This window comes from Mycetohabitans sp. B8 (genome assembly GCF_021991875.1).
GTDB lineage: Bacteria > Pseudomonadota > Gammaproteobacteria > Burkholderiales > Burkholderiaceae > Mycetohabitans.
Genome location: NZ_JAHLKR010000016.1, coordinates 286,935 through 402,277, shown reverse-complemented (window position 1 = coordinate 402,277; position 115,343 = coordinate 286,935). Strand labels below are relative to the sequence as shown.

At 60.8% G+C, this 115,343-nt stretch carries 97 protein-coding genes, 3 tRNA genes and 14 pseudogenes (1 of these 114 only partly in view); 57 read left to right on the top strand and 57 right to left on the bottom strand.

From position 1 onward, the window contains the following. A protein-coding gene (locus KQH60_RS07885; RefSeq protein ID WP_237575917.1) for a non-ribosomal peptide synthetase crosses the window boundary here: on the bottom strand, positions 1 to 314 show its 5' end (the start). Its footprint begins 7,231 nt before the window's first position; only the first 314 of its 7,545 coding nucleotides appear in the window; it begins with the start codon at positions 312 to 314; its stop codon lies beyond the left edge, outside the window. A 69-nt stretch (positions 315 to 383) separates the two neighbouring features. Further along, positions 384 to 632, bottom strand: a pseudogene (locus KQH60_RS15025) (transposase); the annotation flags it as partial. A 542-nt stretch (positions 633 to 1,174) separates the two neighbouring features. Between KQH60_RS15025 and KQH60_RS07880 the strand changes: the two are divergent. Beyond that, a pseudogene (locus KQH60_RS07880) lies at positions 1,175 to 1,947 on the top strand (transposase). Between the two features lie 55 nt (positions 1,948 to 2,002). On the opposite strand, the pseudogene KQH60_RS07875 reads toward KQH60_RS07880, so the two are convergent. After that, positions 2,003 to 2,179 (bottom strand): annotated as a pseudogene (locus KQH60_RS07875) (transposase); the annotation flags it as partial. A 192-nt stretch (positions 2,180 to 2,371) separates the two neighbouring features. Between KQH60_RS07875 and KQH60_RS07870 the strand changes: the two are divergent. From KQH60_RS07870 to KQH60_RS07845, 6 genes are read left to right on the top strand one after another with little or no spacing between them, the layout of a single operon-like run. Beyond that, positions 2,372 to 3,238, top strand: a complete 867-nt coding sequence (locus KQH60_RS07870; RefSeq protein ID WP_237575916.1) for an STAS domain-containing protein — start codon at positions 2,372 to 2,374, stop codon at positions 3,236 to 3,238. A 9-nt stretch (positions 3,239 to 3,247) separates the two neighbouring features. After that, complete coding sequence (locus KQH60_RS07865; RefSeq protein WP_237575915.1) at positions 3,248 to 3,604, top strand: STAS domain-containing protein; 357 nt, start codon at positions 3,248 to 3,250, stop codon at positions 3,602 to 3,604. Positions 3,605 to 3,620: 16 nt separating this feature from the next. Continuing rightward, positions 3,621 to 4,049, top strand: a complete 429-nt coding sequence (locus KQH60_RS07860; protein ID WP_237576095.1) for an ATP-binding protein — start codon at positions 3,621 to 3,623, stop codon at positions 4,047 to 4,049. After that, positions 4,034 to 5,158 carry an ATP-binding SpoIIE family protein phosphatase gene (locus KQH60_RS07855; protein ID WP_237575914.1) on the top strand — a complete coding sequence of 375 codons (1,125 nt, stop codon included), beginning with the start codon at positions 4,034 to 4,036 and terminating at the stop codon, positions 5,156 to 5,158. Before KQH60_RS07860 ends, KQH60_RS07855 begins: the two co-directional genes overlap by 16 nt. Continuing rightward, positions 5,127 to 6,539 (top strand): sensor histidine kinase, encoded by a 1,413-nt coding sequence (locus tag KQH60_RS07850; protein WP_237575913.1) that lies wholly within the window; start codon positions 5,127 to 5,129, stop codon positions 6,537 to 6,539. Before KQH60_RS07855 ends, KQH60_RS07850 begins: the two co-directional genes overlap by 32 nt. Further along, positions 6,536 to 8,059, top strand: coding sequence for a response regulator (locus tag KQH60_RS07845; RefSeq protein ID WP_237575912.1), 1,524 nt, complete (start codon positions 6,536 to 6,538; stop codon positions 8,057 to 8,059). The genes KQH60_RS07850 and KQH60_RS07845 overlap by 4 nt, the downstream gene beginning before the upstream one ends. 49 nt (positions 8,060 to 8,108) lie before the next feature. Here the strand turns inward: KQH60_RS07845 and KQH60_RS07840 are convergent, their stop codons facing one another. The 4 genes from KQH60_RS07840 to KQH60_RS07825 all read right to left on the bottom strand — a co-directional run bounded on the left by KQH60_RS07840 (position 8,109) and on the right by KQH60_RS07825 (position 11,609). Continuing rightward, complete coding sequence (locus tag KQH60_RS07840; RefSeq protein ID WP_237575911.1) at positions 8,109 to 9,611, bottom strand: UdgX family uracil-DNA binding protein; 1,503 nt, start codon at positions 9,609 to 9,611, stop codon at positions 8,109 to 8,111. Next, entirely contained in the window at positions 9,608 to 10,819 is a 1,212-nt protein-coding gene (locus KQH60_RS07835) for a putative DNA modification/repair radical SAM protein (RefSeq protein WP_237575910.1), read from the bottom strand. Before KQH60_RS07835 ends, KQH60_RS07840 begins: the two co-directional genes overlap by 4 nt. A 109-nt stretch (positions 10,820 to 10,928) precedes the next feature. Next, a complete protein-coding gene (locus KQH60_RS07830; RefSeq protein ID WP_237575909.1) occupies positions 10,929 to 11,138 on the bottom strand; it encodes a DUF2945 domain-containing protein in 210 nt (69 codons plus the stop codon). A 267-nt stretch (positions 11,139 to 11,405) separates the two neighbouring features. Beyond that, positions 11,406 to 11,609 carry a DUF1289 domain-containing protein gene (locus tag KQH60_RS07825; RefSeq protein ID WP_237575908.1) on the bottom strand — a complete coding sequence of 68 codons (204 nt, stop codon included), beginning with the start codon at positions 11,607 to 11,609 and terminating at the stop codon, positions 11,406 to 11,408. A gap of 186 nt (positions 11,610 to 11,795) precedes the next feature. Here KQH60_RS07825 and KQH60_RS07820 point away from each other — a divergent pair. Next, a pseudogene (locus KQH60_RS07820) lies at positions 11,796 to 11,969 on the top strand (putrescine ABC transporter permease PotI); the annotation flags it as partial. Between the two features lie 30 nt (positions 11,970 to 11,999). On the opposite strand, the gene KQH60_RS07815 reads toward KQH60_RS07820, so the two are convergent. The 3 genes from KQH60_RS07815 to mfd form a co-directional block, all read right to left on the bottom strand. Then, positions 12,000 to 13,073, bottom strand: a complete 1,074-nt coding sequence (locus tag KQH60_RS07815; RefSeq protein ID WP_237576094.1) for a pyridoxal-phosphate dependent enzyme — start codon at positions 13,071 to 13,073, stop codon at positions 12,000 to 12,002. After that, a complete protein-coding gene (gene argE / locus KQH60_RS07810) occupies positions 13,060 to 14,313 on the bottom strand; it encodes an acetylornithine deacetylase (protein ID WP_237575907.1) in 1,254 nt (417 codons plus the stop codon). Before argE ends, KQH60_RS07815 begins: the two co-directional genes overlap by 14 nt. 169 nt (positions 14,314 to 14,482) lie before the next feature. Further along, positions 14,483 to 17,980 (bottom strand): transcription-repair coupling factor, encoded by a 3,498-nt coding sequence (mfd, locus tag KQH60_RS07805; RefSeq protein WP_237575906.1) that lies wholly within the window; start codon positions 17,978 to 17,980, stop codon positions 14,483 to 14,485. Between the two features lie 91 nt (positions 17,981 to 18,071). Here mfd and ispD point away from each other — a divergent pair, with 91 nt between their 5' ends. After that, positions 18,072 to 18,809, top strand: a complete 738-nt coding sequence (gene ispD / locus KQH60_RS07800; protein WP_237575905.1) for a 2-C-methyl-D-erythritol 4-phosphate cytidylyltransferase — start codon at positions 18,072 to 18,074, stop codon at positions 18,807 to 18,809. A 75-nt stretch (positions 18,810 to 18,884) separates the two neighbouring features. Continuing rightward, complete coding sequence (ispF, locus tag KQH60_RS07795) at positions 18,885 to 19,364, top strand: 2-C-methyl-D-erythritol 2,4-cyclodiphosphate synthase (protein ID WP_237575904.1); 480 nt, start codon at positions 18,885 to 18,887, stop codon at positions 19,362 to 19,364. Positions 19,365 to 19,489: 125 nt separating this feature from the next. On the opposite strand, the gene KQH60_RS07790 is transcribed toward ispF, so the two are convergent. Together KQH60_RS07790 and ompR are read right to left on the bottom strand one after the other, a co-directional pair. Continuing rightward, positions 19,490 to 20,854 carry a sensor histidine kinase gene (locus KQH60_RS07790; protein ID WP_237575903.1) on the bottom strand — a complete coding sequence of 455 codons (1,365 nt, stop codon included), beginning with the start codon at positions 20,852 to 20,854 and terminating at the stop codon, positions 19,490 to 19,492. A 60-nt stretch (positions 20,855 to 20,914) separates the two neighbouring features. Continuing rightward, on the bottom strand, positions 20,915 to 21,640 hold the full coding sequence (ompR, locus tag KQH60_RS07785; RefSeq protein WP_104077509.1) for a two-component system response regulator OmpR: 726 nt from the start codon (positions 21,638 to 21,640) through the stop codon (positions 20,915 to 20,917). Between the two features lie 184 nt (positions 21,641 to 21,824). Between ompR and KQH60_RS07780 the strand changes: the two genes are divergently transcribed. Next, entirely contained in the window at positions 21,825 to 22,139 is a 315-nt protein-coding gene (locus tag KQH60_RS07780) for a hypothetical protein (RefSeq protein ID WP_237575902.1), read from the top strand. Positions 22,140 to 22,226: 87 nt separating this feature from the next. Then, the gene (locus tag KQH60_RS07775) at positions 22,227 to 23,360 is read left to right on the top strand and encodes a DUF1501 domain-containing protein (RefSeq protein ID WP_237575901.1); all 1,134 of its coding nucleotides are present in this window, start codon (positions 22,227 to 22,229) and stop codon (positions 23,358 to 23,360) included. A 58-nt stretch (positions 23,361 to 23,418) separates the two neighbouring features. On the opposite strand, the gene KQH60_RS07770 is transcribed toward KQH60_RS07775, so the two are convergent. Next, the gene (locus KQH60_RS07770; protein WP_237575900.1) at positions 23,419 to 24,240 is read right to left on the bottom strand and encodes a squalene/phytoene synthase family protein; all 822 of its coding nucleotides are present in this window, start codon (positions 24,238 to 24,240) and stop codon (positions 23,419 to 23,421) included. 197 nt (positions 24,241 to 24,437) lie between these two features. On the opposite strand from KQH60_RS07770, the gene KQH60_RS07765 reads away from it, so the two are divergent. After that, positions 24,438 to 24,524, top strand: a tRNA-Leu gene (locus tag KQH60_RS07765). 190 nt (positions 24,525 to 24,714) lie between these two features. After that, a complete protein-coding gene (locus KQH60_RS07760; RefSeq protein ID WP_237575899.1) occupies positions 24,715 to 24,927 on the top strand; it encodes a hypothetical protein in 213 nt (70 codons plus the stop codon). Here the strand turns inward: KQH60_RS07760 and KQH60_RS07755 are convergent. Continuing rightward, entirely contained in the window at positions 24,924 to 25,433 is a 510-nt protein-coding gene (locus tag KQH60_RS07755) for a MarR family winged helix-turn-helix transcriptional regulator (RefSeq protein ID WP_237575898.1), read from the bottom strand. The genes KQH60_RS07760 and KQH60_RS07755 overlap by 4 nt on opposite strands. 294 nt (positions 25,434 to 25,727) lie before the next feature. Continuing rightward, on the bottom strand, positions 25,728 to 25,877 hold the full coding sequence (locus tag KQH60_RS15020; RefSeq protein ID WP_237575897.1) for a glycerate kinase: 150 nt from the start codon (positions 25,875 to 25,877) through the stop codon (positions 25,728 to 25,730). Positions 25,878 to 26,320: 443 nt separating this feature from the next. Between KQH60_RS15020 and tig the strand changes: the two genes are divergently transcribed. From tig to KQH60_RS07705, 9 genes are all read left to right on the top strand, one after another. Further along, positions 26,321 to 27,676, top strand: coding sequence for a trigger factor (tig, locus tag KQH60_RS07745; protein ID WP_237575896.1), 1,356 nt, complete (start codon positions 26,321 to 26,323; stop codon positions 27,674 to 27,676). Positions 27,677 to 27,815: 139 nt separating this feature from the next. Further along, complete coding sequence (clpP, locus tag KQH60_RS07740; RefSeq protein WP_041753575.1) at positions 27,816 to 28,469, top strand: ATP-dependent Clp endopeptidase proteolytic subunit ClpP; 654 nt, start codon at positions 27,816 to 27,818, stop codon at positions 28,467 to 28,469. A 161-nt stretch (positions 28,470 to 28,630) separates the two neighbouring features. Next, positions 28,631 to 29,902 carry an ATP-dependent Clp protease ATP-binding subunit ClpX gene (gene clpX / locus KQH60_RS07735; protein ID WP_237575895.1) on the top strand — a complete coding sequence of 424 codons (1,272 nt, stop codon included), beginning with the start codon at positions 28,631 to 28,633 and terminating at the stop codon, positions 29,900 to 29,902. 197 nt (positions 29,903 to 30,099) lie between these two features. Beyond that, a complete protein-coding gene (gene lon / locus KQH60_RS07730; protein ID WP_237575894.1) occupies positions 30,100 to 32,517 on the top strand; it encodes an endopeptidase La in 2,418 nt (805 codons plus the stop codon). Positions 32,518 to 32,660: 143 nt separating this feature from the next. After that, positions 32,661 to 33,077 carry an HU family DNA-binding protein gene (locus tag KQH60_RS07725; protein ID WP_368669324.1) on the top strand — a complete coding sequence of 139 codons (417 nt, stop codon included), beginning with the start codon at positions 32,661 to 32,663 and terminating at the stop codon, positions 33,075 to 33,077. Positions 33,078 to 33,214: 137 nt separating this feature from the next. Further along, positions 33,215 to 33,290: transfer RNA gene (locus KQH60_RS07720), tRNA-Val, on the top strand. Positions 33,291 to 33,581: 291 nt separating this feature from the next. Beyond that, the gene (locus KQH60_RS07715) at positions 33,582 to 34,787 is read left to right on the top strand and encodes an MFS transporter (RefSeq protein ID WP_237576093.1); all 1,206 of its coding nucleotides are present in this window, start codon (positions 33,582 to 33,584) and stop codon (positions 34,785 to 34,787) included. A gap of 295 nt (positions 34,788 to 35,082) precedes the next feature. Next, positions 35,083 to 35,159, top strand: a tRNA-Asp gene (locus tag KQH60_RS07710). A gap of 424 nt (positions 35,160 to 35,583) precedes the next feature. Beyond that, a complete protein-coding gene (locus KQH60_RS07705; protein WP_237575892.1) occupies positions 35,584 to 37,500 on the top strand; it encodes a SurA N-terminal domain-containing protein in 1,917 nt (638 codons plus the stop codon). A 49-nt stretch (positions 37,501 to 37,549) separates the two neighbouring features. Here KQH60_RS07705 and KQH60_RS07700 read toward each other — a convergent pair whose 3' ends face one another. From KQH60_RS07700 to KQH60_RS07690, 3 genes are all read right to left on the bottom strand, one after another. Beyond that, positions 37,550 to 37,882 (bottom strand): hypothetical protein, encoded by a 333-nt coding sequence (locus KQH60_RS07700; protein ID WP_237575891.1) that lies wholly within the window; start codon positions 37,880 to 37,882, stop codon positions 37,550 to 37,552. Between the two features lie 363 nt (positions 37,883 to 38,245). Next, entirely contained in the window at positions 38,246 to 39,871 is a 1,626-nt protein-coding gene (gene pgi, locus KQH60_RS07695) for a glucose-6-phosphate isomerase (protein ID WP_237575890.1), read from the bottom strand. 147 nt (positions 39,872 to 40,018) lie between these two features. Then, entirely contained in the window at positions 40,019 to 41,614 is a 1,596-nt protein-coding gene (locus tag KQH60_RS07690; RefSeq protein WP_237575889.1) for an NAD(P)H-hydrate dehydratase, read from the bottom strand. Between the two features lie 452 nt (positions 41,615 to 42,066). On the opposite strand from KQH60_RS07690, the gene purL reads away from it, so the two are divergent. Next, positions 42,067 to 46,122 carry a phosphoribosylformylglycinamidine synthase gene (gene purL / locus KQH60_RS07685; protein ID WP_237575888.1) on the top strand — a complete coding sequence of 1,352 codons (4,056 nt, stop codon included), beginning with the start codon at positions 42,067 to 42,069 and terminating at the stop codon, positions 46,120 to 46,122. A 161-nt stretch (positions 46,123 to 46,283) separates the two neighbouring features. Here purL and KQH60_RS07680 read toward each other — a convergent pair whose 3' ends face one another. The 5 genes from KQH60_RS07680 to KQH60_RS07660 all read right to left on the bottom strand — a co-directional run bounded on the left by KQH60_RS07680 (position 46,284) and on the right by KQH60_RS07660 (position 50,122). After that, positions 46,284 to 47,066: a peptidylprolyl isomerase gene (locus tag KQH60_RS07680; protein ID WP_237575887.1), complete on the bottom strand. Its 783-nt coding sequence runs from the start codon at positions 47,064 to 47,066 to the stop codon at positions 46,284 to 46,286. A gap of 9 nt (positions 47,067 to 47,075) precedes the next feature. Further along, entirely contained in the window at positions 47,076 to 47,384 is a 309-nt protein-coding gene (locus tag KQH60_RS07675) for a BolA family transcriptional regulator (protein WP_237575886.1), read from the bottom strand. Positions 47,385 to 47,388: 4 nt separating this feature from the next. Then, positions 47,389 to 47,919: a septation protein A gene (locus KQH60_RS07670; protein ID WP_237575885.1), complete on the bottom strand. Its 531-nt coding sequence runs from the start codon at positions 47,917 to 47,919 to the stop codon at positions 47,389 to 47,391. 28 nt (positions 47,920 to 47,947) lie between these two features. Beyond that, positions 47,948 to 48,289 (bottom strand): peptide-methionine (R)-S-oxide reductase MsrB, encoded by a 342-nt coding sequence (gene msrB, locus KQH60_RS07665; protein ID WP_237576092.1) that lies wholly within the window; start codon positions 48,287 to 48,289, stop codon positions 47,948 to 47,950. A gap of 282 nt (positions 48,290 to 48,571) precedes the next feature. Continuing rightward, complete coding sequence (locus tag KQH60_RS07660) at positions 48,572 to 50,122, bottom strand: YdiU family protein (RefSeq protein WP_237575884.1); 1,551 nt, start codon at positions 50,120 to 50,122, stop codon at positions 48,572 to 48,574. Positions 50,123 to 50,425: 303 nt separating this feature from the next. Here KQH60_RS07660 and KQH60_RS07655 point away from each other — a divergent pair, with 303 nt between their 5' ends. The 4 genes and pseudogenes from KQH60_RS07655 to KQH60_RS07640 form a co-directional block, all read left to right on the top strand. Next, complete coding sequence (locus tag KQH60_RS07655) at positions 50,426 to 50,728, top strand: Dabb family protein (RefSeq protein ID WP_237575883.1); 303 nt, start codon at positions 50,426 to 50,428, stop codon at positions 50,726 to 50,728. Next, positions 50,718 to 51,230, top strand: coding sequence for a PaaI family thioesterase (locus KQH60_RS07650; protein ID WP_237575882.1), 513 nt, complete (start codon positions 50,718 to 50,720; stop codon positions 51,228 to 51,230). Before KQH60_RS07655 ends, KQH60_RS07650 begins: the two co-directional genes overlap by 11 nt. A gap of 24 nt (positions 51,231 to 51,254) precedes the next feature. Further along, a pseudogene (locus tag KQH60_RS07645) lies at positions 51,255 to 51,428 on the top strand (hypothetical protein); the annotation flags it as partial. 234 nt (positions 51,429 to 51,662) lie between these two features. Next, positions 51,663 to 51,761 (top strand): annotated as a pseudogene (locus tag KQH60_RS07640) (DUF736 family protein); the annotation flags it as partial. An 89-nt stretch (positions 51,762 to 51,850) separates the two neighbouring features. Here the strand turns inward: KQH60_RS07640 and KQH60_RS15015 are convergent. Further along, positions 51,851 to 52,066 (bottom strand): tyrosine-type recombinase/integrase, encoded by a 216-nt coding sequence (locus KQH60_RS15015; RefSeq protein WP_368669323.1) that lies wholly within the window; start codon positions 52,064 to 52,066, stop codon positions 51,851 to 51,853. A gap of 425 nt (positions 52,067 to 52,491) precedes the next feature. Here KQH60_RS15015 and KQH60_RS07630 point away from each other — a divergent pair, with 425 nt between their 5' ends. The 3 genes from KQH60_RS07630 to KQH60_RS07620 are packed head-to-tail and all read left to right on the top strand — an operon-like array spanning position 52,492 to position 53,377. Then, the gene (locus KQH60_RS07630; RefSeq protein WP_237575881.1) at positions 52,492 to 52,764 is read left to right on the top strand and encodes a type II toxin-antitoxin system Phd/YefM family antitoxin; all 273 of its coding nucleotides are present in this window, start codon (positions 52,492 to 52,494) and stop codon (positions 52,762 to 52,764) included. Then, entirely contained in the window at positions 52,761 to 53,087 is a 327-nt protein-coding gene (locus tag KQH60_RS07625; protein ID WP_237575880.1) for a type II toxin-antitoxin system RelE/ParE family toxin, read from the top strand. Before KQH60_RS07630 ends, KQH60_RS07625 begins: the two co-directional genes overlap by 4 nt. A 35-nt stretch (positions 53,088 to 53,122) precedes the next feature. Beyond that, positions 53,123 to 53,377: a transposase DNA-binding-containing protein gene (locus KQH60_RS07620; protein WP_237575879.1), complete on the top strand. Its 255-nt coding sequence runs from the start codon at positions 53,123 to 53,125 to the stop codon at positions 53,375 to 53,377. A 292-nt stretch (positions 53,378 to 53,669) separates the two neighbouring features. On the opposite strand, the gene KQH60_RS07615 is transcribed toward KQH60_RS07620, so the two are convergent. The 3 genes from KQH60_RS07615 to KQH60_RS07605 form a co-directional block, all read right to left on the bottom strand. Next, positions 53,670 to 53,999: a type II toxin-antitoxin system YafQ family toxin gene (locus KQH60_RS07615; protein WP_237575878.1), complete on the bottom strand. Its 330-nt coding sequence runs from the start codon at positions 53,997 to 53,999 to the stop codon at positions 53,670 to 53,672. Further along, positions 53,971 to 54,249, bottom strand: a complete 279-nt coding sequence (locus tag KQH60_RS07610; RefSeq protein ID WP_237575877.1) for a type II toxin-antitoxin system RelB/DinJ family antitoxin — start codon at positions 54,247 to 54,249, stop codon at positions 53,971 to 53,973. Before KQH60_RS07610 ends, KQH60_RS07615 begins: the two co-directional genes overlap by 29 nt. A 222-nt stretch (positions 54,250 to 54,471) precedes the next feature. Beyond that, the gene (locus KQH60_RS07605) at positions 54,472 to 55,401 is read right to left on the bottom strand and encodes a folate-binding protein YgfZ (protein WP_237576091.1); all 930 of its coding nucleotides are present in this window, start codon (positions 55,399 to 55,401) and stop codon (positions 54,472 to 54,474) included. Positions 55,402 to 55,599: 198 nt separating this feature from the next. On the opposite strand from KQH60_RS07605, the gene mltG reads away from it, so the two are divergent. From mltG to KQH60_RS07555, 10 genes and pseudogenes are all read left to right on the top strand, one after another. After that, positions 55,600 to 56,688, top strand: coding sequence for an endolytic transglycosylase MltG (mltG, locus tag KQH60_RS07600; protein WP_237575876.1), 1,089 nt, complete (start codon positions 55,600 to 55,602; stop codon positions 56,686 to 56,688). 1 nt (position 56,689) lies between these two features. Then, the gene (gene tmk / locus KQH60_RS07595; protein ID WP_237575875.1) at positions 56,690 to 57,346 is read left to right on the top strand and encodes a dTMP kinase; all 657 of its coding nucleotides are present in this window, start codon (positions 56,690 to 56,692) and stop codon (positions 57,344 to 57,346) included. A gap of 10 nt (positions 57,347 to 57,356) precedes the next feature. Then, positions 57,357 to 58,430, top strand: coding sequence for a DNA polymerase III subunit delta' (locus tag KQH60_RS07590; RefSeq protein ID WP_237575874.1), 1,074 nt, complete (start codon positions 57,357 to 57,359; stop codon positions 58,428 to 58,430). After that, positions 58,427 to 58,757: pseudogene (locus KQH60_RS07585) on the top strand (N-acetyltransferase family protein). Before KQH60_RS07590 ends, KQH60_RS07585 begins: the two are co-directional and overlap by 4 nt. Before the next feature lie 45 nt (positions 58,758 to 58,802). Further along, the gene (locus KQH60_RS07580; RefSeq protein ID WP_237575873.1) at positions 58,803 to 59,585 is read left to right on the top strand and encodes a TatD family hydrolase; all 783 of its coding nucleotides are present in this window, start codon (positions 58,803 to 58,805) and stop codon (positions 59,583 to 59,585) included. Between the two features lie 167 nt (positions 59,586 to 59,752). Further along, positions 59,753 to 60,457, top strand: a complete 705-nt coding sequence (locus KQH60_RS07575) for an ankyrin repeat domain-containing protein (RefSeq protein ID WP_237576090.1) — start codon at positions 59,753 to 59,755, stop codon at positions 60,455 to 60,457. Between the two features lie 59 nt (positions 60,458 to 60,516). Further along, the gene (locus KQH60_RS07570) at positions 60,517 to 60,882 is read left to right on the top strand and encodes a Rap1a/Tai family immunity protein (RefSeq protein ID WP_237575872.1); all 366 of its coding nucleotides are present in this window, start codon (positions 60,517 to 60,519) and stop codon (positions 60,880 to 60,882) included. 10 nt (positions 60,883 to 60,892) lie between these two features. Next, positions 60,893 to 62,074, top strand: coding sequence for a mechanosensitive ion channel domain-containing protein (locus KQH60_RS07565; protein WP_237575871.1), 1,182 nt, complete (start codon positions 60,893 to 60,895; stop codon positions 62,072 to 62,074). Positions 62,075 to 62,154: 80 nt separating this feature from the next. Next, positions 62,155 to 63,555, top strand: a complete 1,401-nt coding sequence (otsA, locus tag KQH60_RS07560) for an alpha,alpha-trehalose-phosphate synthase (UDP-forming) (RefSeq protein ID WP_237575870.1) — start codon at positions 62,155 to 62,157, stop codon at positions 63,553 to 63,555. A gap of 266 nt (positions 63,556 to 63,821) precedes the next feature. Continuing rightward, complete coding sequence (locus tag KQH60_RS07555) at positions 63,822 to 64,925, top strand: glycosyltransferase family 4 protein (RefSeq protein WP_237575869.1); 1,104 nt, start codon at positions 63,822 to 63,824, stop codon at positions 64,923 to 64,925. Positions 64,926 to 65,091: 166 nt separating this feature from the next. Here KQH60_RS07555 and KQH60_RS07550 read toward each other — a convergent pair whose 3' ends face one another. Continuing rightward, positions 65,092 to 65,682, bottom strand: coding sequence for a YSC84-related protein (locus KQH60_RS07550; RefSeq protein ID WP_237575868.1), 591 nt, complete (start codon positions 65,680 to 65,682; stop codon positions 65,092 to 65,094). A gap of 115 nt (positions 65,683 to 65,797) precedes the next feature. After that, positions 65,798 to 66,352, bottom strand: coding sequence for a hypothetical protein (locus KQH60_RS07545; protein ID WP_368669322.1), 555 nt, complete (start codon positions 66,350 to 66,352; stop codon positions 65,798 to 65,800). 563 nt (positions 66,353 to 66,915) lie between these two features. Between KQH60_RS07545 and KQH60_RS07540 the strand changes: the two genes are divergently transcribed. The 4 genes and pseudogenes from KQH60_RS07540 to KQH60_RS07525 all read left to right on the top strand — a co-directional run. Next, entirely contained in the window at positions 66,916 to 67,386 is a 471-nt protein-coding gene (locus tag KQH60_RS07540) for a response regulator (protein WP_237575867.1), read from the top strand. An 821-nt stretch (positions 67,387 to 68,207) separates the two neighbouring features. Continuing rightward, positions 68,208 to 70,130: a PrkA family serine protein kinase gene (locus KQH60_RS07535; protein ID WP_237575866.1), complete on the top strand. Its 1,923-nt coding sequence runs from the start codon at positions 68,208 to 68,210 to the stop codon at positions 70,128 to 70,130. A 141-nt stretch (positions 70,131 to 70,271) separates the two neighbouring features. After that, positions 70,272 to 71,540 carry a YeaH/YhbH family protein gene (locus tag KQH60_RS07530; protein ID WP_237575865.1) on the top strand — a complete coding sequence of 423 codons (1,269 nt, stop codon included), beginning with the start codon at positions 70,272 to 70,274 and terminating at the stop codon, positions 71,538 to 71,540. Positions 71,541 to 71,647: 107 nt separating this feature from the next. Further along, positions 71,648 to 73,159: pseudogene (locus tag KQH60_RS07525) on the top strand (SpoVR family protein); the annotation flags it as partial. 87 nt (positions 73,160 to 73,246) lie between these two features. On the opposite strand, the gene KQH60_RS07520 reads toward KQH60_RS07525, so the two are convergent. Together KQH60_RS07520 and KQH60_RS07515 are read right to left on the bottom strand one after the other, a co-directional pair. Then, positions 73,247 to 73,882, bottom strand: a complete 636-nt coding sequence (locus KQH60_RS07520; protein ID WP_237575864.1) for a hypothetical protein — start codon at positions 73,880 to 73,882, stop codon at positions 73,247 to 73,249. Between the two features lie 463 nt (positions 73,883 to 74,345). After that, positions 74,346 to 75,274 (bottom strand): annotated as a pseudogene (locus tag KQH60_RS07515) (IS110 family transposase). 159 nt (positions 75,275 to 75,433) lie between these two features. Between KQH60_RS07515 and KQH60_RS07510 the strand changes: the two are divergent. Next, a pseudogene (locus KQH60_RS07510) lies at positions 75,434 to 76,226 on the top strand (ISNCY family transposase); the annotation flags it as partial. Between the two features lie 197 nt (positions 76,227 to 76,423). Here KQH60_RS07510 and KQH60_RS07505 read toward each other — a convergent pair. The 4 genes and pseudogenes from KQH60_RS07505 to KQH60_RS07495 all read right to left on the bottom strand — a co-directional run bounded on the left by KQH60_RS07505 (position 76,424) and on the right by KQH60_RS07495 (position 85,605). Beyond that, complete coding sequence (locus KQH60_RS07505) at positions 76,424 to 76,999, bottom strand: lysis system i-spanin subunit Rz (protein ID WP_237575863.1); 576 nt, start codon at positions 76,997 to 76,999, stop codon at positions 76,424 to 76,426. Between the two features lie 168 nt (positions 77,000 to 77,167). After that, positions 77,168 to 77,299, bottom strand: coding sequence for a hypothetical protein (locus KQH60_RS14830; protein WP_255779061.1), 132 nt, complete (start codon positions 77,297 to 77,299; stop codon positions 77,168 to 77,170). A 102-nt stretch (positions 77,300 to 77,401) separates the two neighbouring features. Next, positions 77,402 to 77,557 (bottom strand): annotated as a pseudogene (locus KQH60_RS07500) (IS3 family transposase); the annotation flags it as partial. A 434-nt stretch (positions 77,558 to 77,991) separates the two neighbouring features. After that, positions 77,992 to 85,605, bottom strand: coding sequence for a non-ribosomal peptide synthetase (locus tag KQH60_RS07495; RefSeq protein ID WP_237575862.1), 7,614 nt, complete (start codon positions 85,603 to 85,605; stop codon positions 77,992 to 77,994). Between the two features lie 978 nt (positions 85,606 to 86,583). On the opposite strand from KQH60_RS07495, the gene KQH60_RS07490 reads away from it, so the two are divergent. From KQH60_RS07490 to KQH60_RS07480, 3 genes are read left to right on the top strand one after another with little or no spacing between them, the layout of a single operon-like run. Beyond that, positions 86,584 to 86,721 (top strand): hypothetical protein, encoded by a 138-nt coding sequence (locus tag KQH60_RS07490; protein WP_237575861.1) that lies wholly within the window; start codon positions 86,584 to 86,586, stop codon positions 86,719 to 86,721. Further along, positions 86,718 to 86,918, top strand: coding sequence for a hypothetical protein (locus KQH60_RS15010; RefSeq protein WP_237576106.1), 201 nt, complete (start codon positions 86,718 to 86,720; stop codon positions 86,916 to 86,918). The genes KQH60_RS07490 and KQH60_RS15010 overlap by 4 nt, the downstream gene beginning before the upstream one ends. Further along, positions 86,827 to 87,483: an alpha/beta fold hydrolase gene (locus KQH60_RS07480; RefSeq protein ID WP_237576088.1), complete on the top strand. Its 657-nt coding sequence runs from the start codon at positions 86,827 to 86,829 to the stop codon at positions 87,481 to 87,483. The genes KQH60_RS15010 and KQH60_RS07480 overlap by 92 nt, the downstream gene beginning before the upstream one ends. A 310-nt stretch (positions 87,484 to 87,793) precedes the next feature. Here the strand turns inward: KQH60_RS07480 and KQH60_RS07475 are convergent, their stop codons facing one another. Genes KQH60_RS07475 through KQH60_RS07465 form a run of 3 tightly spaced genes read right to left on the bottom strand, consistent with a single transcriptional unit; the run spans position 87,794 to position 89,774 of the window. Next, positions 87,794 to 88,324 carry a hypothetical protein gene (locus KQH60_RS07475; protein ID WP_237575860.1) on the bottom strand — a complete coding sequence of 177 codons (531 nt, stop codon included), beginning with the start codon at positions 88,322 to 88,324 and terminating at the stop codon, positions 87,794 to 87,796. Positions 88,325 to 88,356: 32 nt separating this feature from the next. Next, positions 88,357 to 89,232 (bottom strand): FAD/NAD(P)-binding protein, encoded by an 876-nt coding sequence (locus KQH60_RS07470; protein WP_237575859.1) that lies wholly within the window; start codon positions 89,230 to 89,232, stop codon positions 88,357 to 88,359. Next, positions 89,232 to 89,774: an AMP-binding protein gene (locus KQH60_RS07465; protein ID WP_237575858.1), complete on the bottom strand. Its 543-nt coding sequence runs from the start codon at positions 89,772 to 89,774 to the stop codon at positions 89,232 to 89,234. The genes KQH60_RS07470 and KQH60_RS07465 overlap by 1 nt, the downstream gene beginning before the upstream one ends. 202 nt (positions 89,775 to 89,976) lie before the next feature. On the opposite strand from KQH60_RS07465, the gene KQH60_RS07460 reads away from it, so the two are divergent. Next, on the top strand, positions 89,977 to 90,321 hold the full coding sequence (locus KQH60_RS07460) for a hypothetical protein (RefSeq protein ID WP_237575857.1): 345 nt from the start codon (positions 89,977 to 89,979) through the stop codon (positions 90,319 to 90,321). An 86-nt stretch (positions 90,322 to 90,407) separates the two neighbouring features. Here KQH60_RS07460 and KQH60_RS07455 read toward each other — a convergent pair whose 3' ends face one another. The 7 genes from KQH60_RS07455 to KQH60_RS07425 form a co-directional block, all read right to left on the bottom strand. Further along, entirely contained in the window at positions 90,408 to 91,271 is an 864-nt protein-coding gene (locus KQH60_RS07455; RefSeq protein ID WP_237575856.1) for an alpha/beta hydrolase, read from the bottom strand. A 55-nt stretch (positions 91,272 to 91,326) separates the two neighbouring features. After that, positions 91,327 to 92,043 (bottom strand): ABC transporter ATP-binding protein, encoded by a 717-nt coding sequence (locus KQH60_RS07450; RefSeq protein ID WP_237575855.1) that lies wholly within the window; start codon positions 92,041 to 92,043, stop codon positions 91,327 to 91,329. Then, positions 92,040 to 92,810: an ABC transporter ATP-binding protein gene (locus KQH60_RS07445; RefSeq protein WP_237575854.1), complete on the bottom strand. Its 771-nt coding sequence runs from the start codon at positions 92,808 to 92,810 to the stop codon at positions 92,040 to 92,042. Before KQH60_RS07445 ends, KQH60_RS07450 begins: the two co-directional genes overlap by 4 nt. Further along, positions 92,807 to 93,844, bottom strand: coding sequence for a branched-chain amino acid ABC transporter permease (locus KQH60_RS07440; protein WP_237575853.1), 1,038 nt, complete (start codon positions 93,842 to 93,844; stop codon positions 92,807 to 92,809). Before KQH60_RS07440 ends, KQH60_RS07445 begins: the two co-directional genes overlap by 4 nt. A gap of 14 nt (positions 93,845 to 93,858) precedes the next feature. Continuing rightward, positions 93,859 to 94,776, bottom strand: coding sequence for a branched-chain amino acid ABC transporter permease (locus KQH60_RS07435; protein ID WP_237575852.1), 918 nt, complete (start codon positions 94,774 to 94,776; stop codon positions 93,859 to 93,861). A gap of 12 nt (positions 94,777 to 94,788) precedes the next feature. Continuing rightward, a complete protein-coding gene (locus KQH60_RS07430; protein ID WP_237575851.1) occupies positions 94,789 to 95,994 on the bottom strand; it encodes an ABC transporter substrate-binding protein in 1,206 nt (401 codons plus the stop codon). 228 nt (positions 95,995 to 96,222) lie between these two features. Continuing rightward, positions 96,223 to 97,203: a LysR substrate-binding domain-containing protein gene (locus tag KQH60_RS07425; protein WP_237575850.1), complete on the bottom strand. Its 981-nt coding sequence runs from the start codon at positions 97,201 to 97,203 to the stop codon at positions 96,223 to 96,225. A 341-nt stretch (positions 97,204 to 97,544) separates the two neighbouring features. Between KQH60_RS07425 and KQH60_RS07420 the strand changes: the two are divergent. Continuing rightward, positions 97,545 to 97,871, top strand: a pseudogene (locus tag KQH60_RS07420) (porin); the annotation flags it as partial. A gap of 31 nt (positions 97,872 to 97,902) precedes the next feature. Here KQH60_RS07420 and KQH60_RS07415 read toward each other — a convergent pair. After that, a pseudogene (locus KQH60_RS07415) lies at positions 97,903 to 98,851 on the bottom strand (aminotransferase class I/II-fold pyridoxal phosphate-dependent enzyme); the annotation flags it as partial. Positions 98,852 to 98,868: 17 nt separating this feature from the next. Beyond that, complete coding sequence (bioB, locus tag KQH60_RS07410) at positions 98,869 to 99,930, bottom strand: biotin synthase BioB (protein ID WP_237575849.1); 1,062 nt, start codon at positions 99,928 to 99,930, stop codon at positions 98,869 to 98,871. A 217-nt stretch (positions 99,931 to 100,147) separates the two neighbouring features. Here bioB and KQH60_RS07405 point away from each other — a divergent pair, with 217 nt between their 5' ends. Then, positions 100,148 to 100,798 (top strand): GntR family transcriptional regulator, encoded by a 651-nt coding sequence (locus KQH60_RS07405; protein ID WP_237575848.1) that lies wholly within the window; start codon positions 100,148 to 100,150, stop codon positions 100,796 to 100,798. Between the two features lie 74 nt (positions 100,799 to 100,872). Here KQH60_RS07405 and dinB read toward each other — a convergent pair whose 3' ends face one another. Together dinB and KQH60_RS07395 are read right to left on the bottom strand one after the other, a co-directional pair. After that, positions 100,873 to 102,045 (bottom strand): DNA polymerase IV, encoded by a 1,173-nt coding sequence (dinB, locus tag KQH60_RS07400; protein ID WP_237575847.1) that lies wholly within the window; start codon positions 102,043 to 102,045, stop codon positions 100,873 to 100,875. Between the two features lie 484 nt (positions 102,046 to 102,529). Then, positions 102,530 to 103,699 (bottom strand): chitinase, encoded by a 1,170-nt coding sequence (locus tag KQH60_RS07395; RefSeq protein ID WP_304611063.1) that lies wholly within the window; start codon positions 103,697 to 103,699, stop codon positions 102,530 to 102,532. A gap of 507 nt (positions 103,700 to 104,206) precedes the next feature. Between KQH60_RS07395 and KQH60_RS07390 the strand changes: the two genes are divergently transcribed. Then, the gene (locus KQH60_RS07390; RefSeq protein ID WP_237575846.1) at positions 104,207 to 104,410 is read left to right on the top strand and encodes a hypothetical protein; all 204 of its coding nucleotides are present in this window, start codon (positions 104,207 to 104,209) and stop codon (positions 104,408 to 104,410) included. 270 nt (positions 104,411 to 104,680) lie between these two features. Here KQH60_RS07390 and KQH60_RS07385 read toward each other — a convergent pair whose 3' ends face one another. From KQH60_RS07385 to KQH60_RS07370, 4 genes are all read right to left on the bottom strand, one after another. Next, the gene (locus KQH60_RS07385) at positions 104,681 to 104,851 is read right to left on the bottom strand and encodes a hypothetical protein (RefSeq protein ID WP_237575845.1); all 171 of its coding nucleotides are present in this window, start codon (positions 104,849 to 104,851) and stop codon (positions 104,681 to 104,683) included. Then, positions 104,848 to 105,732, bottom strand: coding sequence for an acyltransferase (locus KQH60_RS07380; RefSeq protein ID WP_237575844.1), 885 nt, complete (start codon positions 105,730 to 105,732; stop codon positions 104,848 to 104,850). The genes KQH60_RS07385 and KQH60_RS07380 overlap by 4 nt, the downstream gene beginning before the upstream one ends. A gap of 159 nt (positions 105,733 to 105,891) precedes the next feature. Further along, a complete protein-coding gene (locus KQH60_RS07375; protein ID WP_237575843.1) occupies positions 105,892 to 106,986 on the bottom strand; it encodes a nitronate monooxygenase family protein in 1,095 nt (364 codons plus the stop codon). A 294-nt stretch (positions 106,987 to 107,280) separates the two neighbouring features. Continuing rightward, the gene (locus tag KQH60_RS07370) at positions 107,281 to 109,902 is read right to left on the bottom strand and encodes a penicillin-binding protein 1A (protein WP_237576087.1); all 2,622 of its coding nucleotides are present in this window, start codon (positions 109,900 to 109,902) and stop codon (positions 107,281 to 107,283) included. Positions 109,903 to 110,332: 430 nt separating this feature from the next. Between KQH60_RS07370 and KQH60_RS07365 the strand changes: the two genes are divergently transcribed. The 3 genes from KQH60_RS07365 (at position 110,333) to KQH60_RS07355 (ending at position 111,727) form a co-directional block, all read left to right on the top strand. Continuing rightward, positions 110,333 to 110,773, top strand: a complete 441-nt coding sequence (locus KQH60_RS07365) for an Hsp20/alpha crystallin family protein (protein ID WP_041753520.1) — start codon at positions 110,333 to 110,335, stop codon at positions 110,771 to 110,773. Positions 110,774 to 110,810: 37 nt separating this feature from the next. Beyond that, the gene (locus KQH60_RS07360) at positions 110,811 to 111,230 is read left to right on the top strand and encodes an Hsp20/alpha crystallin family protein (protein ID WP_237575842.1); all 420 of its coding nucleotides are present in this window, start codon (positions 110,811 to 110,813) and stop codon (positions 111,228 to 111,230) included. A 167-nt stretch (positions 111,231 to 111,397) separates the two neighbouring features. After that, a complete protein-coding gene (locus tag KQH60_RS07355; protein ID WP_237575841.1) occupies positions 111,398 to 111,727 on the top strand; it encodes a hypothetical protein in 330 nt (109 codons plus the stop codon). Between the two features lie 81 nt (positions 111,728 to 111,808). Here the strand turns inward: KQH60_RS07355 and bla are convergent, their stop codons facing one another. Both bla and KQH60_RS07345 read right to left on the bottom strand, forming a co-directional pair. Continuing rightward, on the bottom strand, positions 111,809 to 112,750 hold the full coding sequence (bla, locus tag KQH60_RS07350; protein ID WP_237575840.1) for a class A beta-lactamase: 942 nt from the start codon (positions 112,748 to 112,750) through the stop codon (positions 111,809 to 111,811). Between the two features lie 126 nt (positions 112,751 to 112,876). Next, positions 112,877 to 113,517 (bottom strand): annotated as a pseudogene (locus KQH60_RS07345) (multicopper oxidase domain-containing protein); the annotation flags it as partial. A 96-nt stretch (positions 113,518 to 113,613) separates the two neighbouring features. Between KQH60_RS07345 and KQH60_RS07340 the strand changes: the two are divergent. After that, entirely contained in the window at positions 113,614 to 113,817 is a 204-nt protein-coding gene (locus tag KQH60_RS07340; RefSeq protein ID WP_237575839.1) for a hypothetical protein, read from the top strand. 65 nt (positions 113,818 to 113,882) lie between these two features. Here KQH60_RS07340 and KQH60_RS07335 read toward each other — a convergent pair whose 3' ends face one another. Together KQH60_RS07335 and KQH60_RS07330 are read right to left on the bottom strand one after the other, a co-directional pair. Continuing rightward, on the bottom strand, positions 113,883 to 114,134 hold the full coding sequence (locus KQH60_RS07335; RefSeq protein WP_237575838.1) for a hypothetical protein: 252 nt from the start codon (positions 114,132 to 114,134) through the stop codon (positions 113,883 to 113,885). A 205-nt stretch (positions 114,135 to 114,339) separates the two neighbouring features. Further along, on the bottom strand, positions 114,340 to 114,543 hold the full coding sequence (locus KQH60_RS07330; protein WP_076784893.1) for a cold-shock protein: 204 nt from the start codon (positions 114,541 to 114,543) through the stop codon (positions 114,340 to 114,342). Positions 114,544 to 115,343 lie beyond the last annotated feature (800 nt).

The window sequence follows — 115,343 nt, the reverse complement described above, 5'->3', positions numbered from 1 at the left end:
CGCATCCACGCTTGGGCCGCTGCCTGAGGATCGGCTTCTGTTGTGAGGTCCAGCACCGGCACTGACCAGGCGGGTGAACCGATCCTCTGCCGCAGCCCGTCATCGCTGTCGATAAATTGCAAGCGCAGAGTATCGGCCTCGTCAATGACTTGGCGCAATGCCGCTTTAAAGGCGTCAGGATCAATCGCGCCTTCGATCACCGTATATTGTGCGAGGTTGTAGACTGGGCTGTCGGGATGAAGCTGTTGCGCGAGCCAGACCTCCGTTTGGGCAGTGGATAATGCATACGTAACAGGCGTGACACTAGCATCCATAACAAAGCTCCGATTGGGTCGGCCAATTAGCCTAACATTTAATAGGTGTGAAAACTAGGTCGTGTTCAATTAAAGCTTGGGGGCAAAGGCGCAGGCGAGTTGAACAAAAGCAAGGAAGTTGCGAGCGAGTTTGTCATAACGAGTAGCGAGACGGCGAAACTGTTTAATGCGACTGAAAAAGCGCTTGATGATATTGCGGCAGCGATACTGCAAACGATCGAAAGTGCGCCGGTGGCGCCGATGGGCGCGTGGCGCAATGGCCGCTTGTGCGCCGCTCGCTTCGATTTGCTTGACGAGCGCCTCGCTATCGTAGCCTTTGTCGGCGACAACACCCTAACCATTCATTGCGGCGACCAGGGCCACGCATCGGCACGCGTCAGGGCGCCATTCGTGTCACTTGGCCCGCCGCTGACCATGCCACAATCAATTTGTGTCGCGCTTTAGCGGAAACGCTGAGCATAACGCTCCAGACATCACTTTTATTTAGCCATACGGCTACGGCAATGCATCCGTTGAATAATCAATCAGCTTGACGTTAATTGTTTCACGTTCGCAAACACTGTGCCCAGCTGTCAGAAGCCGCTACAAAGTTTCAGCTAATCGCAACGCTTAGCGCCTGGAAAAAAGACTGTAAAGCACCCGCCATGACGCACTCAATGTCATTACCCTTGCTTAAACGACAAGCATTTAAAAGATAAATCCGAAACTTGGAAGAAACAGCGTAAGGTAAATCATTCACTGTGTCAACCTATCAGCGAGGCTTGGCACGTTCTTAGCTAAAACAATTTGGGTATCATGGTCTAATTTCCTCGGACATGTCGATAGGAAGATAATCGTGAATCGACGAGGAGAGCATCGAGATGACAAGAAGAACGCGACGGCAATTTGATACGGATTTCAAGCTGCAAGTGGTGCAGAGGGTATGCGAGCAGGGCCTGTCGATTGGCGAAGTATGCCGGTCGATGGCGCTTGGGCAGACAGCGGTACGCCACTGGGTAGCGCAGTACGATGCCCAGCGCGCTGGCGGCGCGGGTGCGAGCAAGCCGTTGACGGCCGAGCCGCAGCGCATTGGCCAGTTGGAGGCTGAGAATCGGCAATGGCGCGAGGACAACGCACTGCTAAAAAAAGCGTCGGCCTTCTTTGCGCGAGAACGGAAGTGAGCTACCGCGTGATGGCGCACTTGCAAGAGGCCGTATCGGTCAGTCACGCTTGCCGAGTGCTGCAGGTGAGCCGCTCTGGCTCTTACGCGCATCGGCGAGCCAAGCCTAGTGCCGCCCGCGTGCAGCAACAGCTCCACGTGAACGCGGCGTTCGCGGCCAGCGGTGGCAGCTATGGCAGCGGCCGAGTGATGTACGCGCTGCGAGAGCAAGGGCTGCGTATCGGGCGCTACCAGGGGCGTGCGCTTATGCGCGAGGCGCGCTTGCGCGCAAGTTGGAAGCACAAGTAGCGCTTCTTCCTAAACTTGAAGATGGAACGCGTCTGGCAGCGCCAGTATGCCAACCACGATGAAGCACGGCGTGACATCAGCCAGTACATCGTCCGCTTCTACAACTGCGTGCGGTTGCATTCAACATTGGGCTATCTGTTGCCCGCTGCCTTTGAGGCGAAATCGGCGGAGAAAGAAACTATCTGACTGTCCGAAATGAGTTGACTACGACAAATCCATCTGGTCATGTTCACGCAACCGGCGCGCCGATGCGTTCCAGCGCTTCGGTGTTCAAGGCATTCGGCCGCGCAGCATGCAGTTTGCAGAGTTGCCGCCCGACATGCGCCCAACAAGCCGCTTCGGCGACTCGCTTGGTTCTGTAAACCGCCTGGTATCCGCCATAGGCATCGGCCTGCAACGTGCCGTTGAACGATTCGAGTTGCTATTGCAATTCTCATGCTGACCCACCGAATTTTTGGGCGGATTACCCGATCACTGGATGTGTGCCCGTCACCCATGATGCAAATCCGGACATTTGTGCTCGCAACATTTATTGTCGTGAAGAACTATAGTAAGGTGCTGCCCTTCTATTTTTAACCGCATCATTGACTATCTGCTAAGCGGAGATCGCATGAATACTGCCAGCGGAGCGGGCCTCGCTGACATACTTCGTCAACATCGCGCTGTGCTGTTATCCGAATGGGTCGATCAGCATTTGCCGGTCGCATTGCGTCGAGGGTTGGCTACGGAAGCCGAGGCCCGGGATCAATTCCGTGGGTTTCTCGATGTGTTTCTCGATACGCTCGAGTGCACGTCATCGTTGGACGCAGGGGATGCGCAGTGGGAGCCGGTGCGTGCGTTTCTTGCCGAAATGTCCGCGCACCGCGCTAAGATTGGGTTCACGCCGGTCGAGACGGCGACGTTTGTGTTCTCGTTGAAGCGGCCGCTGTACGCGCGACTGAGCGCACAATTCGCTGACAATCCCACCATGCTCGCTGATACCGGCTGGGCGGTGAACGAATTGCTTGACGCGTTGGGTCTTTATACGACTGAAATCTACCAGCGCAGCCGCGAAGCGATCATCTCTCGGCAGCAGGAGGAACTGCTGGAGTTGTCAACGCCCGTCGTGCAATTGTGGCATGGCATTCTGGCGTTGCCATTGATCGGTACGCTCGACTCAGGTCGCACTCAAGTGGTGATGGAAAGCCTGCTGCAGAAAATTGTGGAAACTGGCGCGAGTCTGGCCATCATCGACATCACGGGCGTGCCAACCGTCGATACGCTGGTGGCTCAGCATCTGCTCAAGACCGTGGCGGCAGCGCGATTGATGGGTGCAGATTGCATTATCAGTGGCATCCGTCCCCAGATTGCGCAGACGATTGTCCATCTTGGCGTCGATTTGACCAATGTGACGACCAAATCGACGCTTGCAGATGCTTTTGTGGTGGCGTTGCAGCGCACCGATTCGACGGTGACGCCGGTTCGTCCCGCCGCGTAAGGTCAGATGATGGACCGGATTCCGATTCTGCGCTTGGGCGATTACCTGATTGTCACCATTCAGGTCGATATGCACGATCGTCTCGCTCTGTCGCTGCAGGATGATTTGACCGACCGCATTGTCAAGGACGGTGCTAAAGGCGTGCTGATCGACATCTCCGCACTCGATGTCGTGGACTCCTTTATTGGTCGGATGATCAGTCATACCGCGGCAATGGCGACCGTGCTCGATGCGCAGACGGTCGTAGTGGGCATGCAGCCGTCCGTTGCGATTACGCTGGTCGAGTTGGGGCTCACGCTCAATGGTGTGCGTACGGCGCTGAACATCGAAAAGGGCATGGCGCTGCTCCAGCAGCGTCGGCGTTGACATGCCAAACGTATCGATGATCGGTGTCAACGACGTGACGCCGCAGCGGGTGGCTGAATTAAGCCTGCGCTCAGACGAGGAAATCGTCCGGCTGCGGCAGGTGGTGCGCGACCAGGCCATCGCGCATGGTTTCTCGTTGATCGACCAGACCAAGTTCGTGACTGCAGCCAGTGAATTGGCTCGTAACACGCTACAGCATGGCGGCGGCGGTACGGCTCAGCTGCACGTAGTGGTCAATGGCGCGCGTGTCGGCCTGCGGCTGACGTTCACCGACGCTGGTCCAGGTATCGCGGACGTTGAGCGGGCGCTGGGGGATGGCTTCAGTACCGGAACAGGGCTCGGTCTGGGGCTGGGGGGCTCGCGTCGCCTATGTGACGAATTCACGATCGAATCGCAGCTCGGAAACGGTACGACGGTGGTGATCACAAAATGGAAAACACGCTAGGTGCGGCGTTGCCAAGCGGTGGCGCTCACTGTTCGCTGGAGATCGCGGATGCGAGCGCGGTCGCATTTGCGCGCCGCACATCCGCTGAAGCGGCGCGCAAGGCCGGCTTCGCAGAGGTGGATGCCGGCCGCTTGGCGATCGTGACCACCGAGGCCACGACGAACATCTTGAAACACGCGCGGCACGGCGAAGTGCTGATGCGGCCACTAGACGGGGCAGTCGAGTTAATTGCGATGGACCGCGGCCCTGGAATGCACGATGTGCGGGCCGCACTCATGGATGGTCATTCCACGGCTGGCACGGCCGGCACTGGCCTGGGTGCGATTCGTCGGCTGGCTGATCAATTCGCTTTATATTCGCAACCGGGCGTGGGTACGGTGGTGCGGGTGTTGCTGTGCGAGGCCCGCAAGCCACCCGCACATGCCACGCTGTCTGGGCTGCAGATCGGCGGCGTTTGCGTACCCTGTCCCGGACAACAGGTGTGCGGCGATGCCTGGCACGCACAATTCGATCCGCGCGGCATGACGCTCGCGTTGGCCGATGGCCTTGGGCATGGTGCCGACGCGCATGTAGCGGCGTACGGGGTCGTGGAAGTTGTGCAGCGCGGCGCCGGTATTTCGCCGGCCAGGCTGATGGAGCAGGCCGACGCGGCGCTGCAATGTACACGCGGTGCTGCAATTGCACTCGTACGCGTGGATTGGGTGAATGCGTGCGTGACGTTTTGCGGCACGGGAAACATTTCGGCGGTTGCGCACGGCACCGGGCATCCTCAGCACCATGCCGGCGACCGTGCTGGTGCGCCGCGCGAGCGCTACCCATTGATATCGCGCAACGGCATCGTTGGGCATACGATGCGTGGTACGCAGGAGTTCGAAATGGCGTGGAACGCCGACGCGATGCTCGTATTGCATTCGGACGGCGTGGGCACCCGGTGGGACTTGTCCGATTATCCGGGACTCTCCCGGCAACCGGCAGCGATCATTGCCGCAGTGCTTTATCGTGATTTTTCGCGTCGGCGCGACGACGCGACGGTCGTGGTCGTGAAGGCCCGCACGCAAGCACAGTTGAGTCATGACGATGCGTTTGCTACCAATCCGGCTCGAGTGTGAGCAAGATGCCATCGTCGCACGCCGACGCGCGCGCGAACTGGCGGCGGCGCTGGGCTTATCGCCATTGGATCAGGCCCGCATAGCAAGCGCGGTGCTGGAGATCAGCTGCAATGCACTCGATTATGCGGGCGGCGGGGAAGTGACGTTCGTCATCGACGATACGACGCACCCGCACGCGCTGCGCATCGAGGTGCGCGACTGGGGGCCGGGCATCCGCGACCTGCAAGCTGTGCTGGAAGGCATCGGCGGCGCGCAGGCGGGCATGCGCACTGGCGTTGCCGGTGCGCGATGCCTGATCGGCCATTTTTCGATTCAGTCGCGTGATGGCGACGGCACACTCGTGACCATGGTCGATTCACTGCCCGCCGATCGCGCTGCCGTATCTGTCGATGTCGCGAGCCAGCTAATGCATGAGCTTGCCCCAGCGGTTGCGCAAACCGAGGCCTTTGATGAACTGCGACAACTGAACCGCGAACTGGTGAGCACGCTTGCCGAGTTTGGGCAACGCCAGCAGGACCTGCTGCGCTTGACGCAGGAGTTGGAAGCAACCAACCGCGGCGTGGTCGCGCTTTATGGGGAACTGGACGAGCGTGCGGAGGAACTGCGTCGTGCAGACGCGATGAAGACACGGTTTTTGTCAAATATGAGCCATGAGCTTCGCACGCCGCTCAGTTCGATTCGAGCGTTGGCGAAGTTGCTGCTGAACCGGCTTGATGGCGACTTGACGGGCGAACAGGAGCGGCAAGTTACCTTGATCCTCAGTGCGGCGGAGCATCTTGCCGAGATGGTCAACGATTTGCTCGATCTGGCCAAGATTGAAGCGGGCAAGACCGATGTGGTACCCGTATGGTTCGACGCCGCGGGTCTGTTTGCGGCACTTCGCGCGATGTTGGCGCCGCTGCTCAACACACCGCACGTGCAGCTCGAATTTGCGTCGGTGGCGGGTTTGCCCAAGCTGTATACCGATGAACCTAAGCTCACGCAAATATTGCGCAACTTTGTATCGAACGCGCTCAAATACACGGAGCATGGCCGAATCGAGGTCGGCGCGCGAATGGAGCCAGACGGCGATCGCGTCACGTTCTTCGTTTCAGATACCGGCATTGGTATTGCGCCGGAGCATCACCAGATCATCTTCGAAGAGTTCAGCCAGGTGCAGAATCGTCTCCAACAACGTACAAAGGGAACGGGACTCGGTTTGCCGCTGTGTCGCAAGCTGGCCATGTTGCTTGGCGGCGACGTGCGCGTATGCAGCGAACTGGGTGCGGGCTCGACGTTTTACGTCACCGTGCCAGTCTGTCTGGTACAAGCGGGGGAAGCGCCGCATGCCGCGGCCGGGACGATGCACATGCATGGAAGTAGCGGAGGGCAAGCAGCATGAGCACTGCAGCGACACTGATCCTCAATGTCGATGACAATGAGGGCGCTCGCTATGTGAAGTCGCGCATTCTAAGCCACGCGGGATTTGCGGTGATCAACGCGTCAACCGGATATGACGCGCTGCAGGCCGTGCGTGAGCGCGAGCCGGCGCTTGTGTTGCTCGACGTGAGACTGCCGGACATCAGTGGCATCGAGGTGTGCAAACTGATCAAGCAGGACGCGGCAACGAGTTCGACGCTTGTGCTACAAACGTCAGCGGCTGCTGTGCAGCCGCATGACAAGATTCTCGCGCTAGACGGCGGTGCGGACAGCTACTTGACCGAACCGGTCGATGCAGCTGAGCTGGTCGCCAACGTACGGGCATTGCTGCGGCTACATGCGGCCGAGAAAGCGCTTCGGGAGACGGACCGGCGTAAAGACCGGTTCCTCGCGACGCTTGCACACGAATTGCGCAACCCTCTCGCACCACTTCGCAATGCAATCGAATTGCTCGATCCCAAGTACGGAGCAACCGAGGCAATGCGTGCGGATGCCCGACTGATCGCCAGTCGCCAGCTGGCGCATTTGGGGCGGCTGGTTGACGATCTGCTGGACGTGTCCCGCATTTCGTACGGAAAGATCGTGCTGCAAATCGCTGCGCTGGACTTGAAGGCCGTCGTCGAGACGGCGATCGAAACGAGTAAGCCGTTGCTCGACAGCAAGGGACACACGTTGTCGGTGACCATGCCGACTACAGCGTGCCCGGTCGTCGGTGACGGCATCCGCATCGCACAAATCATCGGCAACCTGCTGTCGAACGCGGCAAAGTACACACCCGATGGTGGCCGGATCGAGCTTCGGCTTGATCTTGGCGACACCGATGTTGCCGTTTGTGTGCAGGACAACGGCATCGGCATATCGTCGGAGGAACTACCGTCTGTGTTTGACCCGTTTATGCAGTCGCGCAAATCGATGGAACAGGCGGGCGGGGGCCTGGGCATCGGACTGGCGTTGGTGCGCGAGCTTGCGGAGTTGCACGGCGGATCGGCGACTGCGTATTCGGACGGGCCCGGACGGGGCTCGCGCTTTGTGATTCGGTTGCCGCTGGCCGACGTGGCGCAGCGCGAGTGCGCCGACAAGGCGTCGCGTGAGTCCGCCGCTTACGCTGCTGCAAACCAGCGACGGGTGCTGATCGCCGACGACAATACCGATGCGGCGATGTCTCTGCAAGTGTTGCTGGAGTTGTCGGGCCATACCGTGCGGGTCGCGCACGACGGCGTGTCGGCAATCGAAATGGCGCAAACGTTCGAACCCCAAGTGGCGATACTGGATATTGGGTTGCCGCATGCAAATGGCTATCAGGTGGCCAAAGCGCTGCGTGCGCAACCGCGGACCGCACGCGCGCTGCTGATCGCATTGACTGGTTATGGGCAGCAGAGCGACAAGCAGGCCGCATCCGATGCTGGATTCAATCTGCATTTAGTCAAGCCGGCTCGGCTGGATGAATTGTTACGGGAGATCGAACGCGCAGAGGTGACGTGAGCGTGCCGGGTGCCCCCTGACGCGGCAGCCGTCTAGCACGCATCCCGCGTCAATGCGTGTCAACAGCCGCCGTGGCCAACTGCTGTGCGCACGCGATGGCTTTTTCCATTGCCGCAACGATGTCTTCCCGCGCCGCAGCGTCGCCTACCCGCAGCGCATAGGACGGGTGCCACGTGGCGACCAACCACGCGTCACCGAGTCGCACAGGCGCGTGCAGGTAGTCCCGCAGGTTGACGTTGCGGCGCAGGACCGCGCAGAGCGCCGTGGCCCCCAGCGTGACGATGACGGCCGGCCGCACACGCGCCAGTTCCTGCTCTAGCCAATGAGCACAAGCGTGAACCTCGCGTTGCGCGGGCGTTTTGTGCATGCGTCGCTTGCCGCGCGCAATCCATTTGAAGTGCTTGACCGCGTTGGTCAGGAAGACCGTGTGGCGCGGCACACCGGCGCGGTGCAGCGCCTCGTCCAGTATCTGACCGGCGGGGCCCACGAACGCGCGGCCGGCCAAATCCTCGTGATCGCCCGGTTGTTCGCCGATCAACATCATCCGGGCGGTTTCCGGACCGTGGCCTGGCACTGCCTGCGTGGCACTGCGCCACAAGCCGCAGCGACGGCATTCGTCGAGCGAAGACGGGACCGGCCGTAATGGCCGCGCGCGCCGCGCGTCCACGGCGACCTGCTTGCCTGTCATCGCGCGCACTGCTTCGGCCTGTGCGACACGGCGCGCGCCACTTCGCGCGTCGGCGATCATTGCCGGTATCAACGGCCCCTCGGGTAAATGCTTCCAAAAGCGCACTGGCATATGCTGGTGCAGCGCCGTTTCGTTCAGCCGCGCCGGATTGAAAGTGCTCTTGTAATAGGCGAGCCACAGCGACTCGACTTCGTCAACAGCGGCACCGGCCCGTATTGTCGCCGCATCGCCAGATACGGCCGACAACTGTAGCGTCGCGCCATTCCACAGCGCCGCGCCCTGTGGCGTGCCGATCCACCAGGACGACGTTCCCATGCGACGCGCAAAATGCTCTGCCGCGTACGCTAACACATCGTGATCGGGCTCGTACCAGGCCAGGTATTCCGGTATGCCAGCGCCGTCACGTCGATGAAAGCGCACGTACGCGATCATGTCGTGTTTGGCACGCCGCACGGACTTGGCCATCGCGTGCAGCCGTGCACCGTCTTCGTCGGCCGCTGACGCCACCGCCCGATCGCCATGCCACCATCGCCATAGGACCCGGTACAAAAGTGCCCAACGTTGCGGTGAACGATACAGCGCGGCGTCTTGCAGCAGCGACGCCAACGCGCTCGAGATGCTTACGCGCAAGCCGGCGCTGCCGTTGTCCGCACCCAATCCCCGCGTCCGATCGTCGCATACGGCCGGTGCGGCTGTCGGATAGTCCAGCGGCATTTGTGCCGTGGTGACGCTGGTTACCGAACCGTGTTCAACCCATGTCACGGCCTCTGGGGGCCAACCCGCCACAAGCGCGCGCAACGCCTGAGATCGCCAGCTGGCGTAGCCGCCGTTGACTAGCAGCGTGGACGGGCACGCGCCGCTCATAGCAATGCCAATTGCACGGGGGCGCGCGACAGTGTGTGCCGCAGCTGTTCCGATGGCATATCGACTCGTGCGGGTCTGTAGTCCTGCACCACGATAAACGATCTGACCTGATCCATCACGCAACGCAGACGAATCAAATCGTGATAGCGGATCGCGCGCACGCGACGCAACTGCGCCAGCCGCTTTGCATTGCGTACGCCAATGCCCGGTACGCGGGCGAGCATCCATGGTGGCGCGCGATTCAAATCGACTGGAAACGATTCGCGGTGCGCCAACGCCCAAGCCAGCTTTGGATTGATATCCAACGGCAGGTCGCCGTCGTTTTGAAACAGTTCCTCGGCACGGAAGCCATAACCGCGCAACAAGAAGTCCGCTTGATACAGCCGATGTTCGCGTAGAAGCGGTGGAGCTTGCGAAGGGAGCGCGGACGGGCTGTCCGGGATCGGGCTGAAAGCGGAGTAATACACGCGTTTCAATTGGTAGGCGCCGTACAGCGTTTGGGCGGTGCGTAAAATGGTGCGGTCGTTGGCATCATCGGCACCCACGATCATTTGCGTGCTTTGCCCGGCCGGCGCGCTCAGTGGCGCCTGTTTCTCGCTCTGCGCTTGTTCCCGAGCCAGACGGATTGCTCCCATGGCGCGCTTGATTGTCGACGCGTTCTTCTCGGGCGCCAGCCGTTGTAGGCCGTGCTCGGTCGGCAGTTCGATGTTCACGCTAAGCCGGTCGGCATATTGGCCAGCCTCCGAGATGAGCCGTGGATCGGCGTCCGGGATCGTCTTCAAATGAATATAACCGCGAAATTGGTGCTCTTCACGCAGCGACCGCGCCACATGGACCAATTGCTCCATCGTGTAGTCGGCGCTGCGGATCACGCCGGAACTGAGGAATAGGCCGTCGATGTAATTGCGCCGGTAGAAGTCCATCGTCAGATTGACCACCTCTTGCGGCAAAAAACGCGCGCGCGGGACATTGCTAGAGCGCCGGTTCACGCAATACTGGCAATCGTACTGGCAGAAATTGGTCAGCAAAATCTTCAGCAACGACACACACCGGCCATCTGGCGTATAACTATGACAAATGCCAGCGCCTACGCTGGCACCAAGCCCAGCATGCGCTTGCGCATCTCGTTCAGGCGCGCCGCTACTGGCGCATGACGCATCGTATTTAGCCGCGTCGGCCAAAATTTCGAGCTTCTTCAGCAATTCCATCGCGATGGCAATACTGTATGGATATACAGTATTATACGCACTGGCGCGCGGCTCGCAACCCAGATGTCACCGCACAGCCAGGGCCACGTGGCGCTGTAGCCATGGGCCGTTAGCTCACTTTCTTCAGCGCATCCGCCTTGTGGATTGCCGTTTTGCCGGTACGCGCGCTTTTGACTTCGTACTGAGGCTCGCGCGCAGACGCCTTGACAATATGGCGGCCCGCCTTAGCGGTACCTGTCACCTTACGGGTGACGACGCCGTCCGTGCGTCCCTGCGAAGTTTGCCATTGGACTTTGTCGCCTTTGGATAAAGTAACCATACCGATCTCCCGGAAACGCGGCGGCCCGATGGGCCCCGACGATCGGTTCATGCGCAACAAGCGTGCCCTCGACGGCGATGGACCGATTCGATCAACCCGATGCCACGGTGAAGGCTTGCAAACTTGCTTCGTCAATGAGCAGGCGCAGTTTCCGTTGCTCAGCAGCACTGCTCTGAGCCGTTTGGTTAGCGCGTATGCGGGTTGTCCCCGGTGCAACGGCCAACGGGTTCGCGGCGCATGTTCATCGGTGCCGCATCGACCTGCGGTTCAATCGGGGGCGCGTGTGAAACGCATCGCAGTTCCATCGCGTGTGATGCGCTCCCAGACCGCGCGCTTTTCTTCGTCGGTCATGAACACCCAGTTCGACACCTCCTCCGCCGTCCGGCCACAGCCTTTGCAGACTTCGTCGAACAAGGTGGAGCATACGCCGATGCATGGGCTGTCCGGCTGGGAGTGAAGGGGAGAACTCATCGGTGACACCGTAAAAGACGGGAAGCGGCAAACCTGCATCTTAATCCACTTTCCACTTTGGCTATTCCCGCTTACCATGAGATGCTGTCGCCAGTCGGGGCCGTCCACTGCCGCCGCCCCGCAGGCGCACCAGTGGATAGGCTAGCTGGGAATCGATGCTGCCGTACCAGCCGTGCGTCCGGCCCCGGCCCCGGCTCGACGACGTTGCCGCTGGTGGTGTGCTCGCGTGTGCGACTGGGGCTGAATCCGGAAATGAACGCGTTGGCGACGCTGTTCATCTCTGTCGTCACGATTGCAGTGATCGTCGTCAACCGTGCGATGCAAGTGCAGCAGCGGCGGCGCGTCGCACCGGCCGCATAATGCAGCGCCCCCGTGGGAGACGGCGGGCGGCTAGCTCGAGAGCGTGCGTGCGTAGGTCAGGTGCTGGTACAGCGTATCGGGGTCGGTGTTGGTGCCGCACAGCAGCACGCCGACGCGCTTGCCTTCGAGCGCGTCGCGCAGCGGCCCGAGCAGTGCGGCGAGCGCCGCCGCGCACGCAGGCTCGACAGCCAGTTTCAGTTGCTCAAACAAGCGCAGCATGGCTACGCGCAGCTGGTTATCGGATACGGTGACCATTCGATCGATGTGCCGGCGGCACAACACGTAGCTGTACTCCTCGGTGTGCGGCGCTAGCAGCGAATCGGCGACACTGCGCATCGGGCCCATCTTCACCGTATGGTTTGCCGCGAAGCTCTTGCTCATCGCGTCGGCCCCTTCCGGCTCGACGCCATAGACATGAATGCGTGGGTTCACCACGCGCAACGCGGTGGAGACACCCGCGCCGAGCCCGCCGCCGCCGACCGGCACGATCACCGCGTCCAGTGCCGGCGTCTGCGTGGCCCATTCGTAGCCGAGCGTCGCGGTGCCGAGCACGGTGCGATACCCATTGAACGGGTGGATGAAGTAGCGCCGCTCGTCCGCCTCGATGCGTCGGACTTTGTCGAATGCCTGCGCGCCGTCGTCGGCGAACACCACTTCGGCACCATACTGGCGACACAGCTCGACGCGCGCCGGGCAGGCCGTCTTGAGCATCACCACCTTAGCGCTGATGCCCAGGCGCATCGCGGCGTGTGCGACGGCGGCCGCGTGATTGCCGGCGCTTACGCACGTGACGCCGGCGCTGCGCTGTGCGTCGTTCAGCGCCAACAGGTTGGAGAACGCGCCACGCACTTTGAAGGAGCCCGCGGCCTGGAATAATTCGAACTTGAAGTTGATGGTTGTGCCTTCGAGGGACGGAAAATCGCTGCGATCGAAGGTCGGCGTACGAATCACCCACGGGGCGAGCGCCAGGTGCTGCGTGGCGATATCATCCAACGTCGGCACGCGTTGGCCATCAATCAACGCGGGCGTGGTCGATACGTTCACCGCGGACGCGGCCAATGGCTTGGAAACAGGCGGCGGCGCGGCCCAGTCAGACATGCGTATGAACCTCGAGACTGGTGATCAGTTGGCGAATGAACGACTCGCTCGCGCCCAGTTGCTCGAGCGAAACAAATTCGTTTGGCTTATGGGCCTGCTCAATATTGCCCGGCCCGCAGACGACGGTCGGGATCCCGGCGCGCTGGAACAGGCCGGCCTCGGTGCCATAGGCGACCTTGCGCTTGTCCTGGTCGGCGGTCAGCGCCCGTACCAGTTGCGTGATCGCCGCCTGCTCGCTGGCGTCCAGCCCCGGGGCGGCGGCGATCTCCGAGATCTCGATAGCGGCGTCCGGATGCTCGCGGCGCATCTGCGGCAGCAACGTATCACGCGCATACGTCTCGATCTGCGCCAGGATGGCCTGCGGATCCATCGTCGGCAGGTTGCGGAATTCGAACTGGAATTCGCAGTGCGCCGGGACCGTGTTGATCGCGTTGCCACCGATGATCGTACTGGTCTGCGCGGTCGTAAACGGCACATCGTAGAGCGTGTCGAACGGCCCGTGCGAGCGGTAGCGCTGCGCGACGTCGCGTATGTGGCAAATCAGCCGCGCCGCATACTCGATTGCATTGAGTCCCTGTGGTGTCAGCGATGAGTGGGCCGCGTGCCCGCGCACACAACAGCGGTATGCATTGATTCCCTTGTGGGCGATGATCGGGCGCATGCTGGTTGGCTCGCCGACGATGCAGCCTTCGGGCCGCAGGCCGCGCTTTTGCAGATCCGCGAGCAGCAGGGGGGCGCCGGCGCAACCCACTTCCTCGTCGAACGACAGCGCGAAATGAATCGGCTTGGCGAGCTTTGCCGCCTGCATTTGCGGCAGCAGGGCGAGCGCGGTGCCAATGAACCCTTTCATATCGCAGCTGCCGCGCCCGTAAAGCTTACCGTCGTGGACGCGGGCAACGAACGGATCGCTGTCCCAGTGCTGTCCGTCGACCGGTACTACGTCGGTGTGGCCGGACAGCACGATGCCGCCGTGCGAGGTGCCATCATGGGCCGGCACGGTGGCGAACAGGTTGGCCCATTGGCCTGTTTCGTCGTACGTAAGCGCCGCGTCCAGACCGACTGAGCGTAGGTAGTCGCGTACTGTTTCAATCAAGCCGAGATTGGGTAGGCGGCTCGTGGTATCGAAGCCAATCAGCTTTTCGGTCCACGCAATGGCGGCGGCACTGGCGGGTAGCTCGGGCGAGGACGGCGTACCTAGCACTGCGGCTGATGAACCGGCCGGCGCCGATGTCGCGGATGCAGACATGGTGTGGCTCCAAGTGGTTATGAGTTGATCATACCCAAAAACGAATCCGTTCCAAAGCCGCGTGGCGTAAATTCCCCTAGCACCGTGCACACGGAATTTGACTCAGGGAGTTGCGCGACTTGACTCAGGCGGTTGCGCGACGTGCGAGCGCGACATAGTGTGACGCCGCTCACGCGTTGGCCCGTTGCTTGCCCGGCGCGCTCAGCGACCGCAGCGTTTCCTTGACCATGGCGACCCGGCTCGCCAGCTCAGGACTGTGCCACTCGATCCGCAACTTGTCCTGCCCCGCCAGCTTGATGTGCCGGTGCTTCTGCACCATTTCGATGATGCGCATTGCGTCGATTGGCGGATTCGGCGCGAATTGCAGCCCAATCGCGCTTTCCGCCGCGTCGATCTTGACGATGCCCAGCGGCTTGGCGGCCAGCCGCAGTCGATGCGTTTCAATCAGCGCCTGCGCCTGCGCTGGCAGCTTGCCGAAGCGGTCGACCAGCTCTTCATGGATGCCGTCAATGGCCTCGCTTACTTCGCAATTGGCCAGGCGCTTGTACAGCGACAGGCGCTCCTGCACATCGCTGCAATAATCGGCTGGCAGGATGGCTGGCACATGCAAGTTGATCTCGGTCGTGGCGGCCAGCGGTGCGTTCAAGTCCGGCTCGCGGCCATCCTTCAACGCGCGCACGGCGTCATTGAGCATATCGGTATAGAGTTGGAAGCCAATTTCTTGGATGTCGCCGGACTGCTTGTCGCCCAACACCTCCCCAGTGCCGCGGATCTCCAGATCATGCATCGCGAGATAGAAGCCGGCCCCCAGTTCCTCCATTTGTTGGATCGCCTCGAGGCGGCGCTGCGCCTGCCGGGTCAGCGACTGTGGGTCGTTGACCAGCAAGTAGGCGTACGCTTGGTGATGGGAGCGACCGACACGGCCCCGCAACTGGTGCAGTTGGGCCAAGCCAAATTTATCGGCGCGATGAATCAAGATCGTGTTGGCGCTCGGCACGTCGATCCCGGTTTCGATAATCGTCGTGCACAGCAGCACGTTGGCCCGTTGCGCCACAAAGTCGCGCATCACGCGCTCGAGCTCGCGCTCGTGCATTTGGCCGTGCGCCACCGCGATGCGGGCTTCGGGCACCAGCGCTTCGAGCGCCGCACGACGGCTGTCGATTGACTCCACTTCGTTATGCAGAAAGTAGACCTGGCCACCGCGCTTGAGCTCGCGCAACATGGCCTCGCGGATCACGCTGTCTTCCTCACGCCGCACAAAGGTCTTGATCGCCAGGCGCTTTTGCGGCGCGGTGGCGATCACCGAGAAGTCCCGCAGCCCTTCCAGGGCCATGCCCAGCGTGCGAGGGATCGGCGTAGCGGTCAAGGTCAGCACGTCCACTTCCGCGCGCAGCGCCTTGAGGGCCTCCTTTTGCCGCACACCGAAGCGGTGCTCCTCGTCGATGATCACGAGTCCCAGGCGCTTGAAGCGCACATTCGCGGACAGCAGCTTGTGGGTGCCGATCACAATGTCGACGTTGCCGTCGTTGATTGCCTGGATGGCGGCACTGACCTCCTTGGCGGACTTGAAGCGCGACAACTCAGCGATGCGCACCGGCCAGTCGGCAAAACGGTCGGTGAAGGTCTGCACGTGCTGCTCGGCCAGCAGCGTCGTCGGCGACAACAACGCCACCTGTTTGCCGCCAAGCACCGCGATGAAGGCTGCACGCAGCGCCACTTCGGTCTTGCCGAACCCGACGTCGCCGCACACCAGCCGGTCCATCGGCTTGCCACTGGTCATATCGCCGATTACCGCGGCAATGGCGGCGGCCTGATCCGGCGTCTCGTCGAAGCCGAAGCTTTCTGCAAAGCGTACGTAGTCGCGCGGGTCCAGTGCGAACGCGTGGCCCTGGCGCGCCGCGCGGCGGGCATACAGGTTCAGCAGCTCCGCTGCGGTATCGCGGATCTGCTGGGCGGCGCGCCGCTTGGCTTTTTCCCATTGGCCCGAGCCGAGTGCGTGCAGTGGCGCGCTGTCCGGATCGGCACCGCCGTAGCGAGCGATCACGTGCAACTGCGACACCGGCACGTACAGCTTGCTGTCGCCTTGATATGCCAAGTGCAGGAACTCGGTGTCGCCTTCGCCCAGATCCATCGTCACCAGGCCCATGTACCGTCCGACGCCGTGCTGGCTGTGAACGACAGGGTCGCCGACCTTCAACTCAGACAGATCGCGCACCATCGAATCGACGTCGCTGGCCTGTTCCTGGCGCCGACGGCTGGCGCGGCGCGCAAGCGGCCCATACAGCTCGGTTTCGGTGACCAGCGCAATATGCTCAGCCGGTAGCACGAAGCCGGACGCCACGGGCGCAACGGCCAGCCCGAACGGCGCGTTGCCTTGTACGAACGCGTCGAACGAATCGAACAGCGACACCCGCAGATGGTGATCGGCGAGCAATTGGGCGATGGTCTCGCGGCGTCCGGCTGACTCCGCGACAAGCAGAACCCGCTGGCCCGCCGTGTCGAGATAGCGGCGCAGTGCGGCGACCGGATCGTGTGCGTGCCGGTCGATTGCCAGCGATGGCAGCGGCATCGACCAGCGCTCGGCGTCATCCGAGGGCTTCGCACCGAGCGAGAGCCGCGCAAACGGCTTGGCCAACGTGAAGAAGTCCTGCTCGGATAGGAACAGTCGCGCGGGCGCCAGGATCGGACGCTCGCGGTCATGTGACAAAAATGCGTGCCGCTGCTTCGTCTCGGCGCTGAAATGCCGGATCGACGCCTCGATATCGCCGACTAGCACCAACTGCGTGTGCTTGGGCAGGTAGTGGAATAGCGTCGCGGTGTCCTCGAAGAACAGTGGCAGGTAGTATTCGATACCCGCCGCCGCCACGCCATTGCCGATGTCCTTGTAGATCGGCGCACGGGACGGATCGCCTTCGAATTCAGCGCGCCATCGACTGCGAAATGCAGTGCGCGCGGCCTCATCGAACGGGAACTCGCGTCCCGGCAGCAGGCGTACTTCGCGCACCGGGTAAAGACTGCGCTGCGTATCGGGATCGAACGCGCGAATCGAATCAACCTGGTCGTCGAACAGGTCGATCCGGTACGGCAACGACGAACCCATCGGGAACAAATCGATCAGCGAGCCGCGCACACAGTATTCGCCCGGACGCACGACCTGGCTCACGGGCTCGTAGCCGGCCAGCATGAGCCGCGACTTGAACTTGGCTTCGTCCAGCCGCTGGCCTTGCTTGAACTCGAAGGTGTACGCAGCCATGAACGTGGCTGGTGGCATCCGGTACAACGCGGTCGTGGCCGGCACGACCAGAATGTCGCAACGTCCTTCGCCCAGGTCGTGCAACGTGGCGAGTCGCTCCGAAATCAGGTCCTGGTGCGGCGAGAAAGTATCGTACGGCAGGGTTTCCCAGTCGGGTAAAAGCTGCACGCGCACGCCGGGCGCGAAGCAGCCGATTTCCTGCTGCAGGCGCTGCGCATCGACCGCGCTCGCGCAGATCAGCGCGAGCATCGGTATGCGGTCGCGATACGCCAAATAATAGCGCGCAATCGCCAGCGCATCGGCGGACCCCGATGCGCCATCGAACACATAGCGCTGGCCCTCCTTGATGAATGGAACGGGGCAGGCGAACGGGGCGGACGGTGAATCGGGCGGGGTAGCGGAATAATCTGGCATGAGCAGGCAATGAGGGCTGCGGGCGGCAACTTGAATCGACTATTATAAAATCCGTCTTTCATTTTGACTCTGCACGGATTGTGCGACTTTCGTGACCTCTCGCCTGTTTGCTTTGATTCCCTGCGCTGGCACTGGCTCGCGCGCGGGCTCGCCCATCCCGAAGCAGTACCGGACGATTGCCGGACGCAACCTGTTGTACTACTCGCTGGCGGCATTCGATGCATGCTCGGAGTTCACTCAAACCCTGGTGGTGCTCGCACCCGACGACGGGTATTTTGATCCGCGGCGCTTCGGCGCGTTGCGCTACGCGGTCAGGCGCTGCGGCGGTGAAACCCGGCACGCATCGGTGCACAACGGACTGCTTGCGCTGGCCGAATTCGGCGCGCGCGACGATGACTGGGTCTTGGTCCACGACGCGGCGCGACCGGGCATCACGCCCGAATTGATCCGTGCGCTGGTGGCTGCCGTGCGGGACGATCCTGTTGGCGGCATCGTGGCGATGCCGGTGGCCGACACGCTCAAGCGGGTCAATTCGTCGCAGTGTCCCGCAGGCGGCGACGGCGCGGCGACGCCGCGTATCGGCGCGACCGAGCCGCGCGATAACCTATGGCAGGCGCAGACGCCACAGATGTTCCGCATCGGCACGCTGCGCGAGGCGCTTGTACAGGCACAGGCGCGTGGCCATGCGGTGACCGACGAGGCTTCCGCGCTCGAATCGCTGGGCTACGCGCCCCGGGTTGTGCAAGGCAGCCTATGCAACTTCAAGGTGACGTACCCGGAAGATTTCGCGTTGGCCGAAGCGCTCCTCAAACATGATGCGGCGCGCTGAACACTGCCACGCCGGTCACGCCGCGCTCAGCTTGCTGCGGCGCTCAGTCCATTCAACCCAGCAGGAGAACGACGAATGAATTTGCGAATTGGCCAGGGCTACGACGTGCATGCACTCGTGCCGGGGCGGCCGCTGGTGCTCGGCGGTGTGACGGTCCCCTACGAACGCGGGCTGCTTGGCCATTCGGACGCCGATGCGCTGCTGCACGCGATCACCGATGCGCTGCTCGGCGCCGCGGCGTTGGGCGACATCGGCCGCCATTTCCCCGATACGGATCCACACTTTGCCGGCGCCAACAGTCGCGTGCTGCTGCGCGAGGCGGCGCGGCGGGTGGCGCAGGCAGGCTATCGCGTCGTCAACGTGGACAGCACGGTAATCGTGCAGCAACCTAAGCTAAGCAAACACATTCCAGCGATGTGCGAGAACATTGCAGCGGATCTTGGCCTGGACAGCAACGCGGTCAACGTCAAGGCGAAGACTAACGAAAAGCTGGGCTATCTCGGCCGCGGCGAGGCCATTGAGGCGCAGGCCGTGGTGCTGCTCGCCAGCCACTGAGGCGCTGCGGCTGCGGTTGCGGCAAAGGGGGGCGTCGGGTGCTGCCGCCCGCTGGCATCCGCCCATCGTGCAATGGGGCTGTGCTTGGGCGTCACGCCAAGCGGGCTCATGCGCCGATGCGCGTATCAGACCGGCTCCGGACGGCCATTGCGGCTGAGCGGAAAATCGATCGTGACCTCTAGCCCGGGACCGGGCACGCGGTTGCGCAGCCGCACAGAGCCGTGATGGCGGCTAACCAGCCGCTGCACGATCGCCATGCCCAGCCCGGTGCCATCCGCCTGACTGCGGGCCGTGTCGACGCGGTAGAACGGGCGGGTCACCAGGCTAAGTTGGTCCTCCGGGATGCCCGGGCCCTCGTCCAACACCGACAACTCGACGCGGGCATGCACGAGTTGCGTCTCTATCGTGATGTGCGGGATGCCATCCTCGGCGCTGCGCCCGTACTTGCGTGCGTTTTCGATCAAGTTGCCGACCACGCGACGCAGATCGGTCGCGTCCGCGTCGACCAGCGCGCCTTGCGACAGCCGCGTGGTGATGCGCACGTCGTCTTCCGACGCCATGCGCGCGACCGCTTCGCTGGCGACCAACGACAGGTCGACACGCTCTGGCGCCTGCTGCATCGGACGCGCATAGTCGAGGAAACGACCGATGATCCTGTCCATCTGCTCGATATCATCGATCATCGCGGCCTTCGTCACGTCGTCCGACGGACTCATTTCGGTTTCGAGCCGCAGGCGGGCCAGCGGCGTGCGCAAATCATGCGAGATGCCGGCGAGCATCAGCGCGCGGTCCGCCTCGAGTTGCTGCAAATCGCGAACCATTTGGTTAAAGCTGCGGTTTGTCTCTGCCGCGACGCCAAGCCCACGCTCGGGCAGCGGCGCTGGCGTGTGCCCCTGGCCGACCCGGCGCGCCGCCATCGCCAGCCGCGAGAACGGTCGGTTCACCAGACTCGTGATGAATGCCGCCCCGAGCAGCGACAGTGCCAGCGCAAACGTGCCCCAGCCGAACCATTGCAGGCCGGTGACGTTGTCGAGTTGATCTCGATCCAGCGCAACCCAGTAGTCGTCGTCATCGATCTTGAAGCTGATCCACACGCCCGGTATGTCATTGACCGACTGGGCGATGACGGTATCCTCGCTGAGCCGTGCGCGAATATTCTTCTCGATCAGCCGTGTTAATGATTCGTCCGGCTGCAGCGTGTACTGGTCGGTGGTCTCACGCGGGTAGACCCGGATGCCCTCGTTGCTTTCTAGGTCCTGCAGTAGCGCGCGCCGCAGATCCGGGTCGGAGTACAGCAGCGCAGTGCGCGTGAGCTTGACGATCGCCACCAGTTGCATCGCGACGCGCTCGGCGCGCGGCTCGCGCTCAATCACTCGAAAGCTCTGGAACCATGCGGCTAGGCTCACCGCGATCAACAAAGCAATCAGCAGGAAGGTGCGCCAGAATAAGCCGCCGAACGCGAGTGTCAGTAACCGACGATCAATGCGCATCACAGGAGGGCGTCAGTGAGACGATCCATCAAGCTGGGGTGGGCGGCGCACGGTGCGTGCTTAGGCGGCGCCATCGGGAATGAACACGTAGCCCAGGCCCCATACGGTCTGGATGAAGCGCGGGCTGCCCGGATCGGGCTCGATGAGCTTACGCAGCCGCGAAATCTGCACGTCGAGGCTGCGGTCGAACACCTCGTATTCGCGGCCGCGCGCCAGTTCCATCAGCTTTTCTCGCGACAGCGGCTGACGCGGATGGCGCGCAAACACCTTCAGCACCGAAAACTCGCCGGTGGTCAGCGGGATCTCCTGGCCGTTCTTGGTCAGCGTGCGGGTGGCCAGGTTCAGCGCGAACTCGCCGAACTCGAACACTTCCGCCGTCTCCGATGGCGCGCCGGGCAACTCCGATGGCGCTTGGCGACGCAATACCGCATGAATGCGCGCAACGAGTTCGCGAGGATTGAACGGTTTCGGGAGATAATCGTCTGCACCCATCTCGAGGCCAACGATGCGATCCACATCTTCCCCCTTTGCCGTGAGCATGATGATCGGCGTGCGGTCGTTGCTGCCGCGCAAGCGGCGGCAGATTGACAGGCCGTCCTCGCCAGGCAGCATCAGATCGAGCACGAGTAGGTCGAAGCGCTCGCGGACCCACAGTTTGTTCATCGAAGGCGCGTTTTCCGCCACGTATACGTTGAAACCCTGTTCGCCTAGATAGCGACGCAACAGGTCGCGCAAACGGGGATCGTCATCGACCACGAGGATTTTGGATGGGCTTTTGGTTTCCATGGCGGAATCTTAGCGCGTTAGGACCGGACACGAGTGGGGCTTAATTATAGGGTTACACAAGGTTACAAAATTTACCCATGCCGGCACATGTGGTAAACCGGCCACGCGTAGACTTCGTTATAAGCAAGGGACTTATGGTTGCAACGAAGAGCAAGATATTGTCGCAAGTCACGAAGGGAACGACATGACGGGGTGGGTGCGATACGTGAGGGCAGGCGCGCTCGGACTTGCCCTGGGCGGCGCCGTAACCGGCACGATCGTCCACGTGAGCCCGGCGTTCGCGCAAGGTAATCGTGAGCGGCCGTCGCCTCCCAACGGACTAGACCGGTACACACCGCCCAAGCCGAGCCAGCCGCCCGCCAGCGTGGCGGCGGATCGCTTGGCCGTGCCTGCCGAGTTCGACCAGCAGCGCAGACGCGATGGGCGCATGACACCGGAAGAGCGGCAACTGCTGCGCCAGCATATCGAAGATGCGGTGCGCGAACTGTACAAGCGATAAGCTTGGCTGCCGCGCGATCATGGACGTCGCGGCGGCGCCGACGGATTCCCGCCAAGCGTTTTGAACCCCAGCCAACCTGGCTAGATCGTGCATCGGAGACAATTTCTTACCGTGGGTGGCGCCGCGCTATGCGCGCTGGGCGCGCCCGGCTCGCCGGGGCGGCTTGCGGCGCGGGCGCCCCATGCGGCGGTTGCCGCGCGTGGCCGCGAAGCGCCGGTCCACCGGATGACGTTGATCTTGATCGAGCTCAGTGGCGGCAACGATGCGTTGAACACGGTCATTCCGTATGAGGACCCGCGTTATCGGCAACTGAGGCCGACGATCGGGATTGCGCGCGAGCGAGTGATTCCGCTCAACGGGCGCACCGGCCTGCATCCGTCGCTGGTCGCGCTGAAGCCGTGGTGGGACGACGCGTCGCTCGCCATCGTGCAAGGCGTGGGCTACCCGTGGCCGAACCTGTCCCACTACCGTTCACGGGAAATCTGGGAAACTGCATCGGCATCGCACGAATACCGGCGTGACGACTGGCTGGCCCGGGCCTTCGCGCCATCAGCGGGGCAACCGCTGTTGCCAGTGCGCTCACCATGGCCAGCGCAGCTGTCGCTGCCAGGACAGGGACCACCAGGGCCGGGACGCTCGCGAGGGCAGGGCCGACTCTCCACGCAGGGGCCATCGCCCGACCATGGGGCTCACGGCTATCGGTTTGCAACCCGCTTTGCCCGTGGCGCGTTCGGCGTGGCGATCCGTCGCGCCATGCAGCAGCTTGCGCTCGCGCGCCACGATCCGACGCACGTCCCACCCGTGATCCGGCTCGCGTTGAACGGTTTCGACACCCACCATAACCAGCCGGCACAGCATGCCGCGTTGCTGGCGCAATTGGCCGACGGCATGGTCGCGCTGCGCGGCGCGCTGACTGAGCTCGGCCGCTGGAAGTCAGCGCTGATCATGACGCATGCGGAATTCGGCCGCCGTGCCGACGAAAACGCCGATGGGGGCACCGAACACGGTACCGTCGCCGCGCACTTCGTTGCCGGTGCACGCGTGCGGGGCGGATTCTATGGTGTCGCGCCGCAACTGAGCCAACTCGATGGTGACGGCCATCTGCCCGTTGGTATCGATTTCCGCTCGCTCTATGCGACGGTGTTGCAGCAGGGGTGGGGTATCGAGGCAGCCCCCGTGCTCGGTGCACGGTTCGATATGTTGCCGGGGCTGTTGCGTTGAGCAGGGGCCCGGAGATGACGGGCGTCTAGGGATGCGTGCCGTTGCGGGCGCAAATGCGTCAGCGCGTGCGCCAGGCAATCCACAACTTGCGCAGCGGCGTCAGCGCGATGCGCTGATGCAGCACGCGATAGTCTTCCGCCTCGAGTTCGCGCAGCAGCGCCAGCGACATGGCGGCTTGCGCGCGGAGCATGCGCTGTGTTCGGCGCTCGGCGGCCGGCATCGCGCCGAGCGCATCGGTGAGCGTGCTACGCGCACGCTCGACCTGGAATGACATCAATTGCGTGAAGCGTTCGCCGTAGCGACGATGCAGGATGTCGGCGGCTGTCACGCCGAATCGCTGCATTTCGTCGATCGGGATGTAGATGCGGCCGCGTCGCGCGTGCTCGCCGGTGCGCTCGACGATATCGGCAAGCAGCAACGCCCGCCCAAGCGCCGGGGCCCATGACACCAGGCTGGCCGGCTCGCGAGCGGTGACTTCGGCCACGGCATTGGCCAATGCGGCGCCTACCTGCTCCACGTAACGGTCCAGTCCTGCGAAATCGAGATAGCGTGCCTGGTCCAGGTCCATCTGGTAACCAGACAGCCACGTCATGAACGCTCCGATTGGCACCGTGCTGGCATAATGGCGGGCGATCGCCTGCGTCACCGGATGGGTTGGCGCGCCCTGTGCGAGGGCACCGAACTCGCGTTGCCACCAGGCGAGCTTGGCGCGCCCGACAGCTGGATCACTGACTTCGCTGACGCTTTCGGCCAGTTCCCGATGCAATGCGTACAGCGCGGTCAACAACGGCTGCGCGGTCAACGGCGCCCGCCGTAGCGCATAGTACATGCTGGTTCCGGCCGGGGCTGCCTTTTGCTGGCAATAATCGTCGATGTTCAAGCGAGGCGAAACGTGCAAGAGCGCGCGCGGCGTGTGCCGCGTGCAAGGCATCAAAGTTTAGCATTGATCATACACGCGGTGCAGACAACGGGCGGCGAATCGGTTAGAATCTTGCGCTTGCAGCGTCCAGATCGGGCTGACCGATCTTTCGGCGAGGCAAAACAGACAACCGGGCGGCGTGCAATGCGCCCCTGGATGCGAGGATGGCGAAATTGGTAGACGCACCAGGTTTAGGTCCTGACGCCCGCAAGGGTGTAGGGGTTCGAGTCCCCTTCCTCGCACCATCGATCCACCGCCGGCGTGCCTCGCGGCCGTCATCAGGGCGCCGGCGACGGCCGTGCGCGCGCAGCGCAACGTGTACTGGGCCGCGCTGTGCCCGCGTGCCAGTTGTGCCGTCATCGTCGGCAACCCGCTCCCCCTTTGCAGGATAATCAGATGGCCGAAAGGATCGTCGGCAACTTTATCGTTCGCACCATGCAGAGTTCGACGCGGCCGGGCGAATGGACGTCCACTTATTTTATTTCCCGGCTTGACGCGAAGTTACGCGAGGGGTGGGTCGTGCGGCAGGCGATCGATGCGGTATTCGACAACCAGAATGCCGCCGCCGAGTATGCGCTCGACGCTGGCGTCAAGGCGGCCGCCCGGCTTGCGCCCGATGCCCGCGGCGAGCGCCGCGAGCGCGGCTAGCGTGTCGACGCACTCGCGCGTTTGGCGCGCGGTTTGGCCGTTTTCTGTGCCTTCGCTGCCTCCGCGTCGCGTGCCGCGGCAATCACTTTGTCGAGCAGCCGGCTCAGTTGGGCATGCTCGCGCTCGCCAAGCATGGCGAACAAGTCGTCGTTCCAGCGCCGTGCGATCGGCATGATTTTGCGATACAGCGCGCGCCCGGCCGGGGTCAGTGATACGACGACGATACGTCCATCGTCGCGGCTTGCCTGGCGCTGCAGTAGCGCACGCCGCATCAAAGCTTCCGCGGCGCGGCTTGCCTGGCTTTTGTCGAGATTGGCGTGCCGGGCCAGCTCGATGACCGAGAACGGCCCGAATGCGCCGACGGCTGCAATCACGCGTGCCTCGGCAATCGATATGCCGATTTTGCGCTGGTAGAGCTCGCTAATGCCGCGTTCGGATAGCTTGTTGAGCACGTGTACGCGGTAGGTAAGAAATTGGGTCAGGCCGGATTGATCGGCGGAAGTCATGTTGCTCCTGTTGAAGAGTCTAGTGTAGAAACGTCAATTTGACTCGCACAAGCTGCTTCGCGGCATCGCTGAGCAGCGTCGGCGCGTTGCGAATGGTCGCATCCAGCGACATGGGGGCCGACACCGGCGAAAAGCAGCCGGCGAAATGCTCGCTCAGCCGCGGCGGCGCGTCGGCATTGGGCGCGCCGACAGCACCGTGGCCGGCACGCCCGCATGCGCGGCGCGCTGGCAGGCGATAAACGGCGCTTTGCCATACAGCGTTTAGGCATCGGAACAGCCTTCGCCGGTGTTCAATTAGACGGCGTCTACCCGTGCATCGTCCAAGCCGATTGGGTCCGCGACGAGTTCGGCGCCGGGGCGCAGTGGTGCGCCAAGCATCGGTAACGCATAGCCGAGGTCGCCCGCTGCGCCGGCGCTTGGCCGCCCACGCGGTCTGGTTGACACCCAGTGAGCCCTTGAACGAATCCGGCGCCACGACGATCACCGACGCGGCGTGCCGGATGCGGGCCCCGGCACGGGATGACTGCACAGCCGCGGCGGCCTGCAGGCGGGCGTCAATGCGATGAGATGACGAAGCGGGCATCGGAACAACCAGTCTCCTAGCGTCTTGGGTTGGCCGGTTGACAACGGCGTGAACCGAAAGCTTATCAAACGCGGCCCGCGCTGCCATCTGGGAGCCGGCGCGATAGCACGCGGCATACGGCAAAAACGTGCGTCAGACGGGGTAAAACTGCGATTTCCGATGTTACGCGTCAATAGTTTGCTAAACTATCCGGCTTTCCAGACCCGACTGGCTGTGCCACCGCGCGCGTGCCCTGGTATCGGGCCGCCGGTCGCCTGGCGCACGGAGAACCAGACGCTCGAACACTTTAGGACGGATTGAATTCATGGCTAACGTTGTAGAAAACCTCGGCAAACTCGAACGGCGCGTGACGATTTCGCTGCCGAAGGATGTCGTTCAAAAGGAAATCGACGCGCGTATCCGCAAGCTGGCGAAGAATGTCCGCATGCCTGGTTTCCGTCCCGGCAAGGTGCCGCTGAAGATGGTCACGCAGCAGTACGCCGGCCAGGTTGAAGCGGAAGTGCTCAGCGACAAGATTGGCAAGGAGTTCTTCGACATCAGCCGCGCGCAGAACCTGCGCGTGGCGGGGCAACCGAGCTTCGCGGCGAAGCAGCAGTCGGCGCAGGACGACGCGTATGCGTTTGATGCGACGTTCGAAGTCTATCCGCAAGTGCAGCTTGGCGACATCTCGAGCGCGGAAATTGAGCGCAAGACGACGACCATCAGCGATGCGGAGATCGACCGTACCCTCGAAATTTTGCGCAAGCAGCGGGTGCATTTCCACCCTCGTGGCGAGGCGGGCGAGCATGGCGCGGGCGGCGACGATGTCAGCGCGCAGAACGGCGATCGCGTGACAGTCGATTTCGTCGGCAAGATCGATGGCGACGCATTTGCCGGCGGCAGCGCGGAGGACTTTGCGTTCGTGCTCGGCGAAGGTCGGATGCTGCCGGAGTTCGAGCAGGCGGCGCTGGGCCTGAAAGCAGGCGAGTCGAAAGAGTTCGACCTGAAGTTTCCCGATGATTATCATGGCAAGGACGTGGCCGGCAAGACCGCGCGCTTCACGATCACCGCCAAAAAGGTCGAATGGCCGCATCAGCCCGAAATCGACGCGGAATTTGCGAAGTCGCTCGGCATCGCGGATGGTGACTTGGTGAAGATGCGCGCGGAGATCAAGGATAATCTGGAACGCGAGGCGAAGCGCCGCACGCAGGCCCTCCTGAAGAATCAGGTGATGGATACGCTGTTAAAGCTCGCTGAGTTGGATGCACCGACTGCGCTGATCGAACAGGATCAGCAGCGCCTGGTCGAAATGGCGCGTCAGGATTTGGCACAACGCGGCGTGCCCGATGCGGCGAAAGCCCCGATCCCGGCCGAGATGTTCAAGGAGCAGGCCGAGCGCCGCGTGAAACTCGGGTTGATCCTGGCCGAGTTGGTCAAGGAGCATAAGCTGGAGGCGAAACCTGAGCAGATCCGGGCCGAGGTGGACGAATTCGCGAAGAGCTACGAGGACCCGAAGGAAGTCGTGCGCTGGTATTATTCAGACCAGCAGCGCCTTGCCGAGATGGAAGCGTACGTGGTCGAGAGCAACGTTGTCGACTTCGTGCTGGGCAAGGCGAAGGTGACCGATAAGGAAGTCGGCTTCGAGGAACTGGCGAACGCCTCGCAGGCGGCTCAAGCGTAACGGCGGCGCAACAGGGCGGCGGGCGAAACGGTCGAATAGACGGTTTCGAACGCCGCTTATTATTTGTGCGCAGTTTTCGCATTCCGGTTATCGTTGCATCACCGAAGCATCGAACAACTCCAGACAGAAGGACAGACGCATGACGTTCCGCGCAGATTTGCTGAATCAACTCGCCACGCACGCGCCCCGGGATTTCGAGGCCCAGGCGCTGGGCCTTGTGCCGATGGTCGTCGAGACGAGCGGCCGGGGTGAGCGTGCCTACGATATCTACTCGCGCTTGCTCAAGGAGCGGCTGGTCTTTCTGGTGGGCGAGGTGAATGACCAGGCCGCGAATTTGGTCGTCGCTCAATTGCTGTTTCTCGAGAGCGAAAATCCGGACAAGGACATCAGCCTGTACATTAACAGCCCGGGCGGCTCGGTGTCGGCCGGCATGGCGATCTACGATACGATGCAGTTCATCAAGCCGGATGTGACCACGCTGTGCATGGGTCTGGCGGCCAGCATGGGCGCGTTTTTGCTCGCCGCCGGTGCGAAAGGCAAGCGTATTGCGCTACCCAATGCGCGCGTGATGATTCACCAGCCGCTGGGCGGCGCGCGTGGCCAGGCGTCCGATATCGAAATCCAGGCGCGCGAAATCCTGTTCCTGAAGGAGCGCCTGAACAACCTGCTCGCGCAGCATACTGGGCAACCGGTCGAGCAGATCCAGCGGGATACCGATCGCGACAATTTCATGTCAGCTGAGGACGCGCAGGCCTATGGATTGATCGACCAGGTGCTGCATAAGCGTCCGTAATGGGGCACGCGTTAAAGGGGCCCGCTGTTATGTCGGGCGGGATTTCACCGATAGGTGCCGCCAGAAAACCGCCGACAATGGACTGATGATCGGTTCCGCACTGCCGGGGGTGGTCAATCGGCGTATGATGTGAAAGAAGTGTCCGGAGGCTTAATATATTTATGGCGGACAAGAAAGGTTCGAATAGCGAGAAGCTGCTGTACTGCTCGTTTTGCGGAAAGAGTCAGCACGAGGTCAAGAAGCTGATTGCGGGACCGTCGGTCTTCATTTGCGACGAATGCATTGACCTGTGCAACGAAATCATCCGTGACGAGGCAGCCGGCGCGTCCGGCGACGCGGGTATCACCCGGTCGGACCTGCCCAGCCCGCTGGAAATACGAGAGATTCTCGATCAGTACGTGATCGGGCAGGAGCGCGCGAAGAAGATTCTTGCGGTGGCGGTGTACAACCACTACAAGCGTCTGAAGCATCTCGACAAGAAGGATGACGTCGAATTGTCCAAGAGCAACATTTTGTTGATCGGGCCGACTGGGTCAGGCAAGACGCTGCTCGCGCAAACGCTTGCAAGACTGCTGAACGTGCCGTTCGTGATCGCGGACGCGACCACGCTGACTGAGGCGGGCTACGTCGGCGAGGATGTCGAGAACATTATTCAGAAGCTGCTGCAAAATTGTAACTACGAGGTCGAAAAGGCACAGCGCGGCATCGTCTATATTGACGAGATTGACAAGATCAGCCGTAAATCGGACAACCCGTCGATCACCCGTGATGTATCGGGCGAAGGGGTGCAGCAGGCGCTGCTCAAGCTGATCGAGGGCACGATGGCGTCGGTGCCGCCGCAAGGTGGCCGCAAGCATCCGAATCAGGACTTCATCCAGGTCGATACGACCAACATCCTGTTCATTTGCGGGGGAGCGTTCGATGGCCTCGAAAAAGTGATCACGGACCGTACCGAAAAGACCGGCATTGGTTTTGGGGCCAGTGTGAAGAGCAAGCAGGACCGCGACGCAGGTGACGTACTGCGCGATGTCGAGCCGGAGGATTTGATCAAATTCGGCTTGATTCCCGAACTCATCGGCCGCTTGCCTGTTGTTGCGACGCTGGGCAAGCTCGACGAGGCCGCGCTGATGAAAATCCTGGTCGAGCCGAAGAACGCGTTGATCAAGCAGTACCATAAGCTGTTCAACATGGAGCGAGTGGAACTCGAGATTCGGCCTGCGGCGCTGCAAGCGGTCGCGAAAAAGGCGATTCGCCGCAAGACTGGCGCGCGCGGCTTGCGCTCGATCCTGGAACAGGCATTGCTAGATGTGATGTACGAGCTGCCGACGCTTAAAGGGATCAGCAAGATTATCATCGAAGAGAACGTCATCGACGGTGATGGCAAGCCCTTGCTGATCTATGAAGACACGCCGAAGGTGGCTGGGAGCAATTGATCGGTGACGCGCCTGCGTGGCGAGGGCCGTTCATGGCGACGTGGACGGCTTTTTTCGTTTAAAGTGGAGCGATCCAAAACTTTTGCGCATCCTGCAACTCGGATTGGAAGTTTCTGCATCTGTCCGCGCCCCGAGGCTTGCAATACGGCGTTATTGCCTCAACTTTCGAACGAACTGATTCCACACTGGGGATAGAAATGTCAGGAAGCCAACTTCTCCCGACTGAACGCACCACTTTGCCGCTGCTTCCGCTGCGAGATGTGGTCGTGTTCCCGCACATGGTGATACCGCTATTTGTTGGCCGCCCGAAATCGATTAAGGCCCTCGAAGCGGCAATGGAAGGCGGCAAGCACATTATGCTAGTCGCGCAAAAGGCCGCTGCGAAGGACGAACCGACCGAAAAAGATCTCTACGAGGTCGGATGTGTCGCCAATATCCTGCAAATGCTGAAGCTACCGGACGGCACGGTGAAGGTGCTCGTCGAAGGGCTACAGCGCGCGAAGACGTTGTCGATCGAAGAGCAGGAGACGATGTTCTCGTGCGAGTTGATGCCGATGGAGCCAGACCGCGCCGATAGCGCGGAGACCGAGGCGCTGCGACGCGCCATCGTGTCGCAATTCGACCAGTATGTGAAACTCAATAAGAAGATCCCTCCCGAGATCCTGACGTCACTGTCCGGAATCGACGAGGCAGGGCGCCTGGCCGATACGATTGCCGCACATCTGCCGCTGAAGCTGGATCAGAAGCAGCACATCCTGGAGATGTTTGCTGTTGTTGAGCGCCTGGAACACTTGCTTGCGCAACTCGAGGCCGAAATCGACATCCTGCAGGTCGAGAAGCGCATCCGTGGGCGCGTGAAGCGCCAGATGGAAAAGAGTCAGCGCGAGTATTATCTGAACGAGCAGGTCAAGGCGATCCAGAAGGAGCTCGGTGAGGGCGAGGATGGTGCCGACATCGAGGAGCTCGAGAAGCGGATCACGGCTGCGCGTATGCCGAAGGAGGCAAAGAAAAAGGCGGATGCCGAGCTCAAGAAGCTGAAGCTGATGTCGCCGATGTCTGCTGAAGCCACGGTGGTGCGCAACTACATCGAGACGTTGATTGGCCTGCCGTGGCGCAAGAAGAGCAAGGTCAATAACGACCTGGCGAATGCCGAGCGCGTGCTGGACGAGGACCATTTCGGTCTCGAAAAGGTGAAGGAGCGCATCCTCGAGTATCTGGCGGTCCAGCAACGCGTGGACAAGGTGAAGGCGCCGATTCTGTGCCTGGTTGGGCCGCCCGGTGTGGGTAAGACCTCGCTTGGGCAGTCGATCGCACGCGCGACAAATCGCAAGTTCGTGCGTATGGCGCTTGGCGGCGTGCATGATGAGAGCGAGATCCGCGGCCACCGTCGCACTTACATCGGATCGATGCCGGGCAAGATCTTGCAGAGCCTGACGAAGGTGGGCGTACGCAATCCCCTGTTCCTGCTCGACGAAGTCGATAAGATGGGGATGGACTACCGTGGCGACCCGTCGTCCGCGTTGCTCGAGGTGCTGGATCCGGAGCAGAACCACACGTTCGCGGATCACTATGTCGAGGTCGATTTCGATCTGTCGGACGTGATGTTCGTGGCAACGTCGAATTCGCTGAATATTCCGGCGCCGTTGCTGGACCGGATGGAAGTAATCCGGCTGTCCGGCTACACGGAGGACGAAAAGGTCAGCATCGCACAGCGCTACCTGCTGCCTAAGCAAAAGCGCAACAATGGGCTGAAAGAAGGCGAGATCGACGTGACCGAAGCGGCAATTCGCGACATTATCCGGTACTACACGCGCGAGGCGGGTGTACGCTCACTCGAGCGCGAAGTGTCGAAGATCTGTCGCAAGGTCGTGAAGATGCTGCTGCTGAAGAAGGCGGACGGCGCGATCACGATCGATGGCGGCAACCTGGATACGTTCCTGGGCGTGCGCAAGTTCGACTTCGGGCTGGCGGCGAAGGAAAACCAGATTGGCCAGGTCACGGGGTTGGCATGGACCGAAGTCGGCGGCGATTTACTGACGATTGAGGCGGCGCTGATGCCTGGCAAGGGCAACGTGATTCGTACCGGCTCGCTCGGCGACGTGATGAAGGAGTCCGTCGAGGCTGCCCGCTCGGTCGTGCGTTCGCGCTCGCGTCGGTTGGGTATCACGGATGAGGCGTTCGAGAAGAAGGATATCCACATCCACGTGCCGGAAGGCGCGACGCCCAAGGACGGTCCGTCCGCGGGCATCGCGATGACGACCGCGCTGGTATCGGGGCTGACCGGCATTCCGGTGCGCGCCGATGTCGCGATGACCGGCGAGATCACGCTGCGTGGCGAAGTACTACCGATCGGTGGACTGAAGGAAAAGTTGCTAGCTGCGCACCGCGGCGGCATCAAGCTCGTGCTGATTCCGGAAGAGAATGTGAAGGATCTTGCCGAGATTCCGGACGCGGTGAAGAACAGCATTGAGATCGTGCCGGTGCGTTGGATCGACAAGGTGTTGGAACTAGCACTCGAGCGGATGCCGGATGCGCTGCCTGAAGACGATACCAAGCCTGCACCGGTCGCGGATGGCCAGACGAAGGAGGCGGGCAGCGAAGTCGTCAAGCACTGAGATCCGCGTGACACCGTGCGCTGCGCGCGCCGCAGTGCGACACACAGCGCAAAGAACTTGCAGCGAGCCGCTTGCCGTGGCTCAGTCGTGTTAGCGAACACCCCGCATGCGTGAGCTGCGGGGTGTTTGCTTTGGATTCAGCAATGTTCCGCATATGCCTGCGAATCGTCTTGACACGACGGTTTCGGATGCTTTTAATGGCTCCGCGCGGCTTGTGGCCGGCGCATCACCCCGGGCGTACACTCAATGCGCCCGCAACCCATGCCCAACTCATGCTAGGGGCGAACATGAACAAGACGGACCTAATTGATCATATTGCAGCACACGCGGATATCTCGAAGGCCGCTGCGGGACGCGCGTTGGACGCGTTGATCGATGGTATTAAGGGGACTTTAAAGAAGGGCGGCAGCATTACACTCGCTGGCTTCGGCACGTTTGCGGTGGGCAAGCGCACTGCACGCACAGGACGCAATCCCCGCACCGGTGCCGTGATCAACATCAAAGCGACCACAGTACCCAAATTTCGGCCGGGGAAAGCGCTGAAAGATGCGTTAAACTAATGGCCTCTGTTGGACGCGACGGCGAACAGATGCTTGGCCCAGTGGGTAGAATGCCGTGTACCCATAGCACCCTAAATGCTGGTAAAGCGCTGAAAGTTGCGTTATACTGATCCGCTCTGTTGGACGCGACGGCGAACGGGTGCTTAGCTCAGCTGGTAGAGCGGCGCCCTTACAAGGCGTAGGTCGGGGGTTCGAACCCCTCAGCACCCACCATTCCGTTTCACGAAGCTGTCCAACGTGGTCTGAAAAAGACTGCCGTCGTACCGAAAACCCGCATGACTATTGGCTCTGCGGGTTTTTTATTGTGTGCCGTCGAGATAAAAAGCATCGCAAGCAACGAAGTCCGGCTGCCAATTCGTGCCCGTTTGACATCACCGGTAGTGACCGCGTTATCGGCGCGTAGTGATGGCTTTACCGAATCGGGAGTGCGGTTCCTGAATGACCCAGGTCGGCGAGGCCGCCATTATCAGGCTGAATTCCATGTCAGAAGTCAATGCTGGGAACATGATTAACGCGTCGTCGGCGGCTCTTTACGCGCATGCAAAGGGCAATGTCACCAGACTCACCATCGCGCAAGCACTCGCCGGCGCGAATTCGACCGTCATCTATGCGACGGGGGCAATCGTCGGAAACACGCTCGCGCCCAGTCAGGCTCTGGCAACGTTGCCGATCTCGATCTTTGTCGTCGGGATGGCCGCATCATCGCTGCCAGCCGGGGCGATCGCCCAACGCTGGGGCCGCCGTGCCGCCTTCATGATCGGTGCCGGATGCGGCGTGCTGGCTGGCCTGCTTGCGGCCTGGGCTGTCATGTTGGGCTCATTCTGGCTATTTTGCGTCGCGACGTTCTTCGGCGGCGCTTATGCGGCCGTGGTGCTTTCCTTCCGCTTCGCCGCCGCAGATTGCGTGCCGCACGAGCAGCGCTCACGTGCACTGTCGTTCGTCATGGCAGGCGGGGTTTTCGCTGGGGTCATCGGTCCCCAGCTGGTCATCTGGACCATGAGCCTGTGGATACCGTACCCATTCGCGGCGACCTTTCTGGCGCAAGCGGCGGTGGGTGTGTTGTCTGCATTCCTCCTGCAAGGCGTCCGTCTTCCGAAGCCGACCATGGCAGAGGTTGCCGGCGGCCGTTCGCTCACGATGATCGTCCGCCAGCCTCGGTTCATTACCGCGGTGATCTGCGCGGTCGTCTCTTATTTGTTGATGAACTTTCTGATGACAGCCGCCCCTTTGGCGATGCAAATGTGCGGCCTGTCGCAGGCGTCGTCCAATCTTGGCGTCCAATGGCATGTGATCGCGATGTACGCGCCAGGCTTCTTTACGGGCAGCCTGATTGCGCGGTTCGGTGCACAACGGGTCGTCACGTCGGGGCTGGTGCTCATCGCGCTTTCAGCCGCGACAGGCTTGCTCGGCGTCGAGGTGGCGCATTTCTGGGTCACGCTTATTCTGCTCGGCGTTGGGTGGAACTTCAGCTTTGTGGGAGCGTCAGCCCTCGTGCTCGAATGCCATCGGCCGGAAGAGAAGGTGCGGGTGCAGTCGCTTAATGACTTTATCGTGTTCGGAACGATGGCCTTTGGCTCCTTCCTGTCAGGTGGCCTGCTGGCGACATACGGATGGAACACAGTACTCTGGCTGTCGTTTGTTCCACTTGCACTGGCAACGCTCGCGCTGGCTGGTTTTGCGGCGGCGAATAGGCGCGGCACGCCGGTTTGAACGACACCGCGGTTTTTGCAGCCGGACAAGGGTCCGTGTATCTATGTCGAGGCAACCGAACGAAGACGCAGTCGCTATGGCAAGCTTGAACTTTCCTGCGTCAGATACAGCATGAACGTGTCAAGCGCCGCGATGATGCCCACGCCAACGCAGTCGTTACTCAACACGCTTGCGCGAGCGCGATCGAGGCCGGTACAATGCCGGGCTCGCGCGACATCGTTAGCGATGTTGGGCGGATGGTGACGCAGAGGTGAGTTGTCCAGCCAGCGCCGGTAAAGCGTCGCACTTGGAATACGGAGTGGTAGTTCAGTTGGTCAGAATACCGGCCTGTCACGCCGGGGGTCGCGGGTTCGAGCCCCGTCCACTCCGCCAACCGATTGGCAAACTGCTGATCAAAGCGCTGTCGCCGCGCTCCCGGCTCGATGATGTGCCGACCGGCGCTCCCTGACGAGGACGGCCAGGATCGCGCATCCGCCCATCATCCGGGTGGGATCACGATACGCTGCATGGCATAACCGAGCAGCACGGCCGGCGCGGCGACCCGCTGGCCGGGGACCGCAGTAACGCCGCGTGAGCGACGGCCCCCGTGACGGCGGACGTCAACGAACCAAACCGGCTCCATGGCCGCCACTGCATAGGCAGGGCACGACACTGCGCGGTACTGCCGCGCCCGTTTCAGCGGACGGAGTCAGGCGCTTTGCCGCCCACGCGATTTGCCCGTTCGCCGTGGTAAGGTAATATCGAGCGTTTGTTGATTGTCGGCCTTGCCGGCTGCGTAACGTACCCAACCGATCTCATGCTCGATTTCTTTCGTAACCACAAGCGCCTGATGATGTTCCTCCTGGTGATTCTCATCGTACCAGGGCTCGGTTTTGTCGGCGTTCAGGGCTTTCGCAACTTCTTTGACGACAGCGCGGACGTCGCGAGTGTCGCCGGCCGCAAGATCACGCGGGCCGAATACGAGGGCGCAATGCGCGAGCAACTCGATCGCGCGCGCCAGGTACTGGGCGCAAGCTTCGATGCACAGGCAATCGATACGCCGGAAATGCGTCGTGCGATCCTTGACAGCCTGGTACAACAGCGCGTGCTGGACAAAGCGACCGAGGATCTGCACCTAAGCGCGTCTGACCAGGCAGTGCTGCGCGCAGAGCAGAGCATCCCGGCGATCGCCGCGTTGCGTAAGCCCGACGGCACGTATGACGTGGACCAGTACAAGCAATTGCTGGCAATGCAAGGCATGACGCCGGAATCGTTCGACGAGCGTGTACGCTACCAATTGGCGAGCCGCCAGTTGCCGGACGGCATCCAGTCAAGCGCGTTCGCGCCCAAGGCCCTGGCTCAACAACTGGCGAGCTTATCGGAACAAAGCCGTGAAGTGCAGGGCCTGGCACTGCGTGCGACCGACTATGTGGACAAGGTGCAACCGAGCGACGTACAGCTCAAGCAGTACTACGATGCGCACCATGATGCGTTCACGACGCCTGAGCGCGCGAGCGTTGAGTATCTGACGTTGTCGGCCGATGCGCTCGCGCAGCGCGCGCAGCCGAGCGAGGCGGAACTGAAGCAGTATTACGATGACAACGCGGCAAAGTTCAAGACACCCGGCGAAGTGCGTGCCAGTCACATCCTGATCGCGGTCGCCGCCAGTGCGAGCAAGGCGGAGCACGACAAGGCGCGGCACAAAGCCGAGTCGATTCTTGCTCAGCTCACCGCGCAACCGGATCAGTTTGCCAAGCTGGCGCAACAGCATTCGGACGACCCCGGCTCTAAGGCCAAAGGCGGCGACCTCGGCTTCTTTGGGCCGGGCATGATGGTCAAGCCGTTCTCCGACGCCGCTTTCAAGCTGAAAAAGAACCAGGTCAGCGGCATCGTGCAAAGCGATTTCGGCTATCACATCATCAAGGTGACGGACATCAAGCCGGAACAGATTAAGCCGTTTAACGAAGTCAAAGCGGCGATCGCGACCGAGTTGAAGGTCGAGCAGGCCAATCAGGCCTACGCGGAACAAGCCGAGGCGTTCACGAACACGGTCTACGAGCAGGCCGACAGCCTGAAGCCGGCTGCGGACAAGTTCAAATTGATGATCCAGAACGCGACATTGACGCGGGGAGGCAATCCGGCATTGCCACCCACGAGCCCGCTGAACAATCCGAAGCTGCTTGCCGCCGTGTTCAATGACGACTCCGTCAAGGCCAAGCACAACACACCGGCGATCGACGTCGGCAACAATACGCTCGTATCGGCGCGCGTGGTGGACTATAAGCCGGCCTCCGTTCAGCCGTACGACGTGGTCGCTGCGCAAGTGCGGCAAAAGGTGATCGCGCAACTGTCGGCGGACATGGCTCGCCAACAAGGCGAAGCGAAACTAGCCGAAGTCCAGAAATCGGCGTCCACGGCGGAATTTTCGGCAGTCACCAAAGTGACGCGGTTCGATACGCAAGGGGTGCCACCGCAAGCGGTTGCGGCGATATTCAAAGTGGATTCGCACAAGCTACCCGCTTACGTTGGCGTTGATCTAGGTGAGACTGGCTATGCGATCTACCGCGTGAACGCGGTGAATATGCCGTCCAGCATCGACGCGCAACGCTTGAGCGGCGCACAATTGCAAATCGGCCAAGTGCTTGGCGACGCTGAATGGAGCAGCTATGTTAATGCGCTGCGCGCCCACTCACGGGTGAAGCTGTACGGCACGCCAGCCGCGGCGAACCCGTGACGCCGCGCAGCGGCGGCCGCTACGTCAGCGGCGGCTGCGCGGCGCGCTGCTACAGGCAGCCGTTCACGTCAGCCGTCGCATCCCGATAACCGCTGCCGCGGATACCGACCCACGACCCCTTGCCGGACGGGTCAGGTTGGATGACCAACGCGGCGCCCCCCGGAAGTTCCCCTGGCAGCAGCACGTCGAACGCCTGATCGTTCGCGAGCCTGTTTTGTAGCGTAACAGGCTGCTGCGACTTGTCGGCCCATTGCTGCGACACGCATTGCGCGATCTGTTGTGGCGAGCGTGCACTCTTGCCAACCGGCTGTACGCCCGCCGGTGGTTGAGCCGCACAAGCGGCAACGGCGACCGACACGGCGAGAATCGGCAAGTGTTTCATGTTTACTCCTTATAAAAGCGCTCAGCGTCAGACCATTCGAGGACGGCGGCATCGGATTGAACGGCTGAGCGGTCATCCCGTTCGATCGATGAGCTGCGCTTCCCAGCGAGCATGTAAAGTCGCCGCCCCGCGGTGCTATTGCAATTCGCATGCCCGCATTGGCTGACAGTCAACTTGTTGGTGCAATGGTGGCGGACGGCCGGCAGCGATGACGCGCTGATCGAGGCATCCCGGCTATCCCAATGGCGTCGCCAACCCAATGACGCGGGCCCGCTTCAAGGCCCAGCAGCGACGCCGGTTAATAAGGCTTTGGGTCGAAAAGCCTGGATGCCTCACCGGCGCACCCGAATACAATGACGCTTTTCAGGATCGGAGCTTCGCGCGCGCGCGGGCAATCAACGCGCTGGTGGACGAGTCGTGCTTGCGCAGATCGACTGACGACGCGCAGACCAGGTCTGCCTCGACGACCTTGCCGAGCATCTTGCCCAGTTCGACGCCCCATTGGTCGAACGGGTTAATGTTCCACACGGTGGCCTGCACGAGTGTCTTGTGCTCGTACAGCGCGATCAGGGCCCCGAGCGATTGGGGATTCAACTCATCGAGCAGGATCGTGTTCGTTGGCCGATTGCCCGGGAAAACGAGGTGTGGCACGAGCGCCGCTTGCTCAGGCCCGGCGATGCGTTCCGCCTGTGCCTGCGTGCGCCCCAGCATCAGCGCTTCGCTTTGCGCAAAACAATTCGCCAGCAGTTTTTCGTGATGACCGGCCAGGGAATGCTCGGGCGTGAGCGATACAATGAAGTCGATGGGCACGATCGTTGGCCCCTGATGAAGCATTTGAAAGAACGCGTGCTGGCCGTTTGTGCCGGGCTCGCCCCAGGTCACCGCCGAAGTCGGATAATCGACGAAGTGCCCATCCAGCGTCGCAGACTTGCCGTTGCTCTCCATCTCCAGTTGCTGTAGATACGCCGGCAGAAAGTGCAGCGCCTGCGAATAGGGCGCGACAACGTAGCTTTGCGAGCCGAAGAAATTGCGGTACCAGATGCCGAGCAGCCCGAGCAGCACCGGCAGGTTGCGCTCCAATGGCGCATGGCGAAAATGCTCATCCATTCGATGAGCGCCCGCGAGCAATCGATCGAAGTGTTCGGGACCGATCGCAATCATCACGGACAACCCAACCGCCGACCACAACGAATAGCGTCCGCCGACCCAATCCCACATCTCAAACACATTGTCGGGTGCAATGCCAAAACGTACCACTTCCTGTGGATTCGCCGACACGCCGACGAAATGCCGGGCCAACTGGTCCGGCGCACAGCCGCTGCGCAGGAACCAGTCGCGCAGCGAGCGCGCGTTGGTCATCGTCTCCAACGTCGTGAACGTCTTCGATACGACAATCGCCAACGTCTGTTCGGGATCGATTTGTTCCAGCACGCGCTGCAGGTCAGCGCCGTCGATATTGGATACGTAGTGTGTGCGGATCTTCGGCGTGGCGAGGTGATGCAATGCGTGCGTCACCATCTTCGGCCCCAGATCCGAGCCCCCAATGCCGATATTGACGACGTGCCGAATCGGTTTGCCGGTGTGGCCCAACCATTGGCCGCTGCGCACCCGCTCAGCAAAGGCCGCCATTTTCGTGCGTTCAGCGTTGACCTGTGCAGCGTACGGCGCATTCGCGTCCGAGGCCCGCAAAGCCGTGTGCAGTGCGGCGCGGCGCTCTGTTGGATTCACGATCTCGCCGGCGAACATCGCGTCGCGTCGCACCTGCACGCCGGTTTCGTGAGCAAGCTGCACGAACAATGCGATCGTCTCGTCGGTCACGCGGTTCTTCGAGAAATCCAACGTCAGCCCGCCGCCGCTAACGGTAAAGCGTTCCGCCCGCGTGGGCGCCGGATCGTTTTCGGGGGCGAACCAGTCGCGCATATGAGCGTCGCGAATCGATTCATAGTGGGCAGCAAGGGCGGACCAGGCGGGAAGCGAATGCAGACTCATAGACGTTGCTTGTCTCTGTGACGAAAGAAAAGCCGCCGCCAGTCCGCGTCTTTGCGCGTGCCGGCGCGGGCGATGGCGGATCGTGACGCGTTGGCATCAAGTATAACGATGCCCGGCGGCATCTTCGAGTCGTCCGTTCGGCCGCGATCAACGCGTCGTGTAGAAGCGGGTATTCAGCAGCCGTCGTACCCGCGGCGCGAGCTCGCCGGCGGTGCACCCGGCCGGCCCGTCGCCATCCGCGCACAGCGATTCGGCCGCCGCGCCGTGCAAATAAACCGCCGTGAGGGCGGCTTCATACGGCGGCATGCGCTGCGCGGCAAACGCGCCAATCATTCCGCACAGCACGTCACCGGTGCCTGCGGTCGCCAAGGCAGCATTGCCGGTCGGGTTGATCGTCAGCGGCCCATGACTCGGACCACGCGCCTCAGCGATCACGGTACCGTTCCCCTTAAGGACCACTACCGCGTTTAGCCGCTCGGCCAGACGCCGGGCAGCGCCGAGCCGGTCACGCTGTACGCTCGCCGCATCCACGCCGAGCAGTCGCGCTGCCTCTAGCGGATGCGGTGTGATGATCACCGCAGCCTGCCGGCGCGCGAACCGGGCCGCCAGGCTGGCGTCGTGGGCAAGCAGATTCAGCGCATCGGCGTCCACGACGATCGGCGCGTTCAACGACAGGACGTCGACGAGCACGCGTGTCGCGCGCTCGTCCCGCCCCATCCCCGGTCCGATGGCCACGGCACTTGTCGTATCCAGGGCTAGCGTGTGGATCGGGCCAAGCATCAATTCCGGATGGACGGGATCATAGGGCGGCGCGCCGTCACCGAGCAAGCCAACGTGGATCTTGCCGGCACCGCAGTGTAGTGCAGCGCGCGCGGCCAGGATGGGGGCGCCACACATGCCTGTCGCGCCCCCGATTACGGTCAGTGTGCCGAACGTGCCCTTGTGCGAGCCCAACGCGCGCTCGGGCAGTCGCGACGCGAACAGCGCTGGCGCGTTCAGCCTTGGCACGTCGGATGGCAGGAGGCCGGCAGGCGTTGTGAGCGCGGCGCTCAACTCGAGTGACGCAATACGCACGCGTCCCGCCAGGTCCGGCCCATGCGCCATGTACAGTCCTGGTTTCGCGCCAATGAACGTGAGGGTATCGGTGGCGCGCACCGCGGCACCATCATGGGCCACGTTGCCGGTATCGCTATCCAGCCCGCTCGGCACATCGAGCGCCAGCACACGCGCGCCTTGGCGCGCATGCTCGGACAATAGCGCGGCGATGCGCGCGAATTCGCCGTCCAGCGCACGGCCCAGGCCGATGCCGAACAACCCGTCGAGCGCCCAGTCGAACCCTTGCAGCGTATCCGGAATCGTCGTGTCGATCGGCACACCGGCTTCGCGTGCGAGCTGCAACGCCCAGCGCGCGTCGTCCGGGACCACTTGACGCGGCATGCACGCATGCACGCGCACGCCGGCGCGATGCAACTCGCACGCGGCGACCAATGCATCACCGCCGTTGTTGCCGGGCCCCACTGCGATCCACGCGGCGCGCGCTGGCACCTGGCCGTCAAGCAGCACGGCTGCGGCCGCATGGCCGGCACGCGCCATCAACGTGTGGGCGGGCAGCGAGCGGGTGGCCTGCGCCTCGATCTGGCGCAGCGAAGCCACGTCGTACAGTGGCACCGCACGGTCGCGTGCATCGATTGTCAGCGCAGCGCGTGTACTGCATCCGGCGGCGGACAGAACAGGATCAGTCATGCAAGGCCTTCAATGAGCAACGGGGCAGGCATCGCCGCGCGAGCGCACGAGTCGGTCGTCAGCGCCGCGAGCCGGCGAATCGCCCAGGCGAGCGCGCCGTTAGTGACGCAGCCGGCAAGGCGGGCGGTTTCCTCAACACGAAATCTGCTATCACTGTAGCAGAGCCCAGCGACAGCGCCCAGGCGGCAGGGCCGTGCGCAAATTCTGTGTTGTCCTAATCCCGCACCCCTGTAGCCCCGCCGCCAGGCCGGCGGGGCCGGCGGGGCCGGCGCGCCGCGCGCGAAGGGAGCGCAATCATAGATTGGCGCCGCGGACCGCGATCGCTGTCGCAGTCGGCAGGCGCGGCGCGGTATAATCGCGGTTTCCCCCGGCGCGTGGCGCCATGCCGCCCGGCATACCGCGCAGCGTGCTTTGGTCGACAAGACGATCAGCAACCTTCGATGCAACGCCCCATGGCTCACTTTTCGTGCTTCTCCGGCGCTTCGGCACTGTCCGATTTCCGTCAGAACCGCCTCTTGCAAACGCTGCAAGCCATCGAACCGGCCGTGGCCGGCGTGCGTGCGCGCTACGTCCATTTCGTTCATGCGCATGCTGAGCTCGGCGATGCCGATACGGCGCGGCTCGCCGCGTTGCTTCAGTACGGCGAGCCGGCGCCAGCCGATGACGGCGGCGAAACCTTCCTGGTGATTCCGCGGCTCGGCACGATTTCGCCATGGGCGTCCAAGGCTACCGATATCGCCCGGCACTGTGGGCTGGACAACGTGCACCGCATCGAGCGTGGCATTGAGTACGCAGTGACGCTCAAAAGCGGCCTGTCTGGGCTGCTTGGCACGAAAAAGACGTTGAGCGGCGAGGTTCGGGCTCAGATCGCCGCCGTGTTGCACGACCGGATGACCGAAAGCGTGGTGGCCACCCATGACGAGGCGCGCCAGCTATTCGACACGCTGCCCGGCAAGCCGCTGCAGTCGGTGGATGTGATCGGGCAGGGACGGGCCGCGCTGGTGGCGGTCAATGCCGAACTCGGACTCGCGCTTGCCAATGACGAGATTGACTATCTGGTCGAGGCGTTCACGAAACTCGCGCGTAACCCGACGGACGTGGAATTGATGATGTTCGCGCAGGCCAACAGCGAGCATTGCCGGCACAAGATCTTTAACGCGCAGTGGACCATCGACGGCCAGCCCCAGGACATGTCGCTGTTCCAGATGATCAAGAACACGCACCGGCTCAGCGGCCAACGCACGATCGTCGCCTATTCGGACAACGCTGCGGTGATGGAAGGCGGCCTCACGCAGCGCTGGTTCGCCAGTGGCGACACGCAGCGCTATGCGCCGGTGCAGGCGCTGACCCACACGCTGATGAAGGTCGAGACGCACAATCACCCGACGGCGATTTCGCCATTCTCGGGGGCGGCGACGGGCGCCGGCGGCGAGATCCGCGACGAGGGGGCGACTGGACGCGGCGCGCGGCCCAAGGCCGGGCTGACCGGCTTCTCGGTGTCCAATCTGGAGTTGCCAGATGCAATTGAGGCGTGGGAAAACGCGCGCGACGCCGCGCAGCCGCTCGCCGAGCGCCGCCCCGATGACGCCGCCGGCCGCTATGGCCGGCCCGAGCGCATTGCGTCGCCACTGCAGATCATGATCGATGGGCCGATCGGCGGCGCCGCGTTCAACAATGAGTTCGGCCGGCCTAATCTGGGCGGCTATTTCCGTGTCTACGAGCAGAACGTTGGCGGGCGCGTGTGCGGCTACCATAAGCCGATCATGATCGCTGGCGGCATTGGCAATATCTCGCACGCGCATACGCACAAGCACGACGTGCCGGCCGGCGCGCTGCTGGTGCAGATCGGCGGCCCCGGCATGCGCATCGGCATGGGCGGCGGCGCTGCCAGCTCGATGGCCACCGGAGCTAACACCGCCGAGCTCGATTTTGATTCAGTGCAGCGAGGCAACCCGGAGATCCAGCGCCGCGCGCAGGAAGTCATTAACGTGTGCTGGCAACGCGGGGACGACAATCCGATCCTGTCGATCCACGACGTCGGCGCAGGCGGCTTGTCCAATGCGTTTCCGGAGATTGTCGACGGCGCCGGCAAGGGGGCGCGCTTTGAATTGCGACGCGTGCCGCTCGAGGAGAGCGGGCTGTCGCCGCGCGAGATCTGGTCGAACGAGGCGCAGGAGCGATACGTGCTTGCGATCGCGGCCGATGACCTGCCCGCGTTCGAGGCGATCTGCCGGCGCGAACGCTGCCCGATGGCGGTGGTCGGCGTCGCGACCAACGAACGCCAGTTGCAATTGATCGACGACGCGGTGCCCGATGCCGCCGACCCGGCGCGCATGCCGGTCAACATGCCAATGGATGTGCTGCTGGGCAAGGCGCCGCGGATGCATCGCGATGTCACGCGCGTGCATCGCTCGTTCGCGCCGGTAGAGGTCACCGGCTTGAACCTGTCGGACGTGGCCGCACAGGTACTGAGGCACCCGAGCGTCGCAAGCAAGTCCTTCCTGATTACGATCGGCGACCGCACGGTCGGTGGCCTGTCCGTGCGCGACCAGATGGTCGGCCCTTGGCAGGTGCCAGTGGCCGACTGTGCCATTACCGCAATGGACTATGCTGGTTTCCGTGGCGAAGCGATGACGATGGCCGAACGTGCGCCGCTCGCGGTGATCGATGCGCCGGCCTCGGGGCGGATGGCTGTCGGCGAGGCGATCACAAACATCGCTGCCGCGCCAATCGCGTCGTTGGATCGCCTGAAATTGTCAGCGAACTGGATGGCCGCATGCGGTAGCGCCGGCGAGGACGCCGCGTTGTTCGACACCGTCAAGGCGATTGGCATGGAATTGTGCCCGGCGCTGGGCATCGACATTCCGGTCGGCAAAGACTCGTTGTCGATGCGCACGCAGTGGCGCGAGGACGGCGTCGACAAGGAGGTCGTCGCGCCGGTATCGCTGATCGTTTCCGCATTCGCGCCTGTGGAGGACGTGCGCGGCCACCTGACGCCGCAGTTGCGCAGCGTGGCCGACGTCGGCGACTCGGTGCTGATCCTGGTCGATCTGGGACGCGGCCGCAACCGTCTTGGCGGCAGTATCCTCGCACAGGTTACGCAACAGGTCGGCGACAGTGTGCCAGACGTGGACGATGCACAGGACCTGAAGCGTTTCTTCGACGCAATTCAGTCGCTCAACCACGATGGCCGGCTGCTCGCTTATCATGACCGCTCCGATGGTGGCCTATTTGCGACGGTGGCGGAGATGGCCTTTGCCGGCCACGTTGGCGTGTCGCTGAACGTAGATATGCTCACGCTCGAGCAGGGGCACGAATTCGACTATGGTGACGCAAAGGATTGGGCGCGTCAGACGGCGGGACGCCGCGACGACCTGACGCTGCGCGCGCTGTTCTGCGAAGAGCTCGGCGCGGTGCTGCAGGTGCGCGCCGTCGAGCGTGATCGCGTGCTGGCGACGCTGCGCGAATTCGGCTTGTCGAGCGCGAGCCACGTGATTGGCAAGCTGAACGAGCGCGAAGTGATCGAGATTTATCGCGACGCGAAGAAGATCTACGAGGCGCCCCGCGCCGAGTTGCAACGGGTCTGGAGCGAAGTCAGCTGGCGCATTTCGCGGCTGCGCGACAATCCCGCCTGCGCGGATGCCGAGTATGACGCGTTGAGCGATGCGTCAGATCCGGGCATCGTGCCGCACCTGACGTTTGACCCGCAAGAGGACGTAGCGGCGCCATTCATCTCGAGCGGTAAACGGCCACGCGTGGCCATTCTGCGCGAACAAGGTGTGAACTCCCATCTGGAAACCGCTTACGCGTTCGACCGTGCCGGCTTCGACGCGCATGACGTGCATATGAGCGACCTGCTCGAGGGGCGCGCCGATCTCGCGCAATTTGCCGGTGCGGTAGCGTGCGGCGGGTTCTCGTACGGCGACGTGTTGGGCGCTGGCGAGGGCTGGGCGAAGACGATTCGCTTCAATGCACGCTTGTCGGACATGTTTGCCGCATTCTTTACGCGCCCCGATACGTTTGCGCTTGGCATCTGCAATGGCTGCCAGATGATGAGCAGCCTCGCGTCGATGATTCCCGGCGCGCAAGCATGGCCGCGCTTCGTGCGCAACCGCTCCGAGAAGTTCGAAGCACGCTTTTCGTTTGTGCAGATCGAAAAATCGCCGTCGATTTTCTTCGCCGGGCTTGAGGGCTCCCGCCTGCCTGTCGCTGTCGCGCATGGCGAAGGCTATGCGGACTTTTCGCAACAAGGAGATTTGTCGAGCGTGCAGGTCGCGATGCGCTATATCGACCATTACGGCGTGGCAACCGAGCGCTACCCATTCAATCCGAACGGCTCGCCGCAGGGTATTACGTCAGTAACCACGCCGGACGGACGCTTCACCGTGCTGATGCCGCATACCGAGCGCGTGCACCGGACCGTACAAATGAGTTGGCATCCGCAGCAGTGGGGTGAGGCAAGCCCGTGGCTGCGGCTGTACCGCAACGCGCGGCGCTGGGTCGGTTGACCACGCGTGGCCGCGCGCGCGTCGCGCCGGCCGCTTTGTCGCGGCGTTGGATAGGCAAGTGGCCGCCTGAGGGGCGGCCACTTGCAGGCTGGGAGGCTGGGATACGCCGCCGTGCGGCATGGCGGCGTTCTTCGCGTACTCCTGGACCGCGTATTCGCGTATTACTGGATCTTCGCGTTCTTGTGCAATTCAGCGTTGAATTGCTGCAGCTTTTCCTGCGTCAGCTGCTGCGCAACCTGCACCTTGACCTGCTCCAGCGGCGGCGGCTGGATCGCACGTGAGTCGTCAAGCCGGATGATATGCCAGCCGAACTGCGTATGAACGGGCGTTGACGTCACTTCACCCTTTTGCAGCTTGCTCGCTGCCTCCGCGAACTCGGGAACATAGCTTTGCGGGTTCGCCCAGTCCAGGTCTCCGCCGTTCTTGGCCGAGCCCGGATCTTTCGAATATTGCTTCGCGAGGTCCTCGAAGCGTGCACCCGCATTGATCTTGGCGATCAACGCCTTCGCCTGCTGCTCGTCCAGCACCAGGATGTGATGCAAGTGCAGCTCGTTACCGCCGCCGGCCTGCTTGATCAACTGCTCATAGCGCGCCTTGATTTCGTCGTCGCTCGGCTTGTTGCTTTTCAGGAAATCGTCGATCAACGCGCGGATCACGACGCTCTGGTCGGCCAGCGCAATCTGCGCCTTCACATCGGGCCGGTTTGCGATGCCGCGCCGCAGCGCTTCCTCCATCAGCAACTCGCGATTGACCAGTTCCTCGCGGACCATCACTTGCAACTGCGGCGAGTCCTGCTGCCCTTGGCGCGTCAGTTCCTTGACCAGCGCGTCGGCGCGCGCCTTCGGTATCGGTGTGCCATTCACTACGGCAATGTTCTGGGCAAATGCGGGCGCCGCCACGCAACCTGCGAGCGCGACCCACAAGCGGGCTTTTCTCAAGATCATCAGAACGTCCTAACGGGGAGACGAATGGAATTCTTCTGGCGTGCATGCATGGATCGACAGCGCATGGATGCCGCGCTGCATCGCATCAGAGAGTGCATCATACACCAGCCGGTGCCGGGCCACCCGGGTACGGCCGTCGAACGCGGCCGAAACGATTGTCACCGTATAGTGGCCGCCGGCGGCCGCGCCGGCGTGTCCGGCGTGCTGTGCGCTGTCGTCGCGCACCTCCAACGCAAGTGGCGACAGCGCGGCGCCCAGGCGCTCGCGGATCAGCGCGATGCGCTGCTCAGTTGAGGCGTTCAGGAATGCATCGGTCATCGGCTTATTCTTCCTTCATGTACCGGGCGAGCCACAGGCTCTGCGCGACGATGAACACGAGCATCGCGCCAGTTGTGCCGAACAGCTTGAAGTCGACCCAGATATCGGTCGAGAACCGATACGCGACAAACAAGTTGGCGATGCCCAGTGCCGCGAAGAACAGCGCCCAGGCGACGTTGAGTTGGTCCCAGACGGGTGAGGGCAGCTTGATTTGCGCGCTCATGGCCTTCTGAATCAGATTCTTGCGCAGCACGCATTGCGAAAACAGCATGGCCAGCGAGAACGCCCAGTACAGCACGGTCGGCTTCCACTTGATGAACGTGTCGTTATGCAGCACCAGGGTTGCGCCACCAAATATGACGACGATGACTAGGCTCACCCACAGCATTGGGTCGACGCGCCGATGGCGAAACGCCGACCACGCGACCTGCACCAGCACAGCGGCGATCGCCACGCCGGTCGCGACATAGATATTCCACACTTTGAAGACAATGAAGAAAAGCGCGATTGGCAGCAGGTCGAACAAGAGTTTCATGGTGGCGGGTGTGACAAACGGCATCGGTTTAGCTGGGGTCGAATTGTAACGCAGCCGAGTTGATGCAATAACGTAGCCCGGTTGGCGCGGGACCATCGTTGAACACGTGCCCGAGGTGCGCGTCGCACACCTTGCAGCGCACCTCGATGCGCAGCATGCCATGCGAGCGGTCCGTCTTCTCGATGATGACTTCGCCATTGATCGGCTTGAAGTAGCTAGGCCAGCCGCAGCCTGCATCGAATTTCGTCGACGATTCGAACAGCGGCGTGCCGCAGCAAACGCAATGATAGACGCCGCGCTCCCAGTGATCCCAATACTCGCCGGTGAACGCACGCTCGGTCGCCGCGCGGCGGGTGACTTCGAAAGCCATCGGCGCGAGTTGCTCACGCCACTCGACGTCGGACTGATGCACCGTCGTATGCGGCGCCGCAGCAGCAGGTGACTCGCCTGCCGCGGCGGACGCGGCCGGGTGTGCCTGGCCTGCAGGATGAGAAGGGTTAGCGATATCAGCCATGATGGAATGCCTCCTGCTAATGAAAGAGCGCGGACATGCTTGCCAGCGACGACCACGCGGATCGTGCCGCCGTCACCAGCGCGGTTGCCGCCGGTGCGGCTGCCGCAGCGGCGGTTGCATGTTTTACGTGTCAGCCGCTCAGGATGAACAGCTCACCGAAAGCGAGGCGGCCCAATCCGGTGGCAAAGCCGCGTAGGCCTCGTACTCGGGTTGCTCGTCGAACGGGCGTGACAAGACCTGCAATAGCCGCACAATTTCGGTGAAGTCCTTTTCGTTCGCTGCGCGCACCGCCTGCTCAGCCAAATGGTTGCGCAGCACGTATTTCGGATTGACGCGGTTCATCGCCGCGCGACGCGCTGCATCGTCTGCGGGCTCGGTTTTCAGCCGCTGTCGATAATCGACCGCCCAGGCGTCGAACGCCGCGCGATCGACGAACAAGTCCCGCACGGGCGCGTCACCGGACGCGTCGTGTTGCGACACGCGTGCCATGCGCCGGAAGGTCAACGTGAAGTCCGCGTGGTTCGTGTGCATGAGTGCCAACAGGCGATTGACCAACGCGATATCGGCTGGCTCGGCCGTGCTCAGTCCAAGCTTGGCACGGAAACGCGCCTCCAGTGCCGGGCCGAAATGGGCCTCGTACACCTGCAACGCATCGCGCGCCTCGGCGATCGCGCGCTCGTCCCCGGCCGTGCCCCGGTGCGCGCCGATCAACGGCATCAGCGCCTGCGCCAGACAAATCAGATTCCAGCGGCCCACGTGCGGCTGTTGCTGGTACGCATATCGCCCGGACGTGTCGGAGTGGTTGCAGATATGGTTTGCGTCGAAGCCGTCGATAAAGCCGAACGGCCCATAATCGATCGTCAGTCCAATGATCGACATATTGTCGGTATTCATCACGCCATGGCAGAAACCCACCGCCTGCCAATGCGCTATCAACGCGGCTGTGCGCTCGCAGACGGCCGCCAGCAATGCGAGATACGGGTCCTGCGCGTCGCGGCAGGACGGGAATGCATGCTCGATCACATGGTCTGCCAGCCGGCGCAATGCCTCCACCTGGCCGGTCGAATAAAAGTGCTCGAAATGGCCAAACCGAATGAATGTCGGCGCGACACGCGTCGTGACCGCCGCCGTTTCTACCGTTTCACGATAGACTGGTGCGTCCGAGCCGATCACACACAACGCGCGCGTGGTCGGAATGCCGAGAAAATGCATCGCCTCCGAGCACAAGAATTCGCGGACGGACGAGCGCAGCACCGCTCGGCCATCGCCCATGCGAGAGTAGGGGGTCCGGCCACCGCCCTTGATCTGTATCTCGTGACGCTGTCCACGATGTTCGGTCTCGCCGAGCGTCAACGCACGGCCGTCGCCGAGTTGGCCGGCCCAGACGCCGAACTGGTGTCCGGAGTACACGCTGGCGAAAGGCAACGCCGCGTGCTCCAAGTATCGCGTCAGATTACCGCAGAAATAGTCGGCGAACGCGGGGTCGGTCAGCGCCGCGGCACCTAGGCCAAGTTCATGCGCGAGGTCGGCGGAAACAGCGACCACATACGGATCAGGCAACGGCGTGGCGCTTTGCCGCGTGACGAACTGCGTGCCGAGCCGGGAGAATGCGCCGGGCCGATTCGGATCGATTGCGCTTGCGAATGCCGGCTGTGCGTGAACAACGGTGTCGCCTTGGGAAAACGCCATGAGCGCTCCGGTGTCGTAATAGCCTCTATTGTAAATCGTTCCCCGCCGGCTTGCCGATCCCTGGCGAGCCGTGCGGGCACGGCAATGCCGTAGCCCACGGTTATACTGCGTGTCCAATTTATACTGCCTGTCCAACCGCATCGACGGGCCGCCAATGCACGATGGCTGCCACGTAGGCGCCGCACGGCGGCATGCGACAGAATCGCCGATCAGAGGCAAAATGGCGGGCTTGCGGGCCCACCCCGCGTCGCGATGCAATGCGACGCAGGTTCAATGATCGGATCAGCGGCCAAGGAGGCAGAGGTGCTGAAACATATTGTCATGTGGAAACTGAAGGAGCGAGCCGAAGGTGCGGATCGCGCAACAAACGCAGTGCGGCTGAAAGCGATGCTCGAGGGCTGTCGGAACATCGTGCCCGGCATGCGCCGCTTCGAGGTCGGCGTCGCGACGCCGGGGCTTGAGGCCACCTACGACGTGGTGCTCGTGTCCGAGTTCGATGACCAGGCCGCGCTTGACGCCTATGCGGCCCATCCCGAGCATGAGAAAATTAAGGCGTTTGTCGCGAGTGTGCGCGACGCGCGGCAGTGCATCGACTATGAAGCCTGATACCGCGCCCGTGGCACATGACACCCCGACGGCCGCGGTGCAAGGGCTGGGCAGTCCGTTCGCCGACCATTTGGGCGTGCGGCTCGTCCATGCGGCGCACGGGCGCAGCGAAGTGGTACTGCCGCTCGCGGCGTTGCACCTGAATACATGGGAGGTGGCGCACGGCGGCGTGACGATGACGCTGCTCGACGTGGGTCTGGCACTGGCGGCGCGCTCGTTGAGCAGCGGCGCGGGCGTGGTCACCGTCGAGATGAAGACCAACTTCATGCAACCCGGATGCGGCGAACTTCGGGCCCGGGCGCGGGTGCTACACCGCTCCGCGACGATGGCCTATTGCGAGGGCGAGGTCCATGATAGCGACGGACGCTTCGTTGCCAAGGCGCTGGGCACATTCAAGTACCTGAGCGCATTGGCCGTGGGTCGCGAGATCACCCGCCAGCGGAGGGCACTGCAACCGGCTGGGCTGGGCGCCGACCCGGCGACGGCGCCGGCGCACGACTGACATTCCCCCTCCAGGACGGAAATCATGAATGCATCGAATCAAGCGTCAGTGAATCGCCAGATTTGGCTGGTGTCGCGTCCGGCTGCAGAGCCGTCGCACGACAATTTCCGGCTCGTGCAAACGCCGCTGGAGCCACTCGCACCTGGCCAAGTTCGCGTGCGCAATCACTACCTGTCCGTCGATCCATACATGCGCGGCCACGCCTTCATCGGCTTACTCAAAGGCCGAAATTCCGGTAAGCAACTGGTCAAGCTGGTCTAAGCGCGCGCCAGCACGGGCAGTAGCACGGATACGAGCGTGGGCACCGGCGGCTTCGTGTGGAAAAGCATAGTCATCCTGATGTACTGTAGGTCATTTCACAGACCGCGCGCAACCTGAAGCCGTCACGCGGGAATGCCGAGTCGGCCATGTCCCCATTCGGCACGGGCGGCCCGTGTGGTTTCCAACGACAGGGGCAACACCGGAAAAGCCCCCGACTTTCGCGTTCAGGCAGCCGGCTACGATATTGGCGCGGCGTGGAAGAAGACCAGCGCGAAATATTCGATCGTATGCCGTGCTTCGCCCGGTAAGGGGGGCGCATTCGCGATCGCGCACCAGAAAAGGATAGCTAAGGGAACGCCTCAGGGGGCGCCGGCAATCAGCGCTGTGGCTTCCTCTTCTTCGTGCAAGTACAAGCTTGTAGTGTTCTGCGACACGTGCCCGAGGTTGTCGCGCACCGTGCGCAGATCGAGGCCGGCGTCGGCCTGATGCGAGCCGGCGGTATGCCGCAGCCAATGCGCCGACGCGCACACCCGTTCGTCGGCCCGATCGGCGAAGGCGGGCGCGCGCGTAGCCACAACGCGGCGCCGTTCAAGACACGCTTGAGCGCATCATGCAGGGCTGAGCGCGACAGGCCGCGGCGCGCGCCTCGAAAGGGCACGACCAGCGGCGTGGCCTCGGCCCGGCGGGGCAGCTCGATAAGCAATTCGGGCGACGCGGCCATGCGCCGCGCGCGTTGCCCTTTACCCACGATGTCGAGCCACCACTGGTCCTGTCCATCCGGGCCCAGGCGCCGCGAGAAGTCGCCCATGATGCCGTGGGCGACCTCAGAGAGGCGCGCAGGCCTTGTGCAGATAGAAGAGAGCGTGGTCACCCAGCGGCAGCGCGCGTAGCATGTCTGCTGCGCGGCCGTTCCCTAGAGTAGCTGCTCAACGGACTATACGAAGGACCGAATTTGGACTATATTTAGCCTTATCGTCAGTCAGTGAGCCAGGAATGCGTCGTGAAATTCTCAACTCAAATTAAGCCTATCAGCTACCTTAAGAGCCACGCAGCCGACATCGTCAAGAACATTTCCGAATCCCAGGAACCCATGCTGATCACTCAAAACGGGGAAGCCAAGCTGGTGGTCATGGACGTTCGCTCCTACGAGCGACAAGAAGATACCCTCGCCCTTCTAAAAATCCTTGCCATGGGTAATCAGGACATTTCTCAAAGCCGCTTTCGCGATGCGGAGGACGTCTTTGCCGATCTGGACAAGGAAGACCACGGGTGAAAGTTGTTTTTCTTGAAGGCGCTGAAGAAGACTTGAAGGAGCTTCGCCGCTACATCATTGCAAGCTTTGGCCGATCAACTTGGCAAGAGACTTATCAACACATCAAGGATTCCGTTCGAGACATTTTGATTTTCCCCCAAAGCGGCGTTATTCCTGAAGAGCTTGTTGACTGTAATACTCGACAGTACCGCCAAGTTATCTCTGGCATGGACCGTATCCTCTATGAGGTTAAGGACACCATTATTTACATCCACCTCGTTTGTGACATTCGCCGCGACATGAGAACACTTCTTTCTCGACGACTGCTACGCGTGATCAAATAGTAGCGTCGTTAAGATTCAACCGGCGTGCGAACGAGATGGCAGGGAACCGAAAGGCCGATAATCAAGCATGGTTTGAGCATGAAGTTGAAGAAAGCGAATTTGCGCACTCGCGGCTACGCAAGCGTTTGGGCAAGCTTTTGATCCAATTATGGAACGGCATGGGCCAGACGATTCCATTTGCGTGCCAGAATTGGACTTCAACCAAAGCGGCCTATCGTTTCCTGTGCAACAAGCGTGTCAATGAACACGATATCCTGAGCGGGCACTTTCAGGTAATGCTGAGCGTTTGAGGGCGACACAGGGCCCTGTTCTCATTGTGCAAGATACAACGACATTCTCGTACCAGCGCGAGCGCACCGAACTCATCGGCTGGCAAGGAGCGTGGCGGTCCAAAGCTTCACAAGGTAGCCATACCACTTACTTGTTGCGCGATTGGGTGGGATACATCGAAGCAAGGGCAGCTGAGCCATTTATCGTCCCGCGTCTGGTCGCTCAGTTCCCTCAAGACGCTGCGCGGCTCGGGCGAGCGCAATAGCGCCGGCCGTTGACATGTCGAGCGCGCGGTGAAGGTCCTCTCGTCTGCTAAGAAAAAAGTTCGGAATGCGTGCCCGCCCGGACGAAAACCACTAAGCCATGCTTGCCAATGTCAGCGAGCTTATAGATAAGCAGAAAATCACCGCCAATGTGACACTCCCGATGATTGTCCCACTCGCCTGCAAGCGAGTGATCCAACCACTCAGCAGGGAGTGGGCCATCATTGGCAACAAGCAGCGTCATGGCCTCTTTCAACCGGTTCATATCGTACCGGCCAGAGTAAGACAGGCGTTGCCAGTCCTTGAGAAATGCTTTGGTGTAATCTGACGCGCGGGGCAGAGTGGCCCGCTTACTTGCGGGTGTTCTTTTCAATATCATTCATCAAGGCGTCGGAAGTTGCAAAGCGAACGTGGCGGCGCTCGATGATTTCGCGAGCTTCAGCCATAGCGGCACGGCTGGCCGCATTGGGCGCTTGGATCGCAAAGGGCAGCGCCTTGTCTGCCACGATGCGCGTCAGGAAGACTCGAATGGCATCGGAGACAGTCAGCCCCATCGAGGCTAACGTTTGCGCAGCCTGCGCTTTGACGGTCTCGTCAATACGGATGTGAACCATTGTCGTTGTAGCCATTACAACCTCCTATCATGTGAGATACATTGTATCTCACAAAGCGATGACCCTCAAGACACACTGTGTTTTTTCAACGGCGGAACGGAACAGATGGTGAGGCACTTTTTGGGGGATGTTGAACGCGAAAGGAGCAGAAAATGAGCAAACTTCTGAAGCCATCCCAGACACATCGTGACGGCGCCCGACACAGACCGCAGCCCGTTTGCGTCTGCGTCGGATCGCTCAAGGCGTTTGCGCCGGCAACGGATACGGCAGCGGCAGGAACGCCAGCGTCGGGCCGTGCGGGGACCCGACGTGGACCGAGCCGGTATCGAGTGCGCCAAGCTTGAGCTGGACCAGGCAATCGACACCGCCCTCGGGGGCCGCGGCGGCATTGACGACCATCCCGCACGGTTGGCCAGGGTCCTCTGAATGAAACACCTCGACGCCGGCGTGCGCCTGCGCGGCGTGCGCCAACACCGTGCGGCGCTTGATCGTGCCGCGATACTGAGAACGGGCGACCACTTCCTGCCCCGGATAGCAGCCCTTGCGAAAGTTGACGCCACCGACGAGTTCGAAATTGATCATTTGTGGCACGAACTGCTCGCTCGTCGCGGCATTCACACGCGGCTCGCCCGCGCGGATGTCAAGCCAGTCCCACAGTGCGGGGGCGGCCCGTCGCGCGCGATGCGTCGCATCCAGTGCGGCAAGCTTCGCGTCAACCGCGGCCTTCGGCCCGACCCACAGGAAACGTGGCACGCCGTTCGCATCCGGCACGCGGATCAATTCCCCGCAGGACGCGTCAATCTTCACGTGCACGCCGTCGGGCAACGCCTCGAAGCACTGCGATAGCGTGGCACGGACATCGCCGGCAAAGCCGACCACGGTAAGACCGTCGGTGGCGTTGATCAGCCGCGCTTTCGCGCGTAGCACAAACATCGACAATCGCTTCTGAAGCGACGTGACCAGATCCGCGCAAACCAGCATGCGCACCGCATCGCCGGCACGCCAAACCAGCAACGTGGCGAGCAGTCGCCCCTTAGGTGAGCAAAAGCCGGCCAGCCGCACGCTGCCCGCTTCCAGCGTTTGAATATCGTTGGTCAGTTGACCGTGCAGGAAGCTGGCTGCATCGTCACCGTGCACATCGATTACGCCGAACTGATCGAGCACCATATAAGCGCCCCGTTCAGCGTGAAGGGCGGCGAACGCGTCGGCCTCCACGCGCGCCAACGCGTCGGTGTCACGCCCGGCATCGCCATGGCCTGGCACAGTAGCTTTAGAGGATATATTCATGTTCAAGCTGCGTTGTCAATTCTGACTTTGGCTTAGGCAAGCAAGTATTATATTGAGTCTTGCTCAACCCTGTTTCGCATGTCCCTGTTCAAGAAAGTGCTGTTCGCCACGGCGGCGGTCGCGACAGTCGCCGTCGTCGCGGCGTGTGGCGCCGTTGGGTATTGGGCTCGCACGCCCCTTCAGATCACGCCTTCGCCACTCGATGTCACGATCAAGCCGCGCAGCAGCCTGCGCAGCGTCGCCGTCCAATTGCGCCACGACGGCGTGCCCATCGAGCCGCGCTTGTTCGTGCTGATGGCCCGCGTGCTGGGCCTGTCCACGCAATTGAAATCCGGCAATTACGCGTTCTCGGCCGGGGTCACGCCATACGGCGTGTTGCAGAAGGTGGCGCGCGGTGACGTCAACCAATACGTCGTCACGATCATCGAAGGCTGGACGTTTCGCCGCATGCGCGACGAGATCAACGCGCACCCGGCGTTGCGCCATGATTCCGCCGCGCTCAGCGACGCGCAATTGATGCGCGCGATTTTGGCCGACATCGCACCTACCGATCCACGCGCGGCGGGCACGTCGCCGGCATCGCCGCCTGCGCATCGCATGCTGGCGCTGCAAGGTGCGCCTGCGCAGGAGCCCGAGGGCCTGTTCTTCCCGGATACATACCTATTTGACAAGAATACCAGCGACCTGGACATTTACCGCCGCGCATACCGGTTGATGTATCTGCGGGTGCAGCAGGCATGGGAGGGCCGCGCGCTGGGGCTACCCTATGCGACGCCCTACGATGCACTGAAAATGGCCTCGATTGTCGAGAAGGAGACCGGCCACGCGCAAGACCGGCCGCTGGTGGCTGCGGTACTTGTCAACCGGTTGCGTCTGTCGATGCCATTGCAAACTGATCCGACTGTGATCTACGGGCTGGGCACCTCGTACGCTGGCCGGTTGCGCAAGCAGGACTTGCAGACTGACACCCCGTACAATACCTATATGCGCGGCGGGCTTCCGCCCACGCCGATCGCGCTGCCCGGCAACGCGTCATTGGAAGCCGCGCTGCACCCGGCTGTCAGCAGCGCGTTGTACTTCGTCGCGCGCGGCGATGGCAGCAGTCATTTTTCCGACAATCTCGGCGATCACAACAAGGCCGTCGACAAATACATCAGGGGTCAGTGACATGACGGATATCACGACCAGTCGCCACGACGGGCCCCGGCCGCGCGGCAAGTTCATTACGTTCGAAGGGATCGATGGCGCCGGCAAGACGACTCACCTGACGTGGTTTTGCGACCGGCTGTCCGAGCGTGCCGCGCGGCAGGGCGCCAGTGTCATCGTCACGCGCGAGCCGGGTGGCACGCCGCTGGGCGAGGCGCTGCGGGAAATCCTGCTGCGCCAGCCGATGCATCTAGAAACGGAGGCATTGCTGATGTTTGCGGCGCGTCGCGAGCATATTGCCGCGGTGATCGAGCCGACGCTTGCCCGTGGCGACTGGGTGCTGTCCGATCGCTTCACGGATGCGACTTTTGCCTACCAAGGCGGCGGGCGCGGCTTGTCGATCGACAAGTTGCAGGTGCTCGAGCACTGGGTGCAGGCAGGGCTGCAACCGGATCGCACCGTGCTGTTCGACGTGCCGACCGATACCGCCAGTGCAAGGCGTGGCGGGGCTCGCGCACCCGATAAGTTCGAGAGCGAGTCGGACGCATTCTTCACGCATACCCGTGCCGAATACCTGCGCCGCGCCGCACAGGCACCGGCGCGGTTTGCGATCGTCGATGCGACAGGCTCGATCGCCGAAGTGCGCGAGCAACTCGAAGCCATTCTCATCACCCTTTGATCGATAAAAGATGCCGTATCCATGGCAATACGACGACTGGACACGTATCCAGGCACTGCGCGAACATTGGCCTCACGCACTGTTGCTGTACGGGCAGGCCGGCATCGGCAAAGTGGATTTCGCTTGCGAGCTCGCGCAGAGTCTGTTGTGCGAGCAGCCTCGTGATGACGCACGCGCGTGCGGGCAGTGCGCCGCATGCACCTGGTTCCTGCAACGCAACCACCCGGATTTTAGGCTCGTCTGCCCCGAGGCCGTCGCCGCCGAGGCCACACCGCCGCAAGCGGACAGTGATACCGGCAAAAATGCCAACGGTGGGCGCACGAGCGACGACGATGGCGCAAGCGCGGGCAGCAAGAAATCCAAGGCGCCGAGCAAGGAGATCAGGATCGAGCAGGTCAGGGCGTTACTCGATTTCTGCAGTATTGGCTCACACCGCGGCGGCCAGCGCGTAGTGGTATTGTTCCCGGCCGAGGCACTGAACGTGGCGGCAGCCAACGCCCTGCTCAAGACGCTGGAGGAGCCGCCGTCCGGCGTGGTGTTCCTGCTCGTGAGCGCGAATGTGGAGCGTTTGCTGCCGACCATCGTGAGCCGCTGCAGGCAATGGCCACTGGCGATGCCCGACGCGGCGAGTGCCTTGGACTGGCTCCGTGGCCAGTCCATTGACGATCCGATGGGCGCGCTCGCGGAAGCCGGTGGCGCGCCATTGGCCGCGCTGGCCGTTGCCCGCGACGAGCATGCGCCGCTCAAGCGCTTCACGCTTGAGCAACTTGCGGCCGGCCCGGCGTGCGATGCATTCGCCTGCGGCGAAGCCCTGCAAAAGGCGCCGGTGCCGTCGGTGCTCGGCTGGCTGCAACGCTGGCTCTATGACGTGCTGGCCATGCAGACGAGCGGCGCGCCACGCTACTTTCCAGCACACCGCAACGCGCTCGAGCACGTTGCACAAGGTGCCACGCCTTTGCAGGTCGCCCAGTGCTTGAAGCGAATTACGCAACAACGGGCCGTGGAACAGCATCCGCTGAATGGCCGACTGGTTTTCGAGGAGCTGTTTATCCATTATCGGGGCATGTTCGGGAGCCACCCATGACGCAAGCGCCGTATCGCGTCGCTATACGTGCCGATCTACCGGCGATCGTCGCGATTTATAATTCGACGGTTTCATCCAGGCAAGTGACGGCTGACTTGGAGCCCGTCAGTGTTGGCAGCCGGCACGACTGGTTCAACGCACATGCCCCGGACCGGCGTCCGCTGTGGGTCGTGGAGCGCGATCGTCTTCGGCCACAATGAGTCCAGCCTGCGCTTGTTCCACCGTTACGGCTTCGATGACGGGGGCCGGTTGCCGCGGATCGCGACACTGGATGGCATTGAGCGCGACGGGGTTATCGTCGGGCGCCGGCTCACCGCTGGCGCGTAAAGTCAGTTTCAATAGCGCGCCGCGTGGCGGCGCCGCGGGGTACCGATGTTTATCGATTCACATTGCCACATCAACTTCGACGGAATGGCCCAGCGCCTGCCGGACGTGCTTGAACAGATGCGCGTCAATGCGGTGACCCATGCGCTATGCGTCAGCATCGATCTTGAGACGTTCCCGTCCGTGCTGGCGATCGCCCATGCGCATCCCCATATCTTCGCGTCAGTGGGCGTGCATCCGGATCACGAGCACGCGCGCGAGCCGGACGTTGCCGAATTGGTCTCGCTTGCGCAGGATCCGAAGGTTGTCGCGATGGGCGAAACCGGGTTGGATTACTACCGGCTCGAAGGTCGCACGCTGGACGACATGGCATGGCAACGGCAACGGTTTCGCACGCACATCCAAGCCGCGCACGCTGCCGGCAAGCCATTGATCGTCCACACGCGTGCCGCCGCACAGGATACGCTGCGAATCATGCAGGAAGAGGGCGCCGCCGCAGTCGGCGGCGTGATGCATTGTTTTACCGAAACCTGGGAAGTTGCGCAGGCGGCACTCGAGCAAAATTTTTTCATTTCGCTGTCGGGCATTGTGACATTCAAGAACGCGACGCAAATTCAGGAAGTCGCTCGTAAAGTGCCGCTCGAACGCTTGTTGATCGAAACGGACTCGCCTTACCTGGCGCCTGTGCCGTACCGAGGCAAGCCCAATGAACCTGCGTACGTCAGCCATGTCGGACGTTTCGTCGCGCAGCTGCGCGGCATCGACGTGGAGCAACTTGGCGCGGCGACGTCGGCCAACTTCTTTCGCCTGTTCCGCAGCGCAAAATGTTGAGGTCTAGTTGCTATCAATCAATAAATTAGACAAATAAACTCATGTCATGTACGAATAATTTCGCTGGGTTTTTTGATGTCATCCGCTCTTCGTTGGCCGCCGTCGCCCGGGTATCGCGCCATCGCTCAGCGCGCTGGCTGGTCCGGGCATGGTTTGCGTGCGTGTTGATGATGGGGATAGGGGCCACGATCCCATCAACGGCGCAAGCGAGCCCGGCCGACACGATGATCAAGGCGGTGAAGTTCGACGATGTCAACGCGGTGCGCAAGTTGCTCGCCGGCGGTATCGATCCGAACCTGGTCGATGCCGGCGGCATGCCGATGCTGGTGCTCGCCGCGCGGGAAAAGTCCGAAAAGGTCGCCGCGCTATTGGCGGACCAACCCAAGACCGACCTGGAGAAACTGGATCGTGCCGGCGAGAATGCGATGATGTTGGCCGCGCTCAATGGCCAGATCGGGCTGGTCAAGCATCTGATCGAGAAGGGGGCCGAAGTCAACAAGTCAGGCTGGACACCGCTGCATTACGCGGCGACGACTGGCCAGGATAAGATCGTTAAGCTGCTGATCGATCATTGCGCGTACATCGATGCCGCGTCGCCGAACGGCACCACGCCGCTGATGATGGCCGTGCGCGGCGGCCATATCACAACAGTGAAGCTGCTGCTCGACGAGGGCGCCGACTTGACGCTGAAGAACCAGTTGGGATTGACCGCGATTGATTTCGCGAAACAGTACAACCAGAAAGACATCGCGGACGGCCTAGCCGCGCGATTGGAGAAAATACAGGCGCAACAAAGACACAAGGATTCACGCCCGCCTGCTACAGCCGACGGTAGTCCAGGTAGCGCAGGTAGTACGGGCAGTGCAGAATAACCGGCCCGGCACGGCGGTGCGCCGTGCCGGATCTTGTTGACCACAACATAAGGAACACCATGCTACGGACATTGCTCCGCGCCACCGCGATGTTTGCGATTAGTGTGCCAATGAGCGTTCATGCGTTCACCGGCGCGGACCTGGACCGTCTGTGCCAGCGTACCGATGTGAAATCGCGCGTGTCGTGCGAAGCCTACATCGAAGGTGCGGCGGATGGTGTATTCAACACGATCGAAGCCATCGGCGGCACGACAGGGCCGCGTGTGGGGCAGTACTTTTGCTTGCCCGACAACGTGAAAGCGGCGGAGTTGACCGACGCGGTGCGCAAATATTTGGCGAATACGCCAAACGCAAGAGAATACAACGCCAGTACGGTCGTCGCACTGGGGTTGGGCAAGAGCTATCCATGCTCGACAAACAAGTGATGGGGTGTGGGTGAGTTGGCTTGAACCGATCAGCAACATTGCTGCTGCGCCGCTGCATTCGTGGACCGGCCTGATCGTTGTTACCGTGATCGCGGTGGCATGCGTGCGCGCGGGGCACTGGGCCGGCGCCCGAATCATGCGTCGCGTGACGCGGCCCTATCCAATCCTAGCTGTCGTGACGGGGGCGATCGAGTGGCCATCGCTTTACGCGCTGGCGATGCTGGCGATCGAACTGGTGCTGCACGAGGCGCCGGACGAGTTGGCGTTGATCCGCGTCGCGCGCGACGTCGGGGGCCTGACGTTGATCGGCATGCTGACGCTGCTGGCCGTACGCTCGGTGGCCGGCGTGGGCGATGCAATCGTCACCGCGAACCCGCTGGACACGGCCGACAATCTGCATGCGCGACGCATCCACACGCAGACGCGCGTGCTTACCCGGTCGGTGATGACGTTGATCGTGATGCTTGGCATCGCGTCGATGCTCATGATGTTTCCCAACGTCCGGCAGGTCGGCACGAGCCTGCTCGCTTCGGCGGGCGTCGCCGGTCTGGTCGCCGGTATCGCAGCGCGCCCGGTGCTGGCCAATATGATCGCTGGATTGCAAATTGCGCTGTCCCAGCCGATCCGACTCGACGACGTGGTGGTGATCCAGGGCGAGTGGGGGCGGATCGAGGAAATCACCGGCACCTACGTCGCCGTTCGACTCTGGGATCAGCGGCGGCTGATCGTGCCGCTGCAGTGGCTGATCGAAAATCCGTTCACGAACTGGACCCGCAGCAGTTCGCAGATCATCGGCACGGTATTCCTATTTGTTGACTACAAGATGCCATTGCCGCCGTTGCGCGAGGAACTGTCACGTATCGTCAATAATGCCCCGGAATGGGATGGACGCGTCCAAGTATTGCAAGTCACCGACGCGACCGATCGCGCGATGCAATTGCGGGTACTGGTCAGCTCGAGTGATTCGGGCTTGAATTGGGATTTGCGTTGCCGCGTGCGAGAAGGATTGATTGCCTTCATCCAGCGCTACTATCCGGAATGCCTGCCGAAGATGCGGGCGGATCTGTCCACTGAACGTGAACGTGCGCTGCAGGCCGAGCCGCAGCCGACGCGCGAGGCCACACGACCGGAGGCGTCCAAGACCGCCGCCCATACGGAGGCCGACCCAGTGGCGATGCGCCGCGACGGTTGACGCGCATTGAGTGAACCGCAGCGGCGCGCTATCGGTCATAACCGACATGTCCCATTCAGAAACTGACGGAGAACAAGCGAATGAGCCGACTAGTCGTAGTGTCGAATCGCGTCGCCACCCCCACTGAAAGCAAGGGATCCGCCGGTGGACTCGCCGTCGGCGTGTTCGGCGCGCTGAAGGATGCGGGCGGGGTCTGGTTCGGCTGGAGTGGCGACGTAGTCGGCGAAACGGTCTCAAACGCCGCGCTGACGCTCGTGGAGGACGGCAAGGTCACATTCGCGACCGTCGGGCTGACGCGTAAGGACTATGACCAGTACTATCGTGGTTTTTCGAATGCGACGCTGTGGCCGGTGTTTCACTATCGTAATGACCTGGCTGTCTACGACCGCGCAGACTATGCAGGGTATCTGCGCGTGAATCGCTGGCTTGCGCAGAAGCTACTGCCTTTGCTGCGCTCTGACGATGTGATCTGGGTCCACGATTATCACTTGATCCCATTCGGCGACGCGCTGCGTCAGTTGGGTGTGCAGAACCGGATCGGCTTTTTTCTGCATATCCCGTTTCCATCGCCGCAGATTTTGCTGAACATCCCGCCGCACGACGAACTGGTGCGCGCGCTGTGCAGCTATGACGTGGTGGGTTTCCAAACTGCAGTCGACCTGCGTGCGTTCGCCGATTATGTCGAGCGGTACGCGCACGGCAAAGCGTGGGACAACGGCCGGATCGAAGCATACGGGCGCGTATTGCACGGTGCGGCCTATCCAATCGGCGTTTTTCCCGATGACATCGCCGAGCAAGCGCGACGCCACGAGAGCCGGCAACACGTGCTGGAACTGAAGCAGAGCTTGGAAGGGCGCAAGCTGATTATGAGCGTGGACCGGCTCGATTATTCGAAGGGGCTTGTCGAACGCTTCCGTGCATTCGAGCAATTGCTGGAGCGTGCGCCGCACTGGCGCGGCAACGTCACGCTCGTTCAGGTGGCCCCGCCCACGCGCTCGGACGTCCAAACGTATCAGGAAATTAGGCAAAGCCTGGAATACGAGGCCGGCCGGATCAACGGCCGGTTTTCCGGCCTGGACTACACGCCAATCCGATATTTGAACCAGCGCTATGACCGTTGGAAACTGATGTCGCTATTCCGCGAATCACAAATCGGCCTCGTCACGCCCCTACGTGACGGAATGAACCTGGTGGCCAAGGAGTATGTTGCCGCCCAAAATCCGGACGATCCTGGCGTGCTGGTCCTGTCGCGCTTTGCCGGCGCGGCGCTGGAGTTGCCGGGCGCGCTGATCATTAACCCGCACGATATCGTCGGTATGTCCGAGGCTCTTGAGCACGCGTTGGCGATGCCACGGGTGGAGCGACAGGAGCGCTACCAGACCAACATGCAAAACCTGCGCGATCATGACCTGGGTGTCTGGCGCGACACCTTCATCGCCGATTTGCGAGGGCACGCACGCGCAGTACCGGGGCAACATTAACCGACCATGGCGCCGACGTTGCGCGAGTGTAACGCAATTTGGCGTTGCAATATCCAGCGGCATGGGCGGGCGTCGCGATCGGTCATCATCGACACCGGGCCGATCACGGCAGGCGCGCATGCCGCAACGGCTTCGGGGGTGAAACATTGCAGCAGTTGGGGCGGTGAAATAGGCCGCTAACGTGCGCGTGCAGTGTGTCATACTGGTGCGCCCGGTTGCGGGTCCAATGACCGGTCACCAAGGGTATTTCCAAGTCGGAGATAAGCATGAGGATTGCCCAGATTGCGCCACTGACCGAGTCCGTGCCGCCCAAGCTGTATGGCGGCACGGAGCGCGTCGTCTCGTATATCACCGAAGCGTTGGTCGATCTCGGCCACGATGTGACGCTGTTCGCCAGCGCGGATTCGGAAACTCGAGCGAAGCTCGTACCGGTTTGGCCGCGGGCGCTGCGGCTCGATCCTGCCATTCGCGACCGGATCGCTCCGCATATGCTGTTGATGGAACGGGTGCGGCAGCAAGCGAGAGCATTCGACGTGCTGCATTTTCACATGGACTATTACTCGTTCTCGCTGTTCGGCCGTCAGGACACGCCCTTTATCACTACGCTGCACGGGCGGCTGGACCTGCCGGAGCAACAGCCGATCTTCGACACCTTCTCGAACGCGGCGGTCGTATCGATCTCGAACGCCCAGCGCGAGCCGCTGCCGCAGGCGAAGTGGCTGACGACCGTCTACCATGGTCTGCCCGAGAAGCTGTACACGCCGCAGCCCGTACAGCCGCGGTACCTGGCGTTCCTCGGCCGGATATCGCCGGAAAAACGTGTCGATATCGCGATCCGGATCGCCGGGCTCTGTGGCATGAAGATTCGCATCGCCGCCAAAGTCGACGCCGCTGACCAGCAGTATTTCGAGCGCGACATACGACCATTGCTGGCGCTGCCGCACGTCGAGTTCATTGGCGAGATCGCTGACGAGCAAAAAGCGCACTTCCTGTCCGGCGCGCATGCGCTACTGTTTCCGATCGACTGGCCTGAGCCGTTCGGTCTGGTCATGATCGAGGCGATGGCCTGCGGCACGCCGATCATTGCGTTCAACCGAGGTTCGGTGTCAGAAGTGATCGACGAAGCGCAGTCTGGCTTTATCGTAGAGGACGAAATCAGTGCGGTCGCGGCGGTCAACCGCCTTGGCACGTTGTCACGTGAACGCGTGCGAGCATGCTTCGAGCGACGCTTCACGTCGCGCCGCATGGCGCAGCAGTATCTAGAAGCCTACCATGCGCTCATGCGCGCGCAACGGCGCGCGCGCTTCAAAGTCATCGATTGCGCGGCGCCGCCCAAACAGCACAGCGAAGCGGCGTACGGAGCAAGCTAACGCGGCAACGCCACCTTGCGTGGCATGCCGCCGGCGCGACAAGCAAGCCTGGCTGCGCGATGGGCCGGTATCAACAGGATCAGGAGCCGGCAATCCGCGCCGCCACCGGACCTGCTGTCACGCTCATCGCTCATGAGTCAAGGTCAGGCTCATGAGCGAGCGCGGCTCACATCTTCAGTTTCGTCACCTTCGTGCCTTCCAAAGACACGCCGGCCATCAGGCCCGCGTTCGTCAGCACGAACGCCTGCACTGGCGCGGTGGCCGTGGTGGTATCGATTTTGCCGTTCACGCCGACTTTCAGCACCGCCACAGTCGCATCGGCGCCCACGGCCCAGCCTTCGCTGTTGCGGAACTTGTCCAGCGAGTCCTGCGTCATGAACAGGAAAATCAGCGCCTTGGATTGCGCACCGGCCTGCAAGCCGAACGATCCCGCTGCGGTACTGTAATAGCCCGCCGTCTCACCACCGATACGCAGCGCGCCTTCGCCATACTGCCCCCCGACGATGAAGGCTGCGGACACGACGGACGGGAACACCAGCACGCCACGGGCTTTCGCGACCAGCTCCCGCGAACCGTTGGCGGTCGTATAGAGGCGTGCCAACGTTTCATTGACCGAAGTATTGATACTCTGGCGCTTGCTTGCATTGCCGGATGCCGTCGATGCAGCAGTCTGGGTGGTCGTCGTGCAACCGGTGAGCGCGAGACCGCCTGATGCGAGCAGGGCGGAGGTTGTCACTATGAACTTTCTTCTTTCCATCTCATTCTCCTGGGTTGCTTGCGGGAAACTGCCATGGCATTAAAGCATGGAGCGGGCCAACTGCGTAATGGTTCCCCAAATAACCCGGACGGCTGCCCGGTTGCGCGATGCGAAATCAATGCGCGTGCGTCTTAACTGTCGATTCCACCGGTCCTGGCGTGGGCGCCGAGTCCGGCACGGCAGAGGAGCGGGTGGGTGCCGGTGCGCCAGACGACGCGGATGACGAAGTCATTGTACGCTCCGGCCGCTTGAGCGAGGGGCGTCGCAACGCCAAACGCACGAATACGACAACTAGGCCGACAGTGAAGACAAACGATGAAGGCACAACCCAATAGCCGAAAATGGCCTGGCTCAGGTACGACAGCAACGTGCGCCGGCGTCTCGCATAGTCGTCCTGCGCTGCTTGCAACGCCGGCGCATGCGCCGACACAATGGCCACCGGGCATCCGGCTGCCCGGGCCTGCTCCGCTGTCCCGGCGCAACGGCCGGACGAGTCCATCGCACGCTCGGGCACGCTGAGTTTCCAATCTTCGAGCGCGCGCCGCAGATCGGCGCGGTGGTAGGTCATCTCGACCTGGATCTCGTGGATCGCGATCAGTGCGACGGGCACTGCCCATGCAAACGTGGCGATCAGCCAGCGCCTGATCCAGCGGTTCGGTCTCCATGCCATCACGCGCCTCCGTCCCCATTCGGTGTGCGGTTACAAAATAACGGCGCCGGTGTGCAGCCATCAACCGGCCATTAGGCTTAAATAGGCCACCGTATCCCGATCATAGAAAATTTGACGGCGCCGCACACGGTGCACCGCACCATGAGCGGCCGTATCCGCCGCGATGCGCTCCTCAGGCGACATGCGTCAGCCCGTCGGCTTGGCGTTCAGGTAACTTTTCGCGAAGGTCTTGCGCGTCGCGCCGGCAGCTTATGCGCAGCAATGGCGCATCGTATCGGTCTGTGCCGCTCAGTATTACAAAAGTCTGACTGGTAAGTTCTGCAAAGCCGATGTAAAGGTGCCCTATCGTGCGCGCAGACCGACGGCCACGGCGCCATCTCGGCGCGGCGCGCAGGGCGTCGTGGGTGCACATGGCACGATGGCAAGTGAATGTCTTAACGCAGATTACGGCCATTGCCTTCACATTGGAACAAGGTTTGCTTACTTACTTAAGGACCGCCGGCCGCACGGCATTGCGCGGTACAGCATCTCTACTGTTCATTTGTCTAACGTCCGATTTCGCAATGGCATCGCAGCCTGTCCAGCTCTCCAGTTCCGTGTCACCCGCCACGGCCGCGGCCGGTGGGTCCCTTGCCCGAAGCGGTTTGCGCGTGCTTGTGGTCGATGATGCCGAAGACGCTTGCGAGGGGCTGGCATTGCTGCTGCAAATCGAGGGATTCCAGGTCGAAGCGACGCTCGATGGCCCCACCGCAGTGGAATGCGCCACGCATTTCGCCCCACATATCGTGTTGCTCGATTTGGCGATGCCGCGCATGAGCGGCTACGATGTCGCCCGCCGCCTGCGTGGACATCCGGCAACACGTGACGCGCTGATCATCGCGTTGACGGGGCTGAGCGAGTTCGATGACATCGCCCGCAGCCGTGCTGCCGGTTTCAACCACCATCAGGTCAAGCCGGTGGACGTCGATACGCTGCTGTCGCTGATCGACCGCCACTTCGCTACCCACGCGCCACAGCGCTCCGGTTGTCAATGAACGGCAACGGAACCGAGCCAGGATGAATAAGCGCGAGCAACGCGCAGGCTTGCTTCCCCCATGCTAGCGGCCACCGCTCGGCCGTCACCGGCAATGCGTGTTTGCGTCAAGCCGCCACGCCAGTGCGCACGGCAGCGGCTCCCGGCGCAAGGGTGCCGACGGATTCAACGGAAGCCGGCAATCGGAGTCGAGGCAACGTCATTGGGCCAGCGCAAGGGCGCAAAGGCGCGCCGGCACCGCCGCGGCGCTCGCCGTGACGGCGGCGCCTGCATCGCGGGCCACCGCGTCGACTGCGCCTGGGTCGAACCGACATCGTCATCCTATGACTGGAAAACGTTCTGAACGCAGCATGCCGGGCGAGCGAGGGCGCTTCGGCGTTATGGGCGGGACTGCCAATGCGTCACCGCGGCCACACACGAACCGCGCTGATCGGCAGGGTCGAGCCTAGACGCACGAACGTAGCACAGCGGGGCGAGTCAACGAGCCCCAGGTGATGGTCGCCCGGGAGAGGTGCATGATGGCAGAAAGAGACGCAAGCCACTGGAAAGAGGCAAAAGCCAGGGCGAAAAACAAGCCGATCCGATGTCATGATGACGTTGCACATCGGACGATGCAGGCTCAATATTGTAGGGTCTCGACGTAGAGCGCGCTAGAGGTCAAATTATCTTAGGTAAACATCTACTTGCAGTGGGTGAAATTCTCTTGAAATAGGATTAGCATGAGTCTAAGGGCATGCCGATGATGCGCCCGAGCGCGTGACACGACGCGTGCACTGCGGCGCTCGACCGGCAGCTCTCGTTGAATATCGGCGAGGAGGTGGTATGGATATTTACAACAGTTTCGCGACCCGCTTCGAAAAGACGAGAGAAGAAGAGTTTTCGTTGGAAGAGTATCTCGAACTGTGCAAGAACAATCCTGCCGCGTACGCTACGGCTGGCGAACGCATGTTGATGGCGATCGGGGAGCCGGAACACGTCGATACCCGCAATGATCCGCGGTTGTCGCGTATTTTCGCCAACAAGGTCATCAAGATCTACCCGGCGTTCCGCGAGTTCTATGGCATGGAAGAGGTGATCGAGCAGGTCGTCGCCTATTTCCGCCATTCTGCACAGGGGCTCGAGGAAAAGAAACAGATCCTGTATCTGCTCGGGCCGGTCGGCGGCGGTAAATCGTCGATCGCCGAGCGTCTGAAGCAATTAATGGAGCGGGTACCGTTCTACTCGATTAAAGGCTCGCCGGTCAACGAGTCACCGCTTGGCCTGTTCGACTACGATGAGGATGGCCCAATTCTCGAAGAGCAGTATGGAATACCTCGCCGCTACCTAAAGAGCATCCTGTCCCCGTGGGCCGTCAAGCGGCTGCACGAGTATAACGGCGACATCCGTCGGTTCCGCGTGGTCAAGCGCTACCCGTCGGTGCTGCGTCAAATTGGGATTGCTAAAACCGAACCGGGTGACGAGAACAACCAGGACATTTCGTCGCTGGTTGGCAAGGTCGACATCCGCAAGCTGGAGCAATATGCGCAGGACGATGCCGACGCGTACAGCTACTCAGGGGGGCTGTGCTTGGCGAACCAGGGCCTGCTCGAGTTCGTCGAAATGTTTAAGGCTCCGATCAAGGTGCTGCACCCGTTGTTGACTGCCACGCAGGAAGGCAACTTCAAGGGGACGGAGGGCTTCGGTGCGATTCCGTTCGACGGTATTATCCTTGCGCACTCGAACGAATCGGAATGGAAAGCATTCCGGAACAACAAGAATAATGAGGCGCTGCTCGACCGGATTTTCGTGATCAAGGTGCCATACTGCCTGCGCTACTCGGAAGAGATTAAGATTTATGACAAACTGGTTCGGAACTCGTCGCTCGCTTCCGCCGTCTGCGCACCGGGTACGCTGAAGATGATGGCGCAGTTCGCCGTGCTGACGCGCTTGCACGAGCCGGAAAACTCCAGTCTGTTTTCGAAGATGCTGGTCTATGACGGCGAAAACCTGAAGGACACCGACCCGAAAGCGAAGTCGTATCAAGAGTATCGCGACTACGCTGGCGTTGACGAAGGCATGACGGGTATTTCGACACGCTTCGCGTTCAAGATCCTGTCGCGAGTATTCAACTTCGACACGACCGAGGTGGCCGCCAACCCGGTGCACCTGATGTACGTGCTCGAGCAACAGATTGAACGCGAGCAATTCCCACCGGAAGTCGAACAAAAATACCTATCGTTCGTCAAGGAATTGCTGGCGTCGCGCTACGCGGAGTTCATCGGCAAGGAGATCCAGACTGCCTACCTGGAATCGTATTCCGAATACGGGCAAAACATTTTTGACCGTTATGTGACCTATGCGGACTTCTGGATTCAGGATCAGGAGTTCCGGGATCACGACACCGGTGAGAGCTTCGATCGCGCGGCGTTGAACGCGGAATTGGAGAAAATCGAAAAGCCAGCGGGAATCAGCAATCCGAAGGATTTCCGCAACGAGATCGTCAACTTCGTCTTGCGCGCGCGCGCGGCTAATGGTGGCAAGAATCCGGCGTGGATCAGCTACGAAAAGCTACGTGTCGTGATCGAGAAGAAAATGTTCTCCAACACGGAGGAACTTCTGCCGGTTATCTCGTTCAACGCAAAGGGCTCCGCCGAGGAGCAACGCAAGCATGAGGACTTTGTCAACCGGATGGTCGCCAAGGGTTACACGCCCAAGCAGGTCCGCCTGCTGTGTGACTGGTATCTGCGCGTGCGCAAGTCTTCCTGACGGCAAGCGTGCATAACGTACGGGCGCCATAAGCAGCGCGGCGTCCTGCGTACCAGGCAGTGCCGGCGCAACGGCGCATCACCGCGGGTGCCGCGCCGCGTGCGCGGGCCGCGCCTTTCACGACAGCGGGGGGACGGCAACGTGCTTCATCAGATCATCGACCGCAGACTCGCCGGCAAGAATAAGAGCATTGCGAATCGCGAACGCTTCTTGCGACGGGTCAAGCACTATATCCGCGAAGCGGTGTCCGAGGCCGTGCGTGACCGTAGTATCAAGGACATCCAGAGTACGAAGCGCATCACGATTCCGAAGAAGGATATCGGTGAGCCGATGTTCCATCATGCGCCGGGCGGGCGGCGCGAAATTGTTCATCCGGGTAACGCGGACTACGTGAAGGGCGACAAGCTCCCACGTCCGCCCGGTGGCGGCGGGAGTGGAGGCGGGGGGCAGGCAAGCAACGAAGGCGAGGGGCAGGACGACTTCGTGTTCGAGTTGTCCCGCGAGGAATTCATGCAGTATTTCTTCGACGACTTGGAACTACCGCGGTTGGTTAAGACGCATCTAATGGCGGTACCAAGTTGGAAGAACCAGCGTGCCGGCTGGGCCACCGAAGGCACGCCGAACAACATCGACGTCGTGCGCTCATTGCGCAGCGCGCTGAGTCGGCGCATCGCGCTCGGCTCGCCGTTAGTCAACCAGTTGCGTGAACTCGAGGTGCAGCTGGACGAGTTGAAGAACGACCCGGGTGATCGTCGGGCCGAGATCAAACAGCTTGAGGACGAAATCCATCATGTGAAGGGGCGCATCTGGCGGATTCCGTTCATTGACCCATTCGACCTGCGCTACGTGAATCGCGTCAAACAACCCACTCCATCCAGCCAGGCGGTCATGTTTTGCGTGATGGACGTTTCCGGTTCGATGGACGAGCAGCGCAAGGACCTGGCCAAGCGCTTCTTCATCCTGCTATACCTGTTTCTGACGCGTAACTATGAAAAGATCGAGGTGGTGTTCATCCGGCACCACACGCGTGCGGAAGAGGTCGACGAGGATACTTTTTTTCACTCGACCGAAAGTGGGGGCACCGTAGTCTCCAGCGCGTTGGAGTTGATGAAGAAGATCATCGATGAGCGCTACTCACCGACGGAATGGAATATCTACGGCGCACAGGCGTCCGATGGCGACAATTGGACGGATGATTCGCCAAAGTGCCGCAAACTGCTGGAAAACGACATCCTGCCGAAAACGCGGTACTTTGCGTATATCCAGGTGAGCCCGGAAGAGCAGAACCTGTGGGTCGAATACGGCCAGTTAGCTAACGGAACGCCTCATTTCACGATGAAAAAGGTCGATGACGCGGCGGACATCTATCCAGTATTCCGTGAATTGTTCGAAAAACAGGTGGCCGCATGAACTCCACTGCGAAATCTCGCAAGCCGGGTGACGAATGTGTCGCGATGGTCGGTGACGATGCTAACGGGCGTGCCCGCATGCGACCGAGCGACCATGGCCAGGGTCACCGGCCATTGCCGAACCCGTCGGATTGGACCTTCGAGCTAATCGAGCGCTATGACGCTGAAATTGCGCGCGTGGCAGAGCACTACAAGCTCGACACCTATCCGATCCAGTTGGAATTGATCAGTGCCGAGCAGATGATGGATGCGTATGCATCGGTTGGCATGCCGGTCAATTACCGGCACTGGTCTTTCGGCAAGCACTTCCTTGCGACCGAAAAAAGCTATCGGCGCGGCCAGATGGGACTGGCCTACGAAATCGTCATCAATTCGAATCCCTGCATCGCCTATCTGATGGAAGAAAATACGATGACGATGCAGGCACTTGTGATCGCGCATGCGGCCTACGGCCACAATTCGTTCTTTAAGGGCAATTATCTATTCCGACTGTGGACCGACGCTCACGCGATCATCGATTATCTAGTTTATGCCAAGCACTACATTGCCGAATGCGAGGAGCGCTACGGCCTGGACCGCGTCGAGGAGTTGCTCGATTCATGCCATGCACTGATGCACTACGGCGTGGACCGCTATAAGCGTCCCCAAAAGCTGTCCTTACAGCGGGAACTAGAACGGCAACGCGAGCGCGACGCGTATTTGCAGACGCAGGTTAACGAATTATGGCGCACACTGCCAGCGCACTCCAAGCCCGAAACCGTGGACGACGCGGATGACACCCGCTATCCACCCGAGCCGCAGGAAAACCTGTTGTATTTTGCCGAAAAGAATGCGCCGCTATTAGAGCCTTGGGAACGTGAAGTCATACGAATCGTGCGCAAGGTCGGACAGTACTTCTATCCGCAGCGGCAAACCCAGGTGATGAATGAAGGCTGGGCCTGCTTCTGGCACTACACACTGCTCAATACGCTGTACAACGAAGGCAAGCTGGCTGACGGCTTCATGCTCGAGTTCCTGCATTCGCACAGCAATGTCGTCTATCAGCCACCGGTGACCAAACCGTATTACAGCGGGATCAACCCGTATGCGCTGGGGTTTTCGATGATGGCGGATATTCGCCGCATCTGTGAGCAGCCAACCGACGAGGATCGGCGGTGGTTTCCGGACTTGGCGGGCAGCCCGTGGCTCGAGGCGCTCGACTATGCGATGCGCAACTTCAAGGATGAGAGCTTTGTTGCCCAATATTTGTCGCCGTCATTAATCCGGGGCATGCGGTTGTTCTCGATTCTGGACGACGATTCAAAAGAGGCGTTGGAAATCTCCGCGATCCATGACGAAAGTGGCTACCAATACGTCCGGCAAGCGCTTTCGCGTCAGTATGATATCCATCACCGCGAGCCCAATATCCAAGTATGGTCAGTGAATACACGAGGTGATCGCAGTCTCACGTTGCGTCACTTCATGACCGACAATCGACATCTGGCCAGCGACACCGAAGAGGTGCTTAAACACATGGCACGGCTGTGGCAGTTTAATGTGCGCCTGGAAAGCGTCGATGAGAACGGCACGGTGCGACGTCGCTACGAATGTCCTTACGTCGCGCCAGCGGTGCGAGCCTAGGTCGGGCAGGCCGCTTTACCGCCCAAACCGGCGCGCGGCAAAGCGGTTCCAACGGCCAGCAGCCAATCCACAGGGGCAGGCTTGCCGTTAAGAGTCGTTTAGGTTCACCACTGTATCGTAAGGTTGTGGGGGCGCTTTGCGTGGTGGATCCACCGTTTTACCGTGCACTGCCCGTAAGGCATTAAACGCGGCATAACCTTCGCGAGCGTAAGCGTTGTGTGGATCGTTCCGCCAAGCTTGGATAACAGGCTGATGCTTTGGCGTTAATTCCGAGTTTATTACATCATCCAGCTTTTCTCGACTTGGATCTTCCGCGGCCCATTTTGCAAAATGGCGCAATTGGGCTACATACTTCTTCGCCACCTGGGGGGCAGAACTACGCTGACGAAGTATCCTGATCAATTCTTCAGTTTTTGAGCGAGGCCGCTTCGGCGTAAAATCCAGTACCAAGAGAGCGGGGTCACCTGCGCTTCTGTTTGATGACGCCGTCGCACCGGCCTGACTAGACGATTTCAGCGCAAATCGACCCGACATCTGCTTAATGGTGGATTGAGTGGAGTCAGCGCTTTTCTTTCTTTTGGTAATACGGCCATCGCGATCTCCGAGCGTGTCTAAGCGGGCATTAGACTGTAAGTTTCTCGGTTGCACGTTGGCTTCTTTCTGTTTTCCCTCTTGGGCGCGTGGTGAGACGCTCGCCGGGTTCAGCAAATCACTGATACGCATTTTCCCTCGCAAGAGCAAGCCTGTATGACATTGACAATACGCACGATAGTTATGATCGAGGGCTTAAAAGCGAAGTGTGGAGTGGATTCCCGAATAGCCGCTTGCTTTGCTGGTCCAGCCAGTCTATGGCACCCAATTAGCGCCGTGGCATGTTGCGTGGAGTCGTCAACATCATAATTTTACATAACGTGAATTATCGCATTTTAGGACTGTAGCGGCTACGTTGTAATCTATGGCCAGCCCGAATTTTGCAACCTCTGGTTCTGACGTCTTTGGCTTGCGCAAATCTATCCGGAATCTGAGGTTGAACCTCGTTCCACGATGAAAACCGCACCGGTCGATCCTCAAAATGTCGGCAGCTGCTAAGAGCTGTACAACTTGTCAGGTTCTTCGTCCGGTCGCTGTGCCGTTGAATCATCAGAGTTACAGCAGTCGCAAAACCTGGTTGGGGCAATACGAAAAATCAGCCCGCAAGCTTCAGGCGCGATGCATCGTAAGTGGTGTGTTTTGTCAGCACCGTCCAAGCGATTCGCGCGAGCTTGTTGGCGACGGCGCACGCTACTACGTTCGCGTGCCGTCGTGTCAGCATTGACCTAATCCACTCACCGAGCCGGTCGGTTCGTTGGTCTGCACGCTGTATGACCGCTCGGGCGCCTTGCACGAGCAGGTGGCGTAAATGCTTGTCGCCACGCTTGCTTATTCCACACAGGATACTTCGGCCACCTGTGCTGTGCTGCCGTGGCACCAGCCCGATTAAGGCTGCAAAGTTTCTACCGCCCTCAAACTGCGCGACGTTGCCGATCTGCGAAACCAGCAGACTCGCTGTGATGGCGCCGATCCCTGGAATTGACAGCAGCCGAGTTGCGTTCTCGTCTTCGCGAAGCTGTACCGTCAGTTCTCGCTCGACGTCATCAACCTGCTGATCGAGGTAAAGATAGTGAGAATGAAGTCGGTAGATAAGCTGGATTAACCGCGGCGGCAAATCATGCACCGTAAGCGCATCAGGCAGCCTGCGTAGCGTGGCCTTGATAGAGGAACAACGATGTCAAACTCGAGCAAAATTGCGTGAATCCGGTTAATAGTGGCCGTACGTTCGACCACGAGGCTCTCGCGGACCCGATGCAGGGCGGCCAGAAGCTGCTGCGCTTGCGTTCGAGGCTCGACGAAGCGCATGCCTGGCAACATGGCCCATTTCGTTAAGCTTACGTGCCAACCAGTGCGAGCCGGCGCACGCCTCCATGACTACGGTAACCGCCTTGAAATTGCTGAAGAACAGCAGTAGCTGTGCCCGCGAAAGCTTCTTGCGCAATACCTCATGTCCCTTCCATCTTGCGCGTGCAGATGAAAAACATGCTTGCCCAAATCGATGCCGATCAGCGTGACCTCATTCATGGCGCCCTCCTCTACGTTGGCCCGAACCTCTCATGGTAGAACGATCGCTGGGATCGGGCTGGCCATCTCATTATGTCCGCTTTGGGCTAAGTTCAGATGTCCGCTTTTCGGTCCATCGTAAGCTAACCGGCGGCTGGCAATCCAGTGCCGGAGGGTTCGATGGCAACGACCAAGCGGATAACCATGACGATGCGTGAGCTAGACCGACTCAGGGTCATTCAGGATGTGGTGGAGGGCAAACTCAAGCCGTGGCGCGCGGCGCAACGACTCGAGTTGACAACCCGACAGATTCGTCGTCTGGTCGAACGACTACGCGAACACGGCCCGCAAGGTCTCGTGTCGCGGCGGCGGTCGAAACTGAGCAACAACCGGTTAGATGCCAAAATAGCCGAGCGCACGCTCTCGATCATCCGAGAGCGCTATGCCGATTTCGGGCCGACGCTGGCCTGCGAGAAGCTGTGGGAATGCCACGGTATTCGACTGGCCAAGGAGACGGTTCGCCGGCTGATGACAGAGGCCGGCTTGTGGGTGCCACGACGGCAGCGTCCGCCAAAAGTCTATCAGCCGCGAGCACGGCGCGCATGCCTGGGCGAGTTGGTGCAGATCGACGGCAGCGAACATGCGTGGTTTGAGGATCGAGCGCCACAATGCACGTTGCTAGTGTACGTGGACGATGCGACGAGCCGGCTGATGCATCTGCACTTCACGGCCACTGAATCGACCTTTAGCTACTTTGAGGCGACGCGGGCCTACATCGAACGCCACGGCAAGCCTAGCGCGCTGTACAGTGACAAAGCGAGCGTTCTGCGCGAACAGCAGTTCAGCCAAGGGGCGCGTGGAACGCGCACACTTGACGTTGCAGGACCGATTGGTCAAGGAGCTGCGGCTGCGTGGCATCAGCACGGTGGCCCAGGCCAATGCTTATGCACCCTCCTTCATCGCGGCTTACAACACATGCGAGATTCTTGATCTCGTGCTCACATGGCGCGAGCCGCTACCACGTCATGCTCTACCCTTGCTATACGTTCGCGTATCCGGTATCCAGCTGTTCGGGCTATGCCTACGTATCGCATGGACATTGTTTGGGCGGTCCATCTCGGCAACCAACGCATTTCGCTTAATTGGTGAGCAGTCGTTTAAGACACTTTGTCATGGTACCGTCGACTGAAGCCCGGTCACGGAACACTCTGCGGTTTCAGGTCGCACCGTGCACACGTAAGCTTGCAAGGCCTTGAGCTTATCTATTTCTCGTTGGTCGTCGTCAGCGACCCGGAAAATGCGTTCTGCAACCGTTGGGTCGAGGTCTGCGTAGGTGGGGGAACCATTGCCCATTCCGGTGGTGGAGGCAAAGTCGGACACGCCGCGGCTAGGGGTTGAACAGTTGATGACGGCGACACGCAGCCGCTCAGTGCCGGCAGCAAGAGCATCGCGCAGACGTTGATTTTCATTTTCATGGGCTTGGCGCTCCTGACTCAGTTGTGCATCCAGCGTTTCGATCCTGCGGGCTTGGATCTCGCTCACAGCGGTCGCTTTCTGTTGCGCGGCCAAGGCTGCGTCTGAAATCGCTTTCATTTGTTCGGCATGCTGCTCATGATCCCGGGCTCGCACAGCTTGTTCTTCAGCCAGCCGTCTACCAGCGATGACCGAGCTCATGCCCCAACCCAACGCAATCCCTACAATGAATAGAACACCATAGGGTGCGATCCATCTCAGCAAATGCTGCATTGCACTCTCCTTGACCTGCGGCAGCTGTGTTCCCCGCCTAAGGCACGTCGACTGCTATCCTACAAAGGTTTCTGCTCCTGCCTGTGTACTAAACCTATCCCATGTACTCATGCAGCCGGAACGCTAGACGGGCTGAAAAAGACAAAAACACTATATACCGCATTTATCTCATTGTCCAAACAAATCATGAATTGAACCGCCATCATTGAAAGAGTTAGCAATGCAGGCACAGCTGCCCTGCTTTAAAAGCAAGCCGCCATGAAACAATGCACTTGACATCGCTAAATTAAGTGCGATCATGACGTCATCATGGACACGTTGTTGATGCGCACAATAATGCAAAAATCATCGGACATCGCACTGTCTTGTGAACCGCGCCGGGAATCATGGAGGCCGGTTGGTTTAAGTTAATACGGGCACGTCAGCGGTATTTCTGAGTTGCCTGTAGTAGTTTGCCTCAGCTTCAGCGGGTGAGATATAGCCGAGTGGTTCCCTCAGCCGATGATGGTTATACCATGTCACCCATTCTAGCGTCGCTAGTTCGACGGATTGTCTCGTTGAGGAAATTCACAGAATGAAGAAGAAGCGCATCAGGCAGCCTGCGTAGCGTGGCCTTTAATAGAGGAACAACGATGCCAAAATACGGTAACCGCCTTGAAATTGCTGAAGAACGGCAGTAGCTGTGCCCGCGAAAGCTTCTTACGCAATACCTCGTGTCCCTTTGCATCTTGGGCGATGTGGTGGCCGGGAAACTCAAGCCGTGGCGCGCGGCGCAACGACTCAAGTTGACGACACGACAGATTCGCCGTCTGGTTGAACGCTACGCGAACACGGACCGCAAGGTCCCGTGTCGCGGCGGCGGTCGAAGCCGAGTAACAACCAGCTGGATGCCGGAACGGCCAAGCGGACGCTGACGAACCTCATCATGGATTGCGTCCGCAAGTTCGTGGTTGCGGACGCAATTGTGAGCTTCTTCACTCGCTCATGCTTCTTCACCCGCTCACGTCAGATGCGTTGGAATTCGCGCTGACATATAGACTCCCCAACCTCTGGGCCAGAATCTGACCAATTTCGGTGGATGGTCCCGGCCCCCCCATGTCTCTATGTTTGCAATGTATATTGCATATTTCAATATTTTTAAGAATATAAGGTTTCCACAGATCAGGAGAGGCTAGCGGAATTGAATCATCTTCCGCTATCGTTGCATAAAAAAACAGAGCTTTACCACAATAGATAGGTATTGAAGCTTCTTTTAAAAGAAGATGATTATTTTTGATAACATCCTGAGTTTTGTCCCATAAATATTCCCCCACATTGGGAATGCTGTCATTCCCATACCGGGTCAGTAGCTCGATATAAAATTCCTTTTGAATCTTCTCTGGATCATCGACCCGCTGAGCATAATCTGGATAGCTATCCAGCAAAGCCAGCAACGCCACACTTTCACCTTGTTTCTCTAGCTGCGCCGCCATACTATGAACTACATTGCCACCGAAAGACCACCCTAGCAGATGGTACGGTCCGTTACGCTGAATGCGGCGAATTTGCTTGATGTAGTCCGCCGCCATTTCATCGATTGTTTGCGCAAGTGGTGACGCGCCATTGAGTCCTCGGGCTTGTAAGCCATAGATGGGTTGATCAGCACCTAAGTAATTTGTCAAATTCCTATAGAGCCAGCTCAAACCACTGACAGGGTGAACGCAAAAAAGAGGTGGCCGGGTGCCATTGGGTTGAATAGGCAGCAAAACAGCGAATGCGTCATCGCGAATACCCGTTCGTTGGAATAAGCGCTGTACCAGTCCCGCGATGGTGGGCGTTTCAAACAGTGAGAGAATAGTAATCTCAATACCCAATGTCATGCGGATGCGTTCAATCATCCGAATAGCGAGCAGTGAATGCCCCCCGAGCGCGAAGAAGCTGTCCTGACGCCCTACTCGCTCCACGCCCAGCAATTCGCCCCAGACCTCAGCAAGCGTAGTCTCGAGTTGGCCCTGTGGCGCTTCATATTTTTGAAGCGCGATGGCCCCCGTGTCAGGTGCCGGCAACGCGCGACGATCCAGCTTGCCGCTCGGCGTGAGTGGAAACGCATTAAGTTGTACGAACGCACTGGGCACCATGTACTCAGGCAAGCTATCGGCTAGATGTATGCGGAGCGTGTTGGCCAGTTGTTCGTCTGCATCCGCTATCACATAAGCTACTAAGCGTTTATCCTGATCCTCGCCTGTCGCCAGTACCACCGCATCGCGTACCTGCGCATGCCGAACCAGGCATGCCTCGATTTCACCCAATTCAATTCGGAAGCCACGAATTTTGACCTGATGGTCGTTGCGGCCCAGGAACACCAAATTGCCGTCGGGCAAGTAGCGTGCTAAGTCCCCCGTCTTGTACATGCGTGCATCGGGTTGATCCGAGAATGGATCATGTACAAAGCGTTCTGCGGTAAGCTGCGGACGGTTCAGATAACCGCGTGCCACGCCTTCTCCGCCAATATATAATTCGCCCACTGCACCTAATGGCACTGGCTGGCCACGAGCGTCGAGCAGGTAGATTCGCGTATTCGCAATCGGTCGACCAATCGAAACCTGTCCTTCTGTCCATGTTACTGGGCAGCTCCAAACCGTTGTGCCAATAGAGGTTTCGGTGGGACCATACAAATTATGCAGTTGCACCTGGGGAAGCAGTGCTCGGCAAATTTGAATATCTGCACTTGACAACGCTTCTCCACTGCAAATTAATTGCTTTAAAGACGTACAGTGTTGGATGCTTCCACTGTTCAAAAAAATACGAAGCATGGACGGCACAAAGTGAACGGTGGTGATTCGCTGCCTTATAATCAAATCCACTAGTGCAAACGGATCTTTGTGCGCGTCCGGTGCCGCTACCACAAGCGTAGCGCCGTTCATTAAGGGCCAGAAAATTTCCCAGAGAGAAACGTCAAAACTAAAAGGTGTTTTTTGCAAAACACGATCAGTAGGCGTTAAGCTATACGCCCGTTGAGAGCTTGCCAGTGCTTGATTTTCTGTAGAGGGTTGGGTTTCAAAAAGGCGCACAATTTGTGCATGCTCGATCATCACACCCTTCGGAGCACCGGTCGAGCCGGATGTATAAATCACATACGCGAGATGACGAGAGGTCAGCTCGGGAACATTGGGGTTGATGCTGGAGGATTCTGGCAACACAGCCGGATCGAGCACGGTCAGCGAATGGAGCGTTATATTGCCCAATGCGGCACGGCCAGCCGCATCGGCCAGCAGAATTGCTGGTGCCGCATCTTTCAGGCAATAGGCAAGGCGCTCAGAGGGATGCCCTGGGTCAAGCGGCACATAAGCGCCACCCGCCTTTAAGATCGCGAGCAACCCCACGACCATTGCAAGGCTGCGTTCTACACAAATTGCGACACGCACGTCTGGTTGAACGCCCAGTTCGATCAGACGATGTGCAAGGCGGTTGGCCTGAGCATTCAATTGTGCATAGCTGAGTGTTTGCTCGTCGCATACCAGTGCGGTGGCCTGCGGCGTGCATTCCACCTGGGCTTCGAACAGCTGGTGGATACACATGTGCTTTGGATACGGCTTTGCAGTCGCATTCCACGTTTTGAGCAAATGTTCTCGTTCCTCGCTGGATAATATTCCCAATTGCCAAACTGGCATATCGGGCGTGTATTCGAGCCCTTCGACTAAGCTCTCCAGTGCCTGTTGCATATAACCGCATATGCGGGCAGGATCGAACGGTTGTGCAATTTGAGCTGCCAATCCCAGCGCAGTGCCAAAATCGTCCACCGACATTATAAGAGGATAATTGGTACGTTCCTCAAAACTTAGGAATTCAATGCCGGACGTCGTTTCGCTCTCGACCGTCTGTATTGCATCGTGGCGGTAGTTCAACAGCGCACTAAAAAGTGGTGTACCCGCTAGTACACTACTGCAGCGTTGTGCAAGCGTCAGCGACGCATGTTCATGCTCGAGCAGCGCAGCCAGCCGCGCTTGCGTGTTTCGCACACTATCTGCAACGTTGTCACTGTCTAAATCCACGCGCAACGGCAATGTATTGACAAATAGCCCCATTGCGCTGTCTGCGCCGTCGCCTGCGTGCATCCGTCCAAACAACACAGTGCCAAATACCACACGTCGCTGTCCACTTGCGCGGGCGAGCACCTGCGCCCAGGCCAGATGACACAAACTGGCTAAACTGACGTCTAACCGTTTGGCTTGGGCGCGCAACCGATCATTTAAAGCCTGCGGTAGCCTTTGGCGTGCCTCGGTAATTTGAGTGCCGTCGTGATGCACGTTGGCCAGTCCGAACGGCAGCGTCGGTTCTTCCACGTCGGCAAGCATCTCGGTAAAGAAACGCTCGTGCTCGACTTTTGATACGCCCAGGTACGCTTGCGCAACCAAGTTGCGAAACGGCTGTGCGGGTGGCAGCATATCGCCCCGACCTTCGATAAAGGCCTTGACTTCCGCGTGCATGACTTCTAGCGTCGAGTGGTCGTGAACTAGATGGTGCAATAGCTGAACCAGCAACCAACGACCGTCATTGTTCTGCGTAACCATAAACCGCAACAACGGAGCTTGGGTCAGATCAAGACAGTGTTGCCGGGGATCGAACCGTTGGGCCAATTGTTCAGTGATCGGTCCCTCGTCCGGATCGAGAGCGAGTTCGGTGATTGACAACGGCGCGTGACGCCAAACGACCTGCGCAGGGGTGGATAGGCCTTCCCAGAAAAACGCGGTACGCAGAATATCGTGTCGATTAACCACTTGTTGGACCGCATTCAAGTAACGGTCGAGCGTCGCCCTGTCATCAAAAGCCATTTGGGCGATCAACAGATACGGATCGCCATCGGTCGATAGCAGATGGTGAAATAAAATACCGTCCTGCATCGGCGACAACGCATAAATGTCTTGGATATTTGCGACGCCACCTGGGACCTGTTGGACAATCCGGTCAATGTCAGTCTGGCTAAGGTTGATCAATGGCAGCAACTGGGGGGTCAGCGTTGCAGTCTCGAGTGTAATGAGATTGGGCGGCACGGCCACTTCACAGTGTTGGCCTAGCGATTGGGCCAGCTTGCTGAGTGTGGGCGTGTTGAATAGTGTGCGTACCGATACGGTAAGGTCGAGGCGTCTGAGACGTTCAATCATCTGCACAGCGAGCAGCGAATGCCCGCCGAGCGCGAAGAAGCTGTCGTGACGGCCCACGCGTTCGACACCGAGCAGTTCAGACCAGATTTGAGCCAGCGTGGTCTCGAGCTTGCCCTGTGGCGCCTCATACGCTTGACGCGCGAATGCCTCCGCATCCGGCACTGGCAGTGCGCGCCGATCGAGCTTGCCGTTTGGCGTCAGCGGCAACGTATTGAGCCGCACGAATGCGCTGGGCACCATGTACTCAGGCAAACTCGCAGAAACATGTGCGCGCAAGGTGCTGGACAGCGCTTCATCAGCCTCCGCCACCACATACGCCACCAGACGCTTTTTGCTGTCATCGCCCAGCGCCAACACTACCGCGTCGCGTACCTGTGCATGTTGGGCCAAGCAAGCCTCGATCTCGCCCAATTCAATCCGAAAGCCACGAATCTTGACCTGATGGTCGTTGCGACCTAGGAACTCTAAATTGCCATCGGGCAAATAACGCGCTAAATCGCCCGTCTTGTACATCCGGGCATTAAGGGTAGCTGAAAACGGATCAGGCACAAAGCGCTCGGCCGTGAGATCCGGCCGGTTCAGATAGCCGCGAGAAACACCTGCGCCGCCGATATACAATTCGCCGACCGCACCCAGCGGCACCGGCTGACCGTAGGCATCGAGCAAGTAAATGCTCGTGTTCGCAATCGGTCGGCCAATCGGAATACTCCGACCCGGAGTGACACTGCGCACTTCATGCCAACTCGCATAGGTCACCGTTTCCGTTGGCCCATACACATGCAGCAAGTGCTGCGGTTTTGCTTCCTCCAAAACGCGGGACACACATTGGGCATCTGCCGCCTCTCCTCCGAATAACAGATAATGCAGATCACTAAATGCATCAGCCTGTTCTTTAGCAATTTGGTTAAAAAGCGCCGTTGTCAAAAAGAGCACTGTCACCCCACGCTGTTTAAGTTTACGAGCTAGGGCAGACGGAGAAAGTAAGCTTTCCCGATCAAGAATCTCGATGCGGGCTCCGTTTAATAGGGGTGCCCAAATTTCGAAAGTCGCTGCATCGAATGCTATGTTCGACGCAAACGCGAAGACCGCTTTCGGCTCAACCTGTATGTAATCGGTTTCTCGGACCAGCCGGACCACGCCTTGATGATGCGCCATCACGCCCTTAGGCGTACCAGTGGAACCCGACGTATAGACTACATACGCCAAATGACTTGAATTTAGGCCCGGTACCTGCGGATTCGTGTCAGGCTGATCGAACAGTGTGTTCGGATCCACCACGGTACGGTTGGCCAGTGCCGCATCATCCAGCGCGGCGCGCCCCAATGCATCGGCCAACACGATCTGCGGTGCCGCATCTTGCAAGATGTGCGCGAGCCGCTCTTTCGGATACGCCGGATCCAGCGGCACATAGGCGCTTCCAGCCTTCAAAGCCGCCAGCAATCCCACCACCATTGCAGGGCTGCGTTCCACGCAAATCGCCACCCGCTCATCGGGCTTCACGCCCAACTCGATCAACTGATGCGCCAAGCGATTCGCCCGAGCATTAAGTTCAGTATAGTTAAGCGCTTGGCCTTCATGCACCAGTGCCGTAGCCTCGGGTAGTCGAACCACCTGCGCCTCGAACAACTGATGGATACACAAATGTGCTGGGTAATCTCGTTCCGTTGCGTTCCATGTGTTTAGCAACAGTTCTCGCTCGGCTGCTGGCAGTAAGTTCAGTTTTTTAGCTGGCATGTCAGCATTATCGGCACTTAGCGACGCATGGCCCAACTCGCGTAAATGCTCACTGATACGCTGAACCTGAACGACATCCAAACGGTTGGCATCATATACCCAGCGAAATGCTCCGAGTGAATTAATTTGAAGCGTTATCAGCGTACCAACTGCGTCCGTGCTATAAATAAGATAAGGCTGCGTGTCATCGAGTAATACAGACACTGCCACTGGCCAAGGATGTTTTGCTCGCAAGGCGGGCAAATCTCGAAGTACTGGGGAACGGGCGACTAGGTCGCGCACAAATGTATGATGTTTCTCAAGGCGAGCGCACTCTGCCTTAATGTTGACCATATTTTTGGCAAAAGGCTCATCTAACTCTGCCACGATGTCCATGGGCACCACTGACGCCAAACAAGCGAGGGCCTCCAACGAGTTGTGGGCGTCATTGACGTGCCAGCCAATCTGAAATTGCGTTTGCGCCGTCAGACGAGCCAGATAAATCGCCAATACAGTAAGTAGCGCTGTCGCTGGCTGATTCGATGCATCTTTCTCTTGCAAGGGCAGGCACCATGCGCTCGCCGCCCATTTAGGTTCGGTGCTATGTTCACGTTGTTCAAAAGGCAACTGTAAAGGCTGTAGGCATGCCAAGCGTTGTTGCCAGAAAGCTTCATGGGGTGCCAACCTTTCATGAATCTCAGTGATCGAATCGGATTGTTCTTGGGCCAGCTCGGGTAGTCTATCGCCTTGACTAATGCCTGACTGTATTGCTAAATCCTGTGCAGGCAAAGGCTCCCCCTCGAGGGTGGAAAAGCCACTAACCAACACATCTTCGCTACCTGTCGAGATTTGCCAGGCATGGGGCTTGACGCTAATCACCGTACCTGCCACAGTGCTCGAGCGCTGATCCAGTCTCGTGACTCGAGCCACCTGTACCGTACCTTGTTGAAGCAACAACTTCGGACAGCCCAACGGATTGAGATAAAGCTCGCCAAACGTCAACGCGCGTACCAATGCAGATAAATCCCGAGCTGAACTCGTCCAGCGCAAATAGGCGCCGCCCGGAGGACGACGGTGTTTGGCATAGAAGCTGCGCTGGGTTGGATCTTGCGAGCGTACGATTAATGAGCGTTGGCTCAAACCTGACAACAATTCATTAAAACCTTCTTGCGCTGCCTGATAGCATTTTAGGTTTAATGTCAGTGCGGTCTCGTCTGCATCGATTGCGACAGGACGTTGGACTGCAATATCCCCGGCATCCACCGCAGCGGTAAGGTAATGCCAGGTAATCGCGTAATGAGGCTCATGAGCCAATAACGCCCAGGAAGTGGCATGAGTGCCTGCATAACGGGGCAATGGCGCATCGTGGTAATTAAACGCGCCATTGCGGATTTTCTCAATGAGTGGCGCTGGCAGAATAAACGGATTGACAACCGAAAATAGCCACTCTACAGGATACTGTTTGATGTGGGTGTTTAACGCATCGACCGTATCGACACAAAGAATCCCCTCATGAGCTGCCCAGGTTTTTAACACTGCGTCGGTTGTCAATACCACTTGGATGACATACCCTGAGGCAACAAGTTGCTGCGCACAGTGTACAGCTAATGTAGTGCTGCCCACCATTGCACACCGGCGCAATGGAGCCGAATGCTCGTTAGTCTGTAGCGCATGACTTTGCGCTCCGGATGAAAAGGAATGAACCACTTCAGTTGGGCCGGAAGTTTCAAGCTCAGAAATTCTATCATTCATATCAATTTGCAATTTTCTAATATAAAGGAATGGGTTGACCACTTAGCATCCAGCGTGCGCCACGCATTTCATTGTGGCACACGCGCATTCGATGATGAGTGCAGCACTTCCTGCTCAGATGTAAACCTGCTTTACACTGCCGCTTAACCCGTTGAGACCGACATTGATTGTGCAATTGAAGCTGGCGTTATTCCTTGCTTATCAAATCAACATTTCACTCTCTGTTTTGCTGCCCGCCGATCCGTTTAAAAATGCAACAATTACTTACCCACTTATAAAATCATCTAAATTCTATAAAATATCGCACCTTCAGTCGGACGCTGTAATGCATCAGGTTACGATTAAAATTCAGGGAATTTAATATATTTCCGCTCATGCAAGCCATTTCTCAAATGCGTAACGCATTAAAGCATCATTGCGTCAAAGTTTTTAGAGCGGTTCGAGACTAGAGAGATAGAAAAACGGGCGCACCGCATAAGGACAACGTAATGGGGGCTAAGTTAGGGTACTTCGTCATTGCGTTCTCCAGACATCGCCTGTATGAAACGGCAGTCGCGACTGCCGACGAATCACCCCATTCTTTTGATACCCCGCACCGTGTACGAGAATGAAGTCCCGTTCTCACGTGCATAGTTTTCCGATGAGGTGAAGTCACTATAGACTTAAATCGAAAACCAGCCAAGCAATTTTTATTTTGCCAAAACGCCAGAATCAGTATAGAAAAGCACGTAAGCAGCATGGAATGTTAACTGGAAGCAGCAGTAGAAGAAAAATTATGCAACAATTACGTTATCTATATCTAGACAATTAACCCTTTTGAAAAAATAAAATTTTTAAGCACGTTTGAGATGTTGACTTGACCGGCGGACTCCATCGGAAACATAGGAAATTCGGTCAGCTCCGCCTGCACGACTTAGTCTTTGTCCGTCGCCTCCATGATGTCGGGGGCGCCCACGATCGAATCCGGTAGTTGCCGTGATGACGTTTGCCCTGTTCTGCCCGACGCGCACCGTAGTGGAGGCCAAGGAGTTCGGTAAATTCACTATTCGGCGACTGGCCATCACCTTTGCCGCCATCGTAAGTAACACAATCACCACAGGAGCACGACAATCATGACGCCGGAAATCTATCGAGAAAACGGACAGCCCTTCCTACTGGAAGGAAATGAAGTGGGTGTGCTGCTGTCACACGGCTACACCGGCACGACATCGGGAATGCGGTATCTGGGGCGAGTATCTGCACAACAAGGAAGGCTGGACGGTCCACGCGCCGCGGCTCAAAGGGCATGGCGACTCGCCTGCCGCAATGGCTGAAACAACGGCGACCGACTGGATCCGCTCGCTGGAAGACGGGCTGGCGCTACTTTCCCAGCGATGTACGACAATTTTCATGGCGGGACTGTCAATGGGCGGTTGCCTCACCTTGTACATGGCCGCACAGTACGCTCAGCAGATCAAGGCCGTTGTGCCGATCAACGCGTGCCTTTATTTCGGAACTCACGCGCTGGCTGAGCTGGCATACAAAAAAGAGGCGCCGGACTACGTTGTCGGTGTAGGCAACGACGTCAAGGACCCGGATGTTACCGAGGTGGCATACCGCGAAATCCCGGTATCTACGATCAAGGAAATCTATGGCTTGATGAACGTGACACGAGATCTGCTGCCGAAAGTCGTTTGTCCGACTCTGGTCATGGTTTCCCCGGAAGATCATGTCGTGCCGCCGGCGAATGGGCAGGTCATCCTGAATGGCATCAGTTCGACTGACCAACGGCTGTTAGTGCTTCAAAATTCTTTCCACGTCGCGACCCTCGACTTTGACAAAGAAGTCATCGCCGAGCGTACCCGCTCGTTTTTCTCGGAGCAACTGCGTCCGTCGTAAGTCGGGCTCAGGACGAACCAGGGTGCCGTCACGCTTAGCATAGACGCACGGGCGCGCCGCCCCGCATCGAGCGGCGCCCCGCATTCGAAGGGGTACGATCTACCGAATAAGGCAGGTTGAGGCGACAGTCGTTGGCCTTCGGCCACGATAGTATGGCCAATGAAACCTGGATGCCCGGGCGCGGGTAGGCTGCGCCAGTCTTGAAGAGCAACCCCATCGCAATAAAGGCGGCTCCTCTGAATGACCAGCGGCAGCGCGTGGCTTGCCGTGATGATGCCCTCGGGCTCTCGACGCTACCGGCGACGTTACACTATCGTGCTATCGCGTCAGCAAGCCGGACACTATGAGCAACGCATCGGCCGACATCGGTAGTTGCCAGGAACTCCCCTTTGGTCAAGTCACCAAGAATATGAAAATTTCGGGTGACTTCGCCTGTCTTGCCAATCGCCTCGTACGTCATGCGATCGATCTGGAGGCCGCCATGCGGGTGCGGGTTGATCAATCCTTGCTCCATCAAAGGCCCCGTGAGCAGATCGCGCTTCAACTCGTCAACGCCGTAGCCGACGCCTCGTCCGTCAATTAGATACTCGACAAACTGCCTGGAGCCGTCCTCCGTGACCAATTCGAAGCCGCCGTGCACGGGTTCGGTGCTGGCCAGGCCCCCGCTCAAGCTCAGCCGTCCCTGCTCCATCTGCTCAAGCAACCTTCGCGCGCTCACGGGCGGGAATGCCGCTAGATAAGTCATCCACAACCCGTAGTGTCGCCGTAGGAAATCTGCTTTGTCATGCTCATCCAGCCTACCCCAGAGTTTATCGACAACGCCATACGAAGCGAGCAGCACGTTCTGCCAATCGTTCCCTTCTCCCAGCCCATCTAGCGTCGCCCTAAGCGATGCCGCATCGGTGAGGAGGCCAACGCTTGCTTTCGCAGTGCTGCCGGCCCACCCGCGACGCGCTCGATTTCCATTCGGTGCATTTCAATAAGCGACTTTGACGAGGTCCGAGGGTCCGCTTGCAGGCATTTTAAAAATGCTTGAGAATCGTACGATGGGGGTCTTAGGTCAATAACTTTGGGCAACTTACCGCTACGGGACATCATGGTCACATTGCCAACATGACCCGATTCCTTCAACGCAAGCACGGCATCGATGGCCGTGAGCGTCGATCCGATGATCCCGACCGATGCGTGCGGCGGGACATCAAGACTGACATAGGGTGATGGACGGTATCGGGCATGATCGGCGCTGAACAAAGGCGATACCGGCAAGTGCCCGACGCACAGGATCACCTTGTCGAACAGTTCGGATTCGCCCGAGTCGTATTGCACCACTAATTTATTGCAACCCGCCACCTCGCTGACCGAGCAGACACGCCGCTTGACTAGCGATGCGTTGCTAGCGCCGTTCAGTAACCGGTGCATCACGCTGCTAGCGTACTGACCAAACAAGCGGCGCGGCGGAAATTCCGACCAGGCGTCATCACCTGTATAGCTGCCATCGTCCCAGAAAGCCTGGTAGTGCGAGCGCCATTGCACGAATTCCAGCGGATTGTCCGGATCCACGCTCATTGTCGAGGCAGGCAGGTTCAGGATATGGGTGTTGAACTGCGTCCCAAAAGCCAAGCCGCTGCCTGGCGTGCCGGCATCGGCGATCACGTAGTCGAGCCAGTCGCAGCTTGCGTTGAGCCGTTTGTATAGCTGTCGAAAAGCCGTCACCCCGCAAGGTCCCGCACCAATCTGTAGCACTCTCATCACGCACCTCCCATCAATTGTCCTGTGGCCAGCACATGCAGCGCGCGACGATCGACTTTCCCGCTCAGTGTCGCAGGCAGCTTCGGCACGAACCAAATATGATTGGCCATGACCGCTTGGCCGGTCTTTCGCTGCAGGAAATCGCTCAACTGGCCGGGATTCGGGACGGCGCCCGGTGCGGTCGCGATGGCGACCGCCAAGTTGAGTTCATCCCCGTCGGGTACGGTCGTTATCGCGCAATCGAGCACGTCGCAATGCTCGCGTAGCACGCCTTCGACCTCGACGAGATCAACGAACCGGCCTTTGACCTTGATCCGCGCATCCGCTCTGCCGTGTAGCTTGTAGTACTTGCCATCGAATGACGCGAGGTCGCCCGTGCGGTACCAGCGGCCCGGCCGCTGGCCCGGCAAGGCTCTCAAGTAGCGGCCGGCCATGCGCGAATCATGGGTAATATATCCTAGCCCCACACCTGCGCCGCCGATGAACAGCTCTCCGATCGAGCCACGGCGCACACTGCGGCCCTGTTCATCCAGGATTTTCAACTCGCTGCCGGGGAATGGTCACTCTAGGACCCGGGCTCGGGTATGCCGGACGACTCTTGCACCCATCCCGCCAGCGTTGTTCGGCGCTTCGCCGACGCTGGTCGCATACCGACCCGGCGGCATGGCCGGCTACACGCTGACGTCAGTGCTAAACGCCGACTATGGCTTCTCCGTTATGGCCCCTCCGTGCTAGGACATCGGCATGAGCGTGTGGACGACATCGCGGCGCAGCAACGTGCGCAAGCGGCCAAACATGGTCGTGTTGGCGTGCCTGCGCTCTGACCTGAGCAACGAGAGCCAGCCCCGCACCGTAACACCGTATCTGACAGCCGATATCCTGCGCGAGCTCTTCACGCTCGGGCAAATGACTGTTGGGACGGCACCGCTGCCTGCGGCGCTAGGCAAAGTACGCGTGCGGGCAGGGGATGGTTTCGGCGCGCGGCAAATCGTCGTCGCTATACTTGAATGTGAAATGCGCGCATGTCATCGATGGGCAATATCGCCGCGCAACGTATTCGGCCAGGCGAGTTATCGCTACAGCGGGTAGGCGCGTTACCCGGCTTGTTACCCGATCACGTCATGTCGCGTCCTGCCGGCGCGGCATGACGTATCACCGGCCGCGGCTGCCCTGCTCTACTGCAGCAGGGTCAGCGCGGTGCGGAACAGTTTGCTGGATGGATCGGCGAGCTCGTTGACTAGATTGAAGTGATGGCAATCCGGCTGCTGCACCAGTTGTACCGGCAATCCTCTTGCGACCAGCAGTTCATGGAAATGATAGGTCTGGTGTTTGAAGCCGGCTGTCTCCAGGCCTCCGAGCGCCAATACCACCGGCGGTCCGTCGTGCGGCAGCCGCAACGCTGGGCTGAGCAACGCTGCTTGCTCCGGATGGAGCCGTAGCCATTCGTTGACGTTGATGTCGCATAACGGCCGGATATCGTAGAGCCCGCTCAGACCAACAATCCCCTTGATGACGTTGGTCGGAACCTCGAACGCACGTTGCCAGTCATCGCCATACAGCATGCCCGCCAGATGCGCTCCCGCCGAGCTGCCGCAGACGATGATCCGCTGGACATCAATGCCATATGTTCCGCCATGGCGATACAGCCATGCGACCGCGCTGCGCACCTCGCGAACGACTTCGGCAAGCGTCGCCTCGGGCAACAGCGTGTATTCAACCATCGCCACCGCCACGCCATGGCTCGTCAGCGCTTGTGCCATCGAGCACGCATCTTCCTTGCGCTGCGAACGCCAATACCCACCGTGGATGTAGACAAAGAGCGGCGCGGGCTGGCCGGCCGCGACGGCCGGAAAGATATCGATGCGCTCGGCCTGTCCCATGCCATAGCGTTGGTCGAGTATCGCCGGGCAGGCTTGCCGGGACCGTTCGGCTAGCTGCGCGTATAGGCGCATTTGCGCATCGAAGTCGGCCACGGACGCGCGAGCATTGTACTGAACCGCGCGCTCGGCAAGGTCGGAAAATGTCAAGTCAAACGACATGATGATCCCGCTGTCAGTTTGAAATGCATGATACGACGCGCCAGCTGCCGCGTCGCTAAATGCTTAGGTGCGCGCTCAACTTGTCCGCCTGTGCCCGTAGCTGTGCCGAGTCGCCGTGCCAGACCACGCGCCCCTTGGACATCAGATAGTGATGGTCGGCAATCGCCAGTTGCGATGCGAGGTGCTTGTCGATGCAAAGGATCGCCAATCCGGTCCGCTTCAGTTCAGCAAGGCATCGCCAGATTTCCGCGCGAATCAACGGCGCCAATCCTTCTGTCGCTTCGTCCAGGATCAGCAAGCGCGGATTGGTGAGCAAGGCGCGGCCGATGGCAAGCATCTGCTGCTCCCCACCGGACAGGTTCGAAGCGAGATGACGCTCGCGCTCCTTGAGCCTTGGAAACAGCTGGTAGACACGCTCCAGCGTCCACTGCCCCCGTTGCCGCGGGTGGCTGGCGCGCGCCGTCGCAACAAGGTTCTCGCGCACCGTCAAGGTCGGGAAAACGTGTCGGCCCTCCGGCACGAGGCCGATGCCGGCCCGCGCGATCTGATAGGACGCGCTTGAATGCACCGGCTTGCCACCGAGGCGAACGACGCCCTTGCAACTGTGCAGCAAGCCGGTGATCGACTTGACTGTCGTGGACTTGCCCATCCCGTTACGACCCAGCAGTGTCACGAACTGACCGTCGTCGACCAACAGATCGACACCGAATAACGCTTGGCTGCGGCCATAAAACGCTACCAGCGATTCGACTTCAAGCAATCGGCCCGTCATGCGTGTTCCTCCTTGCCATGCGGCGCCGTGTCATCACCGAGGTAGGCTTCGCGCACGCGGGGATCCGTGCGGATCTCGTCGGCATGCCCCGTCGCGATCGACTTGCCGTAGACCAATACAGTGACTCTGTCAGCCAGTGCAAAGACCGCGTCCATATCGTGCTCCACCAGCAACATCGCATGACGGCTTTTGAGTTCGTGCAGCTGTGCCGTCATGTTCTCTGACTCGGCCTGGCTCATGCCGGCCATGGGCTCATCGAGCAACAGCAGCTTGGGCCGGCCGGCGAGCGCCATCGCCAGTTCCAACTGACGGTGCTCGCCATGTGCCATCCGCGCCGCGCTTACATGCGCGCGCTGCGCCAACCCGACACGCTCGAGCAACTCCAGCGCGGGCTCGCGTACACGGCTTTGGCGCGCAAGTGCCCCCCAGCAGCCGAAACGCCGTGGCCCGAGCGCATTGACCGCGAGCATGACATTCTGCAGAGCGGTATAGTCCGGGAGCACAGACGTGATCTGGTATGAGCGTGTCAAGCCGCGCCGCGCCCGTTGACTCATGCTTGTCGATGTCACGTCGCGGCCGTCAAACATGATCGTGCCTGCGTCCGGGCGCAACTCACCGGCCAGTTGCGCGATCAGCGTGCTCTTGCCTGCCCCGTTCGGCCCAATGACCGCATGGATCTCGCCCGGTTCGATCGTCATGCTGAAATGGTCGGTCGCGACAAAGCCGCCATAACGCTTGACCAATTCCGTCACTTGCAACAAACTCATGTCTGCTCTCCCGACACCTGGGGGCCGCGGCCCATGCGTGCGCCGAACGACTCGAGCAGCCCTGCGAGCCCGTGGCGATTGACGAGCACCGCCACCACGATCAACGGCCCCATGACGAGCATCCAGTGCTCGGTCATCGCTTTGAGCCCCTCTTCTGCCAACACGATCGCAAACGTGCCGAGCACTGCGCCGATGAACGTGCCGGCGCCGCCGATCACCACCATCACGATCAGGTCGCCGGACATCGTCCAGGACAGATACGACGGAGCCACGAATTGGGTCAGGTTCGCGAACAGCATGCCAGCGATGCTCGCCAATGCCGCGGCAACGACATAAACGGCCCGTTTGCATCGCGTAGTGGGTATGCCAAGCGCCTGCATCCGGCGCTCATTGATCCGAATGCCACCCAGTGTCAGGCCCATTGCAGTGTGCAGGAAGCGTCTGCCGAACGCGAGCAGCGCTATCAGCAGGCATGCGGATACGACGTATAGCGTGAGCGGGTCAGTCAACTGCACGGCGCCGAACTGGCTGCCGGCAGCCAGCGCGAAGCCATCGTCGCCCCCATACTCGCGAAGACCGACCGCAAAAAAGTAAAACATCTGCGCAAACGCCAGCGTAATCATGATGAATGCGATGCCGCGGGTGCGCAGTGCGATGGCCCCAGTCACCGCAGCCACCAGCGCACTGACCGCGACCGCGCAAAGCAAATGCAGCCAGCCGCTGGTCACGCCGTGTTGCGCGAGCATCCCGGTGGCATAAGCGCCCAGCCCAAAGAACAGCGCGTGTCCAAAGCTCACGAGACCGCCGACGCCCAATATCAGATCCAGCGACATGGCGGCGATGGCGAAAATCGCGATGCGCGTGACCAGTGTCAGTAAGAACGGTTGATGGGTCGCCTGTGCGTAAAGCGGCACCGCGATCAACGCGGCCACGACCAACCATGACATCCTGCCGGCGAGCGTCGCGCGCGTGCCTAGGTCGTGGCTGCTCGATGTTGAGCGCGCCGTACGGCGCGCGGCTAAAGGGATCGACATGATCGTGCGCCTGTTCAGTATTTGACCGGAAAAAGCCCTTGCGGACGCCACGCGAGCACGGCTGCCATCAGGATATAGATCAGCATCGATGCGAGCGCAGGCCCAGCGCTGTCGGCAGCGCTGCGCTCCAGCAGCGCGCGCAGCGTTACCGGCAGCAGCGTACGGCCGAGCGTATCGACCACGCCGACGATCAGTGCCGCGTAGAAAGCGCCACGGATCGATCCAATCCCGCCGATGACGATGACCACCATCGTCAGGATCAGAACGGGCTCGCCCATGCCAGGCTGCACGGACAAGATCGGACCGGCAAGCAACCCGGCAACGCCCGCCAGCACAGCGGCAACGCCGAACAACAACGCATTGAGCAATCCCATGTTAACGCCCAGCGCGGCGACGATGTCACGATGTGTCGCGCCCGCGCGAATCAGCATGCCCACGCGGGTGCGATGAATGACGACGTAGCAGCTCAGGGCAATGCCAATACCGGCGGCCACGATGAGCAGCCGATAGGCGGGGTAATTGATGCCGAATACGTCGATGGCGCCGGACAACGAAGGCGGCACTTCCATATAATAAGGAGAAGGCCCCCATAAAATGCGGGCCAGTTCGTTGAAGAACAAGATCAGCCCGAACGTGGCAAGCACCTGATCGAGATGGCTCCGTGTGTAGAGACGGCGGAATATCCCCGCTTCCAGCGCGATGCCCACTACCATCATGGCGGGAACAACGGCCAGCGTCGCCAACATGAACGAACTTGTCAGGTTGTACACAAGCGCGCCGACAAAAGCGCCCATCATGTAAAGCGAGCCGTGCGCCAGGTTGACGAAGTTCGCAATACCGAACACAAGCGTGAGGCCGGCCGCCATTAAGAACAATAGGATGCCGAGCTGCAGGCCATTGAGGCACTGCATGATCGCCAACGTCAGGTTCATTGTGGCATCCGCTCAGTTCATTTTGCACTGTTGCAAGACTGGCGTGCGGGACTTCGGCACGACCGGATTCTTGCTCTCAAACGCGGCACCGGCGGCAGTGCGTACGACGTCGACGCGATAGAAGCCGGCACGGGGAAATTGGTTGGATTTCAGGCTGAAGGCGCCCCGCACCGATTGAAAATGCGCGGTGCGCAGTGCGGCACGTAGCGCATCGCGATCCGCCACGTTGCCCTTGACAGCCGACAGCGCCGCATCGAGCAGGTTCGCCGCATCATAGGACTGCGCCGCGTACATCGATGGCTTGCGCCCGTACTTAGACTCGAACGACGAGGCGAATTGCGCATTCTGGGCGTTTTTCAGATCAGGCGCATACGGTGCGACGGTAATCGCGCCGACCGCGATCTCTTTGAGCGCCGGCAATGTCGTGCCATCGATCGTCGAGGCCGAAATCAACGGGATCTTGCCCAGCAAACCAGCCTGCCGATACTGCTTGACGAAGTTCACGCCCATGCCCCCCGGATAGAACACATAGACAGCGTCCGGGCGCGCAGCCTGCAACTGAGCCAATTCGGCCGAGTAATCAGGCTGGTTGACCTGCGTGTACACCTCGTTGATGATCGTGCCGTGGTAATCGCGTTTGAAGCCCGTGATCGCGTCACGTCCTGCCTGGTAGTTCGGGGCCATCACATAGACGTGCTTATAGCCCAAGTCCTGCACCAATTGGCCCCCTGCCTCATGCAGTTCGTCGTTGTTCCATGAGGTCGAGAAAAACAGCGGCGAACACCCCGGTCCGGCAAGTTGCGTGGGGCCGGCATTGGAACCGATCAAAAACACGCCGGCGCGGGTCACCGGTTTGTGGATCGCCATCATCACGTTGGAAAACGTCACGCCGGTGATGATTTTTACCCCATCGCGTTTGATCAGTTGTTGGGCTTCCTGGAGCGCGACATCCGGTTTGAGTTGGTCGTCCTTGCGCAGCACCTGGACCGGTACACCGCCCAGCTTGCCGCCTTTTTGCTCGACAGCCAGCATGAATGCATCGTATTGGTCCTGGCCGAGCGCGCCGCCGGGTCCTGACAATGTCCCGAGGAAGCCGATTTTTAGCGGCCCCGGCTCGGCCGCTTGCGCTGGCATTGAGTACAGTATGGCAGCAGTCAGCGCAATCAGCATGCGGGCGCCGCAGCACCACAGCGCGGAGTGATCGACTCGGTCGGTCATGCGTGGGTCTCCTGACGAGGCTGTTATATCGATTCAGCGGACGGCACGGCGGCCGGGTCCCGGTATGTCGTCGCCACATCCCCGCGGCGACCTGCCCGAGCCGCGCACCAGGTCTACGAATCAGATCAGTGCAGCCAGTCTAAGCGGCGTTGACCATAAACAATAATAACCTTTTCAGGATGCGCTATTCCTTATCGTTATAGCGATCTATCCGCCGTCGAGCGCGCCCTAAACCAGGGCCGCGCTTTCCCGAAGGCAGGCGACGAAGCGCATGCACGCAGGACTGATTTTTTTGTTGGCCCGGACCGAAAACCCTACGGCGCCAAAGTCTGCCGCCTCGGTGATCTCGACAATCGCCAACAAACCCGCATCGATGAACTGACGTGCGGCGGCGCGCGGCATCAGCGCCGCGCAGGGTCGCTCAAGCAACAAGCCGAGATTGGTCAGCATTGACAGCGACTCGACACGATCGACCGGCATCGGCAAGCCGGCGTCATGAAACAGCCGTTCAGCCCGCAAGCGGACTGGAGAATCGCCAAGTGGCACGATCCACGGCAAGTGCGTCAAGTCGGCAAGGCCTGGTTGCGCGGGCAGGCCTGCCGCATGCCGGGCACCGACCACCACACACATCGATTCCTGGAATAGGACCTCGTGCTGCAACGGGAACGCATTGGCGAGCGGCAACTCGCGCTCGGGCAAGCGGCCGACCACGATATCCAGCTCGCCGGTCGCCAGCGCCGGGAACAACTGCGCGGTCCCCCCCTCGCGCACCGTGATCAGCATATCGGGCGCCTGCTCCTTCAATTTGCGGATCGCCACCGGCAGCAGTCGGGCCGACGCCGATATTAAAGTGCCAACGATTACGTGCCCGGCCGTGCCGCTTTGCAGAGCATTGACCTCATCGGTCAGGTAACGCAGTTCGGTGATCATCGATTTAGCGCGACGGCCCAGTAGCCGACCCAGTTCTGTTGGCACGACGCCGCGGTTCGTGCGCTCGAACAATGCCTCGCCGAAGAATGCCTCCAATTCCTGGATGGACTTGGTCAATGCCGGCTGCGTCATGCTCAATTCATTAGCAGCGCGCAGCAGTGACCCACTGTCAATGACCTTGGCGATTAGAATCAACTGCTGCAACTTGAGTTTGCGCGACAGCGAAACGTGCGTGAGCTTATGGATGTGCGGCAAGGGTTGGCGTACGTTTTCGTTCATCGTGAAGTCTCGTCGATCCTCCATATATCGGCCCAAGCAAGGGCACGCCGGCACATTCCCTTGGCCGGCCCCCGTAGCGTAACGCAGAAATGTGCGATCCCGATCATCCGCGTACAGCGTAAGCGCCCCGCAGTGCGGGCCGTCGATCAGACCGGTCGGCTGATATTACCGTTTGAACTATAACGGCCTGGAATTTTCATTATTTTTTTGTGTACCGGCGCCTAGATTGGGCTGGCCTTTCCGACACGCCCATCGTTCTGCGTGGGTGCCGTCGGGCACCTACCTATCTGCTCCGCTGGCACAAGCGAGCATTGATCGAAGGAAGTCAGATGAAAAATATAATGACGCTTGCGCTGGCCTGTACTTGTATCGGTGCGGCAGCGCCTTGCCTCGCGCAAAGCAGCGTCACACTGTACGGGATCGTCGACGAAGGCCTGACGTACACCATCAACCAGAACGGAGGACACAACTTTCAGCTGCAAAGCGGCGCCACACAAGGCTCGCGCTGGGGGCTGCGCGCAGCGGAGGACTTAGGGGGTGGCATGCGCGCGGCGTTCTTGCTGGAAAATGGATTCGGTCCGTCCACGGGCGTGCTCGGACAGAACAACCGACTGTTTGGCCGCAGCGCCTATGTCGGCATTGATTCGCACGCCGGCACGTTGACAATCTAAATGGTACGTTTCGCGCCTCGCCTACGAGCGCGGCCGACAGCGAGATCCGCAGCCGCGACGTGCCAGGCGGAACCGTCGGCGGCCGGATGGCCGGCACCCACAGACCCGCGTCGTCCAACGTCGCCGCGAGTATGCTGCATGCGCGATTGCGGGGGGCGCGGCCGTGGTGAAGATGTACGTTCGCGCTCCCTGCACAAACCATTCGATCACGTCCGGATGGGCCACCACGAACGCGCCGGCAACTCCAGCCGCCTTTCCCAGCGTGCCGACGTAGAGGATATGCTCGCTGTGCACGCCGCTTGCGTCGAGCGAGCCCCGGCCGTCCCGGCCCAGCACGCCAAAGCCGTAGGCATCGTCCAGCACCAGCCACGCGCTGTGCCGCTCAGCCAGCGCGGCCAATGGCGCGAGCGGCGCGACATCGCTATCCATGCTGAACACCGCATCGCTGACGATCACTTTGGTCGCCGTGTCGCTCGCGCCCAACATCGCATCCAGGGTCTCGGTATCGCAATGCGGATAGATCTGCACGCGCGCACGGGACAGCCGCGTGCCGTCGATCAGCGACGCATGGTTCAGCGCATCGGAGAAAATCGCCGCGTCGCAAGTAGCCAGCGCGGTCAGTACGGCCAGGTTCGCCATGTAGCCGGTGCAAAAATACAATGCACGAGCGTCGTCGACAAAGCCGCCACAGAACGCGGCCAGGTCTTGCTCGGCCTGCGCATGCGCGCGCGAATGACCGCCCAGCAGGTGGGGCCCCCGCTGCTGGCGCCATAGCGTCGCGCCCCGTCGCCCAACGCCTGGATCAACGCTGGATGCGCGGCAAATCCCAGGTAGTCGTTACTCGCAAAACCCACGATGCGTCGCCCGTCCACGCTCATCCGCGCGCTGCGCGCACTGTCGGCAATGCGCCGATGCCGGCGCAAGTGGTCTGCATCGAGGTCCGACAAGCCACGCCCGAGTGATTCGATCAGCTTCACGCGAGTGTTCCTGGAGTTCATTGCCGTGATTTGGCGAACCATTGGATCGGGGTCGACTCCTGGCTCGTCACGCCAAGCCGGTCGATCAACTCACGGTCCTGACTGGGAGCGGGATTAGGTGTGGTCAATAGCTTCTCGCCGATGAACACCGAGCCGGCGCCAGCGAACAGGCACAGCGCCTGAAGCTCGTCGCTCATATGCTCACGCCCGGCCGAGAGCCGTATCACGGACGTCGGCATCACGATGCGGGCCACCGCGATCGTGCGCACGAACTCCAACCCGTCGACGGCGCGCTCGTGCGCGAGCCGCGTGCCTTCGATCCGCATCAGGGAATTGACCGGCACCGACTCCGGGTGTGCCGGCAAATTGGCCAATGTCTGCAACATGCCGACTCGATCCTCGCGCGACTCCCCCATGCCGACGATGCCGCCGCAGCAAACTTTCAGGCCCGCGTTGCGCACGTGCTCGAGTGTGTCAAGCCGCTCCTGCAACGTACGCGTGGTGATCACCGATGGATAGTATTCGGGACTCGTGTCAATGTTGTGGTTGTAGTAGTCCAGGCCGGAGTCTGCTAGGCGCTGCGCTTGTGCGTCGGTCAGCATGCCGAGCGTCACGCAGGTCTCCAAACCCAGCGCCTTCACGCCCTCGACCATCGCGCAGACTCGCTCCAAATCGCGCTCGCGCGGACTGCGCCATGCGGCTCCCATGCAAAAGCGCTGCACGCCGGCGGCCTTTGCCTGCGCGGCGGCCTGCAGCACCGCGTCCACGCTCATCAATGCGCTCGCTTTCAAGTTGGTCTCGGCATGGACCGATTGACTGCAGTAGCCACAGTCCTCTGGACATCCGCCCGTCTTGATGGATAACAATTGCGAAATTTGTAAGCCGCGGCCGGCATGATAGCGTCGCTGCACGGTCTGCGCGCGATATAGCAGATCATCAAATGGCAAATCGAACAACGCTGCAATTTGCTCGCGCGTCCAGTCATGCCGGATCGGCGCTGCGTCGTCGCTGTACAACGCTGCGTCGTCGCCGGACAGCTTGAAGGAATGGGCAGACGATTCTGTTGTCCTAATCAACATATGCAGAGACTCCTGTGCGAGTGGGAACTCAAACGGCCCGGGGGCCACAGATAAGCGTGACGCGCGTCGCTGGCGCGTCATGGCCGTGATGGTGTGGACCACCCGGCTTAAATAATAGATAATCTATCTATTTACAACGCTCACGCCGATAGAATCCTGGATGTTATAACGAAATTGGCGTCAATTTACCTATACTTGAAAATAGATAATCTATGAAATGGACATCGTGCGTCTAAGCGAGACTCACACGCCGAGCTTGGTCGAGCATATCGTCGACCGGTTGCGCGAGCGTATTGTCAGCGGGGAGTTGGCCGGCGGTACCGCTCTTCGGCAGGATCACATCGCCAAGGAATTTGGGGCGAGCCATGTGCCCGTGCGCGAAGCGTTTCAGCGATTGCAGGCAATCGGACTGGTAACGATCCTGCACAGGCGCGGCGTGCGCGTCACCGCATTGGACCGTGCCGCCATCAAGGAAGCGGCTGACATGCGGGCGGTGCTCGAACCGCTCGCGCTGCGCCACGCCATGCCACACTTGCGCGCCGAGCATTTCGAGGCGCTCGAAAGCGCCCACGCCGCTTGCGACGCTGCCAATTCGCTTGCGTCGTGGGATGCGGCCAACCGTGCGTTCCACCACGCGCTGGTGCGTCATTGCGCGATGCCCCGCCTGCTGGCAACGCTGGACGTGCTGCAATTGACCAGTTCGCGCTTCGTACTCGCCGTCGGCCGGGCGCGCGGTTGGCAATCGCGCTCGAACCACGATCATCAACTGATCATCGACGCGTTGAAAGGCCATGATCTCGAGCGCGCCGCTCAATTGCTGTCACGCCACATCGGCACCATGGAGCGCGTCGGATTCCCAGTCAGCTAGTGATAGCGCGCCCGTTCGCGCTTTGCAGCGCGGCGCAGCCTGCCTGTCCGTCCCAAATGGAGCACGGGGGCAGTTCATTGCATTGGGGTCCCCGCTTCGGCAAATGGCAGTTCATGTTGCACCGGCGCACGCGCCAAGCGCTGCGCGTGCGTCGGCCGCAGCGCACTGACCCGCACACCGAGCAGCCTGAGCCGCTTGTCCAGCGGCACGCGCTTCAGACATTCGGTGGCGGCGCGTCGGATCACGGCCGCGTTCGCAGTGGGCTCCGGCAAGCTGACATCGCGCGTGACGGTGCGAAAATCCGCATAGCGCAGCTTCAGCCCGACCGTGCGTCCGACATAGCCCTTGCGCGTCAAGTCTTGCGCCACGCGCACGCACAGGTCCGTGAAGATCGCCGAGAGCGTGGCTCGGTCGTGGCGCACGTGCATATCGCGCTCAAACGTGGTTTCGCGGCTCATCGATTTCGGCTCCGACGTGACTTGCACCGGCCGCTCATCGATGCCGTGGGCGACATCGGCCAACCAGGCAGCATAACTGTGGCCAAAATGCTCTTGCAACAGTCCGGGGTCAGCCTTCGCCAGATCGCCGACGGTGGCAATGCCCAGCGACACAAGCTTCTCGCCCGCCTTCGGGCCAATACCGTTAATCTTGCGCACCGGCAGCGGCCAGATCCGCGTCGGCAGGTCGGCAATGGATAAAATCGTCATGCCGTCCGGCTTGTCCAACTCCGAGCCGATCTTGGCGAGCAGCTTATTCGGCGCAACGCAGATCGAGCACGTGAGTCCGGTCGCGTCGCGCACCGCCTCCTTGATGTGCATCGCCAGCGCTCGCGTGTCGTCGGGCAACGCCGTCAAGTCGATGTAGATCTCATCGATCCCGCGATCCTGGACCTGATCAGTGAATGTCGCCACCGCAGCTTTAAACAGCCGTGAATAGTGGCGATACAAGTCGAAGTCGGTGGGCAGCAAAATGGCATCGGGCGCGAGCTGCGCGGCCTTCATCATGCCCATTGCGGAAAACACACCGAGCGCGCGTGCCTCATACGTGGACGTAGTGACCACACCGCGCCCAGCATAATCGCGCAAGCGGGCGAACCGGCGCGTGCCGTCCGGCAGCGCTTGCGGCGCCGCCTTCCGTCCACCGCCGATCACCACCGCCTTGCCGCGCAACTCGGGATAGCGCAACAATTCGACGGATGCGTAAAAAGCATCCATGTCGAGATGGGCGATCCGGCGCGTCGGGACCATGGTAATCGGAATGGCGGCTGTATGATGCTAAACGGCGATAGTATACCTGTATATGTGTACAGCTTCGTCGCTCGCACCGAGCTTCAACCTCGGATTGAATCACGCACTCAATACGTAGGAGTCGTTGACCGCGTCGATATCGTACATGCCGCTGACAATCTAGCCGAGCACGACGATCAACGCGGCGAACGGCGCCACGCTGGCGACGTCCAAGGTAAAGTTGAACGCCGACCCGCTCATCACGTTGCTGGCACTGTCCTACAAATTCTAGTGTGGCAAGCGCGCGGGCCAGGCTCGGGCCTTGGCAACGCGTCGTACCACGCCGAGCCCGGCGTGCTGCACGTTCCTCTGCGGTTTTGGCACAGGCCGTGATGTGCCAGAGCAGCCTGGCCAGCCGGCTGCCTCCCGCCGACGGGCCCCTTTTACCGCTCGATTTGCGGACTCCAGCGCGTATGCCATGGCGCGGGTCGTAACAGCGGCATACTCAGACCTTCGCCCACACCTCAGACTGGCCCGGCACGTCGCCTTGCGTCCACCACTTTGCGCGATACGTCACGCCATGGTACTTGACAGTCATTCCAGCTGTATAGATCTGCGAGCTGGACCATTGCGCGCCCGGCGCCGGTTTGCCACCGTGCGAGCCGCCACCATATGACGGGTCCTGCGTCACGCCCGTGCCCCAATGGCCGCCCAGTTGCCGGAATACCTGCGTGAATGCATACGGTTGCTGCGAGACGCCGGAACAACTGGGCGATGCGCCACCGCTATTGCTCGCGCAAGCCTTGTCCCGGCCGATCGACCAGTTGCTGAGCAGCCCGATATTATCCGAGCGAGCCTTGTCGAGCAGCGCCTTCGCATCTGCCAGCGAGAACGTCTCGCCTTGCACGTCGTTCTTGCCGATCATCGGCGTCACGCCGATCATTTGCCACAATTGGGTGTCGGTCTTCGGGCTGCCCGCCGCCTTGTACGCCGCATCCAACTGCGCGTAGACCGACGTGGCAGCCCGTTTCGCCGCCGCACCCATGTCCGTTATGCTCTTGCCATAATCCATTGCCATGATGTTGACCGTGTTCAGCGTCACACCATTGTCCAGTGCTGCGTTGAGTACGCGCAAGCCATCGGCGGTAAGCCCCGATGGCATCACCGGGAGGGTCAACGTCACATGCAGTGTCTTGCCGTTAGTACGCATCGTGTGCTGCAGTTGCCGTACAGCCCGGAAATTGCGCGTCAGCGCCGTGCTGTCCGTTTGCGCCGCGCCTTCGATATCGAAATCGATATGCGTCAACGAATACGTATCGATCACCGTCTGATACGCCGCGGCCAACGCTGATGCGCTGCTGCATGCCTGCATCAACGGCATGCCAGCTTGGCCGCCGAATGAAATCGATACCTCACCGCCCTTGGCTCGATAATTGTTGATCGACTTGGCGATGGCAGTCAGCAAATCTGACGTCTGGCCGCGTCCAATCGGCTGCACGCCGCCCCACGACGGCACGCATTGGTTGCCGCCGGACAACACGAACGCCATCGTGAACTGCTGGATCCCTTGCTGCACGCCAATCTCGTCAAGCGAGGGCGTGGGCCATGCCGTCATATCGACATAAGGCGCATACACGCCTTCGCCGAACACCTGCCCGCAGAGACCAACGCTCATGGCTGACAGGGCTATCGCTTTCAACAGGTGCTTTTTCATTGCTTCTCCTGCTCGATGAAGAGAATGGTGATCACCACAGGCAGGCTGGCCGTATCGCTATTAACACTCGACAATACAGGTCTGTCTGTTCGTAATCATCGCTATGAACCACGTCCGAATTGATTCTCGTGGTGTTTAGAACAAAGCTGAAGTTCAGGTTCGGGAGTCGACACGTTATTGCGCCACGGCGGCGGGCTGAAGCAAACCGTTGTGTCGCGCCGTCCACGAACGTTGCCGGATCATGAGCGAAAGCGAGCATTGATGCATCGCAGGCGCGAGCCGGCATCGCGCCTAGCGAAGGCATGAGGACGAACGTACTGCGCCGACCAGGCGCGCGGCAGACCTCTGACGCCCGCGCTGTCGCGCCGTCACCCGCAACTGAAGCGGTCTACCGGGACTGCTCGTTCCCCAGCAGTCGATTGGAACACGTGCTCGACATCACGTCGTCGTCCGAGTTGGACAGCGTGGGTGGGGTATTACGGTGTATCCGCGAACTCGGACCCTTCCGCGCAAGCATGGAAAGTGGTGCGTACCGGCTCGCAACTGAGCCAGACGGTGCGGATTCGCGGCACCAGTCAAGCTTCAGTGCGTCGCATACGAGAGAGCTTGCTGCGGCTGAACACAGTGCAACGCATCCGGCCCGAGCATATCTATCTGAGCGCCCGGCACTAGCCTTACAGACGGCTTAACCCGGGCGGACCTTGCCCCGCATCCGCACCATGTCGCGAACTTGGACAAATTCTAGAACCGGATTCGGACGTTGGGGTGGCATGTCTGCTATGGATATTGGATTTTGGACAGCAGGTAGTCCAGTAGCCGGCTATGGATTAGGCGCCGGTGCGGGCGACATACTCAATGGCCTATCTTCAGGAGCGGAAGGCGCGCCTGGCGCTCCTGAAGAAGTGATCGTCTTGAGTATCACTGATCGTTAGTTGCCAGGTACTAGGGCGTGACTGCTTGAGCCTTCACAAGGCCGTAGAGGAAGCGGCGCGACGGGCGCTCTATGGTTATGTGCAGCATGTACGCGACGATGACCACCGCGCCGAGCAGAACAGCAGGTGCAAAGATGCCGAACTTCTTGACGTAGTAGAGCGGCGGCGCGACGAGAATCACAGCGGTGTGACACAGGTAGACGGCGAAGCTGATCTCTCCGAGCCACACCAGCGGAGCAAGCGAGAAGATACGTCCGATACCGCTCCCTCCATAAACAGTACAATGCAGCCGAACGCCAGAATGATCGACACGTCTAACCACGCGCGGCTGTCCTGATAGAAGACGGCCCATCCCACGACCATGACGAGCGCCACCTGAACCGGCTGCGCGCTCAAGAGGCGCAGGCTCGGTGCGACAGGCGTCGAGCGCAACCTGAACAGCAGGTTGCCGAACAGCATCCCGCCAATACCGCGCATAACGCCAAAGTTCACGTAACGCGTATAGTCTGACTGCGTCATCAGATTCGGACCATGCAGCGCGAAGATGAATGCCCACGCTGCGAACGCAAGCCCCAACGGAAGCCACGTCGACCTCTGTCGCGCGATCGGGAAAAGCAGCATCGACGACACCCAAAACTCGATCGAGATCGACCACGACGGATCGTTCATGACCGGCACGTTGCTCACGCCGACGTTCTGAAGGAACAGGACATTCGCCAACAATTGCCGTGCGGTCAGATTACCCCACCATCCAGGCACGTACTGATGTATGAGCATGTTGTTACTGACGACGGCAATGACCGCGATCAGGCAAAGTGCGTGCAGCGGCCACAGTCGGAAGAGACGCTTGGCGATGAACTTGCCCCACGACACCGAGTCGCCCTTCGAAAGCGTATAGGAAAGCACGTAGCCCGAGAGGATGAAGAAGAAATCGACCGCCAGATATGCGCCGATGAAGGGACGATCATTCGACCAGTGGTAAATTGGTCCATAGATATGGCTTGCCGCTACGGACAGAGCCAACAGGCCTCGGATCCCATCGAGATGGAGGAGTCTACGCATGAGGTAGTCGTCTTACTGCAACAAAACTCACAAATGTAACACAAGTCCATATCGAGACTTGTGCACTGCAAAACGCCTATCCGCCCACCAAAGCGGTTTTTTCATTCCCACGGAAAACCATGGATTTTTCGACTGTCGCCGGGGTCAGCGTTGCTGCTTTTACAAATAGCGCTGTGCGCCAACCCACACGTCGCGCACCACGTCGGCCGCGGGGACCGCTCGCGCCATTGCGGCAGCCTGCCCGGCCCATACCTGCATTCGATGATAGTCGCGCGCCGCTGCGCCGGCCTCTTTCATCGATGCGGTCAGCGCGCGCTGTACTGGATACGGCGCCGGATGCGGGGCATCCGGCGCCGCTGCTGCAAGCACGTAATCGGTCGCCACCGAACGGCCGAGACGGCCGGTGAACGCGCGCGTCGGTACGGTGTCCTCCGGCTCCAATCCGTCCAGCGCGTCCGCCCATGCGGGGTTCAACGCCGCCTCCGGGCAACGCAGGAAGGCAGTACCGAGTTGCACCGCGCTCGCGCCGAGGATCAGCGCGGCCGCCAGCGTACGGTCATCGCCGATACCGCCGGCGGCAATCAGCGGTACGCGAATGTGGTCGGCCAGGCGAGGCAGCAGCGCAAACAAACCCACGGCCTGCCGTTCTGCCCGAGCCGCATCAAACGCGCCACGGTGACCGCCCGCCTCGAAGCCTTGCGCAATGATCGCATCGGCTCCCGCTGCCTGTGCCTGGCGGGCTTCGTCCAGCGTCGTGACCGTCGCGAACCAGGCAATGCCGTGCTCCTTCAAGCGCTTCACGTATGCGGGCGGAAATACCCCCATGATCGAGGTGACGACATCCGGCCGCGCCTCGATCAGCGCGTCGCATTGCGCGGCAAAATCCGGTGGCACCGCATCGCCCGCTGACTCGGGCACGCCAGGCCCCCACTGCGCCAGGAATGCGCGCACACGCTGCTCGTTGTCCCGGTCGCGTTCAGGCGGCGGATCGGGAATCCATAGATTCAATTGGAAGCGCCCGGTGCTGCCGCGGCGAAACGCGTCGGCCCATTGCACGATACCTTCCGGTGGCGTCAGCAATGCCCCCATGGCACCCATGCCGCCTGCATTGGCCACGGCAATCGACAATGCCGGCGGGCACGCGCCCGCCATCGGCGCCAGCAGGATCGGCGCCGACAGTTCAAATTGGCTGCAGAACGCGGCCGCACGGCTTCGAGCATCGCCGGTCTTCAGTGAAGAATGCGAAGGGTTCATGATGGGCTCCTGGTGGCGGATCGTGTCAATGCCTGACCAGATCGATGCATCCGGCAGCACGGACGCCGGAAAGGCATGTTCGTAGCATACGGGTTCAGCCGCCGGCGATCCAATGAAAATGCAAGATGCAACTCATCGCCAAAACAGATCCGTCGTATCGGTTATGGCATCGTGATCTGGACGATGCAGTCTGGGGCGATGGGCACCGGTATCGGCACGGCGCGAAACCCGCGTCGTGTTCGCGGGGTTGAGCGGCAGGCCCGGCTAGCACGGCCGCTCGCCGGCGCAGGCGTTTTACTCGCTGGCGCGTGGGTACTCCTCGGCGCGTGGGCCGGCGATATCCGAATCCATTGCGTCAGGGCTTGGCGTCGGCGCCCACGGCAACTCATTGCCGAACGAGGACACGCCACGCGAGGCAGCCGGTTCCGGCGACGACGGGCTGGGCGACGTGGCCGGCCTGCCGGCTACGCCGCCAGAGCCGACCGACGCTGCTGCACCCGGCGCCCCAGAAGCCGCCGCCGGCGACTCAGCAGGCGCGACGGGCACCTCGGGCATCGAACCCGGCATCGATGTCGGCGGCACGCTAGCCGACACGGCTGACGAGGCCGACGCGACGGATGCCGTCGATGATACCGGCAAGCGCATCGGCAGCCCCATGCTCGCGCCGTCCACGGCGACACCGCTCGCCGGCAGCAGCACGGCAACGTCACTCGCGAACGGCTCGATCCGTCGCGGCACCCGGCGCGGCGGTGCAAAAGGCTTGGCCTGGTGCATCGCCGGGAACACTTGCGCGAGCCAGGCGCGAACTTGCGCGAGCGAGCGCTGAAAGAGACCGGGCGGCGGTTCGCTCGCGAACCGCAGGCGCGGATCGACGAGCCGCGCGTGCAACGCGCGCTGGTAAAAGTCACCAACGATCGGCAGCGCGCTGTGCGCGCCCTGCCCCCAGTAATCGCTGCGCAGCGTCACGCGGCTGTCATTGAAGCCGACCCATGCGCCGGCAACCAACTGCGGGTGCATCAGGATGAACCAGCCATCAGCGTTGTCCTGCGTCGTGCCTGTCTTGCCGGCTACGTCCGCGCGAATGCCGAAGCGGGTGCGGATCGCGGTACCAGTGCCCCGATCGATCACACCCCGCATCACGTCGAGCAACGTCCATGCGACCTCAGCAGGCAGCACCTGCTTGCCTGCGTCCGGCGCGAATTGCGCTAACACATTGCCGTCCCGGTCCTCGATACGTGTGACCATCATCGGCTGCACATAGCGGCCGCCATCGGCGATGGTACTGTATGCAGACACCATCTCCTTGAGCGTGACAGGACTCGTGCCGAGCGCCAGCGACGGCACGGGGTTCAACATGCTGTCGCGCACGCCCATCGCCTGTGCAAGCTTGACCACCTTCGCAGGCCCGACCGACTGCATCAATTGGGCGGTGATGCGGTTGCGCGAGTACGCCAGAGCGTCGCGCAGCGTCATGGGCTGCCCACTGGGTGGGACGTCGTCGGCGGGACGCCAGGTTTCTCCCCCCCGCAGCGCGATTGACACTGGCTGGTCGACAATCGTATCGTCGGCACGGGCGCCCTGCTCGAACGCGGCGGCATAGACGAACGGCTTAAACGTTGAGCCGGGTTGCCGCCGCGCCTGTTGCACGTGGTCGAATGGATCCTTGTTGAAATCACGGCTGCCCACCCATGCCTTGATTGCGCCATCGCGCGGATCGATCGCGACGAAGTCCGCCTGTACACGCGTTTTTTCGTCACACAACGCCTGCATGAAACCGCGATCGGCCAGCAGCCGCTTTAGCGCCTGCTGGCTCGTCAATCCTGCGTCAAGCGCCGCCCGGTAGTCCGGCGTGTCGCGCACAAAGGTCTGTACGAAATCGTGACTGCTTACGCACGCCGAAGCGGTCGACCAAGCGGCATTGGCAATGGCCTGTAATTGATTGCCGTGCAGCACGACGGATTGCGTGGCCATCGCCTGCAGCCGCGAATCAATGGTCGTGCGCACGACCAAGCCGTCGGAGTAAATATTGTAGTCGTGGCGATCCGCCCACGCGATTAACCATTTGCGCAATTGCTGCGCAAAATGGGGCGCGGGGCCGGGCGGCTCGACCTGTCGCTCGAAATCCAGCCGCAACGGCCGGCGCGCCAGCGATTCGTACGCGTGCGGCGTCAACTTGCCGTACTTGGCCATCTGCGCGAGCACCGTGTTGCGCCGCTGCAACGCGCGCTCCGGGTTGATGACCGGATTGTAGTAGCTATTGCCCTTGAGCATGCCGACCAGCGTCGCACTTTGCAACACGTCCAATTTACTGGCTGACTTGTCGAAATAGGTGCGGGCCGCCATCTCGATCCCATACGCGTTGTACAGGAACGGGACGGTGTTCAAATAGGTTTCCAGGATCTCGGCTTTCGTGTACACGGCCTCGATCTTCAAGGCGGTAATGGCCTCTTTGAGTTTGCGCGTGAGCGTCGGCGCCCGCCCAATCTCATCCGGGTACAGGTTGCGGGCAAGCTGCTGCGTGAGGGTCGAGCCGCCTTGCCGGTCACCGGAAAACGTCTGCGCGGCCGCTGCTGCCGTGCGTCGCCAATCCAGGCCATGATGCTGATAGAACCGATGGTCCTCCGTCGCGATCAACGCATCGAGCACGTGCGGCGAGATGTCGGACAAAGCGACCCATTCACGATTGGACGGCTTGAACTGGGCCAGCAACTTGCCGTCCGCAGACAACACCTGCGCCGGTTGCTCGACCTTCGCCTTGCGGATATCGCCAATGCCGGGCGTGAACGGCACCAAGACCAGCACGTACAGCGCCATCGCGGCAGGCACCGCCGCGGCCGCCCAGGCCAACTCACGCCGGCCCGGATGCCGCGCGCGCCGCCAGAGCCTCGCGGCGGGCGGCCCCACACGGGCCAGCAGGGCGGCACACCACGCGCGCAGCAGGGCAATGTCCGTGCGTCTCACACTCGGCTACCGTTCGATGAAAGGCTGAATCGTACCAAATCGGCGTCGCCCCCATGTCGGCTCGGATGCCGCGTGCACCGGCGACACGCCGTGTCGCCTGCCGCGACGATTTACCACTGACTTACCGCTAATTTGCTACCGGCCTATCGCCAACTTGTTACCGACCTACCGCCAACCTACCGCCAACTTTCCGCCGGCCCGCGCCTGCGTCGACCGCCCCTCTTGAAATTCCGTGCGGCATGACTATGTTATGAATTGCTTAGGCAGCCGCGTGCGTATTACGCGCTGCGTGTTTCGATTTGTTTGTCGACTGATCCACGTTGGCGGGCGGACTGGAGCGCGTAGCCCGGTTCGCCCCTTCGACGAAGGATCGAAGGAGCAAGCCATGAGTGATTTGTTTTTCAGCACGGACATCTTCAACGACATCGACCGTCTGCAACGGCAGTTTGCGAATCTGTTCGCCAACATGCCGACTAGCCTGCGCGCGTCGCGCGTCGGGACATTCCCCGCGGTCAACATCGGCAGCACAGACGAGTCGATCGAAATCGTCGCATTTGCCCCCGGGCTCGATCCTGCGCAGATCGATGTGTCGATCGACAACGGCTTGCTGATCCTCAGCGGCGAGCGCAAGCGCGTGCAACCGGAGCGCGCCGACGACACGCGGACCTATCTGCAGGAGCGTTTCAGCGGCACGTTCCGCCGCATCATCGAACTGCCGCACCAGGCCGATCCGGACAAGGTCCAGGCGCGCTATGTGAACGGCTGCCTGAGCGTGACCATCGGCAAGCTCGAGGCCTCCAAGCCACGAGCGATCACGGTGCAATGACCTGTTGACCCGCATTGACGCAAACCAGGAGCACACCATGAGCAACACCACTGAACTGGTCGAACGTCCCACCCAGCAAGACGCCAGTGTGGCCGCACAAGGCGCAACGGCGTCGCAACCGCGCCGAGCGACAGTGGCGCCCACCGTGGATATCTTTGAGGACCACAACGGCGTCACGCTGTTGGTTGACCTGCCCGGCGTACCACGCGACAAGCTGCACGTGAGCGTGCAGGACAGCACGCTGTCGATCGAGGCCGAGGCCGTCGTGCCGACGCCCGCCGGCTTGCGAGTCCAGCACGCCGAATTGCGCGATCCGCATTTCGCCCGCACGTTCGCGTTGGGCGCAGATCTGGATGCGTCACACATCGACGCGCAGTTGCGCGACGGCGTGCTGAAGCTGACCATCCCACGCCGCGACGAGGCCAAGCCCCGCCGGATCGACGTCAGCATCGGCTGAACGCCGTCAGGGGGCGAGCGGACCCGTGTCCGCTCGACGGCTCGCACCCCGATGCGCAATCGCATCGGGGTGCTTGGCAGCCGCTGTCATCGGTCTGTCATCTCGCCGCTTTATCTTGCGATCCCAGGCGACAAGATCGCAGCTTGATGAACGATTGGGAGACGAAGGTGCTGAGTCCACACGAATTCGCCACGTTGATGCTGGTCCGCAGCGCACCGGAGCAGATCGACATGAGCCGTGTCGAACTAGACACACTGCTCGAGCGGCAACTCGTCGAGTTGGAAGAGCTTGCCGAAGGACACCGCCGCCCGATGCTTACGCCGACCGGCCAGTCGTTGCTAGCCGCAGCGAGCCGGCTGGAGACCATCCGCACGCCGGCGCGTAAGACACGCTCTAGCACAGCAGGCGCGGACGCGCAGCGTGCCGCCCCGACTCGGGGCCGTCGTGCGGTTGTACCAGCACGCCGGCGGACGCGAGTACAATGTGGCTGTCGATGATGACAGGGTCACAAGCATGGGTTTCGCTCAGGGTCTCCTGTTCAATAAGACGAGCGGGCACCGTCGAGCATAGGCATGCATTCAACTCAGCGCGTCGACCACGATACGCGTGGCTTGCTCGATCGCCTCATCGCGCGCCGGCGCATCCCGCCGCGGCTGTGTGAAATAGACGGACAGCACAATCGGCGCTCGTCCGGGCGGCCAAAGGACCCCGATGTCGTTAGTCGTGCCGTGCTCACCGGTACCCGTCTTGTCGGCAACGCGCCACTGCGCAGGCACACCAGCACGGATTCGCTTGTCGCCTGTGCGGTTGCCCAGCATCCATTGCTGCAATCGCTGTCGCTGCCACGGACGCAACACATCGCCCAGCATCACCGCGCGCAGCGTGTGCGCCATCGCCGCCGGCGTCGATGTGTCGCGCACGTCCCCGGGTATCGCCGTGTTCAACTCCGGCTCCCAGCGATCCAGCCGGAAGGTGGCATCGCCTATCGAACGGGCGAATGCCGTCACCGCACCCAGTCCACCCAGCACCTTTATCAACTGATTTGCTGCCGTATTATCACTGTACTGCAGCGTTGCCGCGCACATGTCATCAATGCGCATTCCGTCGCCGGCATGTTGCCCGCTGATCGGCGAATAGCTGACCACATCAGCTAAGCCATATCGGACGCGCTGCGACAACCAGTCGGGCGTATCCCCGCTGCGGGCCAGTACGGCTGCCGCCAGCACCGCCTTGAATGTACTGCAGAACGGGAAACGCTCCGCTGCACGGTGTACGAGTTGCGCGCCGCTACCCGTGTCGATCGCGCAAACCCCGAGGCGCCCGCGCATGCGCGCCTCCAATACCGCAAACGCCTCGAGTTGCAACGCGGCCGGCTCTTGCAATGTGGCCGACCCTCGCAACGCGGACGGCCCTGGTGCCGAGGCGCACGGTCCCCGCGCCGTGCACGCTGCCAGTGCCGGCATCCACGGGAGCATTGCACAGGCGCGCAGCAGCGCGCGACGGGAGCGACAGTAACGCATTAGCTTTCCTTTTGTTAGTCGAAGCAGACAAGGCTGTTGCCCAACAGCCTTACTTGATGCAGAGAACGATTGTTCTTTTTCCTTGTGGAAACAAGCAAAGATAATTACTAGGATTTTAAAGAAAAATTAACTCCCGCGCGTGGCGGTCGGGTCCTGCGCGTATTCGTACGCGACCGTTCCCCTAGGGTGCCGGTACCAGCCCGGATCCCGGTAGTCGTCGCGGTCCAAGCCCTCGCGGACCTTCACAACAGTGAACATCCCGCCCATCTCGAGCGCACCAAACGGTCCCTGCCCGGTCATCATCGGCAGCGTGTTATCCGGCAATGGCATCTGCATCTCACCCATCGATCCGCCGGTGCTGCCCATTGCCATATAGTCGGGCACCAGCTTGTTGATACGCTTGGCCAAGTCCTGTTGCGGCACGCCGATCATGTTTGGCACTTGGTGGCCCATCGCATTCATCGTATGGTGCGACTTGTGACAATAGAACGCCCAATCTCCTGGGCGCGATGCATCGAACTCGATCACCCGCATCTGCCCAACGCCGACATCCACGGTCACTTCCGGCCATCGCGCTACCGCGCGGGCGCGATCCAGCCCCCATCGGTTCCCGTCACCTCGAATGCGTACCCGTGCAGATGGATAGGATGATGGGTCATCGTCAAGTTGCCGAAGCGAATCCGCACACGATCGCCGCGGCGCACCGGCAGCGGGTCGATCCTGGGAAACACTCGTGCGTTCCAACTCCAAACGTTGAAATCCGTCAATCCAATGCTCCTGTCCTCGGATCGGCACCGGATCGGGCACGATCTCGCCAAGAGTCGAGATGAACAGGAACGATTTGCTGAAATGAATTCGCAACGATGGGGTCCGCTATCGTCGAGCAGTACCTGCGAAGCGGCGCCAGCGTTGAGTTGGACGAGTTGCTTGTCGGCCGCCGTCACGAAGTCGATATGAACCGTTTTCTAATGTTTTATGCCGTCCGGACGCTGCTGCAGCAACATGGCATGGGCCCTTTCGAATCGGACTGGGAAGCCGGCCGCACCATGGCGCTGCTGGACGCGTGAAACCCGCCGTGCCTCGATCAGCTGATGCGCGATACGCGGGGCGGCTGCGGGCGGCGGTGCTCAGCTCAGCCACGCATGTCGATCCACTGCCGGGCCCAGCGATTCGAATAGCGGACCGCCTCTTGCTCGGAATTAAAGTAATCGAGCGAATAAAAATAGTATAACGTCGCGGCGCTCGTCACCGCCGTCAACGGTGACGACAACGGCGAATTTGCCCGCTCCAGCGTCACGTTAGAAGAAAAACAGCCATCGGGCAACCGATGCGCGGAAGGCTGCACCGCATAACCGCGGTACATCCGAATAGTTTGATTGTGCATTGTCGTTATGATTTGACACAGCCGGCCAGTGGCCATGAATGGGGCGATACCCAGGGTGGGCGCGCGCATTCAGATGGGAGCGCGAAGCGCTGGATCGACGGCCGCGCGGTCGGAAGACGGCACGGCGCGGGAGACTGGCGGGCAATACTACTGCCCCACGGACGCGAGGCAGCCTGTCGTCCGGACAGATCCGGACGTATGAAGCTTACAACGGCTTGATGTTCGCGGCCTGCAGACCCTTCGGGCCACGCTTGACTTGATAGCTGACGCGTTGGTTTTCTACCAGCGTCTTGAATCCCTCTCCGGTGATTTCGGAGAAATGCGCGAACAGGTCTTCACCACCCGCGTCCGGCGTGATGAAACCAAAACCCTTGCTGTCGTTGAACCACTTAACGATACCGGTATCCATGGAAGAATCCCTCAAAAGAAAAAATAAATGTTTCCCGCTTAGTGCGGCAGTACGGAAGCGATCAAGAGGGAGAGGACAACGAGCGTACCGCGTGGGTCGCGGACAGATGATGAACAGCAATCGGACATCTTGAAAACTTCAGTCAGCAACGATACGCGAGATGATGCATACAGTCAAACGTTTTCGCGCGAGGCCATGCTCAAAGCAATAAAAATCCTGATAGTGGACAATTTTGATAGTGCACGGTTAGAGCGACAAGTCCTAACGAACGCTTGCCGACAATCGAGCGGAAGCAGCAAAAAAATCGCAGTTGAGAGCCGAGCCTAGGATCGCCGCGCAGCAGCTAAGGGTCATGGTTTTTTGCACAATATGACTCACTAATAAACTTGAAAAAATTAAGCATTGATCGTGCCCGCCATGCCCGTGAGCGGTGCGGCGCCCTGTCTCGCGCCTGACACACTATGCGCCCGGCGGCCAACGAACTGACGTGTTCCGCCTTGCCAATGCTTATGTCGTTGCGCCTACACTGCGCTGCCGCGCGAGCCCCGTGCTGTCCGCCACCGCGGCCTGGCGACCTCAGTCGCGGATCTGCCGTCATGAGAGCGGTTCGGAGGCGGCGGCCCTTCCGATGTCGCGCCACTACGAAACCTCGTATGCACCGGTTCACGACACTTCTGGAATACTCATTAGATGTGTTTCTGGCGCCACGCATTCCGACTCTGAGGGAGCCAGCCGGACATACCTGGTTGACGACACCAAGCCTGGTGCGGCGCTGCAAGGATGGATCAGCCCCCAGGTGC

Bases quoted from the DNA above. Each gene is read 5' to 3' on its own strand.
- clpP (WP_041753575.1), top strand. From the start codon at position 27,816: ATGACGTTCCGCGCAGATTTGCTGAATCAACTCGCCACGCACGCGCCC.
- KQH60_RS07555 (WP_237575869.1), top strand. From the start codon at position 63,822: ATGAGGATTGCCCAGATTGCGCCACTGACCGAGTCCGTGCCGCCCAAG.
- KQH60_RS07690 (WP_237575889.1), bottom strand. From the start codon at position 41,614: ATGACTGATCCTGTTCTGTCCGCCGCCGGATGCAGTACACGCGCTGCG.
- bla (WP_237575840.1), bottom strand. From the start codon at position 112,750: ATGCGTTACTGTCGCTCCCGTCGCGCGCTGCTGCGCGCCTGTGCAATG.
- KQH60_RS07865 (WP_237575915.1), top strand. From the start codon at position 3,248: ATGGACCGGATTCCGATTCTGCGCTTGGGCGATTACCTGATTGTCACC.
- KQH60_RS07505 (WP_237575863.1), bottom strand. From the start codon at position 76,999: ATGCAGCATTTGCTGAGATGGATCGCACCCTATGGTGTTCTATTCATT.
- KQH60_RS07700 (WP_237575891.1), bottom strand. From the start codon at position 37,882: ATGAAACACTTGCCGATTCTCGCCGTGTCGGTCGCCGTTGCCGCTTGT.
- KQH60_RS07835 (WP_237575910.1), bottom strand. From the start codon at position 10,819: ATGGAATTGCTGAAGAAGCTCGAAATTTTGGCCGACGCGGCTAAATAC.
- KQH60_RS07680 (WP_237575887.1), bottom strand. From the start codon at position 47,066: ATGATCTTGAGAAAAGCCCGCTTGTGGGTCGCGCTCGCAGGTTGCGTG.
- KQH60_RS07460 (WP_237575857.1), top strand. From the start codon at position 89,977: ATGAGCGTGTGGACGACATCGCGGCGCAGCAACGTGCGCAAGCGGCCA.
- KQH60_RS07780 (WP_237575902.1), top strand. From the start codon at position 21,825: ATGACGGGGTGGGTGCGATACGTGAGGGCAGGCGCGCTCGGACTTGCC.
- KQH60_RS07425 (WP_237575850.1), bottom strand. From the start codon at position 97,203: ATGAACGAAAACGTACGCCAACCCTTGCCGCACATCCATAAGCTCACG.
- KQH60_RS07660 (WP_237575884.1), bottom strand. From the start codon at position 50,122: ATGGCGTTTTCCCAAGGCGACACCGTTGTTCACGCACAGCCGGCATTC.
- KQH60_RS07335 (WP_237575838.1), bottom strand. From the start codon at position 114,134: ATGCACAATCAAACTATTCGGATGTACCGCGGTTATGCGGTGCAGCCT.
- ompR (WP_104077509.1), bottom strand. From the start codon at position 21,640: ATGGAAACCAAAAGCCCATCCAAAATCCTCGTGGTCGATGACGATCCC.
- mfd (WP_237575906.1), bottom strand. From the start codon at position 17,980: ATGCCAGATTATTCCGCTACCCCGCCCGATTCACCGTCCGCCCCGTTC.
- KQH60_RS07535 (WP_237575866.1), top strand. From the start codon at position 68,208: ATGGATATTTACAACAGTTTCGCGACCCGCTTCGAAAAGACGAGAGAA.
- KQH60_RS07360 (WP_237575842.1), top strand. From the start codon at position 110,811: ATGAGCAACACCACTGAACTGGTCGAACGTCCCACCCAGCAAGACGCC.
- purL (WP_237575888.1), top strand. From the start codon at position 42,067: ATGGCTCACTTTTCGTGCTTCTCCGGCGCTTCGGCACTGTCCGATTTC.
- KQH60_RS07330 (WP_076784893.1), bottom strand. From the start codon at position 114,543: ATGGATACCGGTATCGTTAAGTGGTTCAACGACAGCAAGGGTTTTGGT.
- KQH60_RS07450 (WP_237575855.1), bottom strand. From the start codon at position 92,043: ATGACGGGCCGATTGCTTGAAGTCGAATCGCTGGTAGCGTTTTATGGC.
- pgi (WP_237575890.1), bottom strand. From the start codon at position 39,871: ATGAGTCTGCATTCGCTTCCCGCCTGGTCCGCCCTTGCTGCCCACTAT.
- KQH60_RS07495 (WP_237575862.1), bottom strand. From the start codon at position 85,605: ATGAATGATAGAATTTCTGAGCTTGAAACTTCCGGCCCAACTGAAGTG.
- KQH60_RS07610 (WP_237575877.1), bottom strand. From the start codon at position 54,249: ATGGCTACAACGACAATGGTTCACATCCGTATTGACGAGACCGTCAAA.
- KQH60_RS07840 (WP_237575911.1), bottom strand. From the start codon at position 9,611: ATGAGCGGCGCGTGCCCGTCCACGCTGCTAGTCAACGGCGGCTACGCC.
- KQH60_RS07520 (WP_237575864.1), bottom strand. From the start codon at position 73,882: ATGCGTATCAGTGATTTGCTGAACCCGGCGAGCGTCTCACCACGCGCC.
- KQH60_RS07755 (WP_237575898.1), bottom strand. From the start codon at position 25,433: ATGACTTCCGCCGATCAATCCGGCCTGACCCAATTTCTTACCTACCGC.
- KQH60_RS07540 (WP_237575867.1), top strand. From the start codon at position 66,916: ATGGCATCGCAGCCTGTCCAGCTCTCCAGTTCCGTGTCACCCGCCACG.
- KQH60_RS07380 (WP_237575844.1), bottom strand. From the start codon at position 105,732: ATGCGTAGACTCCTCCATCTCGATGGGATCCGAGGCCTGTTGGCTCTG.
- KQH60_RS07435 (WP_237575852.1), bottom strand. From the start codon at position 94,776: ATGAACCTGACGTTGGCGATCATGCAGTGCCTCAATGGCCTGCAGCTC.
- KQH60_RS07545 (WP_368669322.1), bottom strand. From the start codon at position 66,352: ATGGCATGGAGACCGAACCGCTGGATCAGGCGCTGGCTGATCGCCACG.
- KQH60_RS07850 (WP_237575913.1), top strand. From the start codon at position 5,127: ATGCGTTTGCTACCAATCCGGCTCGAGTGTGAGCAAGATGCCATCGTC.
- KQH60_RS07430 (WP_237575851.1), bottom strand. From the start codon at position 95,994: ATGACCGACCGAGTCGATCACTCCGCGCTGTGGTGCTGCGGCGCCCGC.
- KQH60_RS07670 (WP_237575885.1), bottom strand. From the start codon at position 47,919: ATGAAACTCTTGTTCGACCTGCTGCCAATCGCGCTTTTCTTCATTGTC.
- KQH60_RS07580 (WP_237575873.1), top strand. From the start codon at position 58,803: ATGTTTATCGATTCACATTGCCACATCAACTTCGACGGAATGGCCCAG.
- KQH60_RS07650 (WP_237575882.1), top strand. From the start codon at position 50,718: ATGAAGCCTGATACCGCGCCCGTGGCACATGACACCCCGACGGCCGCG.
- clpX (WP_237575895.1), top strand. From the start codon at position 28,631: ATGGCGGACAAGAAAGGTTCGAATAGCGAGAAGCTGCTGTACTGCTCG.
- KQH60_RS07715 (WP_237576093.1), top strand. From the start codon at position 33,582: ATGATTAACGCGTCGTCGGCGGCTCTTTACGCGCATGCAAAGGGCAAT.
- KQH60_RS07860 (WP_237576095.1), top strand. From the start codon at position 3,621: ATGATCGGTGTCAACGACGTGACGCCGCAGCGGGTGGCTGAATTAAGC.
- KQH60_RS07705 (WP_237575892.1), top strand. From the start codon at position 35,584: ATGCTCGATTTCTTTCGTAACCACAAGCGCCTGATGATGTTCCTCCTG.
- KQH60_RS07825 (WP_237575908.1), bottom strand. From the start codon at position 11,609: ATGAGTTCTCCCCTTCACTCCCAGCCGGACAGCCCATGCATCGGCGTA.
- KQH60_RS07620 (WP_237575879.1), top strand. From the start codon at position 53,123: ATGGCAGGGAACCGAAAGGCCGATAATCAAGCATGGTTTGAGCATGAA.
- KQH60_RS07550 (WP_237575868.1), bottom strand. From the start codon at position 65,682: ATGGAAAGAAGAAAGTTCATAGTGACAACCTCCGCCCTGCTCGCATCA.
- KQH60_RS07455 (WP_237575856.1), bottom strand. From the start codon at position 91,271: ATGTCGTTTGACTTGACATTTTCCGACCTTGCCGAGCGCGCGGTTCAG.
- ispF (WP_237575904.1), top strand. From the start codon at position 18,885: ATGAATTTGCGAATTGGCCAGGGCTACGACGTGCATGCACTCGTGCCG.
- KQH60_RS07405 (WP_237575848.1), top strand. From the start codon at position 100,148: ATGGACATCGTGCGTCTAAGCGAGACTCACACGCCGAGCTTGGTCGAG.
- KQH60_RS07490 (WP_237575861.1), top strand. From the start codon at position 86,584: ATGACGTTTGCCCTGTTCTGCCCGACGCGCACCGTAGTGGAGGCCAAG.
- KQH60_RS07440 (WP_237575853.1), bottom strand. From the start codon at position 93,844: ATGTCGATCCCTTTAGCCGCGCGCCGTACGGCGCGCTCAACATCGAGC.
- msrB (WP_237576092.1), bottom strand. From the start codon at position 48,289: ATGGCTTTCGAAGTCACCCGCCGCGCGGCGACCGAGCGTGCGTTCACC.
- KQH60_RS07870 (WP_237575916.1), top strand. From the start codon at position 2,372: ATGAATACTGCCAGCGGAGCGGGCCTCGCTGACATACTTCGTCAACAT.
- KQH60_RS07590 (WP_237575874.1), top strand. From the start codon at position 57,357: ATGCCGTATCCATGGCAATACGACGACTGGACACGTATCCAGGCACTG.
- KQH60_RS07725 (WP_368669324.1), top strand. From the start codon at position 32,661: ATGTTCCGCATATGCCTGCGAATCGTCTTGACACGACGGTTTCGGATG.
- KQH60_RS07605 (WP_237576091.1), bottom strand. From the start codon at position 55,401: ATGGTGCTCGATCAGTTCGGCGTAATCGATGTGCACGGTGACGATGCA.
- KQH60_RS07830 (WP_237575909.1), bottom strand. From the start codon at position 11,138: ATGGTTACTTTATCCAAAGGCGACAAAGTCCAATGGCAAACTTCGCAG.
- KQH60_RS07340 (WP_237575839.1), top strand. From the start codon at position 113,614: ATGGGGTCCGCTATCGTCGAGCAGTACCTGCGAAGCGGCGCCAGCGTT.
- KQH60_RS07375 (WP_237575843.1), bottom strand. From the start codon at position 106,986: ATGAACCCTTCGCATTCTTCACTGAAGACCGGCGATGCTCGAAGCCGT.
- tig (WP_237575896.1), top strand. From the start codon at position 26,321: ATGGCTAACGTTGTAGAAAACCTCGGCAAACTCGAACGGCGCGTGACG.
- KQH60_RS14830 (WP_255779061.1), bottom strand. From the start codon at position 77,299: ATGATCGCACTTAATTTAGCGATGTCAAGTGCATTGTTTCATGGCGGC.
- KQH60_RS15010 (WP_237576106.1), top strand. From the start codon at position 86,718: ATGACGCCGGAAATCTATCGAGAAAACGGACAGCCCTTCCTACTGGAA.
- otsA (WP_237575870.1), top strand. From the start codon at position 62,155: ATGAGCCGACTAGTCGTAGTGTCGAATCGCGTCGCCACCCCCACTGAA.
- KQH60_RS07675 (WP_237575886.1), bottom strand. From the start codon at position 47,384: ATGACCGATGCATTCCTGAACGCCTCAACTGAGCAGCGCATCGCGCTG.
- KQH60_RS07365 (WP_041753520.1), top strand. From the start codon at position 110,333: ATGAGTGATTTGTTTTTCAGCACGGACATCTTCAACGACATCGACCGT.
- tmk (WP_237575875.1), top strand. From the start codon at position 56,690: ATGACGGATATCACGACCAGTCGCCACGACGGGCCCCGGCCGCGCGGC.
- bioB (WP_237575849.1), bottom strand. From the start codon at position 99,930: ATGTTGATTAGGACAACAGAATCGTCTGCCCATTCCTTCAAGCTGTCC.
- KQH60_RS07760 (WP_237575899.1), top strand. From the start codon at position 24,715: ATGCAGAGTTCGACGCGGCCGGGCGAATGGACGTCCACTTATTTTATT.
- dinB (WP_237575847.1), bottom strand. From the start codon at position 102,045: ATGGTCCCGACGCGCCGGATCGCCCATCTCGACATGGATGCTTTTTAC.
- KQH60_RS07855 (WP_237575914.1), top strand. From the start codon at position 4,034: ATGGAAAACACGCTAGGTGCGGCGTTGCCAAGCGGTGGCGCTCACTGT.
- KQH60_RS07575 (WP_237576090.1), top strand. From the start codon at position 59,753: ATGATGGGGATAGGGGCCACGATCCCATCAACGGCGCAAGCGAGCCCG.
- mltG (WP_237575876.1), top strand. From the start codon at position 55,600: ATGTCCCTGTTCAAGAAAGTGCTGTTCGCCACGGCGGCGGTCGCGACA.
- KQH60_RS07845 (WP_237575912.1), top strand. From the start codon at position 6,536: ATGAGCACTGCAGCGACACTGATCCTCAATGTCGATGACAATGAGGGC.
- lon (WP_237575894.1), top strand. From the start codon at position 30,100: ATGTCAGGAAGCCAACTTCTCCCGACTGAACGCACCACTTTGCCGCTG.
- KQH60_RS07470 (WP_237575859.1), bottom strand. From the start codon at position 89,232: ATGAGAGTGCTACAGATTGGTGCGGGACCTTGCGGGGTGACGGCTTTT.
- KQH60_RS07395 (WP_304611063.1), bottom strand. From the start codon at position 103,699: ATGAGCGTTGGTCTCTGCGGGCAGGTGTTCGGCGAAGGCGTGTATGCG.
- argE (WP_237575907.1), bottom strand. From the start codon at position 14,313: ATGTCTGCATCCGCGACATCGGCGCCGGCCGGTTCATCAGCCGCAGTG.
- KQH60_RS07790 (WP_237575903.1), bottom strand. From the start codon at position 20,854: ATGCGCATTGATCGTCGGTTACTGACACTCGCGTTCGGCGGCTTATTC.
- KQH60_RS07615 (WP_237575878.1), bottom strand. From the start codon at position 53,999: ATGATATTGAAAAGAACACCCGCAAGTAAGCGGGCCACTCTGCCCCGC.
- KQH60_RS07445 (WP_237575854.1), bottom strand. From the start codon at position 92,810: ATGAGTTTGTTGCAAGTGACGGAATTGGTCAAGCGTTATGGCGGCTTT.
- KQH60_RS07570 (WP_237575872.1), top strand. From the start codon at position 60,517: ATGCTACGGACATTGCTCCGCGCCACCGCGATGTTTGCGATTAGTGTG.